General features: G+C 41.2%; 110 protein-coding genes, 2 pseudogenes and 1 other annotated feature (2 of these 113 only partly in view). Of the genes and pseudogenes, 13 read left to right on the top strand and 99 right to left on the bottom strand.

Features of this window, described 5'->3' with window-relative positions:
- The 9 genes from infC to DWY07_RS12715 all read right to left on the bottom strand — a co-directional run.
- Positions 1-181, bottom strand: the 5' end (the start) of a protein-coding gene (infC, locus tag DWY07_RS12755) for a translation initiation factor IF-3 (protein ID WP_008401517.1). It extends 314 nt beyond the left edge of the window; the window shows 181 of its 495 coding nt (coding positions 1-181); it begins with the start codon at positions 179-181; the stop codon falls past the left edge of the window.
- Positions 182-208: 27 nt separating this feature from the next.
- Positions 209-338: a sequence feature (ribosomal protein L20 leader region), on the bottom strand.
- 103 nt (positions 339-441) lie between these two features.
- On the bottom strand, positions 442-2,571 hold the full coding sequence (locus DWY07_RS12750; protein ID WP_117823522.1) for an RNA degradosome polyphosphate kinase: 2,130 nt from the start codon (positions 2,569-2,571) through the stop codon (positions 442-444).
- Positions 2,572-4,107, bottom strand: a complete 1,536-nt coding sequence (locus tag DWY07_RS12745) for an HD domain-containing protein (RefSeq protein ID WP_117823520.1) — start codon at positions 4,105-4,107, stop codon at positions 2,572-2,574.
- 32 nt (positions 4,108-4,139) lie between these two features.
- Positions 4,140-5,129, bottom strand: a complete 990-nt coding sequence (locus tag DWY07_RS12740) for a prephenate dehydratase (protein ID WP_226801090.1) — start codon at positions 5,127-5,129, stop codon at positions 4,140-4,142.
- Between the two features lie 112 nt (positions 5,130-5,241).
- Positions 5,242-6,066, bottom strand: coding sequence for a 2-amino-4-hydroxy-6-hydroxymethyldihydropteridine diphosphokinase (folK, locus tag DWY07_RS12735; RefSeq protein WP_117823518.1), 825 nt, complete (start codon positions 6,064-6,066; stop codon positions 5,242-5,244).
- Positions 6,067-6,192: 126 nt separating this feature from the next.
- Positions 6,193-6,999: a dihydropteroate synthase gene (gene folP, locus DWY07_RS12730; protein ID WP_021943710.1), complete on the bottom strand. Its 807-nt coding sequence runs from the start codon at positions 6,997-6,999 to the stop codon at positions 6,193-6,195.
- Positions 6,999-7,478, bottom strand: a complete 480-nt coding sequence (locus DWY07_RS12725) for an HD domain-containing protein (protein WP_226801089.1) — start codon at positions 7,476-7,478, stop codon at positions 6,999-7,001. Before DWY07_RS12725 ends, folP begins: the two co-directional genes overlap by 1 nt.
- 39 nt (positions 7,479-7,517) lie before the next feature.
- The gene (locus DWY07_RS12720) at positions 7,518-8,792 is read right to left on the bottom strand and encodes a folylpolyglutamate synthase/dihydrofolate synthase family protein (RefSeq protein WP_117823514.1); all 1,275 of its coding nucleotides are present in this window, start codon (positions 8,790-8,792) and stop codon (positions 7,518-7,520) included.
- A 51-nt stretch (positions 8,793-8,843) separates the two neighbouring features.
- Complete coding sequence (locus DWY07_RS12715) at positions 8,844-9,674, bottom strand: polysaccharide deacetylase family protein (RefSeq protein ID WP_117808407.1); 831 nt, start codon at positions 9,672-9,674, stop codon at positions 8,844-8,846.
- Between the two features lie 117 nt (positions 9,675-9,791).
- Between DWY07_RS12715 and DWY07_RS12710 the strand changes: the two genes are divergently transcribed.
- Entirely contained in the window at positions 9,792-10,307 is a 516-nt protein-coding gene (locus DWY07_RS12710; RefSeq protein ID WP_117823512.1) for a ubiquinone biosynthesis protein, read from the top strand.
- A gap of 341 nt (positions 10,308-10,648) precedes the next feature.
- On the opposite strand, the gene DWY07_RS12705 is transcribed toward DWY07_RS12710, so the two are convergent.
- The 5 genes from DWY07_RS12705 to DWY07_RS12685 form a co-directional block, all read right to left on the bottom strand.
- Complete coding sequence (locus DWY07_RS12705) at positions 10,649-10,927, bottom strand: DUF308 domain-containing protein (protein WP_117785061.1); 279 nt, start codon at positions 10,925-10,927, stop codon at positions 10,649-10,651.
- Entirely contained in the window at positions 10,928-11,290 is a 363-nt protein-coding gene (locus tag DWY07_RS12700; protein ID WP_117823510.1) for a hypothetical protein, read from the bottom strand.
- A 10-nt stretch (positions 11,291-11,300) separates the two neighbouring features.
- A complete protein-coding gene (locus DWY07_RS12695; protein ID WP_117823508.1) occupies positions 11,301-11,912 on the bottom strand; it encodes a hypothetical protein in 612 nt (203 codons plus the stop codon).
- 123 nt (positions 11,913-12,035) lie between these two features.
- Positions 12,036-12,383, bottom strand: coding sequence for a P-II family nitrogen regulator (locus DWY07_RS12690; RefSeq protein ID WP_008401503.1), 348 nt, complete (start codon positions 12,381-12,383; stop codon positions 12,036-12,038).
- Positions 12,384-12,408: 25 nt separating this feature from the next.
- A complete protein-coding gene (locus tag DWY07_RS12685) occupies positions 12,409-13,653 on the bottom strand; it encodes an ammonium transporter (protein WP_117808410.1) in 1,245 nt (414 codons plus the stop codon).
- A 385-nt stretch (positions 13,654-14,038) separates the two neighbouring features.
- Here DWY07_RS12685 and DWY07_RS12680 point away from each other — a divergent pair, with 385 nt between their 5' ends.
- Together DWY07_RS12680 and DWY07_RS12675 are read left to right on the top strand one after the other, a co-directional pair.
- Positions 14,039-15,574 (top strand): sodium/proline symporter, encoded by a 1,536-nt coding sequence (locus tag DWY07_RS12680; protein ID WP_117823506.1) that lies wholly within the window; start codon positions 14,039-14,041, stop codon positions 15,572-15,574.
- 546 nt (positions 15,575-16,120) lie between these two features.
- Entirely contained in the window at positions 16,121-16,657 is a 537-nt protein-coding gene (locus DWY07_RS12675) for a hypothetical protein (protein WP_117823504.1), read from the top strand.
- Between the two features lie 3 nt (positions 16,658-16,660).
- Here the strand turns inward: DWY07_RS12675 and DWY07_RS12670 are convergent, their stop codons facing one another.
- Genes DWY07_RS12670 through DWY07_RS12655 form a run of 4 tightly spaced genes read right to left on the bottom strand, consistent with a single transcriptional unit; the run spans position 16,661 to position 21,632 of the window.
- On the bottom strand, positions 16,661-18,055 hold the full coding sequence (locus DWY07_RS12670) for a nucleobase:cation symporter-2 family protein (protein WP_021944738.1): 1,395 nt from the start codon (positions 18,053-18,055) through the stop codon (positions 16,661-16,663).
- Between the two features lie 19 nt (positions 18,056-18,074).
- Positions 18,075-20,375 carry a molybdopterin cofactor-binding domain-containing protein gene (locus DWY07_RS12665; RefSeq protein WP_117823502.1) on the bottom strand — a complete coding sequence of 767 codons (2,301 nt, stop codon included), beginning with the start codon at positions 20,373-20,375 and terminating at the stop codon, positions 18,075-18,077.
- On the bottom strand, positions 20,356-20,841 hold the full coding sequence (locus tag DWY07_RS12660; protein WP_117823500.1) for a 2Fe-2S iron-sulfur cluster-binding protein: 486 nt from the start codon (positions 20,839-20,841) through the stop codon (positions 20,356-20,358). The genes DWY07_RS12665 and DWY07_RS12660 overlap by 20 nt, the downstream gene beginning before the upstream one ends.
- Positions 20,832-21,632, bottom strand: coding sequence for an FAD binding domain-containing protein (locus tag DWY07_RS12655; RefSeq protein WP_117823498.1), 801 nt, complete (start codon positions 21,630-21,632; stop codon positions 20,832-20,834). The genes DWY07_RS12660 and DWY07_RS12655 overlap by 10 nt, the downstream gene beginning before the upstream one ends.
- A 130-nt stretch (positions 21,633-21,762) precedes the next feature.
- Between DWY07_RS12655 and DWY07_RS12650 the strand changes: the two genes are divergently transcribed.
- From DWY07_RS12650 to DWY07_RS12625, 6 genes are all read left to right on the top strand, one after another.
- Positions 21,763-22,860 carry an ABC transporter substrate-binding protein gene (locus DWY07_RS12650; RefSeq protein WP_117823496.1) on the top strand — a complete coding sequence of 366 codons (1,098 nt, stop codon included), beginning with the start codon at positions 21,763-21,765 and terminating at the stop codon, positions 22,858-22,860.
- Positions 22,844-23,821 (top strand): iron ABC transporter permease, encoded by a 978-nt coding sequence (locus tag DWY07_RS12645; RefSeq protein WP_117808491.1) that lies wholly within the window; start codon positions 22,844-22,846, stop codon positions 23,819-23,821. The genes DWY07_RS12650 and DWY07_RS12645 overlap by 17 nt, the downstream gene beginning before the upstream one ends.
- On the top strand, positions 23,818-24,615 hold the full coding sequence (locus DWY07_RS12640) for an ABC transporter ATP-binding protein (RefSeq protein ID WP_117808418.1): 798 nt from the start codon (positions 23,818-23,820) through the stop codon (positions 24,613-24,615). The genes DWY07_RS12645 and DWY07_RS12640 overlap by 4 nt, the downstream gene beginning before the upstream one ends.
- Positions 24,612-24,947, top strand: a complete 336-nt coding sequence (locus tag DWY07_RS12635) for a LysR family transcriptional regulator (RefSeq protein WP_008401492.1) — start codon at positions 24,612-24,614, stop codon at positions 24,945-24,947. The genes DWY07_RS12640 and DWY07_RS12635 overlap by 4 nt, the downstream gene beginning before the upstream one ends.
- Positions 24,880-25,977, top strand: a complete 1,098-nt coding sequence (locus DWY07_RS12630; RefSeq protein WP_242996136.1) for an NTP transferase domain-containing protein — start codon at positions 24,880-24,882, stop codon at positions 25,975-25,977. The genes DWY07_RS12635 and DWY07_RS12630 overlap by 68 nt, the downstream gene beginning before the upstream one ends.
- Before the next feature lie 72 nt (positions 25,978-26,049).
- Positions 26,050-27,393 (top strand): MATE family efflux transporter, encoded by a 1,344-nt coding sequence (locus tag DWY07_RS12625; RefSeq protein WP_117808420.1) that lies wholly within the window; start codon positions 26,050-26,052, stop codon positions 27,391-27,393.
- Between the two features lie 26 nt (positions 27,394-27,419).
- Here the strand turns inward: DWY07_RS12625 and DWY07_RS12620 are convergent, their stop codons facing one another.
- The 40 genes from DWY07_RS12620 to DWY07_RS12415 all read right to left on the bottom strand — a co-directional run bounded on the left by DWY07_RS12620 (position 27,420) and on the right by DWY07_RS12415 (position 72,193).
- The gene (locus DWY07_RS12620) at positions 27,420-28,766 is read right to left on the bottom strand and encodes an MATE family efflux transporter (protein WP_117823494.1); all 1,347 of its coding nucleotides are present in this window, start codon (positions 28,764-28,766) and stop codon (positions 27,420-27,422) included.
- Positions 28,759-29,208 (bottom strand): MarR family transcriptional regulator, encoded by a 450-nt coding sequence (locus DWY07_RS12615; RefSeq protein ID WP_021944748.1) that lies wholly within the window; start codon positions 29,206-29,208, stop codon positions 28,759-28,761. Before DWY07_RS12615 ends, DWY07_RS12620 begins: the two co-directional genes overlap by 8 nt.
- A 283-nt stretch (positions 29,209-29,491) precedes the next feature.
- Complete coding sequence (locus tag DWY07_RS12610; RefSeq protein WP_117823492.1) at positions 29,492-30,868, bottom strand: sodium-dependent transporter; 1,377 nt, start codon at positions 30,866-30,868, stop codon at positions 29,492-29,494.
- Between the two features lie 105 nt (positions 30,869-30,973).
- The gene (locus DWY07_RS12605) at positions 30,974-32,059 is read right to left on the bottom strand and encodes a SpoIVB peptidase S55 domain-containing protein (RefSeq protein WP_117823490.1); all 1,086 of its coding nucleotides are present in this window, start codon (positions 32,057-32,059) and stop codon (positions 30,974-30,976) included.
- A 144-nt stretch (positions 32,060-32,203) separates the two neighbouring features.
- Positions 32,204-33,889, bottom strand: coding sequence for a DNA repair protein RecN (gene recN / locus DWY07_RS12600; RefSeq protein WP_242997367.1), 1,686 nt, complete (start codon positions 33,887-33,889; stop codon positions 32,204-32,206).
- Positions 33,890-33,927: 38 nt separating this feature from the next.
- Positions 33,928-34,371, bottom strand: coding sequence for an arginine repressor (argR, locus tag DWY07_RS12595; protein WP_021944752.1), 444 nt, complete (start codon positions 34,369-34,371; stop codon positions 33,928-33,930).
- 1 nt (position 34,372) lies between these two features.
- Positions 34,373-35,221, bottom strand: coding sequence for an NAD(+)/NADH kinase (locus DWY07_RS12590; RefSeq protein ID WP_226801086.1), 849 nt, complete (start codon positions 35,219-35,221; stop codon positions 34,373-34,375).
- A 16-nt stretch (positions 35,222-35,237) separates the two neighbouring features.
- Entirely contained in the window at positions 35,238-36,032 is a 795-nt protein-coding gene (locus tag DWY07_RS12585; RefSeq protein ID WP_021944754.1) for a TlyA family RNA methyltransferase, read from the bottom strand.
- 2 nt (positions 36,033-36,034) lie between these two features.
- Positions 36,035-37,906: a 1-deoxy-D-xylulose-5-phosphate synthase gene (gene dxs / locus DWY07_RS12580; RefSeq protein WP_117823486.1), complete on the bottom strand. Its 1,872-nt coding sequence runs from the start codon at positions 37,904-37,906 to the stop codon at positions 36,035-36,037.
- A gap of 5 nt (positions 37,907-37,911) precedes the next feature.
- On the bottom strand, positions 37,912-38,796 hold the full coding sequence (locus DWY07_RS12575; RefSeq protein ID WP_242997365.1) for a polyprenyl synthetase family protein: 885 nt from the start codon (positions 38,794-38,796) through the stop codon (positions 37,912-37,914).
- A complete protein-coding gene (gene xseB, locus DWY07_RS12570; protein WP_117823484.1) occupies positions 38,783-39,001 on the bottom strand; it encodes an exodeoxyribonuclease VII small subunit in 219 nt (72 codons plus the stop codon). The genes DWY07_RS12575 and xseB overlap by 14 nt, the downstream gene beginning before the upstream one ends.
- Before the next feature lie 2 nt (positions 39,002-39,003).
- Positions 39,004-40,209 (bottom strand): exodeoxyribonuclease VII large subunit, encoded by a 1,206-nt coding sequence (xseA, locus tag DWY07_RS12565; protein ID WP_117823482.1) that lies wholly within the window; start codon positions 40,207-40,209, stop codon positions 39,004-39,006.
- Positions 40,210-40,217: 8 nt separating this feature from the next.
- Positions 40,218-40,652 (bottom strand): transcription antitermination factor NusB, encoded by a 435-nt coding sequence (nusB, locus tag DWY07_RS12560; protein ID WP_021944759.1) that lies wholly within the window; start codon positions 40,650-40,652, stop codon positions 40,218-40,220.
- Between the two features lie 10 nt (positions 40,653-40,662).
- Positions 40,663-41,049 (bottom strand): Asp23/Gls24 family envelope stress response protein, encoded by a 387-nt coding sequence (locus DWY07_RS12555; protein ID WP_008401476.1) that lies wholly within the window; start codon positions 41,047-41,049, stop codon positions 40,663-40,665.
- 637 nt (positions 41,050-41,686) lie between these two features.
- Positions 41,687-43,759, bottom strand: coding sequence for an Ig-like domain-containing protein (locus DWY07_RS12545; protein ID WP_117823478.1), 2,073 nt, complete (start codon positions 43,757-43,759; stop codon positions 41,687-41,689).
- Between the two features lie 46 nt (positions 43,760-43,805).
- Positions 43,806-45,863, bottom strand: a complete 2,058-nt coding sequence (locus DWY07_RS12540; protein ID WP_117785082.1) for an Ig-like domain-containing protein — start codon at positions 45,861-45,863, stop codon at positions 43,806-43,808.
- A gap of 759 nt (positions 45,864-46,622) precedes the next feature.
- The gene (locus DWY07_RS12530) at positions 46,623-47,360 is read right to left on the bottom strand and encodes a SpoIIIAH-like family protein (protein WP_117808433.1); all 738 of its coding nucleotides are present in this window, start codon (positions 47,358-47,360) and stop codon (positions 46,623-46,625) included.
- Between the two features lie 16 nt (positions 47,361-47,376).
- Positions 47,377-48,030 (bottom strand): hypothetical protein, encoded by a 654-nt coding sequence (locus DWY07_RS12525; RefSeq protein ID WP_117808434.1) that lies wholly within the window; start codon positions 48,028-48,030, stop codon positions 47,377-47,379.
- A 45-nt stretch (positions 48,031-48,075) separates the two neighbouring features.
- Complete coding sequence (locus tag DWY07_RS12520; RefSeq protein WP_173783852.1) at positions 48,076-48,561, bottom strand: stage III sporulation protein AF; 486 nt, start codon at positions 48,559-48,561, stop codon at positions 48,076-48,078.
- A 66-nt stretch (positions 48,562-48,627) separates the two neighbouring features.
- Positions 48,628-49,773 (bottom strand): stage III sporulation protein AE, encoded by a 1,146-nt coding sequence (locus DWY07_RS12515; protein ID WP_117808436.1) that lies wholly within the window; start codon positions 49,771-49,773, stop codon positions 48,628-48,630.
- Between the two features lie 4 nt (positions 49,774-49,777).
- Positions 49,778-50,164: a SpoIIIAC/SpoIIIAD family protein gene (locus tag DWY07_RS12510; RefSeq protein WP_242997362.1), complete on the bottom strand. Its 387-nt coding sequence runs from the start codon at positions 50,162-50,164 to the stop codon at positions 49,778-49,780.
- A gap of 12 nt (positions 50,165-50,176) precedes the next feature.
- Positions 50,177-50,377, bottom strand: a complete 201-nt coding sequence (spoIIIAC, locus tag DWY07_RS12505; protein WP_008401466.1) for a stage III sporulation protein AC — start codon at positions 50,375-50,377, stop codon at positions 50,177-50,179.
- 15 nt (positions 50,378-50,392) lie between these two features.
- Positions 50,393-50,920, bottom strand: a complete 528-nt coding sequence (locus DWY07_RS12500; protein ID WP_021944767.1) for a stage III sporulation protein AB — start codon at positions 50,918-50,920, stop codon at positions 50,393-50,395.
- A gap of 18 nt (positions 50,921-50,938) precedes the next feature.
- A complete protein-coding gene (spoIIIAA, locus tag DWY07_RS12495) occupies positions 50,939-51,952 on the bottom strand; it encodes a stage III sporulation protein AA (RefSeq protein WP_117785196.1) in 1,014 nt (337 codons plus the stop codon).
- Positions 51,953-52,175: 223 nt separating this feature from the next.
- Positions 52,176-52,364: a nitrogenase component 1 gene (locus DWY07_RS12490; protein ID WP_201815390.1), complete on the bottom strand. Its 189-nt coding sequence runs from the start codon at positions 52,362-52,364 to the stop codon at positions 52,176-52,178.
- A gap of 14 nt (positions 52,365-52,378) precedes the next feature.
- Positions 52,379-52,816: an Rrf2 family transcriptional regulator gene (locus DWY07_RS12485; RefSeq protein ID WP_117823558.1), complete on the bottom strand. Its 438-nt coding sequence runs from the start codon at positions 52,814-52,816 to the stop codon at positions 52,379-52,381.
- A gap of 563 nt (positions 52,817-53,379) precedes the next feature.
- Entirely contained in the window at positions 53,380-54,198 is an 819-nt protein-coding gene (locus DWY07_RS12475; RefSeq protein ID WP_117823470.1) for a hypothetical protein, read from the bottom strand.
- Positions 54,199-54,355: 157 nt separating this feature from the next.
- Complete coding sequence (locus DWY07_RS12470; protein WP_117823468.1) at positions 54,356-55,756, bottom strand: MATE family efflux transporter; 1,401 nt, start codon at positions 55,754-55,756, stop codon at positions 54,356-54,358.
- 16 nt (positions 55,757-55,772) lie between these two features.
- Entirely contained in the window at positions 55,773-58,568 is a 2,796-nt protein-coding gene (locus DWY07_RS12465; RefSeq protein WP_117823466.1) for a leucine-rich repeat protein, read from the bottom strand.
- Between the two features lie 87 nt (positions 58,569-58,655).
- Positions 58,656-59,642: a dTDP-glucose 4,6-dehydratase gene (gene rfbB / locus DWY07_RS12460; protein ID WP_117785090.1), complete on the bottom strand. Its 987-nt coding sequence runs from the start codon at positions 59,640-59,642 to the stop codon at positions 58,656-58,658.
- A gap of 566 nt (positions 59,643-60,208) precedes the next feature.
- Positions 60,209-61,606 carry an ATP-binding protein gene (locus DWY07_RS12450; RefSeq protein ID WP_117823464.1) on the bottom strand — a complete coding sequence of 466 codons (1,398 nt, stop codon included), beginning with the start codon at positions 61,604-61,606 and terminating at the stop codon, positions 60,209-60,211.
- Between the two features lie 206 nt (positions 61,607-61,812).
- The gene (locus tag DWY07_RS12445; protein ID WP_117823462.1) at positions 61,813-63,897 is read right to left on the bottom strand and encodes a hypothetical protein; all 2,085 of its coding nucleotides are present in this window, start codon (positions 63,895-63,897) and stop codon (positions 61,813-61,815) included.
- Positions 63,898-63,942: 45 nt separating this feature from the next.
- Positions 63,943-64,086, bottom strand: coding sequence for a hypothetical protein (locus DWY07_RS13260; RefSeq protein ID WP_173783848.1), 144 nt, complete (start codon positions 64,084-64,086; stop codon positions 63,943-63,945).
- Positions 64,076-64,453 carry a hypothetical protein gene (locus DWY07_RS12440; RefSeq protein ID WP_117823460.1) on the bottom strand — a complete coding sequence of 126 codons (378 nt, stop codon included), beginning with the start codon at positions 64,451-64,453 and terminating at the stop codon, positions 64,076-64,078. Before DWY07_RS12440 ends, DWY07_RS13260 begins: the two co-directional genes overlap by 11 nt.
- Positions 64,454-64,546: 93 nt before the next feature.
- Positions 64,547-65,851 (bottom strand): hypothetical protein, encoded by a 1,305-nt coding sequence (locus DWY07_RS12435; protein WP_117823458.1) that lies wholly within the window; start codon positions 65,849-65,851, stop codon positions 64,547-64,549.
- Positions 65,852-66,251: 400 nt separating this feature from the next.
- The gene (locus DWY07_RS12430) at positions 66,252-67,499 is read right to left on the bottom strand and encodes a hypothetical protein (protein ID WP_117823456.1); all 1,248 of its coding nucleotides are present in this window, start codon (positions 67,497-67,499) and stop codon (positions 66,252-66,254) included.
- Between the two features lie 388 nt (positions 67,500-67,887).
- On the bottom strand, positions 67,888-68,028 hold the full coding sequence (locus tag DWY07_RS13255; RefSeq protein ID WP_173783847.1) for a hypothetical protein: 141 nt from the start codon (positions 68,026-68,028) through the stop codon (positions 67,888-67,890).
- A gap of 20 nt (positions 68,029-68,048) precedes the next feature.
- Complete coding sequence (locus tag DWY07_RS12425; protein WP_117823454.1) at positions 68,049-68,603, bottom strand: hypothetical protein; 555 nt, start codon at positions 68,601-68,603, stop codon at positions 68,049-68,051.
- Positions 68,604-69,157: 554 nt separating this feature from the next.
- Complete coding sequence (locus DWY07_RS12420; RefSeq protein ID WP_117823452.1) at positions 69,158-69,535, bottom strand: hypothetical protein; 378 nt, start codon at positions 69,533-69,535, stop codon at positions 69,158-69,160.
- A gap of 129 nt (positions 69,536-69,664) precedes the next feature.
- On the bottom strand, positions 69,665-72,193 hold the full coding sequence (locus DWY07_RS12415) for an SIR2 family protein (RefSeq protein ID WP_117823450.1): 2,529 nt from the start codon (positions 72,191-72,193) through the stop codon (positions 69,665-69,667).
- A gap of 438 nt (positions 72,194-72,631) precedes the next feature.
- Between DWY07_RS12415 and DWY07_RS13250 the strand changes: the two genes are divergently transcribed.
- The gene (locus DWY07_RS13250) at positions 72,632-72,784 is read left to right on the top strand and encodes a hypothetical protein (protein ID WP_173783846.1); all 153 of its coding nucleotides are present in this window, start codon (positions 72,632-72,634) and stop codon (positions 72,782-72,784) included.
- Positions 72,785-72,848: 64 nt separating this feature from the next.
- On the opposite strand, the gene DWY07_RS12410 is transcribed toward DWY07_RS13250, so the two are convergent.
- From DWY07_RS12410 to istA, 3 genes are read right to left on the bottom strand one after another with little or no spacing between them, the layout of a single operon-like run.
- Positions 72,849-73,028 (bottom strand): hypothetical protein, encoded by a 180-nt coding sequence (locus DWY07_RS12410; protein ID WP_117823448.1) that lies wholly within the window; start codon positions 73,026-73,028, stop codon positions 72,849-72,851.
- The gene (gene istB / locus DWY07_RS12405) at positions 73,021-73,794 is read right to left on the bottom strand and encodes an IS21-like element helper ATPase IstB (RefSeq protein WP_117823446.1); all 774 of its coding nucleotides are present in this window, start codon (positions 73,792-73,794) and stop codon (positions 73,021-73,023) included. The genes DWY07_RS12410 and istB overlap by 8 nt, the downstream gene beginning before the upstream one ends.
- Positions 73,794-75,266, bottom strand: coding sequence for an IS21 family transposase (gene istA, locus DWY07_RS12400; RefSeq protein ID WP_117823443.1), 1,473 nt, complete (start codon positions 75,264-75,266; stop codon positions 73,794-73,796). The genes istB and istA overlap by 1 nt, the downstream gene beginning before the upstream one ends.
- 119 nt (positions 75,267-75,385) lie before the next feature.
- Here istA and DWY07_RS12395 point away from each other — a divergent pair.
- Positions 75,386-75,943 (top strand): annotated as a pseudogene (locus DWY07_RS12395) (ATP-binding protein); the annotation flags it as partial.
- A gap of 79 nt (positions 75,944-76,022) precedes the next feature.
- Here DWY07_RS12395 and DWY07_RS12390 read toward each other — a convergent pair.
- From DWY07_RS12390 to DWY07_RS12225, 35 genes and pseudogenes are all read right to left on the bottom strand, one after another.
- On the bottom strand, positions 76,023-76,550 hold the full coding sequence (locus DWY07_RS12390) for a hypothetical protein (RefSeq protein ID WP_117823441.1): 528 nt from the start codon (positions 76,548-76,550) through the stop codon (positions 76,023-76,025).
- 2 nt (positions 76,551-76,552) lie between these two features.
- The gene (locus tag DWY07_RS12385) at positions 76,553-76,936 is read right to left on the bottom strand and encodes a VOC family protein (protein WP_117823439.1); all 384 of its coding nucleotides are present in this window, start codon (positions 76,934-76,936) and stop codon (positions 76,553-76,555) included.
- Positions 76,937-77,096: 160 nt separating this feature from the next.
- Positions 77,097-77,402: pseudogene (locus DWY07_RS12380) on the bottom strand (nucleotidyltransferase); the annotation flags it as partial.
- A gap of 9 nt (positions 77,403-77,411) precedes the next feature.
- Positions 77,412-77,615 carry a 4Fe-4S binding protein gene (locus tag DWY07_RS12375; protein WP_117823437.1) on the bottom strand — a complete coding sequence of 68 codons (204 nt, stop codon included), beginning with the start codon at positions 77,613-77,615 and terminating at the stop codon, positions 77,412-77,414.
- Positions 77,587-77,883 carry a hypothetical protein gene (locus DWY07_RS13490; protein ID WP_226801072.1) on the bottom strand — a complete coding sequence of 99 codons (297 nt, stop codon included), beginning with the start codon at positions 77,881-77,883 and terminating at the stop codon, positions 77,587-77,589. The genes DWY07_RS12375 and DWY07_RS13490 overlap by 29 nt, the downstream gene beginning before the upstream one ends.
- On the bottom strand, positions 77,877-78,578 hold the full coding sequence (locus DWY07_RS12370; RefSeq protein WP_226801071.1) for a Coenzyme F420 hydrogenase/dehydrogenase, beta subunit C-terminal domain: 702 nt from the start codon (positions 78,576-78,578) through the stop codon (positions 77,877-77,879). Before DWY07_RS12370 ends, DWY07_RS13490 begins: the two co-directional genes overlap by 7 nt.
- A 39-nt stretch (positions 78,579-78,617) precedes the next feature.
- Positions 78,618-79,583 (bottom strand): Coenzyme F420 hydrogenase/dehydrogenase, beta subunit C-terminal domain, encoded by a 966-nt coding sequence (locus DWY07_RS12365; RefSeq protein ID WP_117823435.1) that lies wholly within the window; start codon positions 79,581-79,583, stop codon positions 78,618-78,620.
- Between the two features lie 218 nt (positions 79,584-79,801).
- Positions 79,802-81,208: an oligosaccharide flippase family protein gene (locus DWY07_RS12360; RefSeq protein WP_117823433.1), complete on the bottom strand. Its 1,407-nt coding sequence runs from the start codon at positions 81,206-81,208 to the stop codon at positions 79,802-79,804.
- A gap of 352 nt (positions 81,209-81,560) precedes the next feature.
- A complete protein-coding gene (locus DWY07_RS12355; protein WP_117823431.1) occupies positions 81,561-82,601 on the bottom strand; it encodes a polysaccharide pyruvyl transferase family protein in 1,041 nt (346 codons plus the stop codon).
- A 3-nt stretch (positions 82,602-82,604) separates the two neighbouring features.
- The gene (locus DWY07_RS12350) at positions 82,605-83,861 is read right to left on the bottom strand and encodes an O-antigen ligase family protein (RefSeq protein WP_117823429.1); all 1,257 of its coding nucleotides are present in this window, start codon (positions 83,859-83,861) and stop codon (positions 82,605-82,607) included.
- Positions 83,862-83,935: 74 nt separating this feature from the next.
- A complete protein-coding gene (locus DWY07_RS12345; RefSeq protein ID WP_117823427.1) occupies positions 83,936-84,889 on the bottom strand; it encodes a glycosyltransferase in 954 nt (317 codons plus the stop codon).
- A gap of 86 nt (positions 84,890-84,975) precedes the next feature.
- Entirely contained in the window at positions 84,976-86,187 is a 1,212-nt protein-coding gene (locus tag DWY07_RS12340) for a Coenzyme F420 hydrogenase/dehydrogenase, beta subunit C-terminal domain (protein ID WP_117823425.1), read from the bottom strand.
- A 43-nt stretch (positions 86,188-86,230) separates the two neighbouring features.
- A complete protein-coding gene (locus tag DWY07_RS12335) occupies positions 86,231-87,013 on the bottom strand; it encodes a Coenzyme F420 hydrogenase/dehydrogenase, beta subunit C-terminal domain (protein ID WP_117823423.1) in 783 nt (260 codons plus the stop codon).
- Positions 86,998-87,405 carry a 4Fe-4S dicluster domain-containing protein gene (locus tag DWY07_RS12330; RefSeq protein ID WP_117823421.1) on the bottom strand — a complete coding sequence of 136 codons (408 nt, stop codon included), beginning with the start codon at positions 87,403-87,405 and terminating at the stop codon, positions 86,998-87,000. Before DWY07_RS12330 ends, DWY07_RS12335 begins: the two co-directional genes overlap by 16 nt.
- Positions 87,406-87,428: 23 nt before the next feature.
- Positions 87,429-88,565 (bottom strand): glycosyltransferase, encoded by a 1,137-nt coding sequence (locus tag DWY07_RS12325; RefSeq protein WP_173783844.1) that lies wholly within the window; start codon positions 88,563-88,565, stop codon positions 87,429-87,431.
- Positions 88,566-88,628: 63 nt separating this feature from the next.
- A complete protein-coding gene (locus DWY07_RS12320) occupies positions 88,629-89,798 on the bottom strand; it encodes a polysaccharide pyruvyl transferase family protein (protein ID WP_117823417.1) in 1,170 nt (389 codons plus the stop codon).
- Between the two features lie 27 nt (positions 89,799-89,825).
- Entirely contained in the window at positions 89,826-90,473 is a 648-nt protein-coding gene (locus tag DWY07_RS12315) for a glycosyltransferase family 4 protein (protein WP_117823415.1), read from the bottom strand.
- The gene (locus DWY07_RS12310; RefSeq protein ID WP_117823413.1) at positions 90,451-91,140 is read right to left on the bottom strand and encodes a hypothetical protein; all 690 of its coding nucleotides are present in this window, start codon (positions 91,138-91,140) and stop codon (positions 90,451-90,453) included. The genes DWY07_RS12315 and DWY07_RS12310 overlap by 23 nt, the downstream gene beginning before the upstream one ends.
- Positions 91,140-92,321 (bottom strand): radical SAM protein, encoded by a 1,182-nt coding sequence (locus tag DWY07_RS12305; protein WP_117823411.1) that lies wholly within the window; start codon positions 92,319-92,321, stop codon positions 91,140-91,142. The genes DWY07_RS12310 and DWY07_RS12305 overlap by 1 nt, the downstream gene beginning before the upstream one ends.
- Complete coding sequence (locus DWY07_RS12300; RefSeq protein WP_226801070.1) at positions 92,314-93,336, bottom strand: acyltransferase; 1,023 nt, start codon at positions 93,334-93,336, stop codon at positions 92,314-92,316. Before DWY07_RS12300 ends, DWY07_RS12305 begins: the two co-directional genes overlap by 8 nt.
- Positions 93,337-93,360: 24 nt before the next feature.
- Positions 93,361-94,548, bottom strand: a complete 1,188-nt coding sequence (locus DWY07_RS12295) for a glycosyltransferase (RefSeq protein WP_330599207.1) — start codon at positions 94,546-94,548, stop codon at positions 93,361-93,363.
- 17 nt (positions 94,549-94,565) lie between these two features.
- A complete protein-coding gene (locus tag DWY07_RS12290) occupies positions 94,566-95,684 on the bottom strand; it encodes a glycosyltransferase family 4 protein (protein WP_117823407.1) in 1,119 nt (372 codons plus the stop codon).
- A gap of 53 nt (positions 95,685-95,737) precedes the next feature.
- On the bottom strand, positions 95,738-97,204 hold the full coding sequence (locus DWY07_RS12285) for a sugar transferase (protein WP_117823405.1): 1,467 nt from the start codon (positions 97,202-97,204) through the stop codon (positions 95,738-95,740).
- A gap of 227 nt (positions 97,205-97,431) precedes the next feature.
- Positions 97,432-98,658: a UDPGP type 1 family protein gene (locus DWY07_RS12280; RefSeq protein WP_117823403.1), complete on the bottom strand. Its 1,227-nt coding sequence runs from the start codon at positions 98,656-98,658 to the stop codon at positions 97,432-97,434.
- Positions 98,659-98,679: 21 nt separating this feature from the next.
- Complete coding sequence (locus DWY07_RS12275; protein ID WP_117823401.1) at positions 98,680-99,426, bottom strand: glycosyltransferase family 2 protein; 747 nt, start codon at positions 99,424-99,426, stop codon at positions 98,680-98,682.
- A gap of 26 nt (positions 99,427-99,452) precedes the next feature.
- Positions 99,453-99,644 carry a hypothetical protein gene (locus DWY07_RS12270; RefSeq protein ID WP_117823399.1) on the bottom strand — a complete coding sequence of 64 codons (192 nt, stop codon included), beginning with the start codon at positions 99,642-99,644 and terminating at the stop codon, positions 99,453-99,455.
- A 23-nt stretch (positions 99,645-99,667) separates the two neighbouring features.
- Positions 99,668-100,411 (bottom strand): glycosyltransferase family 2 protein, encoded by a 744-nt coding sequence (locus DWY07_RS12265; RefSeq protein WP_117823397.1) that lies wholly within the window; start codon positions 100,409-100,411, stop codon positions 99,668-99,670.
- Entirely contained in the window at positions 100,412-101,872 is a 1,461-nt protein-coding gene (locus DWY07_RS12260; RefSeq protein ID WP_226801069.1) for an exopolysaccharide biosynthesis polyprenyl glycosylphosphotransferase, read from the bottom strand. It lies immediately after the preceding gene.
- Positions 101,873-101,955: 83 nt separating this feature from the next.
- Positions 101,956-103,389, bottom strand: a complete 1,434-nt coding sequence (gatB, locus tag DWY07_RS12255) for an Asp-tRNA(Asn)/Glu-tRNA(Gln) amidotransferase subunit GatB (protein ID WP_008401386.1) — start codon at positions 103,387-103,389, stop codon at positions 101,956-101,958.
- A 1-nt stretch (position 103,390) separates the two neighbouring features.
- The gene (gene gatA, locus DWY07_RS12250) at positions 103,391-104,857 is read right to left on the bottom strand and encodes an Asp-tRNA(Asn)/Glu-tRNA(Gln) amidotransferase subunit GatA (RefSeq protein ID WP_330584363.1); all 1,467 of its coding nucleotides are present in this window, start codon (positions 104,855-104,857) and stop codon (positions 103,391-103,393) included.
- A 19-nt stretch (positions 104,858-104,876) separates the two neighbouring features.
- Positions 104,877-105,164 carry an Asp-tRNA(Asn)/Glu-tRNA(Gln) amidotransferase subunit GatC gene (gatC, locus tag DWY07_RS12245; protein ID WP_008401384.1) on the bottom strand — a complete coding sequence of 96 codons (288 nt, stop codon included), beginning with the start codon at positions 105,162-105,164 and terminating at the stop codon, positions 104,877-104,879.
- A 132-nt stretch (positions 105,165-105,296) separates the two neighbouring features.
- Entirely contained in the window at positions 105,297-105,929 is a 633-nt protein-coding gene (locus DWY07_RS13245) for a PBECR4 domain-containing protein (RefSeq protein WP_173783841.1), read from the bottom strand.
- 324 nt (positions 105,930-106,253) lie between these two features.
- A complete protein-coding gene (locus tag DWY07_RS12235) occupies positions 106,254-107,462 on the bottom strand; it encodes an NADP-dependent isocitrate dehydrogenase (RefSeq protein ID WP_008401383.1) in 1,209 nt (402 codons plus the stop codon).
- 112 nt (positions 107,463-107,574) lie between these two features.
- Positions 107,575-108,555, bottom strand: a complete 981-nt coding sequence (locus DWY07_RS12230; protein ID WP_117823390.1) for a biotin--[acetyl-CoA-carboxylase] ligase — start codon at positions 108,553-108,555, stop codon at positions 107,575-107,577.
- Positions 108,556-108,558: 3 nt separating this feature from the next.
- Complete coding sequence (locus tag DWY07_RS12225) at positions 108,559-109,029, bottom strand: hypothetical protein (RefSeq protein WP_117823388.1); 471 nt, start codon at positions 109,027-109,029, stop codon at positions 108,559-108,561.
- A gap of 251 nt (positions 109,030-109,280) precedes the next feature.
- Between DWY07_RS12225 and DWY07_RS12220 the strand changes: the two genes are divergently transcribed.
- Positions 109,281-110,627 (top strand): MATE family efflux transporter, encoded by a 1,347-nt coding sequence (locus DWY07_RS12220; RefSeq protein WP_117785201.1) that lies wholly within the window; start codon positions 109,281-109,283, stop codon positions 110,625-110,627.
- 123 nt (positions 110,628-110,750) lie between these two features.
- On the opposite strand, the gene DWY07_RS12215 is transcribed toward DWY07_RS12220, so the two are convergent.
- Positions 110,751-112,034 (bottom strand): adenylosuccinate synthase, encoded by a 1,284-nt coding sequence (locus DWY07_RS12215; RefSeq protein WP_021944858.1) that lies wholly within the window; start codon positions 112,032-112,034, stop codon positions 110,751-110,753.
- 202 nt (positions 112,035-112,236) lie between these two features.
- On the opposite strand from DWY07_RS12215, the gene DWY07_RS12210 reads away from it, so the two are divergent.
- The gene (locus DWY07_RS12210; RefSeq protein ID WP_117823386.1) at positions 112,237-113,115 is read left to right on the top strand and encodes a LysR family transcriptional regulator; all 879 of its coding nucleotides are present in this window, start codon (positions 112,237-112,239) and stop codon (positions 113,113-113,115) included.
- Positions 113,116-113,411: 296 nt separating this feature from the next.
- On the opposite strand, the gene purB is transcribed toward DWY07_RS12210, so the two are convergent.
- Together purB and purF are read right to left on the bottom strand one after the other, a co-directional pair.
- The gene (gene purB, locus DWY07_RS12205) at positions 113,412-114,863 is read right to left on the bottom strand and encodes an adenylosuccinate lyase (RefSeq protein ID WP_021944856.1); all 1,452 of its coding nucleotides are present in this window, start codon (positions 114,861-114,863) and stop codon (positions 113,412-113,414) included.
- Positions 114,864-114,884: 21 nt separating this feature from the next.
- On the bottom strand, positions 114,885-115,343 hold the end of the coding sequence (purF, locus tag DWY07_RS12200) for an amidophosphoribosyltransferase (RefSeq protein WP_021944855.1). Its footprint extends 1,017 nt past the window's final position; only the last 459 of its 1,476 coding nucleotides appear in the window; its start codon lies beyond the right edge, outside the window — the gene reads right to left on this strand; it ends in the stop codon at positions 114,885-114,887.

The raw sequence follows: 115,343 nt of genomic DNA, 5'->3' as shown, positions 1-115,343 counted from the left end.
GGTACTTACCATAATCAATAATCTTGCATACAGGTGGTTTTGCCTGTGGAGCGATCTTAACCAGATCAAGCTCTGCTTCCTTTGCAAGCTTCAGTGCATCTCTGGAGGACATAATTCCGATCACCTGACCATCCTCGCCGATCACGCGCACTTCTCTGTCTCTAATCTGTTCGTTAATCATTAATTCGCTAATGACTTTTTACCTCCATTGCATAAAAAATAGTGGACAGCGCAAACCATCCACTATTATATATAAGTACATATTATAATCTACTTAGATATGAACCCGAGTCACTATTCTTCGTGCTAAGGTGAGAGTGGATACTCTGCTTTCTTGTCTGTCTCTGCTAAACAGCTTCTATAGGTTAGCACATACATGTGCAAATGTCAAGAATTTTTTTACTGTATCCAGCAACTTTTTTCGTTATATTTAGCAACTTTTTAATGCTCGCTCTCTTCCGCTTCGATCGGGATAAATACCCGGTCATGAGAGATTGCCGCATCTGCATCCTCCGGTTTTGCAGAACGCTTACGGGCTTCTTCCGCGAAGTACATCTGGGAATCCAGTTTTACCTTACCGCGAAGGTCCTGCTTCTCGTAACTGCCATCCGGCTGCATGATGTGCGCCTTTAAAGTATCAGCAAGCTGGATCTTTAAGATGTCCTTGATTCGTTTCTTCAGATCAGGATCTTCTACCGGGAAGGTGATCTCGACACGCTTGTCAAGGTTTCTCGGCATCCAGTCTGCACTGCCCATATAGATATCTTCAAATCCATCATTATAGAAATAGAAGATTCTGGAATGTTCCAGAAAATTACCAACGATTGAACGAACCGATATGTTCTCACTGAGTCCCGGCACACCTGCTTTGATACAGCAGATGCCACGGACGATCAGGTCGATCTTAACACCGGCAGCCGATGCATCATATAAGGCTTCCATCACCTTCGGATCACAAAGCGAATTCATCTTGGCAATGATCCGTGCCTTCTTGCCCTGTCTGGCATTTTCCGCTTCACGGTTAATGAGCATCAGAAATTTATCCTTTAACCAGATAGGTGCAACTGCCAGTTTGTTCCATTTTCCTGGTTCTGAATATCCGGACAGCATATTAAATACTGCTGTCGCATCCTCACCGATCGGATCCGAACAGGTCAGAAGTCCCATATCTGTATATAACTTTGCTGTCTGATCGTTATAGTTACCGGTACCAAGATGTACATAGCGCTTGATACCATCTTCTTCTCTTCTGACAACCAACGCGATCTTGGAATGTGTCTTAAGTCCGACCAGACCATAGATAACATGACAGCCGGCTTTCTCGAGCTTTTTCGCCCATGCAATATTGTTTTCCTCATCGAATCTTGCCTTTAACTCAACCAGAACAGTTACCTGCTTGCCATTCTCCGCAGCCTGCTCTAACGCTGCTATGATCGGCGAATTGCCGCTGACACGATATAAGGTCTGCTTGATTGCAAGTACATTTGGATCGACTGCTGCCTGACGAATAAATTCAACAACCGGCGTGAACTCATAATATGGATGAAACAGCAAACGGTCATGCTTCTTGATCTTATCAAATATATTACTGTAGTCGCCATTTGAAAATGCCGGCTGCGGAACATATTTCTCATATTTCAGATGATCAAAGCCCGGCAGACCATTTACTTTCATAAGGAAGGTAAGGTCAAGCGGTCCGTTGATCTTATATACGACACGATCAACCACATCCAGATGCTTCTTTAATTCTTTTAACAGCTTTTTATCCATCGTATCTTCTACTTCCAAACGGATAACCTCGCCCCACTGGCGCTGCTTTAACTGCTTCTCGATCTCCTTTAACAGATCGGCTGTCTCTTCCTCATCAATTGAGAAATCCGCATTACGCATAATACGATATGGATGCGCACATACGATATCATAGCTTAAGAACAGCTTATCCAGATTCTTCTCAATTACTTCTTCAAGCAGGATGATCTCTGTCATGCCCTGTCGCTCGGATGGCAGGATGATCACTCTTGGAAGTACAGATGGAACCTGAACGGTCGCGATATCTGTAACGCCTTTCTTCTTATCATAGATCAGCGCACCAATATTTAAAGATTTATTTCTTACAAGAGGAAACGGTCTGGAAGAATCCACTGCCATTGGTGTTAATACCGGATAGATATCCCGTTCGAATAATTTATCTACATATCTGGACTGTTCCGGCGTCAGATCTTCATAATGTCTGACAATCTTCAGTCCATTTGCCTCTAATAACGGAACCAGGGAACGATTATAAGTCTGATACTGATTCTTCATGAATTCCTTCGTTGCAGGAATCAGCTCATCAAGCTGTTCTTCCGGCGTCATTCCTGCAATATCCTTCTTCGTATATCCCGCATTCTTCATATCCTTTAAAGAAGCAATACGCACCATAAAAAACTCATCCAGATTGGATGCTGTGATACTTAGGAACTTGATCCGTTCAAATATCGGAATATTCTTATCCTTCGCTTCACTCAGGCATCTTTTATCAAATTCCAGCCAGGACAGTTCCCGGTTGTAAAATAAATTCTTATCACTCATTTATATACCCCTCCTTTGTTTCAATACTACTTTTACACCATAGACCTTTTCAAATAAGATATTATTCGTTTTAAACATGCCTGCTTCAAGTGTAATATCCTCCAGCGTATCTGTATAGATCACCAGTGTATTGTCATGTAATGAAATCCTAAGATTTGTAATCTTCTGTTTATAGCTCTTATCAAGCACATCAGCCAGTCGAAGGATAGCGGTAAGCTTGGCCACTTTCATATAATCTGCCGATCCGATCCGCCCGGATGCCCTTAATTCCGACGGAAGGTAAAATCCATTATAATAAACCGCATTTGCGATCTCCTCTCTCTCTTTATGAGAAAGTCCAAGAATCTCTGTCGCCATCACGATATGATAAGAGATCAGGGATACATCCTTCATATTTACAAATTTACCACAATTATGCAGGATCGCCGCGATCTGTAACTGCAGCCGTTCCCGTTTACCAAGTCCGTGTAATTTCCGAATGCTGTCAAATATTGCAAGTGCATTATCCGATACATTCTGGACATGCGCACGGTTTACTTTATATTTCTTTGCAATTGTATTCACAGATGCAAGAATATCCTGATCAAAATTCTTGTCCATCAGGAAGGTCCCCTGCTTATCCATATAGTCGGCAATAATACCATCACAGAAGATCACATTCGGAGTCAGGATCTCCTCTGCCCTGGAATTATCCAGAAATGACTGATAAATAATCGCCATCGGAAGCATCAGGGTGGCACGCTCATATGGAATACCATACCGTTCCGCCAGATCTTCCGGTTTTATGTCAACTACCCGTTTATAGAGAATGCGGAATTGTTCTCTCGATATACTGTTCGCAATCGAAAGCTCCGGACCAACTTTTTTCAGGTTGTTGATACCATCACCGATTGCAATAATGCTTTTAATATCTTTATCATTTAAAAACAGATTTCTAAATTCTATGATCGCATTTGATGCATACTCTTCCATCAGTGTTTCAAGATCTACCGTATCGGAACCGAACCGGGTCAGATAATCACGGATTCGGACTGCACCGATTGGAAGATTCTGCGTCTGCACCAGATTTCTTCTGTCAAATATCGAGATCTGTAAGCTTCCGGCTCCGATATCAAGCAATGCATTATTCTTATGGGTTGCCACATCCACATCCAGCCCGGTTGCCACAAATGCTTTATAATTCATAAAACGTTGTTCTGAATTACTGAGTATCTGCACATCAAAATCCGTACACATCTTAATTCTCTCAATGATCATAGAAGCATTCTCCGCTTCTCTGACTGCACTGGATGCGTATGCTCTGTAATCAGATACATCATATTCCTTCATCTTTCTCCGGAATTTTAGCAACGTGTCACACAGTTTATTCAAATTATTTTCTTCGATATATCCTTTATTATAGGTATCACTTCCAAGCTCAATAATCGTTTTTACGGTATCAAGCTCCCTCGCACCCTTTCTTGGTGTGATCTCGCAGATCTTCATTGATATCTCATTAGAACCTACATTGATCGCGGCAAATGTCTTTCCTGCCATACTTTCATACACCTCACTTCTTTTTTACACCCCTAATATGTACCGATCAGACGGAAATCCATCGCATCTTCACAGATTCCCTGTAATGCATGTCTTGTTCTTGAATCTAACAGACTGCCCTCCATTGTAACAAAAAAGGCATATTCCCATTTTCTACCGGTAAGCGGTCTCGATTCGATGCTTGTCATATTAATTCCATTCAGATTTATATGGCTCAATATATTGTAAAGTGTACCACTTTCATCCGGCAAGGAAAAGCGGATACTTATATTTTCAGCCTTTTCTACAAAGATTTTCTGTTTTGACAAGATTATAAAACGTGTCGTATTGTTGTCATTGTTCACAATGTCCTTTGCAAGGATCTGAAGTCCATAAAGCTCTGCTGCAAGCTCACTTGCAATCGCTGCCTGTGTCTTATCTCCTTCTTCAATGACCTTGACCGCCGCTACTGCCGTATTTGCAACACTGCACTGCTTCCACGGTTTCCGGCTCAGATAATTCGTGCACTGAAGCAAACCCTGTGTGTGTGAATATACAGTTTTGATCCGGGAAAGGTCACTGCCCGGAACACCCATTAATGCATGTGCTACATGAACCTCTTCTTCGCCGACGATGGTCACATCATTATTTCCCACCATATCATAGATTCCGTTTACAAATCCGGCTGAAGAATTCTCGATTGGAAGTACACCATAGTCTGCCTTGCCATTCTTCACCATCTCAATCACATCTCCGAAATCCGGCACATTGATATTCTGAATCTCTTTTCCGAAAAAACTGAACATTGCCTGTTGGCTGTATGCTCCCGGAACACCCTGATAACAGACAACAGTGTCCTTGTCTACTTCTAATTTCTTCACACAGGTAAAATTCTTCATTCCATCGCAAACAGCAAGCGAGCTGTCATTCGTAAGCTTCTTATTCTCATCTGCCATACCTGCCAGGATCTTATCTCTTGTCTTTACAAGTGAAGCAATCTGTGCTTCTACTGTCCGTAAATCTTCCATATTATATTTATCCATTGTTTTATCTGCTCCAAATACAAGACATTCCGCCTGCAGTCTTTCTATAATATTAATGTTGTCTTTAAAACTATGCCAATACGATCAAATGCGCATGCTCATTTTCCCCGGTTTATTCTTCGTTCCGTTCCAGCTCGTCAAGAAGCTCCCGGATCGTCCTGCCATTGACCGGATGTCTCTTATAGCCTGCTATATTTGACAACGGCTCTAATACAAATTCCCGCTTGCACATCTCTATATGTGGGATATGGAGATTCTCCTCATCACAGATCAGATCATCATATAAAAGGATATCGATATCCAAAGTTCTTGGTCCCCAGTGGATAAGGCGTTCCCTGCCGGCGTCCCTCTCGATCGCATTGATCAGATGTAACAGTTCATCCGGCGAATGAAGTGTCTCTACCTCGATACAGCCATTTAAAAAATCATCCTGTTCCACGCCACCATACGGCTCTGTCTCGATGAAATCTGAAACCTTAGTCACCTTGGTATATTCATCTTTATTTAATTCATCAATCGCAAAATCGAGATAGGATTCCCGGTCGCCCATATTCGAACCAAGTCCCAGATAAGCAATGTGTCTCTTCCTTCGTATCTTTACTGACACTGTCTGAAGCGGCATTAATACCGGTGCCCATGGTTTCTCAACCTCTACTTCAACCTCTGACATCGTCGGATATGACAGAAGGATATTCGCCGCTACTTTCTCCGCAACTGCTTCGATCAGCTTATAAGTATGCTCTTTCATCGTCTTTTCAACCAGATTACAGATGGCTCCATAATCAATAGACAGCTTCAGATCATCCCGGATCCCTGCCGCCCTTGTCGATGTATACATATCAATATTAATTACAAATTTCTGTCCAAGCACATTTTCTTCTTTAAAAACTCCGTGATTGGCAAATATTTCCAGTCCTTTTATGCTGATTCTATCCATACGACACCTCCTGTCTGTTCTCCCTTTTACCAGATCAAACCTCATCTTTTTTATTTATGATTCAATGAAATTTTCTTCTGTTCATTAAATCATTAAGTACTGCTTCATTTTCTCTTATTGACTGTATTAACTATGCATGATCGCCCATGCCATCTGAAGTGCACGCGCATTTCCTTTTACATTATGCACACGGAAGAACTGACAGCCCTTCATAAGCCCCATGACCGATGTCGCGATCGTACCTTCTTCCCTCTCTGTAACAGGAAGATCGAGAGTCAGACCGATCATAGATTTTCTGGAAGTACCCAGCAGTATCGGGAAATCCCATTTATGCAAAAGCTCCAGATGATTCATTAAAGCGAGATTCTGTTCTAAGTTCTTTGCAAATCCGATTCCCGGATCTACCATGATCTTCTCCTTCTTCACACCTGCATTAAGTGCCATCTGAACGGATTCGTCCAGATCTTTAACAACGTCGTTTAAATAATCGGTATAATCCATTACCCTTCTGTTATGCATCAGACAACATGCCACATCATGTGCAGCAACGATATCAGCCATCCTTCCATCCCATTTGAAGCCCCAGATATCATTGATCAGATCTGCACCTGCCCGGATTCCGGCTTCCGCCACGCCAGCCTTATAGGTATCCAGTGAAATTACGGTATCAAATCGTTCCCTGATTGCCTCGATCACAGGAACAACACGACCAATCTCCTCCTCATCTGAAATTAATGTATAACCGGGTCTGGTCGATTCTCCGCCTACATCTATAATATCTGCGCCATCATTTATCATCTGCTCTGTGGCATACAATGCATCATCGAACTTGTTATGTGTTCCTCCATCGGAAAATGAATCCGGTGTCACATTCAAGATTCCCATTACATACGGTTTTTCATTCAGTTTAAATTCTTTGTTCCCTATAATCATCAGTAGACCACTCCTTTGTTCTTTTCGTCTTCCTTCCAGTAACACTCGTCATAGACCTCACAGTCAAAACAGCGTCTGGAAAGCTTGTCTGCCCTGTATATTACATAGGAAAGCCCCTCTGCTTCCTTCCCTGTCGTATTATGTTTGCTGATTGCTTCTAAGATCAGCTCTGTTTCCTTACCGGAAAATCCGGTTGCCAGCAAAATACTCCGGCTGTTACGAACACTTGCCAGATGATGTTCTTCGCTGGTCTGATAGCTGACCGCCCGTCCGATATCATGTAATAATGCTGCCGCATAGATAAGCTCCGGTTCCAGTCCTAACTTCTCCTCCAGATTCATCAGCATTCCGATCCTTGCTACATCCAGACAATGATCGATCCCATGACAGCAGAATCTTCGTTCTTTCTCGGATGTTCGGATCTGCTCCATCCAGTCTTTATATTCTTCATTTGCTAATATTGCGTTGACTCTGTCCATCGTCATTTCTTCTCTGTAGTCCTCTCCTGGTTTATCGTACTACTTTATTCGCGGTATCAGCGGTCCTATAAAAGATAATGAACCAAATACCACAATCACCGGCTCCGTCATTTCTTGTGCCAGTGTTTCCGCCTGTCTCTGTGCAGTAAACACATCCCCTGCCGTATCCACCGACTTTCCGTATGAACGATAGCAGTCTGCCAGAATCTCCTTATCAAGCGCCCGTGGATTATCCGGTGTTACCGTTATGATAAAGCTTGCAAACGGTGCCATGATATCCACCATTTTCTCATACTCTTTATCTGCAAGAACACCACAGATATAGATCAACGGCCGCCCTGTAAAATATGCCCGGATATTCTCTCTGAGACTTCTCCATCCGCCTTCATTATGCGCTCCATCGATATAAGTCAAAGGCACATCCTTAATCTTCTGGAATCTGCCCTCCCACACCGTCTCTTTTAATCCGTTCTTTATATTCACATTTTTTAAATCATACTGTTTTTTTAAACAATTACAGACCTCAATTGCGGTTATACTGTTATAGATCTGATAGATTCCGGGAATCCCCAGCTCATACTCCTGTCCTTTATAACAAAACCTGCTTCCATGCAGATTTTCTGCTATGACCTGCAGTTGGTCGGTATCTGCCATGATCGGTTCTATCTGCATTTTATCACATTTATCCAGCCATATCTGTCTTATCTCATCCTGCATCGGATATGCCACACACGGAACCTGTTCCCGAAGGATCCCCATCTTCTGTTCCAGAATCTCCTGCAATGTATCACCAAGAAACTGCATATGATCTCTGCTGATACTTGCAAGCACGGTACAAAGCGGCTGTTTCACCACATTTGTCGCATCGTTCTTTCCTCCCATTCCGGTTTCCAGTAACACGATATCGACCTTTTTCTGCACAAAATACAGAAATGCTACCGCAGTCTCAAGCTCAAATGCAGTCGGAATCGGAAGCCCGGCTTCCTCCATATCCTCGCAAACCGGGATCACGGTCTCCATGATCCGTGCAAATTCCGATTCTTTCATATAATGTTCATTTATCTGAAATCGTTCCAGATATGTAAAGATCGTTGGGGATATATAGCGTCCGACAACATACCCTGCATCCTCCAGAATATGCCCGACAAATGCGAATATAGAACCTTTTCCGTTTGTTCCGGCTATATGAACGACAGGAACCCGATCCTGTGGATTTCCCAGTCTTAAAAGTAGTTCTTTCACTGTCTCCGTTCCGTAGACACTGCCTCTTTTTCCCGCTTCTTTCATATATAGATATGCTTCTTCGTATGTCATTCTTTAGCCTCTTTACTTGATTATGTATAGATAAAATATAATGAACTATTTCTAATGTGTTCTATGTTGGATATGCGGTGTATCATCATCAATCGGAAGGATCTCATATCCATGTTCCTCTAATTGTTCAATCAGTGACGGCAGAGATTCCACTGTTTCATGACAGCAATCCAGATCATGCATCAATATGATCGTGTCATCATAATTTAATGCATCCTTCAATATATTCTTTACAAGCTGATCCGGTGTCTGTCCGGCAATCACCGCATCATTATTCAATGCATTCCAGTCAAAATACGTCAATCCTGCTGAGTCCAGATAGTCGATCAGGTCATTCACCGGTACCTGCGTAACACGGTTTGAACTTCCACCCGGGAACCTGTAATACCGGCAGTCCACTCCTGTAACATCATACAATAATTTTCTTAATTCCTCAACATCATTCACGAAATTGTCATAGCTTGCATAGATCGTACTATATTCATGGGAATATGAATGGATCGCCAGTGTATGCCCTTCCTCCACGATCCGTTTGTACATGGGATAGTATCGTTCATTTCTTCCTATTACAAAGAACGTAGCTTTAACATTATGCTCTTTTAAAATATCAAGGATCTCTCCGGTCTGATCGGATGGACCGTCGTCAAAGGTCAGATATGCCCGTTTTCGTGTCACTGTTTTTGATGACATGGCAACCACGCTGTCTGAATCCGGAAATTTATCTTTCTGATCGATAATGAATTTTCCTGTAAACAATAAAAATACGATCAGTGCAGCAACCAGAATTATATTTTGCCAATAAGCTGCAAAAAATCGGTCACACTCTTTTAACGCTTCGTTGTCATTTATGTGGGATAAAACTGTTTTTATTTTTTTCCTCATTTTTATAAGATTTTCCGTTTTTTATACATCTATACTCCTGATCTGATATTTTTATTCGAATAAAAAACAGGAAATGTCAGATACTATTTTTATCAAATGGAAAAGGAGAATAAAAAAATGAAAAAATCATTTCTTTTATGTGCATGTCTGGTTGTCATGGCATTTACCCTGACCGCATGCGGCGAGAAAAATAACCCTGAAACAACCGGTACAACAACCGGGAGCAGTACAGAGGACAGCAGTTCCACAGAAAACGGGAATAATTCAAACGGTACAGGTTCTGTAGGTAAGGATCTCGGTAACATGATCGACGATGCCGGAGATGTTGTAGATGATGCAGCAAAGGATGTATCCGATGCTCTGACCGGAAACTATGATACTTATGACCATGCTTATAAGTATTTTATGGATCAGATTCCCGGCGACTCCAAGAACTATGAAGTTCGCAATAACGACAAGGATCTTACTGATTATAACTCCGGCAGCATGGGCTACCACTTTGAGCTTCATGACACCAGAAAATCTGACAACTCTAAGGTTGGTGACTTCTATGTAGATTCTACCTCCGGCAAGGTCTACAAGGCAGGCTCCGGCTCCGGCGTGTCCGAATTTGACTTCTCGACCTTGAAGTAGAGCACCTTTAAAAAATGGAAGACAGGGTTACCTATTATTACGCAAGACGCTTTCGCTCTACCTTCGACGCAGTGGTACGTAAGGCTGCAAAGTACGTAGCCTAAGTACCAGCGCTCAGGCAGGCTTGCTTTATAACAATAACCCTGTCTTCCATTTTTCCTACGGTATCAAAATTCAACAATCCTATTTTTTTAATATCTGTTGTTTTTATTTATATTTATTTTTTGAGAATGCAATGGTGAACTTGCTCTATCAAAAAAGGACGATAAACATATTCAGACAAACAGAGCTGGTCGCTGGTTACGTAATAATAGGTATAACCATCGACCAGTTCGTCCGTTTTAAGATTTATCGTCCTCTTTTTTGACAATCTCATGGGTGATGGGATTTACAACTACGCCCATCTCCTCTGCCATTTTGAGGTAGACATCCATCTCATGGTCTTTTCTCTGCTGTTCGCGTTTGCGGATAGCTTTTGACCGGATGATCTCCACGATACCGAATACAATCATACAGCATCCAAAAAAGATCATCACTGGACTTAAGGTTCCTACACAGCCTTTTACCAGACAGATTGTTCCGATCCCGATCATGACGATTCCCATTACCAGATTAAACATTTAACTTTCCTTTCCTGTATAAAATGCATCTTTTCCTGCTTTTTCCATCATTTTGTCATACTGATCGTACATTTTCTGCACGCTGTTTTCAAGTAAATAATAATGCCTGATATATGGGATCAGTAAAACAAACAAAGCTGCCGCTAACAGTAAGATCTGTATTTTTTCCGTTACCACAAAGGTCACACAACAGCCTACCGTAAGGATCGCAAACAGGATCGTTACAAGAAGATGGATCAGACGCTCATGCATGAAAAATTCAATCTGCACCAGATGTCTCCGCATCTCCTCATCAAAATCAACATCATCCCTTGCAAGCAGCTTATCTACATATACCAGATATTCTTTGATTCGTTTTGCCATATTCGATCACCTAACCCATATTTGCCTTATTTAGGAAATGATTCCATCCGGCAATTACCTTATCATAATAAAAGCTTACTATATAAGAATCTTCGTCAACATCAACGATCATCTGATAACACTTTTTATCTGCTTCCGGCTTGCCACCATAGAAGATATAATTCTCTTTGAACTTTCCAAATATCTTCTCATACTCATCTTCCGCAAGCTTCTGATCCGGAACTTCTTCTACCAGATTATCATTTGCATCGTAATACTTATGCCCCTCCAACAATACCGCTTCGATGACCGGATTCTTAAACCGGATCTCCATCTGATCGGCATATTTGTCTGCGTAATATTCATTCTGTGAATTGTTATCCTTTACAACTGCGCCTTCTACATAGAGTTCCAGCCATCTTGCCCGAAGTCCTTTAGGGGAAGCTGCTTCATCTTTTTTTGCTTGTCCGGCAGCCTCTGCTACGTCTGCTTTCACTTCACTGACAATCTCTGCTGTTCCGTCTGTTTTTTCTTCACCGGAAGCCTCAGCTTCCACTTCTCCGACTCCGACAAGCTTCATTTCTTTGATCTGTGCATCCCGTAACTGAATGGTTTCTATCTCATTTGTACTCTTAAATTTCATATTGTATACACCGTCCTGAACAATTTTAACTGCCTATAACTATAAACTGTTTTTCATGGCTTGTAAATGGAATTTAAGACAGAAAAATAAGAGGAACCTGTCTTACAGGCTCCTCCTGTTTATCTAATTCAGCGCATCATAGCCGCTTTCCTTCGTACGGATCTTCATAGCGGTGCGGATCTCATAACTGAAGATCTTGCCGTCTCCAACTTCTCCGGTGTATGCTGCCTTCTGGATTGCATCGATCGTCTTCTTCTCCCATTCTTCCGAAGAAACTACGATCTCAAATTTGATCTTCGGCTGCATAACGACATCAACCTCTGTACCACGTACCAGCTTCTTATATCCTCGCTGTGCACCGCATCCCATTACCTGAGATACTGTAATACCATTTACATCAATCGCATTCAGTGCTTCTTTTACATCTTCAAATACTTCTTCTCGCACGATTGCTTCTATCTTGATCATCATATTCTCATACTCCTTTCCGCAACTTCTATGAATCCAATCCGTTAAATGTCGGATATGCACTTTCTCCCTGTTCTGCAAGATCCAGACCGATCTTTTCTTCCTTATCTGATACACGAAGCGGCGTGATCAGTCTTACAAGTCCAAGACAGATAAACGTTCCGACCGCTGCAACTGCTATCGTCACAACGATACCGATCAACTGTGCAACAAAGAGGTGATAGTCTCCGAAGAACAGTCCATCCCATCTGGCAACGCTGTTGATCGAACTCTTACCAAATAATCCGGTCGCGATGCCACCCCAGACACCACCGATACCATGACATCCAAAAGCATCGAGTGCATCATCTATTTTCAATTTCTTCTTTAATAAAGTAATCATACCACAACAAATCGGACTTACAAGTGCACCGATAATAAATGCAGACCAGATTGGAACAAAGCCTGCTCCCGGTGTGATTGCAACCAGCCCAACAACAAGACCGGTCGAAGCACCAACCAAGGTTGGCTTTCCGTCTTTTATCACATCGATCAGCATCCATGACATCATGGCGCTTGCACTTGCGATTGCTGAGGTTAAGAATGCATGAGCTGCAAGACCATTTGCTCCGAGGGCACTTCCTGCATTGAAGCCGAACCATCCGAACCAAAGGATAAATGCACCAAGAGCAACGAATGGAATGTTATGAACACGATAAGCAGTATTCTCATAACCTTTTCGTCTGCCAAGGATGATCGCAAATATCAATGCGCTTACACCGGAGCTAATATGTACGACATTTCCGCCCGCAAAATCAACCGAACCGATCTCTGCAAGGAAACCGCCCTGTCCCCATACCATGTGTGCCATCGGATAGTAAACCAGAATCGACCAGAACATGATAAAGAAGAATAAAGCCTTAAACTTTACACGTCCGACTAATGATCCTGTAATCAGTGCCGGCGTAATCATTGCAAACATCATCTGGAATGCAATATATACAAAATGCGGAATATTGTCTGCATACGGTCCGGCCTCATTCATGGATATGCCATTTAACGCAAACCATCTAAGATCACCAATGATTCCTCCGTGATTTCCCCCAAAGGAAAGGGAGTAACCAAATAATATCCACATCACAACCGAAAGTCCCATAATAAAAGTACATGCCATCATCGTATTAACGACATTTTTCCTTCGCACCATTCCACCATAAAAGAAAGCAAGTCCCGGTGTCATAAAAAATACCAACGCTGTACAGATCAGCATAAAACCAGTATCACCAGTATTCATAACTATTTCCTCCATTTTTCTGAAATTCTTTTTGAAATCTACGGCAGGTGCGCATCCCCCGACAGGTTTCGCTTCACTTTTTTACAAAATTCCATGGTACTTTTTTTGTAAAACAGAAAAGACGCCAATCGAACGTATCTCGTTCAACTGACGTCTTTGTCTGAAGACATACTAGCAGACCTGATTTATTTTTTCAAGTATTTTTTACAAATCCTTTACCATTCTTTAGCCGGGACATAATTTTACCTGTTTTTCTAAAGCAGATCGTATTTGTTTGACTTTTTTCTCATATTACGCTATGATTTTTTAGTTATGTATTCTATTACGAAATTTAACGATTTTGTCCATGTTATGCATACGCAATAAAAAATTGGAGGATATTTAAATGTTTATGACAACTAACTTTTTCATCATGCTTGCAATCGTTGTCTACCTGGCGATCATGCTTGTGATCGGCTTTGTTTACAGCAAGCGTAACAACAGTACAGAAGATTTCTATCTTGGCGGCCGTAAGATGGGACCTCTCGTAACAGCCATGAGTGCTGAAGCAAGTGATATGTCAAGCTGGCTCCTGATGGGACTTCCGGGCGTTGCATATCTGTCCGGTATCTGCGATGCCGCATGGACTGCCATCGGTCTTGCCGTTGGTACATGGTTGAACTGGTTCTTCGTGTCCAGAAAACTCAGACGTTATTCAAATAATATCGGCGCGATCACTGTGCCTGATTTCTTTGCAAAACGATTCCATGATAAGAATAATGTTATCACAGCACTTTCCGCTCTCGTTATCATTATCTTCTTCATCCCTTACACAGCATCCGGTTTTGCTGCCTGTGGTAAGCTGTTCAACAGCTTATTCGGTATCAATTATCAGGTTGCCATGATGTTGTCCGCCCTGTTGATTGTTGGTTACACTATCACCGGTGGATTCAATGCCGTATGTGTTACAGACCTTGTTCAGAGTATCGTTATGACCGGTGCACTTGCGATCGTTCTGATCTATGGAATCTCAAGAGCAGGTGGTTGGACAGCCGTTATGGACAACGCAGCCGCCCTTCCGGGTTATCTGTCTCTGACATCTACCTTTGATGTTGCCTCCGGTTCTGAAGTCAAATATAACTTTTTGACAATTTTCTCAACTGCTGCATGGGGACTCGGTTACTTTGGTATGCCTCATATTCTTGTCCGTTTCATGGCAATCGAGGATGAGAAAAAACTGGTACTTTCCCGCCGTATTGCCTCTGTATGGGTAGTGATCGCTATGACCGCAGGTGTTCTGATCGGTATTGTCGGTCTTGGTATGACCAAAGCCGGTGCACTCGACACTCTGACCGGTTCAAACAGTGAAACTATTATCGTTCGTATCGCAGGTATCATCAGCCAGCATAATGCATTAACTGCTCTTATCGCAGGTATCATCCTTGCCGGTATCCTTGCCGCTACGATGTCTACCGCAGACAGTCAGATGCTTGCTGCTGCATCCGGTGTTTCACAGAATATCGTACATGATTTCTTAAAGATCAAGATTTCCGAGAAGACAAATCTTCTGATCGCACGTTTAACAATTGTTGGTATTGCGATCGTAAGTATCTTCCTTGCAAGAAATCCTGACTCCAGTGTATTCAAGATCGTTTCCTTCGCATGGGCAGGCTTCGGCGGTGCATTTGGTGCTGTTGTGCTTTGTTCTTTATTCTGGAAACGTTGTAATCTTGCAGGTGCGATCGCCGGTATCATATCCGGTGGTGCTACCGTGTTTATCTGGAAGTACCTGGTTCGTCCACTTGGCGGAATTCTTGATATCTACGAACTGCTTCCTGCATTTATCGTATCCCTGATCTTCATTATTGTGGTCAGCCTGCTTACAAAAGCTCCTGATGAAGAAATCGTCCGGGAGTTTGAAGCAGCCGGCAAGAAGGCGTAGGAATCCCTACGAAAAAGGAAACCGATATACATATTATTACGCAAGTCGTTTGCACTCTATTTCAACGCAACGGTGCTAAGTTTCTCGCCTATAAGGCGACTCACTAAGTACCGGCGTTGAAAAAGGCTTGCTTTATAATAGTATATCGGTTTCCTTTTTCTTATGTATATTTTGAAATAACTTACATTTCCAAAATTACGGCTCTGTTATAGTTCACATATTATTACGCAAGTCGCTCTCGCTCTACCCTCATGTAGCGGTTCTAAGCTCACTGCTTACAGCAGTTCACTAAGTACCGACATTCGGGCAGGCTTGCTTCATAATAGTGAATCTATAACAGAGCCATAATTTTTATCTATATTAACTTTGCTCCAAAAAATATTTTTATATAATGAGAATGATTTGTAATATTTTACTATCAATTCTCTTCTTAATTATCTCCGATTATCTTTTAACGCTTTCTTTCCACACATAAATAAGTTGATTTTATCTGCTTTTGTTATATAATCAGTGAGAAATAACTATTTTCGACAGGATGATTTTTATATGGCTGATTATATTACAACTTATACCGGGGATCATTTTGATCCAACTCTGCCGGAGGCAGAACATCTTCATATCGAGGACATCGCACACGCATTATCACTAATTTGTCGTGGAAATGGTCATGTAAAGACCTTCTTTTCCGTCGGCAGTCATTGTATCAACTGTGCAAAGGAAGCGGCTGCCCGTGGGTATTCCGGCCGACTGGTGCTTGCCTGTCTGCTTCACGATGCAAGCGAAGCCTACCTGTCAGATGTTCCAAGACCTTTTAAAAAACATCTTCCCGCATACAAGAAACTGGAACAAAATCTGTTAGATGTGATCTATACAAAATATCTGGGGTCTCCTCTGACAGAGGAAGAAGAACGCAGGATCAAATGTATCGACGACGACATGCTCTATTTCGATCTTCTCACTCTGCTAAATGAGCCCTCGGACAGACCGGAGCCTGAGCTTCACATCAACCTTTCTTATGAGGTCCGTTCGTTTGAGGATGTCGAACAGGAATATCTGCAGTTGTTTCATATGCTGTATAAATAGTATTTATTTTTCCTCTTTCGGCAAAATGATATTTAAAAGAATTGCTACCATTGCTGCCGGTACAATTCCAGATCCGCCAAACACCAACTGTACCACCTCCGGTGTATGTACCAGAATTCCGGGATTAGCTCCCATTCCATATCCAACGCCCAGTGCTACTGATACAATGGAAAGATTTCTGGCATTCAACGGATTCTTCGTGATCAACTGAATACCACTGATTACAATTGACGAAAACATCATGACTGCTGCGCCACCAAGTACAGACTGTGGCATGATTGATACCAACGCAGCAAGCTTTGGACACAAGCCGCAAAGGACAAGGAAAATGGCTCCGGTTGCAAGAGCAAACCGGTTTACAACCTTTGTCATGGCTACCAATCCAACATTCTGACTGAATGATGTGTTTGGCAGGACACCAAATATTGCTGCAAATGAAGAACCCAGTCCGTCACACATAACACCGCCTGCAAGTTCTTTATCTGTTGCTTCTCTGTCCAATCCGCCTTCCATAACACCTGATATATCTCCAACCGTCTCAACTGCAGTTACAATGAACATAATAAGAACCGGAAGAATCGCACGCAGATCGAAAACGGGTTTTACAGGCAAAAGCTTTGGAACCGCAAACCAGGAGGCTTCCGCAACTTTATCCCAGTTTAGCACCCATGCCTTTGTATATTCTACACCATCTGCCGTCACTCCGGTTTTCGGCAAAACAAAGCCCATGATCATTGCTGCAATGTATCCGAAAATAATGCCAAATAAAATAGATGAAGAACTCAAAAAGCCTTTTGTCGCATGTTTGAAAAACAAGATCGCAATAAGTACAAACAACGCAAGTAACAGATTCTCAATGGAGCCAAAATCTTCTGCTTTATTTCCTCCACCAAAAGAATTGATACCTACCGAAATCAGGCTTAATCCGATCGACATTACCACGGTACCGGTTACAACCGATGGAAAGAACTTACGAAGGGGCTTTAAGAAAAAGCCAAGCACTGTTTCAAAAAGACCACCTATAATAGATGCTCCCATGATCGCACCATATGCCAGTATACCACCACCCATGGTTGCTGCTACACTGTTAAAGACACCTATAAATCCGGAAGATGTTCCCATTATGATCGGTACCCGGCCTCCTACCGGACCAATTCCGAACAACTGTACCAATGTCACAATTCCTGCGATCAGCATCGCATTCTGAAGCAAAGAAAGCTGTAGATCTGCGAACTCACCGCCTGCCAGACCACATGCTCCTGTGATGATCAGAAGTGGGGTCAGGTTTCCTACAAACATTGCCAAAACATGCTGTAATCCTAACGGAATCGCCTGCGAAAGTGGCATCTTTCCATCCATCTGAAATGCTGTCTCAGACAGCTTAAATATTTTTTTCATTTGTGAATTCTCCTCATCTTTATTCTTTTTCATCCAACATGGACATCAATATCTTTTCCGGAGTGATCGGAAGTTCTCTGTGCCATACGCCTGTTGCACGATAGATTGCATGTGCAATTGCAGGTGCAGGTGTATTGATCACTATCTCTCCTATAGACTTGGCTCCAAATGGGCCTGTCGGTTCATAACTGTGTTCAAATTCTACCTGAAGATGTCCCATATCAAGGCGGGTTGGAATCTTATACTGCATGAAACTGGATTCAATCGGACCTCCTCTTTCATTGTAGGTGACATTCTCAAACAGTGTATGCCCGATTCCCTGTACGATGCCGCCTTCTGCCTGAATGCGTGCCAATGCCGGGTTGATAGGAATTCCACAATCAACAACAGCTACATAATCCAAAATTTTTACCTCTCCTGTATATCGGTCTAACTCAATCTCAACCATGCCGACCATATAAGGCGGAGGCGATACAGGTGAAGAATGGGAAACCGTTGCTACTGCTGCGATATCATTTGCAATCTGGTCTTTTACACTAATCTCGGCAAGTGACACACTTTGATCTGTATTGACCCGACATGCCCTTCCATTTTCAAAGATCATTTCCTCCGGACTGCAGGAAAGCATACCGGCTGCTATCGCACAAAGCTTTTTTTTCAGTTTCTCACAGGCAAGTTCTACGGCCTTACCCGTAACATATGTTGTAGATGATGCATACGAACCGGAATCATATGGTGATGCATCTGTATCTGCCCCAAATACAGCTACATCATCCACGGAACAATCCATACATTCTGCCACCATCTGAGCCAGGATCGTGTCACATCCGGTTCCCATATCTGCAGCACCGATGATCAGATTAAATGTTCCGTCATCGGCCAGCTTTACCGTTGCCGATCCGACATCCAGATTGGAGATACAGGAACCTTGCATCGCCATAGCTACTCCGGCTGTTCTGACCTTTCCATCTCCTATCTCACGAACAGGATATTTCTCGTCCCAATGAAAGAGTTCTTTGCATTTTGCCATACATTTATCAAGTGCGCAGGCATTTGCTGTCTCTCCATAATATGCCGGCATCTTCATTCCTTCACGGATCATGTTGTTTTCACGGATTACCGTCGGATCAATTCCAAGTCTTTCTGCAAGTTCATTTACAGCACTTTCCAGTGCAAATATACCCTGTGTCGCACCATATCCCCGGTAAGCACCGGCTGCCATCGTATTGGTATATACTACATCATAATTAAACCGATATGCTTCAAGTCCACCTGTATAAAGGGGAATCGATTTATGTCCGCTCAGACCAACTGTTGTAGGTCCGTGTTCTCCATATGCTCCTGTATTTGAAAGTGTATACAGATCCAGTCCGCGGATATGTCCATCCCGGTCTGCTCCCAGGCGTACACGGACTTCCATCTCATGCCGCGGAGAACCGGCAATCTGACTCTCTTCTCTTGTAAATATAAGTTTGGCGGGTTGTCCGGTCTTCAGTGTGACAAACGCCGGATATACTTCACTGACTGCTGTCTGTTTTGCTCCAAAACCCCCACCGATTCTTGGTTTCTCAACACGTATCCTGCTCTTTGGAATGCCCAGTGCTCTGGAAAGGATACGACGCACATGAAATACAATCTGTGTAGATGAGATCACATGAAGCCTTCCATATCGGTCAAAACAGGTATATGTGCGGAAGGTTTCCATCATTGCCTGGTTAAACGCCCGCATATGATATGTGTGTTCGAACACCTCATCACAATCCGCTATTACAGCATCCACATCACCATCTCCGTTTTTTTCACTTGCAACCAGATTTCGTCCGGGATCTCCTCCAACTTCCATAGGTGGAAACCAGTCCTCCTCCGGGTGTACAAGGACAGCACTATCCTTTGCCTGATGAAAATCAAGAACCGGTTCGAGGATATCATATTTCACTTTTATCAGCTTCATTGCTTTTAAAGCAGCTTTCTCATCCGTAGCCGCAATAATAGCAACAACATCCCCTACAAAACGTACATGCCGGTCTATGATCAGCCGATCATAGGGAGATGGTTCCGGATATGTCTGTCCTGCAATCGCAAACCTCTGCTTTGGAACATCCTTCCATGTATAAACATCTACAACTCCCGGAACTTTTTTTGCTATTGCTACGTTGATATCTTCTACAATAGCATTGGCATATGGGCTTCTTAAAAGCTTTACCGTCAAAGCATCTGATGATGTAATATCATCAACATAAACCGGTTTTCCCAAAAGGAGCTGCATTGCATCTTTTTTACGAACCGAATGATTGACTGAATTATACTTCTTTTCTTCCATGAATGCCCTCCTTTGATCTCTTATGTTCCAGATAATTTCGAATTCCCCGCAACTGACCTTCATATCCGGAACATCTGCAAAGATTTCCTGCCAGATAAGCACGGATCTCATCATCTGTAGGATCCGGATTCTCTCGCAATAATGCAATCGTGTTCATGACAAATCCGGGATTGCAAAATCCGCACTGATCAGCTCCCTGATCTGCAATAAATCCGACAAATTCAGAAGCTTCCTCCTGAAGTCCCTCTAATGTCTGTACCTCATGACCATCTGCCCTTGCTGCCAGCACTGAGCAGGAAAGCACAGGAATGCTGTCCAAAAAGACTGTACACAATCCGCAATTTGCAGTTTCACAGCCTCGCTTTACACTGTAGCATCCATGCTTTCTCAGAAAATCGATCAGAAGCAGATCCGGTTCAATAAAATCCACCAGTTTTTTTCCATTTACAATTACTGTTATCTCCATTTCTGCTCCTCTCTCAATTTATTTAATAATCTCTGACTTAATACACGAACCAATCTGGAACGATACTTTGCTCCGGCTCGATGATTACTTCCTGTCGAAATATGTTTCTCTGCCCACATAGCAAAGGCCTCTATAGAGTCTTCTGTCAGTCCCTCTGACAGAAGCCCTTCTTCATCCAGAAGAAGCATCGCTCGTCCCGGTCTTGCTCCCACTGATAAACGATATTCTCCACCTACAACAGAAGCCGCACATGCGATCACCGGAAAATCAGTACTTTGATTTCTTACCGATGCATAAGAGAAGCACCCGGATGTCTTCTTTATGATCAGGCGAACCAGAATATCCTGATCCGGCTTCTGCCTCGCAAATTCTCTAAGTGGTATTCTCCCACCCTGATATAATTCCACATATGTATCCATGGCAAGAAATACCGTCAGCACATCAGAGAAACCAAAACGTCCCCAGATACTTCCACCTACCGTTGCCAAATTACGAAACTGTACACCGACAATATCTTTTACAGCATCTCTGACAGAATTTTGTGTATAATTATTTAAGCCTCTATGCAATTCAAGCTGTCGCAAAGATACCATTGAACCGATAATGATCTCACTCTCCGTCTCCTCGATCTGATCCAGTTTCAGATCACACAGATCAATTGCTGTCAATATCGTCCGGTTCTGCATCTTTGTCCATAGCATTCCACCGATTATACAGCTGCCTTTTTTTTGATTTAACTGATAAGCCTCTTCCAGACTTTTAACACGTATATAATTCTGAATTGTTACCATAAAAAGCTCCTTTAAATGTTGCCTTAGCCGCACTATATCATAATATATTATAGTAAAAATACTTGTTTTTGAAAAGATGCTTTGCTACAATACCGTTGTATTATTTAAAGTATAACGAAAAGGAGTTATTATGAAAAACACACTAAAAAAATGCTTATCCTTATTATTAATCTGTTCCCTGCTTTTATCTCTGGCAGGCTGTAATCCTTCATCAAAGCCTGCAGGCACGGGGACAACCGCCTCATCAGAAGCGACCTCAGAATTATCATCAGAAGCTTCTTCAGATGATGCATCTACAAAAGCTGCCGAAAACGAAACCTCTTATCCGATCACAGTTACGGATCAGGCAGACCGCACCGTTACCATTGAAAAAGAGCCAACTAAGATTGTAAGCGGATATTACATTCCTTCCAGTCTTCTGATCGCACTTGGATTATCGGACAAGGCGGTAGGCATTGAGGCAAAGGCAGACAAAAGACCAATCTACAAACTGGCTGCTCCGGAGCTTCTGGAACTTCCAAATGTCGGAACAGCAAAGGAATTCGATCTGGAAACCTGTGCTTCTCTTTCACCGGATCTTGTGATTTTACCGTTAAAGCTAAAAGATGCCGCAAAGAGTCTGACAGAGCTTGGTATTCCTGTGTTACTGGTAAATCCAGAAAGTCCGGATCAGTTATCCGATATGATCAGTCTTATTGCCACAGCTACAAATACCCAGGATAAAGCAGACCAACTGCTTGACTTCATTAATCAGGAAAAAGAAATGCTTACTACTTCTCTTGCAACCGCAGACGACACTCCGAATATTTACCTTGCAGGTAATTCTTCTCTCCTGTCAACTGCCGGTCCAGCTATGTACCAATCAGGTATTATCGAACTTGCAGGCGGTAAAAATGTAGCATCTGATATCTCTGATACCTATTGGGCCGAGATTAGCTATGAACAGCTTCTCTCCTGGAATCCTGATTATATTATTCTTGCTTCCGATGCAGAATATACAGTAGACGATGTATTAAGCGATCCGAACCTGAAAGACTGCACAGCAGTAAAAAATAACCACGTTTATGCCATTCCGGGAGATATCGAAGCACTGGATAGTCCTGTACCTGCTAGTATTCTGGCTTCCATCTGGCTTGCCGGAATCCTGCATCCTGATCAGGTTTCAACTGATACTTATACGAAAGAGATGAATTCTTTCTATGAAACATTCTATGGAATCAAAAAATAAAGTAAATTTATATCTTATTGCCGGAAGCGTAGGTCTGATTCTTCTGACAGCAGCTTCCCTGTTTATCGGAAAATACAGGATCACCCTGACCGGTCTGATAGCCGGAGACTCCATGCAATGGCGAGTATTTCTTACGCTCCGCGCCAGCCGCGCTGTTATCGGTGCTATCGGAGGATTTGTCCTTGGCATGGCAGGTTTTGTCTATCAGACCGTTTTTCGGAATCCTCTGGCCTCCCCTGATATCATTGGCGTATCTTCGGGAGCCAGTGCCGGTGCAGCATTTGGAATTCTGTTCTTATCCGGTTCTATGGCGATCACAGTCTCTGCTTTTGCAGGGGCTGTTTGTTCTGTTATCCTTGCACTGGTATTATCTTCCTTAACCGCAGACCGGGATGGTCACAGCATTGTACTTGCCGGAATCGCTGTTCACAGTCTCGCACAGACGGCACTGGTTTGTCTGAAATTAATCGCAGATCCGGAAAAACAACTGGCATCGATTGAATATTGGATCATGGGAAGTCTAAATGGAATCAGCATCTACTCCATAAAAGGAAATATTATCCTATGTCTTTTCTGTTCAGTCATTCTATTCTTATTATATCGACAGATCATCCTTCTCTCTTTAGATGATAATGAGGGAAAAATGCTCGGTGTAAATGTACAGCAGATTCGTCTGATTGTTTTGTTGATTGCGACACTGGCTGTTTCCGGTGTGATCAGTATGACCGGACTGATCAGCTTCGTATCTCTTCTGGCACCACACGGAGCACGTTTATTACTAAAAAACAACCGGCTATCCACCATGCTGCTAAGCGGACTGATCGGTGGATGTCTGCTAACCATGGGAGATATATTTGCTCGTAGTATAGCATCCACAGAACTGCCTGTAAGTATCTTTACAAGTCTTTTAGGAGTCCCATTCTTAATCTATCTATGTATAAGGAGAAGTGATCGGATATGAAATTACTGACTGTAAACAATCTGTCTGCCGGATATAATGGAACAAACATTATCAAAAATATCAGTTTTTCCGTCGACTCCGGTCAGATTATTGGTATACTGGGGGCAAACGGTTGCGGAAAAACCACCTTGATCAAGTCTCTGGCAAATCTGCTTCCCCATACGGGGAACTGTCAAATTGATACAATTACCGTAGAATCAGTTTCCCCAAAGGAACTGGCAAGGCTTTGTGGATATATACCACAAAATAACAGTATCTCTTTAGATCTCACGCTTTTTGATGTAGTTATGATGGGGTTCAACCCTGAACTGAAACTGTTGCAGACTCCAACCCGGCAAATGAAAGAAACAGCTATACAGGCACTTATCGATGTTGGTCTTGGCAACCGGATGTATGATAATTTTCAAAGTCTGAGTGCCGGTCAGAAACAGTTATGTATATTAGCACGTACATTTGCAGGCAAACGAAAACTTCTTCTTTTGGATGAACCGGAAAGTGCCTTAGATTTTCGACTACGTTATCAGGCAATGGAGCTTTTACAGGATTATATCCAACAAAATCATGCTTCTGCCCTGATCACACTACATGATTCAGCTCTGGCGCTAAATTATTGTGATTCACTTCTGATCCTGTCAGACGGCAGATTGATCGGTACGATCATTCCATCCGAAACATCAATTTCCGATATGGAACAGCTTCTTTCCAAAATATATGGTACAATCAGTCTGTCAAAGCTTAACGATCGTCTTGGAAATAGCAGGCTTGTTATGATGAAGGAGGCTGAAACATCTTGAAAGCAATAACAAAAATTTACTTTGTAAATGATAATAACGAAAAATTTTTTGGAGCCGGACCATGCCAACTGCTTCATATGATCGAAGAAACCGGCTCTCTCCGTTCTGCATCAATCTCTATGGGACTTGCCTATACAAAGGCACTCCGTATGATCAATAAGGCAGAAAAAGAACTAGGATTTTCTCTGACAAAACGTAGCACCGGCGGCAGATCCGGTGGTGGAAGTACTCTGACTCCAGAGGGAAAGGAATGGCTGAAAAAATATGAAACCTACCGGAATGCCTGTAACGAGGCCAACAGCAAACTCTATATGGAGATCTTTTCAGACTAGTGGAAAAAAACATCTGGTTCTGACAGGAGCATCCGGAAGTGGAAAAACAACACTTCTGGCATCTCTCTTTTCCTCCCCGATGCCCGGTGTTACCTCCTGGGTAGTACCGGAAAAAGGAGTCTACCTGAAAAACAACTGGTCAAAAGAAATAATCCAGATTGGACGTTATCATCCGGATCCAACCCATAAGAGAAATCAGATGCTTGCTATTCCCGAATGCTTTGATGAAAAAGGAACCGCATTCTTACATTCCTGTCTGCATGCAACTTCCGAATGGATCACGATTGATGAAATCGGCTTTCTGGAAAGTAATTCCTGCAAATACCGGCAAGCTATACGAACCTTAATGAAGCACAAACAGCTTCTCATGGTCGTGCGAAAACAAAAGCTTCCGTTTCTGGAGGAACTGCGTAACCATAAGGATGTTTTCCTTGTGGATCTCGATCAACCATATGGAAATGCAGGCTGTATCATCATGGCATCCGGTCAGGGTACCCGCTTTGGTGGAAATAAGCTGCTTGCTGATTTCAATGGACAACCATTGATCGATTTCTCTCTTAACATTATTAAGAATCTGTTTACAACATCTGTCGTGGTAACCATTCACAAGGAAATTCAGAGCCTATGTATAAAACAAAATATTCCGGTACTGCTTCATACCTTTCCGCATCGAAACGATATGATTCGCCTCGGTCTGGAAACCATTGGTGATCATATCGATCGCTGCGTCTTTCTCCCCGCCGACCAGCCTTTGCTTCAAAAAGAATCCATGATCTCGCTGCTTCTTTGTGCGGAAAATGACAGAAACTCAATCTGGCGAACCTGTTATGGCGATATAGTCGGTTCTCCTGTTATCTTTCCGGCTGAATTTTTTGAGGAACTTCAGAATCTTCCTTTAAGAAAAGGCGGCAGTCTGGTAATAAATAATCATCCTGATCGTATCCGTACCTTTTCTGTTTCAGATATAAACGAACTAAGGGATATTGATACACCTGATGATTTATCCCAATTACTCCACGGGAACCTTTAATCATTCTTGACATTTTATTTTATCGTTCTATAATTCATCATGTCATAAAAAAAGAAATGAGGACGAATAAAAATGAACAAGGATCTGACCGTAGGGAAACCGGAATCTGTGCTGTGGCGTTTCTGTCTGCCACTCTTTGGAAGTGTGATCTTCCAGCAGCTCTATAACATTGCCGACAGTCTGGTTGCCGGAAAATTTATCAATGAAAGTGCTCTTGCCGCTGTTGGCAATAGTTACGAGATCACATTGATCTTTATCGCATTTGCATTTGGATGCAATATGGGATGCTCGGTTATCGTATCCAGATTATTTGGAGCAAAAGAATATCGGAATATGAAGACGGCTGTATCGACCACTTTTATCTTTACGGCTGTTTTACTGGCTGTTATGGTGATCGCCGGTCTGCTCACCAGCCGGGAACTGCTTGCTCTGATCCACACTCCGGACGATATCATGGATGCTTCCCTGCTGTATCTGAACATCTATATCTATGGTCTTCCATTTATGTTCTTTTACAACATTGCAACCGGAATTTTCTCCGCTCTCGGTGATTCCAGAACTCCATTCATCTTCCTTGCAATATCATCCGTTTCCAATATATTTGTCGATATCTTATTTGTAAAATCCTTTCAGATGGGAATCGCAGGTGTTGCCTGGGCAACCTTCCTCTGTCAGGGTGTCAGTGCCGTTCTGGCTGTAGCTGTTGTGATTCGCCGTCTTATCGGTATCAAGACAGAAGGCCGTTTCCGGTTCTTTGATGGCAGCATCTTAAAACAGATCTTGGTCGTTGCTATCCCAAGCACCCTACAGCAGAGCTTTATATCCATCGGAAATATTATCATCCAGAGTGTTATCAACGACTTCGGAACCAGCGTTATCGCCGGATATTCTGCAGCTGTCAAGCTGAACAATCTGGTCATCACCTCTCTTACCACACTGGGAAACGGTATCTCAAACTATACCGCCCAGAATATCGGTGCAGGCAAGATCGACCGTATCCGTTCCGGCTTCAAGGCTTCCTTAAAGCTGGTCTGGCTGTTATGTATTCCGTTTGCGTTGTTGTACTTCACCTGCGGAAGATGGCTGTTGCTGCTCTTTCTTGATAACCCGACTGCAACTGCGATCAAGACAGGTATCATTTTCCTGTGTATCCTTGCACCATTTTATTTCGTCGTATCCGTCAAATTAATGGCAGACGGTATCCTGCGCGGAGCGGGTATCATGAACAAATTCATGATCTCCACCTTTACCGATCTGATCCTTCGAGTGGTCTTATCCATCATCTTTTCAAAGATGTTCGGTTCTGTCGGTATCTGGTGCTCCTGGCCGGTCGGCTGGTGCTGCGGAACTGCAGTCTCCGTTCTTTTTTACCGCGGTGAACAGAAACGGAATTTTAAAAACGCATTTGAAGCATAGAGAAGCTATAACTTCTTTTAGCAGCTTTAAAGCGACTTGTCTCTCATCTTCTTATTCATATGAATATAGAAGATGATATTGATCACAATACCAAATATCGTTGCAACCGGTGCTGCAAGTCCGATCTTCGTCAGGCTGGCATCCGGCTGGATACTCATATAATAGGCCAGCGGCAGGCGGACAAGCAGGGTCTGGATCAATCCCTGTATCATAACCCACAGCGTCTTGTCATGTCCATTGAAATATCCGATCATGCTAAACAACACCGCTGTTACGATGGTCTCCAATGCGAAGCCCCGCAGATAATCATATCCTTTCTGAACAACGATTCTATCAGTTGTAAAGATTCCTGTCAGAAGATCTCCTTTAAACATTACAAAGATAAATACGATACATCCGATCACGAGGCCAACACCAATTCCGGAATACATTGCTTTCTTCGCCCGCTTCTCATTTCCGGCTCCCACATTCTGCGAAACAAAGGATGCCATCGACTGCATCAGGGAGCTTGGTATCAGCATGGCAAAATTTACAACCTTACAGGCTACACCATAACCCGATGATGCTTCCAGTCCCAGACGATTCACGAACGCACATAATGCTAGAAAGGATCCCTGGGTCAGGCACTCCTGAAGTGCCAGTGGCAGTCCTGTTTTCAGTGCTTTTCTACAATGCTCATTCAATCTGAAATCTGCCTTCGTGATCGTAAATGAAAGCTGCTTCTTTATAAGCAGACAGATCGCAAATACCACGCTCACTGCCTGTGCTGCTACAGTTGCGATCGCAGCTCCTGTCGCATCCATATGACAGCCTGCTACCAGGATCAGATCCCCAATGACATTTACCACACAGGCAACTGCCACAAAGATCAATGGGGATTTACTGTCTCCGAGTCCACGAAATATCGCCGCCAACAGGTTATATGCAACAATAAAGAAAATGCCTGCTCCACAGATACGGACATAACTTGCGGTAAGTCCTACTGCCTTTTCCGGCGCCTGCATCAGTATCGCGATTGGCCGCGAAAAGGCAATCATCACAACAAACAGCACGGCTGAGATCACCGCAAATACGACGGCAGATCCACCGATCAATGCTCCGATCTGTTCCGGCTTCTTCTCACCGATATATCTCGCGATCAATACTGTAATTCCCATAGCAAGCTGTGTGATCACAAATGTAACCAGATTTAAAACCTGACTTCCGGTCGATACCGCAGACAGACCGGAGGTACTGCCAAATCGTCCAACCACCAGAAGGTCAACTGCTCCATATGCCGCCTGTAATACAAGTGCACCAAGCACCGGCATCATAAACGGAATTAACTTCCCAAGTATACTTCCCTGTGTAAAATCTGACTTTGAACTATTCAATGGTAACCCTCCTCTCACTCATGACCTTATAGAATTTACTGATCGTATCGATCATACAGTCCGCTTCATCATCTGAAATGTCATCCATATATCGAACTAAACGACTGTAATAATTCTTATCATATTTATCTGACAGCAATTCACCTTTCTCTGTGATCTGAATATAAGTGATCCTGCCGTCCTCCTCTGAAGCATATTTGCTGAGATACCCTTTGCTTTCCATCTCTTTTACCGTCCTTGTCACGCCCGGTCTTGGCAGTTTCAGATAGTCACTGATATCGGAAATCTTTACATGCTCCTGCTGCTCCTTAATGATATGTATGACATCCATGTACTGAATATATGCTGGTGTAACACCCTCTGGCAGCTCCGGAAGCAATTCCCGGATACGTTTTGCCAGATAACAGGCATCTAACATCCGTTTGATCTTATCTGCATTCATGCTCTGATACTCCCCTCTGATCTTAATTTGTTGAAAAAATCTCTCATAAAAACTGCTCTTTCCCTGCAAATAATGATATAAATTTACTTTTATTTGATAATTACCTTTGTTAATTACCATCGGTAATTATATGGGTGTGTACATAAAATGTCAATACAAAATTCTTGAAAACAAAAAATCTCCCTTTGACTGCGATATATTTTCCACAGTCAACAACTGCGGTCATAATACAGACAATGGGGAGATTTTATTTATATTTTTAAATGAAGTTTTGCTTTTTATCCTACATCGAGATCCAGCCAAGTGCATTTGCAACCGAGCTTGCAAGAATGATCAGGGCGAAGACCGGGCATATGTATTTGATCATCACAACAAAGATCTTCTTTCTGCGGAATGCACCCTCGCCATGACGAATCTCTTCTTCTATCTTATCGATTCCCACAACTCTTGAAACCAGTAAGCAGGTCATAAGTGCTGCGATCGGCATCATAACCGAATTCGTCAGAAAATCAAACAGATCTAAGAACTGCATACCGATGATCTTTACACAAGCGAGCGGTCCATATCCAAGTGATGACAGACTTCCAAGGATCAGCATGATCACACCTACAAAAACAGTTGCTTTCTTTCTGCTCCAACCGATCTCATCCTCAAATGTAGATACTGCACTCTCTGTCAGTGCGATTGAGCTGGTTACTGCTGCAAATAAAACCAACAGGAAAAACAGAATACCGACTATTGTTCCAAGTCCCATATTCTGAAATACCTTAGGGATCGTTATAAACATCAATGAAGGACCTGCCTGTAAGGTGTCAGGATTACCGCCTGAAAATGCGAATACCGCAGGAATGATCATAAGTCCTGCCATGATTGCAATCGCCGTATCAAACACCTCAACATTCCTTGTAGCATCCTCGATCGCCGTATCCTTTTTCATATAAGAACCAAATGTGATCAGAATACCCATTGCGATCGACAGGGAATAAAACATCTGCCCCATCGCCGCTACCACAGTCATCCATGAGAAATTATCAAAATTCGGAACAAGAAAATACCTCACGCCCTTTAATGCCCCCGGTCTTGTCACTGAATATACAGCAATAAGGATCGATAACACGATCAGTACCGGCATCATGATCTTTGATACACACTCAATACCATTCTGAACACCTGCAAAGATGATCCCCAGCGTAAACAGACAAAATACGATGAAACAAAGCTCTGTCGAAACGCCATTCGAGATAAAGTCTGTAAAATATCCATCCTTTGCCAGATTCTTTCCATTTCCTTTGACATATTCCACCAGATATTTGATAACCCAGCCACCAATCACCGAATAATACGGTACGATCAGCACCGGTATGATCGCATTGATCCAGCCGCCAAAGGACAACCATTTCTTCTTACCAAATGACCGAAACGCTCCGACCGGACTCTTTCTTGTCATACGACCGATCGCAGACTCAGCAACAATCATCGTATATCCAAATGTGAGTGCCAGCAGAATATAGATCAGAAGAAAGATTCCTCCTCCGTACTTTGCTGCCAGATACGGAAACCGCCATATATTTCCAAGACCGACCGACGCTCCTGCCGCCGACAGCACATATCCTATCTTCCCCGAAAATGAACTTCTGTTGTTATTGTTTTGTGTATCCATCGTACTCTATCTTCTGCTCCATGTACCCTGAAGCAAAATATCCCTTCTCTTTTTTCTTTTAACAGTGTACAGCTTCGATTCTAACATGAATAATCAATTAAGTCACTACTTTATCATATTTTCAATAAATACAGCATACCCTTCCGTAGGATCATCCACAAGCACATGTGTAACCGCCCCGATCAGCTTGCCATTCTGTACGATCGGGCTTCCACTCATGCCCTGACAGACACCGCCGGTAAGTGCGATCAGATCCTCGTCCTCTACCTTAAATTCCATATTTTTATTGGCAGTATCGGTATGAACCGCCAGAATGTTGATCTTGTATTTTTTCAGATTCCCATCCAATCTGGAATAAATATATGCCTCTCCGGTCTGAACTTCATCAGGATCTGCGATATACATGGCTTCTGCAGCTTTGTAATGCTTCGCCACATATTCTTCATCGAGATATCCGCCGATTCCGTTATCATAATTACCTTCTACAATTCCGATCAGATCCTTCTTGTAAAGGATCGTTCCCTGAAGCTGCCCCGGCATCGACACAAAGGATCGGTTGATCTTCGTTATATGTGTAGTATAGATACCCCCACCGGTGCTGCTGATCTTAAGCCCGGTATCATTATCCGATACGCTGTGTCCAAGTGCCATAAACTGATTGCCACATAGGAAGGTCACTGTTCCGATACCCGATATATCATCCTTCACCCACAGTCCTAACATATAAGCATTCTTATTTGTTTTCACAGGTGTAACCTCTGCTACCTGTGACTTTCCGTCCCGCAGAAATGTAAGTCTCACAGTTCCAGTATTATTCCCGGATAAAGCCTGCATCAGTTCCTTTTTTGTTGATATGGCTGTTTCATTTACAGCTGTGATGTAATCTCCTGTCTGAAGCAGGCCGTTACAGGGAGAGCAAATCTCTCCCTGTGCAGTTTCCACCTCGTCACAATCTACGACCATAACGCCATCTGTTTTCAGATAGATCCCGACCGGTTCGCCGGACGGTATCACTTTCTGTCCGGACAGATCATCGAATACAAGCTCCGCATCTTCATACTTGATCTCCTGATCTCCGATATCTCCGTTCCAGAAATAAGCGACTGCCAGCAGTGTAAATGCGATCAGATCCAAGATCAAAAATCCGATCAGCAGCGAACGGTAACGACTTGAAGTTTTACTTTCTTCCATCCTAACTTCTCCTTTCCATTTACAGGCTGCTCTCAGAAAATCCACCGCACAGACTTTGGCTCATCATATGCGCAAAAAAACTAAAAAAGAGCAGCAATTGTTTTATTGCTACTCTTAGTATTGGTTTTTTTGTTCTGTTTTTAATTAGTGTATTTTTGCTTTGTCTGCCAGTTCTTTCATATCCCTGGCATTTTCAACCGCAGCATTTGTGATCTCTGCACCGCCAAGCAGTCTGGCAATCTCAAGCACAGATTCTTCCCGGTCTAACTTGGAGATCTGCGTGATCGTCTTGCCATCCTTTACCACTTTTTCAATTCTGTAATGGCTGTCCGCCATTGCTGCAATCTGTGGCAGATGCGTAATACTGATCACCTGATGCGCTTTTGATATAACCGCAAGCTTTGCTGCCACACTTGATGCTGCTCTGCCGCTGATACCAACATCAATCTCATCAAATATCAGAGTATCAATGTTATCTTCCGATGCCATGCAGGATTTGATCGCCAGCATGATCCTCGAAAGCTCACCGCCGGATGCAACCTCATAAAGCGGACGTTCCTTTTCTCCGACATTTGTCGATACAACAAAGTAACAGTCGTCGATACCGGAAGTTCCCGGATGTGTCAGACGATCAAAATGCATATCGAACCGGATCTGATTAAAACTCAGATCCTCCAGTGCCTCTGATACCCGCTTACATAATTCTTTTGCCTGAATCTTTCGTTCTGCACTTAAAGCTTCCGCCGCCTGATCCAGTTCTTTTTTTGCTGTTTTCACTTTCTGTTGCAATTCTTCCGCATATTCCTCATACTGCACAAGCTTTGCTTCATCCTGCTTCAACTGCTCCAGATAAGCAAGTACATCATCTAGGGTTCTTCCATATTTTCCTTTTAAATTATTAATGGTATTCAGCCGATCTTCAACCTCATGGAATTCAGACTCATCGAATTCCATACTCTGCATATAATCACTGACCGATACATTAAAATCATTTAACAGCGAATCAATATTTGTAAGCTCACTGAAGATGCTCTCTATCTCCTCATCCAGACCTTTTATCGCTTTTAAGCTTGCAAGCGCACGTCCGATCTCATTTCCGGCAGATGCGTTCCGGTTATACCCTGTGATCGAATAAACCTCAGAAACTGCTTCTACAATATCCTTGGCATTCACCATCTTACGGTACTGCTTCTCCAGTTCTTCATCTTCACCCGGAACCAGCCTGGCACCTTCGATCTCTCCTGCTTCAAACCGGATATATTCCAGTTTCCGTTTCCGCTCGCCTTCATCCATCTGTCCTTCTTCCAGTTCTTTTCGAAGATCTTCAAATGTTTTATAGCAGTCTTCATATTTCTGTTTTAATGAAGCAAGCGGTCTTTTTGCAAATTTATCCATAATATTCAAATGCTCTGCCTTCTTCAACAGGATCTGCTGCTCATGCTGTGCATGCATATCCACAAGAAGCGCCGAAACATCTTTTAACTTTGCTGCTGTTACTGTCTGGTCATTAATAGTATTCATGGTTCTGCCATTTACTATTCGTCTGGTTATGATGATCTCTCCATCCTCTGACGGTGTAATCCCAAGCTCCTGCAGCTGCTTCACCAGTGATTCATCATCAATAAAAAATAATAACTGACAGAAGCCTTCTTTTTCCGGATCTCTCAGCATATCTTTGGGAAGCTTGCCTCCCATACCAATCTTTAAAGCTCCCATAATAATAGACTTACCTGCACCGGTCTCACCGGTTAAGATATTCAGTCCATCTGTAAAATTGATATTTGCATCTTCAATCAATGCAATATTTTTTATGTGTACATTTAAAAGCATATGTCCTCCTGTGTATTCCATGCACAAAATAACAGAATTTACATCTTTTCAATCTGCGCCTTGATCGACATCGTCAGGTTCTTATCCTTCACAGCAAGGAAGATCGTATCATCTCCTGCGATACAGCCCATCAGCCCATCAATAGCCATATGATCCAGTGCAGCCGCTACAGCCATGGCAACACCGGAGATTGTCTTGATCACGATCAGGTTCTCTGCTGCATCTACAGAAATAATTCCTGTGCTCAGAACCTTCTTATAGGAATCCAGCGTCTCATAACGATTGTTCTTCTCAACGGCATACTTCTGTCTGGCTCCCGGTACGGATACCTTGGTCAGATTCATTTCCCGAATATCTCTGGAAACAGTTGCCTGTGTTGCCTGAAATCCCTCTTCCTTCAGTTTCTCCAGAAGATCATCCTGTGTTTCAATATCATATTTTTCAACAAGCTCCAGTATCTTTGCCTGTCTTTGATATTTCATCTCAGTTTCCTCCTAATTTATTTCTAAGTATCTCATAAAAATTTACATTACTTGCTTTGATCAGTCTGGTTATCTTCTCCGCCTTGCGGATATCTACCCGGTCACCAACAGATAATTCCACATCATTACCACCATCAAAAGAACAGATCGCCTCTGTATCCTGTGTCTTACGCTTCTTGGTGATCTCTATCGTAATCTCCTCTTTACCGGATAATACGATACTCTTTGCAGTCAATGAATGTGGTGATACCGGCGTGATCACTAATAGCTCTGCATCCGGGCTGACGATTGGCCCTCCCGCTGACAGATTATAGCCGGTTGAGCCTGTCGGTGTCGATATCACAACACCATCTGCCTCATATGTATCAAGCACCTGTCCATCAACAGACACATTAAGTCCGATCAGTCTGGAAAATCCTGCCCGGCTGATCACGATATCATTTAAAGCACTCTTGCGATACGTTGTGCCATCCGCTTTCGTAACCGTACCTGTGACCATCATTCGTTCTTCAATCGTAAAATCATCCGTCAGCAGCCGATCCAGTATCTCTTCGATATTTGCAACTTCCCCTTCTGTCAGAAAGCCTACCGTACCCAGATTAATGCCAAATAACGGTATATCAATATCTTCCGTCTCACCTGCCATGCGCAAAAGCGTTCCATCACCACCAAGAACCAGTACACAGTCAAACTGCTCTTTCTTTAAAGCTTCCCAGTCCGAAGACTCCAGATGGAATACATCCCGCACCATACAGGCTGCTCCATGCGCTTCCAGATAACTCTGTATTCTGTTTGTAACTGTCGAATCGGTGTCCTTATCGGGATTCACCACGATCATAAAACGATTCATCGGATCTTTACTCCTCTTACAGGCATCTGTGTGATTCTTCCACCATAGCCTTTATATCAAATTCTTTATTTTCCTTCGTCTGATCCTTTGTTATGTACAAAAGATACTCGATATTTCCTTCCGGTCCCTTGATCGGTGAATAGCTTAAGTCAAGTGTTTTAAATCCAATCTGTCTTGCAAAATCAACGATCATCTCAACCACTTCTACATGCACCTTCTGATCCCTGACAACGCCCTTTTTACCGACCTTTTCTCTGCCGGCTTCAAACTGCGGCTTGATCAGACACACGATCTCTCCATCGTCTGTCAGAAGCTCTTTTACCGGAGGAAGCACCTTTGTCAAAGAAATAAAGGATACATCGATCGATGCAAATGCAATCCTGTCTTCGATATCATCCGGTGTCACATAACGGATATTTGTTTTCTCCATACAGACAACCCGCTCATCGTTTCGAAGCTTCCATGCAAGCTGTCCATGTCCGACATCCACCGAATACACCTTAACTGCACCATTTTGCAGCATACAGTCCGTAAATCCACCGGTTGAAGATCCAACATCCATTGCCACTTTTCCTGCAAGGCTTACTCCGAAGCAATCCATTGCCTTTTCAAGCTTTAAACCACCACGACTCACATATTTTAATGTGTTGCCTCTTACTTCTATCTGTGCTTTCTCATCAAATGTCGATCCTGCCTTGTCTTCCTTTATGTTATCTACATAGACAATGCCCGACATTATGATCGCCTTTGCTTTTTCTCTGGACTCTGCAAGTCCACGATTTACCATCATTACATCCAGTCGTTCTTTCATCTCTACTCCATTATGTCCCGAATCCGTCTGTATATGGATTCAGCATCTATCTTCAACATCTTTCTCAGTTCTTCTACACTTCCATGACGGACAAAGGTATCTTCGATTGCGATCGGAAGCACCTTCACATCACTTGCCTTTGATTCCAGATATTCCTCAACCAGAGCACCATAACCGCCATGCAGAATACCTTCCTCGATCGTTACGATCAGCTTATGTGTCTCTGCCAGATGGTCGATCATCTCTTTATCTAATGGCTTGATAAATCTTGCATTGACAAAGGTCACCTGTCTGCCTTCCTGTAGGAACCGGTTATATAATTTCTCGGTTTCTTCCACCATATTTCCAACTGCTACTAATGCGATCTCACTTCCCTCACGGAGGATCTCGCTCTTTCCGTATTCGACCGGCTCATTATAATCTTTCAAACCGTAATATGCCTGTCCTCTGGCGTATTTGATCGCAACCGGTCCGTCATAGGCTACTGCCCATTCCATCGCTCTGGTCAGCTCATAGCGGTTCTTCGGAGCCATAATGACCAGATTCGGAATATGCGATAAAAATGCTGTATCAAAGATTCCCTGATGTGTCTCACCGTCTGCCCCGACCAGCCCTGACCGGTCGATTGCAAATATAACATGCAGATTCTGCATACAGACATCATGCAGGATCTGATCGTAAGCCCGCTGTAAGAAGGAAGAATATACCGCTACCACGGGGATCATGCCCTCCGCAGCAAGTCCTGCCGCAAATGTTACCGCATGTTCTTCTGCAATTCCCACATCAAAGGTTCGATCCGGGAATTCCTCTGCAAATTTATTGACTCCGGTTCCCTTGCTCATTGCTGCCGTGATCGCAACGATTCGATTATTTTCTGTTCCAAGTTCTATCAGTTTTCTCGCAAATACAGCAGTATAAGATAAACCTTTTTCTACATTTTTCACTTTTCCGGTTGCAACATCAAAAGAACTGATCCCATGGAAATAGCATGGATGCTTCTCCGCATATTTATACCCTTTTCCTTTGATCGTTTTCACATGAACCAGAATCGGTTTATTTAACTTAAATGCACGCCGGAAGGTTTCTTCCATCATGCGTATATTATGACCATCGATCGGTCCGATATAAGTAACACCCATTTCTTCAAAGAACATTCCGGGAACGAATATCTGCTTTAAAGAGTCCTTTGACCGCTTCAATCCTTTCGCAAGCTTCTCACCTGCTACCGGTATATGCATCAGTGCTTTCTCGATTCCGTTTTTCAGATCATTATATGGCTGACCGACACGAAGCTTACTCAGGTAGCTTGACATTCCACCTACATTGTGGTCGATCGACATCTCATTATCATTCAGCACGACCAGACATCCGGTCTTGACCTCTGCCATGTTATTTAGCGCTTCATAAACCATACCACCGGTGAAAGAACCGTCACCAACAACGGCTGCAATCTTCTCCTGTGTTCCTTTGATTCCTCTTGCGCATGCCATACCAAGTGCTGCTGACATCGCAGTCGAACTGTGTCCTGTATTAAAAGCATCACAATCACTCTCACTGGTCTTGGGAAATCCGCTTAAACCGCCAAACTTCCGTAACGTTGTCATCTGATCTTTTCGTCCGGTCAGGATCTTATGCACATAGGACTGATGTCCTACATCCCATACCAGCTTATCAGCCGGGAAATCCATCGCACGGTGAAGTGCGATCGTAAGTTCCACGCACCCAAGGTTTGACGCCAAATGCCCACCCGTCTCGCTGACATTTGCAATCAGAAACTCTCGGATATCCTGTGCCAGCTCCGGCAGATCTTTCTCATCTATTTTCTTTATGTCATTTGGTTCTTGTATTCGATCCAGTATACTCATATCTTTCATCTCTGTTATTTCTTTCTGTTGACCAGTTCCAGAATCAATTCATCCAGAAATTCATTCTTATACGGAAGCTGATCCAGTCTTGTAACCGCACGCCTGGATATCTCCGCGACATCCTTCTTGGACTCCTCAAGTCCGTGGACCGTGACATAAGTTACTTTACCATTTTCTTCATCTGAGCAGACAGGTTTTCCAAGCACTGCACTGTCACCCAGAATATCCAGAAGATCATCCTGGATTTGGAATGCCAGTCCGATATCCGATGCGATCATCTCAACCTGCTTCAATTCGTCTTCCGTTGCTCCGGCAAGAACTGCACCGATCATCATGGATGCTTCGATCAACGCACCGGTCTTATTCTCATACACAAAATGAAGCTGATCACCACTCATCTGCTTCCCCGTCATCTCTACATCTACAACCTGACCACCGATCATTCCGTTTACACCTGCTTTTTTCGCAAGGATCGTGAATGCTCTGGCAACAGTCTGATCACCCGGTTCCAGTTCAAACGCCTTACAGGCTGTCTCAAACGCGTAATTTAAAAGTGCATCTCCTGCAAGAATCGCCATTGCTTCACCAAATACTACATGAGAGGTTTTTCTGCCTCTGCGGTACTCATCATTATCCAATGCAGGCAGATCATCATGGATCAGGGAATAGGTATGTATCATCTCGATTGCTGCCATGAATGGCTCTACGACTTTCCCTGTTCCGCCAAACAAGCGGTAGGTTTCCTGCATTAATAACGGCCGTAGTCTCTTTCCGCCTGCCTGAAAGGAATAATTCATCGCTGTAAAGATAGTCTTCTGGAAGCCTTCTTCTGCCGGTGCATATGTGTATATAATATCCTGTACTTCTTTTGTCCGAAGTTCTAATTTATTCTTTTCCACTGTTCTCTCCACTCAATACGATCATTTCTTTTTCTACATCACACAGATTGTCCTTACATGCCTGAACAAGCTGTACGCCCTCTGCATAGGCTGCCAGACTGTCCTTTAACGATGTCGCAGGATTCTCTAAGACAGCCGTGATCGCTTCTATTTTCTTCAGGGATTCCTCGATCGAGAAATCCTCCTTTTCCATCTTCTCTGCCATTTCTAATCTTCCTCTTTCACATCCGTTACTCTTGTCTCGATCAGGCCATCATGAACACGGATGGTAATGTGGTCGTCTTTTTCTATCTCTTTTATCGTTGTTACCGGCATTCCGGTCTTTTCGATATATCCAAATCCGTTTATAAGCTTCGCCGATGGTGACAGACCATGCAGACGTTCTGCAAGAAGCATCACCCGGTGTTCGTATCTGTCATATTTGTTCTTCATAGCACGGTTTAAACGATCTGACAGATCATCCAGATAGATCTGCTGCTGTGCCAGTCGTTGTTTTGGATTCAGTATACGAAGATGCCGTTCTGCTACCTGTAACTTCTCCTGATATGCTGCAAGTCTCCGTTTCATCAGATAATCCATCTGTCTGCCCTGATTTATGACCTGATGAACCGTGGACATCACATCCGGTATTGCCTGCTCACAGGCGGCTGATGGTGTCGGAGCTCGAAGATCTGCCGCATAATCTGCGATGGTATTATCAATCTCATGACCTGTACCGGAAATGATCGGCGTCTTTGCATGATAGATTGCCCATGCAACGACCTCCTCATTAAATGCCCAGAGATCTTCGATCGAACCGCCGCCACGACCGATAATGATCGTATCTACGCCCAAAGTATCCAACACTTCGATTCCATGTGCAATATCCTCTGCTGCCCCAGCTCCCTGTACCTTTGCCGGATACAGGATAAGCTGGACATATGGATTTCTTCTCTTTGCGATGTTTCTGATATCCTGGATCGCCGCACCTGTCTGTGCTGTCACGATGCCTACCCGCTTCGGATATGCCGGTATCGGCTTCTTGATATCGAATTCAAACAGTCCCTGTTCATACAGCTTCTGTTTCAACTGTTCATACCGCTCATAGAGATTTCCAATCCCATCCAGCTTGATCTCTTTTACATATAACTGATATCTGCCATCCCGTTCGTAGATATTCACACTTCCGTGGCAGACTACCTGCTGCCCGTTTTCCAGTTTGAAATCAAGACCGGAATATGCATAACTTTTAAACATAACAGCCATGATCGAACCGGTCTCATCCTTCAATGAAAAATAGATATGCCCGGAACTGTGATATTTGCAGTTAGAGACTTCTCCCTTCACATAAATATCACCAAGCAGATAATCACTGCTGATCAGATTCTTGATATATCCATTTACCTGTCCGACGGTATAGCTTTTCTTTGCCATATTCTCACCTAATCTGCAAGCTTTGCAAGAAGTGCATTAATGAAGCTCTTTGCTTCTACATCGCAGTATGTCTTTGCAAGCTCTACTGCTTCATTGATCGCTACCTTTACAGGAATATCTTCATCAAATTTGATCTCGTATACAGCCAGTCTTAAGATAGCAAGCTCTGCTTTTCCGATTCTGCCAAGCTTCCATCCCTGTGAAATACCACTGATCGTTTCATCGATCTCTGTAATATGGGCTACGACTGCCTCTACTCGATCTATAACATAGGCTTTTTCTTCCTCTGTCATGGCTACTGCATCCATCTTGTTATCGTCTTCATCATAAAGGCTGGCATGCTCCAGTTCGAGTTCTGCTTCTTCTCTGATCTCTGAAATGTCATTGAATTCCAGACTGAATAAAATTTTAAATACGGTTTCTCTTATCTCTCGTCTTGTCATATGTTCCTCTCTAGTTTGCGTCTGCCATGCGAACGCCGGCTACACGTATATTTACCTTGGTTACATTAAGACCTGTCATAGTCTCGATTGCCTGCTTTACTTTATCCTGAACTTGTGTTGTCACAGTTGGAATGCTGTACTCATATAATACGTCAATTGCCAGATCTACCTTTACTTCGCCCGGCAGTAATTCTACTTTCACGCCCTTTGCCGGATTCTTCTTGCCAAGACGGCTTGCGAGTTCATTTGATAGTGAGCCGGCAAGTCTTGATACACCGTCTACTTCAGTTGCTGCCAGACCTGCAATGATCGCGATTACCTCGCCTGCGATCTGTACATGACCGATGGAATTTTCTTCTTCTATATTTTCATACGTGCTTGTATTTTCTTCACTCATTCTGTATACCTCCAGACTTCCTGTATTTGTACATATTGATTCAATATTATACCGCAATTATGAAAAACATTCAACACCCGGAATTGGCGGGGAAAATTCAGAATTAGTCATTAGTTTTGTGAGGGATATGCAGGTATGTTGTGTCCGCTGGTGCTTGTATCATATAACAACGCGCTTCTCTTCCTATGAAGTGCACATGTCTTATCCGCACATACTCCTGTGCAAACTCGCCTGCGGCTCAGACATGCACCCGTATGTGCTGACAATGTGCACTTCATAACGGAAGCTTCGCTAATGTTGTTATATGATACAAGCACCAGCCAGACAGATCATACCTGCATATCCATTCACTTTGTACAATAGCTAATTCTGAATTTGTTCATATTCTTTGAATATCTTATGACTTTATACTAATTTATAGTTTCCAGCATAGTATTTGCATTGTTAATGTTGTTTATTTATATTTTTATATAATATAAATAAAATATATACACATTGCTGTGTTTACAGCTTTGACAAAAATACAATTTTTCACATAAAAAAACGAATACCTACTATAATGTGATATGTGCATCAAATCATTATAACAGGTATCCGTCGCATAATTATAATCTTTTACGATTAGTATTCTTTTGTTTTATTTTGCCACTACATGGGCGGTTACCATTGCAGCCCGTGTAGTATTTGTAACTGATATTTTAAGAGTTGCCTGATAAGTCACACCATCTTTCTCCGCGGTACCGGTCAGTGTATAATTACCAACCGCCAGATAGAGGTATCCGCCTTTTCCCTGTACAACTCCATTTTCATCCTTCCACTCTCCCATTTCGCTAAGATCTGCAAAATCCGTATTATCCGACACGATGGTCTGTTGATATACAGGAAGAGTTAACTTAACTTCATTCGTAGCTGCACTTACAAAATAATCACTTGCATAGGCTCCTGTTCCGCCTCTTTCATCCTCAATCGAGATATCATAGACTCCTTCCGGTACATAGCTGTACATTGCCATTCCATCGCTAATCTCCCCGACCTCTCGTGCATAGCTGATCTCACTGTATGAATTATCCTTCCACTGGGATTTAAGTCTGCACAAATAAGTATCTATACCGGTATATTTGATCTTATTTCCATCCAGATCGGTAGCTGTAACACTGAGCAGGACTCCCGGCTTTATAACAAAGGTTACTGTACAGTATGTGAAAACACTGGCATCCCTGCTGTCAGAGATCTTTATCTTCATGGTATATTCACCAGCCTGATCTGTATCAATCGAACAATACTGTACTCCGGTTGTTGACATCACCAAATCCAGACAATCTGCTTTTGACACAACTTCATATTTGTAACTGCCATTACCACCAATAGGACTTATCTGTGCTCCATACTTTACTGTATAAGTTCCATTTGGTTTGTTTGGAGCTGGAAAACTCAGGCATCCATATTTTGTAATATCCTGTGCTATGACTGCCCTTTCATCATATACTTTCCATACCTTGATATAATGAATCTTATTTCCAAATTCATCTACGACATCAACCTTTGTCTCCCAGATTCCTGTCTCTTTCAAGGTACCATAAAACTGCAGATAACCGGATTGGTCTGCGTCATCTACCACCTTATACGAAAGACCGGTTGGAAGATTGCTTACTGTATATACAGCATAGCCCTGTACATTCGGATCATAAACTCCTGAAGTATCTAAGGAATTTTCACCTACCACTGTTCCTTTTCTGCGTCGTACTTCTGATCTTGTTGTTATCTCTGTCGGCGTTGTCCGATATGTCAATTCCTTTGTACTGTTTAATACAGGAACAGATACCTGAACAATATCTCCATTATAAAAAATATCCTGTTTGTCCAGATAAAGCTTATATGTAATGTTATTTGTTGTTTCCAGATGATCAATCACACACTTTCTTACAAAGTTCCCGTATCCATATACCTTACTGGATACTGCAAAATCCGATGTCTGTAATATTTTTGCCTTATTTAATGTCACCTGGATCACTGCTTTATTCACAATACTCACGTTCCGGATCACAACCGGTACTTCCGGAACAACCGGAGTCACCGCTGCTTTCTTTACAGTGATCTTACAGGCTGCTTTCTTACCGGAACCATCCTTTGCTGTCGCTGTGATCGTAACGGTTCCCGCTTTCTTTGCCTTTACGACACCTTTGCTGGTTACAGTTGCAACCTTGGTATTTGAACTTTTCCAAATGATTCCTTTATTGCTTGGTTTCTTCGGTGAAAGGGTTGTCTTTAAGGTCAGTGATTTACCGACATTTAAGTTTGCCTTTGTCTTATTTAACTTCACCTTGGTAACCGGGGTACCAACTGTCACCTTGATCTTACAGGTCTTTTTCTTATCTGCTTTGGAGTAAACGGTGATCGTAGCGGTTCCCTTCTTCTTTGCCGTGATCTTACCCTTTGCATTTACAGTTGCAACTTTCTTGTTACTCGATTTATATGCGACCTTTTTGGAAATCTTTCCTGTCGCTGTTACCTTTGTCTTTAAGGTAAAGGATTTTCCTTTTTTTAAGGTTAACTGCTTTGCCGGCAGATTCGTAACCGCTATGGTTTTGATCTTACCACCGGCTGCATAGCTCTCTGTCTGTGGGACAGTCAGAATGGATACTGCAACTGCGATCGCTATCACCCATGCCAGAAATCTTTTCACAGACAAATTATATCGTCTTTCTTTCATCTATACTCTCCTTCTGTAGATTCCCTAATCTATTCTCATACGAACCTTATTCTTTGACATATGCATATGCGGTCGTATTACTTCCGTTCACCGTCACATCCAGATAAAAATTATAAATTTCACCACTTATACTCTTTCGACAGGTTAAATGATGAGTTCCATTTTCCAGATAAACGGTTTTGGTCGATCCATAATAACTTCCATCCGAAACATCCTGCCAATTGCCAAAACCGGTTATATTTTTCACTGCATCTGGCACATCCGGGTCCAGCTCTATAGTAACCTTATATACCGGGAGTGTGACATCAAATGACCAGACCGGATGCACATCATCTGTTCCATATGCCGCTTTCTGAGTCTTCAGATTATAAACAGTAGTACCTACTGTTCCACTATAACTGGATACCGCAACATCATAAGTACCGGCTTCCAGATCATCCATTAAAATGACTCCATCCTTACTAACACCATTCCATCTGCCGCTTACCTCATCCGTATACTCGGCATATTCATTTTGGTTCTTCATAGTGAATTGAAAACTGGTCAGTGGATCGCCATTTGCATCTTTTACTTTACCCTGTAAATAACCGCCTTCTATAATTTTTAGTGTAAGAGTTCCTGTGCTTGTCATAGAAGTGTCTGTCTTATCTGTTGCACGGATACGAAGCTTGTAGGTTCCGGTTGACAGTTTTGGGGATGATACCTGTATCCCGGCTCCACCATTGATGAGTGAAGAAACTGCTAATGCAGCACTGTCACTTTCTTCTCGTAAAATCTCATATGTATAATCGCTCGTATCAGTACCGTTTCCGCCATATACCTTAAGCTGTGGAAGCGTAGTTCCCCATGCAGTTGTCAGAACCTTTTCCGCATCCTTTACAAGCAGTTCCGTTCCATCATAAACCAGCCAGATGATAGTCATACTGAATTTGTTACCAAGTTCATCTTCATAGACTAATTTACTTGTATATTTCCCTTGCTTTGTCACGTTACCGTTAAATTTAAGTGTACATGTGGCAGCAGCTGTCTTGATCTGATATTTAACCCCTGCCGGCAGTCCGCTGACAGAGCAATTGGAATAGCCCTTTCCAAGTGTCTGACTCTTATCAACAGAATCTCCAAGTTTGTATACATATGTTTCTGATTTTTCTATCGTATAAGTTTCATCCCGATAGATACATTCTCTTGACAGATTTAATTTTGGAACTACTACTTTTATATAGGAGTTTTTCTGTAACACCGAATCTCCTGTAAGCTTAATCTTATAAGTAAGCGAATCCGTTGTTGTTATCTGTCCGATCGTATACTGTTTCAGATAGTCTGCACTTTCATATTTCTTTGCCCATACCTGAAAGTCCGAAGCCGTGAGTGCTGCCTGCTTTGTTAATGTAATGGTTAACAGATCCGGCTGTGCTATATTCAGGCTCTTAACGATCAGTGGTTCTTCCGGTGTCGGGATTGGTATGATCGAAGCTGCTTTCTTCACTGTAATCTTACAGGTGGCTTTCTTACCGGATCCGTCCTTTGCTGTTGCCGTAATCGTGACGGTTCCTTCCTTCTTTGCCTTTACAACACCTTTGCTGGTTACAGTTGCAACCTTCTTATTGGATGACTTCCATACGACTGCCTTGCTGCTGGCTTTCTTCGGTGTAACCGTTGCCTTTAAGGTCTGCTTTTTGCCAATTGTCATCGTAGACTTGGTCTTGTTCAGCTTTACCTTGGTAACTGGTGTACCGACTGTCACTGTGATCGTGCATTTTTTCTTCTTATCTGCCTTTGAGATCACATAGATCTTAGCGGTTCCTTTTTTCTTCGCTGTGATCTTACCTTTTGCATTTACCGTCGCAATCTTTTTGTTGCTTGTCTTATATGTAACCTTCTTTGAAGCCTTTCTGGTTACTGTTACCTTTGATTTTAAGGTAAATGTCTTTCCTTTTTTAAGTGTCAGTTGTTTTGCGGGCAGGTTTGTAACTGCCACCGTTTTTACCTTGCCACCGGCTGCATACGCTTCCTGTACCGGCACTGTCAGGATCGAGACAGCTACCGCAAATGCCAGCGTCACGGCAAAAATCCTTTTTATCATTGTTGTTCTTCCGTTTTTCATTCATACCTCCCTGTAAAAAAACTTGTTTTTCATGTTATTCTGCATCTTTTTCTGCTATATAGACATATAGTTTCATTATATCTGACACCCTACATAAAAACAAGGTAACACATTCTATTTATACAAAATATCCAGTTGTTTTTGTGCAGTTTTACACCAAACGAACAGCACTGCAACAAACACCGGAGCCACATTGTAAATGACCTGCTGTGCTTTCGATCCGAAGTAAATGCCCTATTTGTAAATACTCCTGTGCCAACTCGCCTTCGGCTCAGACAGGCACCCGTATTTACAGGCAATTTACTTCTCTTGTCGAAATGCTCGCGGATGTCATCTTACAATGTGGCTCCGGTGTTTGTTGTAGTGCCTGTTAATTTCTATATAAAATATATAAGCTCCAAATCTTTAAATTTAATCTCACTTATTTATTTTCCGTTGTGACATATCACAACTTGTAATTACACCTGCTGGGCTTTATAACATAAAAAAATGATGCCCTTTATAATATGACATTTGCGAGCATTTCGACTGAAAAAGCACATTGTCAGTAAATACGGGTGCCTGTTTGAGCCGAAGGCGAGTTGGCACAGGAGTATTTACGAATAGGCCATTTACTTCGAATCGAAAGCGCTGCTAGTCATTTACAATGGAGTATCCGGTTCTTGTTTATAGTGCCGTCCGCTGTGCTTTGAGTCGAAAGCGCAGCAAGTCATTTATAGAGGGCATCATATTTATGTCATAATTCTAGCAGGTGTATTCCTACTTATCTTCGGCAACTGTTATTACAAGCTGGGATACGTCGTAGCCGGTTTTTCTGGTTACGATGTCCTCCACCTGTGCGCGTTCGGTGTCGGACAGGGTGGCAACAGGGAGGGTGACATCGACTGTATCATCATTTACGGTTACAATGCAATCGGTATAGCCTTTTGCTGTCAGGACAGTTTCTGCATCCGTCTCCTTCTCGATCGTATCGGTAAGTTTTACATAGCTGCTTACTGCTTCATCTTTTGCTGCACTGTCCATAGTTTCATCGTTGATGATCGCAAGCAGTGCTTCCTTACTTTTTGCCCGGTTCTGTTCCCGGTTCAGCTTTGCGGTTGCGAGATTCGTTCTCATTGCCTGCGCACTGGTAAGGACTGCTTCTCCGATGTCTTCTTCATCACTGTTTAACTCCACATTTTCCTCTAAAGCTGCCTGTTCCAGATATGTAGGATCGATATTCTCCGATGCAGCTTCTCCGCCTGCTTCTGTATTATCCGCAGCTCCCATCGTTTCTTTATCTGCCTGATCTGTAAGCTCTTTTTCTGAAGTGTCGGAAGCGTCAGCTTTCTCACTGTCATAGCTGATAACTTCGGCATCCGCATTTGTCTCCTTTGCCTTTTGCCGCAACAGGTCGTCTCTTTTCCCTGCATTGAAATTCAGATAGCCTGCAACTCCGATCATAACCGACAGGGCAAGTATCACCAGACGGTTTTTCTTAAAGATCTTTTTCTTCATCCATATCCTCCATGCTTTATTCTTGTTCTAATACAACTATCTTATGCGCCGGAACACCAAATAATGCCTGCACCGCTTCGGTTATTTTCATTGCAACAGTTGGATCGGAAGCCCCCGTACAACTGACCAGAACCCCCTCAATCTCCGGCTCCAGTGTTTTGCTCACATAGGGATATTCGCCGCTGTCTGCGTTTGTCATAACAGAGGTCTCGCTCCTGCTCTTCTGACTGCTGCCATCTGACTCACTATCGGACTTCGTCACATCCTTCTCTATGATCTTCTCGCCTCCATCTTTTAATGTGATCATGACACTTACCGTTCCGACACCCTTCACCTGAGACAGTATCCCTCGCAGCTTCTCCTCCTGAAATACTATATAGTCTTCATAGCCGCTGTTCGCCGATAATATTTCTCCGGAAGTTTCCTGTCCATTATCCGTAGCAGCCTCCCCGTTCTGTTGTTTTCCAGTCACTCCACCGGGCGTTTTATCCTGCTTCGTTCCGGTTAAAGCATCAAGTCCGGAAAATCCGTTTTCCTTATCAGACGGCCAGAGAATGACCAGCAGACAAATACCTGCAAGCAAAATCCCCATGCACTTTCGAAGTGCCGCATTTTTGTCTTTTTTCAGTTCCTGCAGCTTTTGTTTGATGTTATTCCATATTCCTTCCATGCTCTCTCACTCCATTATATGTAACATGTCCGCTTTTAGTACATGTTATTTTGTCTGATATCCATTTACAAATATTTCTATCCTGTCCTCACTGATCTTATACTCTTTTGCGATCTCCTGACGGAGTTTTGCTACATCCACGGTTGTATCTGCTACACTGTCTGATGTTGTAGAGACAACATCAACCTCAACCGCTGTGATCGTATAGTTCCCATCAAAGGTAATCGTTACCTTATTGCCCAATTGAAATGTATCACGCAAATGATCTTCGATCATAGTCTCCATGACATCTGTATAATATGTAACATCGCCATTTCCCGGTGCGCCTGCAATAGATTCATAGTAATAATCAAAGCTTAGAATGTCGTTCAAGCCTCCCGCACTTAATACAGGTGTCAGGACAATGATCGCCAGTACAAAACCAACCGCCGTCTGCATATATTTTCTGTATTTCTCATCCGGAAGCAAGAAAAATACCAGCGAGGAGAATAATATAAAAAGGACGATATTTTTGATCCAAGCTAACAACATCCAGCACTCCTTTCCACCAATTTCTGAAAAACGGTTATGCATGTACCCGGATGGACAACCAGCTTTTCACCTCGCAAGCAACGTCATAAGTGTGAGGGAGATGATAAATAAAAAGGAAGCACACCAGATGCCACGCAGCATCAAACCGATGGTCTGTGCCATAATGTTAATGCCGTCGGAAAACCTTTTATCTCCCAAGGGCTGCACAAATGCGGATACGATACGGAGAGTCAGATAGATCACCGCGATCTTGGTAACCGGCAGAAGCACTGCCAGCAATACGACGACCGCGCCCGCAATTCCGATAGCATTTTTCAAAACCATACCCGAACCGAGCAGGATATCCGAGACATTCTTAACCGTATTTCCCCCCGGCAGCATCCCGAACGCTTTTAAGACGGCATTTCGTTCCAACTTGTCCACAGAGGGAACGATCACACCCTTTATCACATTCATTCCGGTTACAACTGCAAACATGGTTTTCAGGATCCATCCTGCAATATTCCTCAACAACGTAACTGTCCTTGAAAAATGATCCTCGGCATTTAACTTATTCACCAGTCCGACCACCCCACTGCATTTGGCAAGCGGAAATACGATCTGAATGATCACCTTCTCGCACAGAAAAATGATCAGCACCGTGATCTGATAGGTAAATTCCGCCGTGCCTGCACCATTTGTATAGGAGACAGCCAACGTATAAGCAGGTATAAAGGTGATCATCAGATCCGTAAGATCCAAGACTGCCGACACCGCTATATCGGAAACGATCGCAAACATTCCGAGCAGGATGGATACCACCATCAGATAGGTGACAAAGAAGCCGTTTCCACCTACCATCTTTCCAAACTTTCCGGACAGATTCGTGAATACCGAACCAAGAATGACAACGGCAAGAAGCTGAAGGAGCAGGCGGTTATTGCTTTTTATCTCCCCTGTAAGTGTCTGCTGTATTGTTTCCAGACTGTAGTCAAGAAGCCCCTGAAGGTCTCCGTTTCGGATATAGGATACGACCTCCCGAAAAGAGAGTCCTGCCTGTTCTTCTGTCAGCATGTCCATCTCGTCAAAAGCGTTTTCATCAAGTCCCAGATCCGTCTCATCGACATCTAAGGTAGCTGCCCTGCTGGTCTGCCCGCCAAAACACACCACAGATAATAGGATCGTGAACGCCATTACGCCTGCTATAATCATTTTCGCTTTTTGTCCTCTCATAGTTCTACCCCATCAGACGAACAACCATATCGATCACATGGAACAGGATTGGCAGACTCATCACCACCATTGTCACCCGTCCGGCAAGCTCAATATGCGAAGCAATCGCACCATAGCCTGCGTCCTTACAGATATTTGTCGCAAATTCACAGATATAGGAAATGCCAAGCATCTTAAGCAGGATCGATATATACTCCATATTGATATTGATGTATCCGGTAATGCGGTCGATGGAATCCAGTACATTTTCAAGTCTTCCTATGATAAAGCTGACAATAAATAAACACGCTCCAATACTTAAGAGCGTGCTGTATTCTGCATTCATTTTCTTTAGTTTTATCGCTACTAAAACGACCAGAACCGATGCCATACATACCGTAACAAGACTCATGCCTTTTCTCCCCTATCCACCGATATTTACAAGCTTCATAATGTCATTAAAGAATTCTACGATATATGGAATGATCCAAGAAAGTACAAGAATCAGTCCTGCCAGATTCAGCAGGAATGCCAGCTCGTCCTTCCCCGAATGCTTTAATATCTGATTCAACAGTGCTACAAGGATTCCTACCGCACCTATCTTCAATAATAACTGTATCGTCATAAGCTCCTGCCACCCTTACCCTATCAGTATTATCAAAAAGATCCCTCCGAGTAATCCAAGTGATCTGGATACTTTATTTATCCTGCGTGCCCTGTCCTTTTGTTCCTCATACTCTGCCTGCATGTTCTGTTCCCACAGCTTCAGATTCCTGATCTGCATATCGACATCCATATAACACAGCCATTTTCCAAGCTCTTTTACCGCACCGATCTGTGCGTCCGTCAGATAGCTGTGTTCCATCAGACTTCCGATACTGCCTGTCCAGATCTGCTCAAAAGAAGAAGCATATTCTTCCGTCCGGAACTGCAAAGCCAGCCCGGCAAGCCAGTCTCCGATCCTTCCCCCTGCTTTATCCGATCCTTCCCGAATGATCTCGGTGATCTCCGATGCACTGTATGCCAGATGCCCATTTGCCATCCGGACAAATATCAGAAGCTCGTAGATATCTTCCACTCGCCGGTTCTGATAAACTCCTATCGTCTTTCCTATCCCATAGGAAGCTGCGACCACCAGAAGCATTCCAAGAATCTTTATATATAACATATGTACGCCTCCCTGCACTTATGACAGTTCTGCTACAGCCGCTTCATTTTCATATGCCGATGTCAGGCGTTCATCCTCTGCCATAAAGAGAACACTTCCCCGATCGTCAAATATCGTCCGGATCTCCCCTGTCCGTTTGCGATTGCTCAGCACGATATATCGTTCAAATATCCTCTCATCGACCAGCTTCCGAAGTCCCGGACGATTTCTGATATCATCAATGGAATTGCCATGTACGGTTGCGATCAGCTTACAGCCGCAGTTGATCACGCTGTAGATCGCATCGATATCATCCCGGCTGCCGATCTCATCCACCGCTATGATCTGCGGTGACATCGAACGGATCAGCATCAGCATTCCATATGATTTTGGACAACAGTCAAGAATATCCGTCCGTATGCCGATATCATTTTGTGGTACGCCTTTATAACAGGCTCCGATCTCAGATCGTTCATCTACGACACCGATAGTATTTCCTTTGAATCCTGGAAATCCATCCGACAACATCCGGATCATATCTCTAAGAAGTGTGGTTTTGCCACATCGCGGTGGGGAAATGATCAGTGTATGAAATGTCTCATTTCCATTTATTATGTACGGAAGAACCTTCTTACAGCATCCCTTAACCTGATGTGACAAACGGATATTGATAAATGATATATGTCTGACACTCTTGATCATTCCAGATTCCAGAATGACTTTTCCTGCAAGCCCTACACGATGTCCCCCTTGAATCGTTATAAATCCCTGCCGGATCTCATCCTCATATGCATAGAGTGAATAGTTACTGATATATTCCAGCGTTTCCCTTATATCGGCAGGTGCTACCATATATGCTTTCTTACATTCTGTGGTTCGCTTTCCCTTCTCCGTCACAAAATATTCCCGATTATCATAGATCACGATCAAGGGTTCATTCATCCTAAGCCTTATCTCCTGAAGCTTGTTATAATCATATATCTCACTCGAAAATATTCTCCTTAACGCTACGGATAATATCTTCAATATTTCATTCTCTCTGCTTTTTTCCAAACCGATTCACCTCATGCATATGTCATCTGTAACCATTTTCACCTGTCAGTTCCATCATCTGCCAATACTCGAAAAGCATCTGCTTTTCTGATATGATCTGATACCTAAAGTAGGCTGTTACACACTTCTGATAGTTATAATGTATGCATGACAAATGAAAATTAGAACAAAAAAATACCACATTTCTTTCTGAATTTTTCAGAGTGAAATGTGGTATCTGCTTTTACAGATTATCGTATAAATCTTCGGTAAAGGTCAGGCTTCCCCGATATCCCGCATATGTCCGGTTAAATACCAGCCGTTCATTCATCGGGAATGAGGTCAGTATAAACTGGCAATCCTTTGTCAATGCCACTTCGCGGTCATTGCTGCTGCCAAGAATCAATGTGATCTCCTTTTCTTCATGTCGCAAATGTCTATCATATATTAAATGACGTACTGGTCTACCATCAGGTTGTTTTGCCAGTCAACGAGATCGGCTAAGGTAATTCCCTCAAGTACATCCTGTATTGCCTGGTCAAGTTTCTCCCAGATCAGTACACTGACACACATACTTCTGTTTTCGCAATAGGCTGCGTTAGCGCCTACACAGTCAGCAGGTGCCAGACTTCCTTCTACCGTTTCTAATATCTGCCTCACCGTATAATTCTCCGGTGAAGCAGATAACATGTATCCTCCACGCGCTCCACGGATACTTTTTACCAGTGATGCCTTATTTAATATTGCAACGATCTGCTCCAGATATTTGTCTGAAATATGCTGTCTTCTTGCAATATCCTTTATCTTAACCGGCTCACCATTATAATAGGTGGCCAGATCCAACATCAGTTTTATCGCATATCTTCCTTTTGTTGATATCTTCATCTTGACCTCCCTGTCGTTGTTATCTGATTCAAATGATTCCATACATCTGTACATCATCTGAATCTCATCTACTTTTTCTGCAAACATGATAAATTATCATTTTGCATTATAGTATACTATTTCTATAGGTTTTATCAAGTACAAATTTATTTTTTATGGCAATCCATCCGGTGTTCCACATCCACAGCCACCATGACCACCATGTCCACCACAACAGCCTGCTTCTGTATGATCACCTTTGATGTTACGCCCGGTCGCTCCTCCACATCATTGATCGTCCGCTCACAAAAACGGCATCCGATGTTTCATCCCGGACTCACCGGCATATGAATCCGCCCGGCATTATTTTTCTGTCCTCCAAAACACGGATGTGAGTTCTGAAGATCCTTATATGTATTGCTTCCCATTTACTTCGCCTCGTTTATCCTGAACCATAAAAAAGACTTTGTCCAAAACAGCTGCTCTTTTTATATCCCCAAAGAGCCTGCTGTTTCAGGCAAAGTCTTTTTCATTGTATTATATTTTCTCTTTCATCTTCTTAATGATCTCTTCATTTGCAGTACTTACTTTGCGTACTCAAAAAATCCGGAATCCGCGGATTTATTATAGATTGCATAACAGTCAAGTGTTGCTGATCCATCAGCACTTTCCTGCCACCAGGAAAGGAATGCTTCCGGCAATTCTGAGACAGGTGCATCCGGAGTGTAGAAATAGATCTCCGTTCCACTGTCCATGCCGGATGGTTCACCCGCTTTATAACGGATACCATCTTCGATTTTTTCCTCATCTTCTGCTACTTTCACGCTATCCAGAGTCATCGAATATGTATAATCGTTTACCTTCTTGATATCTTTGAACTGTCCGCTGAAATTACAAACATATACGGTCCCATTTGGGTATTCATTCTCATCTCGTTCTCCCATTTCGGAATCAGAAAATGCTCCTGTAAATGATCCATCCTGTGATAATGTTAATGTTGTACTCCATCCACCGGCTCCACTGCTAAAGATCATGTCTATCGGATATGTACCCGGCAGAGCGGATACAGCTTCTTCCTGTAATTCTGCTGTAGAAGTACCTTCCTCTGTAGCACCGGCATCTTCTTCGGAAGAAGCCGCTTCAGTGGTCTGTGTCTCAGTCTTAGCTTCTGTGCTGGCTGCCTCTGTTGTCTGCGCTTCCATCCCGGCTTCTGTACTGGCTGCCTCTGTTGCCTGTGCTTCCGTCTTCTCTGTCGTTGCTTCGGTTGATACCTCGGTTGTTCCTTTGTTCTTTTCTGTTGACTCTGAGTCTGCGCCATTGCATCCTGCCAGCAAACTAACTGCAAATGTTGCTGCAAGTGCTACCGTCATAATCTTTCCCGACTTGGTTCTATTCTTTCTCATACCTTACAATCCTCCTGCATTCATCTGTAAATACATTTCCGGAATTCTTATTGTGAATCTCATCACAACGCTTTTCTTCGGCTGTTTTTCGAATATACAAAGTATATGTCCGTTATCTGATTTTGTCAGCTTAATTATTCTTTATAGATGTTGCATTTCATTTACGATTGTTACGGTTCTTTAACCAATCTTTGAACTCCGGCAAAGTCTTTCTTCCGGCTTCTGTAACCGGCTTCACCCATTTGCCTGATCTGGTATAGACAAGCTCGATTGCCAGGCGCACCAGCTCATCCGTATATACAAATGAAAATACAGCAAGGAAAGGCAGATGTAAGACCATGCCTGCGATCCATGTCGCCGGAACGCTGACTAAGAATAAACCGCCAATCTCCACATAGGTTCCGACTCTCGTCTCGCCTGCTGCCCGGTATCCCTCATTCATAATATAGTTACAGGTTCGAACCGCACCGAAGAACAAGTAAATGTATAACATATACATGCCATACCGAAGTGCCTGATCACCCAATCCAAATAAGCCAAACAATGGTTCATGTAATAACGCACAGATCAACACGATCCCGAAAGTAACTGCCGGGCAAAACAATGCCGACCGCTTCATAAACCGATATGCCCCCTTATGGTCACCGGCACCGACAGACTGTCCGATCACAACGCTGGTTGCATTTGATAAGCCGCCAAAAAATGCATAGACAAAGCCCTCACATACACGGAAAGCTGCCATGGCGGCGATCGCAGATTCATTCTGGTGTCCGATCACGATATTGATCAGCATTTGTCCAACTCCATAAAACAATTCGTTACAGAGGATTGGAAATGCATTTGCCAGATACACCCTGATAAATCCGCCATGGAATAAGAACATCTGACTCAGACGGATCCGCACCTTACATTCCGAACGCATCAGATAGATAAACAGCAGTAATAAATTGATGATTGCAGATGCAAGTGTTCCGACTGCCGCACCGGCAGCCCCCATTTTCGGTGCGCCGAATTTACCATATATCAACACGAAGTTCAAGCAGAAGTTCACTACCAGTCCTACGACGGAACAGATAAGCGGCGCTTTCACCCGCTCTGTCGAACGGAGCAGGAAGCTGATAAGTACAGCAAATACCTGAAGCGGATATGCCCATCCGACAATCCGCATATACGGCTTTCCGATTCGGATAAATACTTCTTTATCTGTATATACCCCCAATAAGAATTCCGGTCTGATGATACACAGGGCTGCAAATGCAAAGCCCACGATTGCCATGCAGATGAAAGTGATACCGAATGTACGATTAATTCCCTTTTCATCATCCGCCCCCCAATACTGGGAGAAGAACAGGATCGACGCACTGGCAAATCCCCAGTAGCAGCTGAAGAACAGGGAACTGATCTGGGAACAGATACCAACTGCTGCCACGCACGACTCTCCCAGCCTTCCGATCATGATCGTATCGACCATACTGGCTGTTGTAGTTAATAAATTCTGTAATGCGATGGGAAATGCAATCGTCAGCATCACATACAGAAATGATCTTTTATTTTTCATATGTATCTAATATTGCTCAGGAAACCTTAATCGTTATCTTCTTCGATTTTCCTCTATATTTTGAAGTTCCTTTTGCCTTTACCGTAATTGTATAGGTTCCCTTTGGCGTTCCTTTCCTTACTGTTACCTTTCCTTTTTTGCTAACAGTAATATATGCTTTCGAAGCCTTTGATCTGGAATATGTCACCTTACCCTTTGCATTCTTTACCCCGATTATAAAGGAATGCTTTTTGTTAAGCTTTCCGGTTGATTTTTTTGCTTTGTAGGTTTTTGAAGCCACCTTTACCTTCATTGGATTCGACTTTTTAATCATTAATTTCGCTACATTGGATTTCGCTGAATTGCTGGTTGCTGTTGCTTTTGCACTTGCAATTACATAATAGGTTCCAACCTTGGAAGGATATGTAGATAACCGCTTCGTACACTTCGAATCTGAATAATATTTATAGGTAATCTTCCCTGCCGCGCCTTTTACGCTTGCAGCACCTATCTTTTTTCCCTTTCCAGTATAGGTAACTGTCTTATTCTTCAGTGTCAATGTTGGTGTGGTCTTTGTAACCTGTGACTTACCCTGCACCGTCAAGGTAAGTGACGTTTCATGATATTTTGTTTTTGCTGTGATAGTTACTTTACCACCGCCCACAAATGTAATCTTTCCATTTTTATCTACCGTTGCTACACTCTTCTTATCTGAGCTCCATGTGATATTCCCGCTTGTAAATGGACAATACATGCTAAAACCAGGATTTACCAGAACGACCTTCGCATTTACGCTCTTGCCTGCAGTATAAGTATCCTTGTCCATCTGTATAACAAATTTATAAGAATATGTCTCACCATCACCCCAAACAATACCGTCCGTCGTAATTGCTTCTGTAAATTTCTTTTTCGGAATATTGATATTCTGTGTTATGGTACGGTCTGTCTGCTTCTCTGCCGTCTGAGCATCTGTATTTGAACCAAAGCACTGTACCCAGGTATAAATACCATTTATATAAAAGCAGCCAACTCCTATCGTAGTTGCTTTTTTACTTAAAATATTCTCCTTGTGTCCCGATGAATTCATCCAGTCATTCATGACTGCTGTTGCAGAAGACTGATTGATTGCAACATTTTCTGCATTCATATTCTTATTTGCTGAAAAGCAGCTTGCACCATCCGGCCTGGTATGTGAAAACAATACTGCCTGCTCACCGGCACGAATCATAGCCGTTTCTAACAATCCGGTATCCATCGTCAATGCATCAAGACCATTCTTTGCACGTTCTGCATTTACCTTGTCTAATACCTCAAATGCCTTCGTATAATCTCTTTTTCCTTTAATCTGAATTGTTTCTGCATAACGGAATCCATTGTAACCAAACCGCACCAGTTGATTATTGTTGCAGGTGATCACAACATCCTTTGCAAATGCATTTTCATCTACAAACTGCGTAGATGCAGGCAGCGTTATCTGTTTCAAGGATGGACAATTTGCAAATGCCTGACGATATATCTCTTTTACTTTTGGAAGATATACATCTGTTAATGCATAGCATTGTGCAAAATCAGCATATGTCACATATTCCAGTCCCATACCACGAAATGTTACAAGCTTCTGGCAGCTGTTAAATACCGATCCTTCCCAGCTTTTTATCGTTGCCGGGACTGTCACCTCGACCAGACTGTTACAGCCTAAAAATGTCCGCATACCAAGTGATGTCAGACCACCAAAATCAATGGAAGTAATCCCTGTGCATTTTTCAAACATTGAATAAGCGCTTTCTTTCATGCCTTTGCCAAACTTTACTGTTGTTATCTTGGTACAGCCCTGAAATGCAAAATTACCTGCTTCACTGATCTTATCCGAAAGTGTCAAGGTTCCGGATAAGCCGGACATATAAAATGCACCTTCTCCTAATGTTGTTACATTGGAAAAGTTTACCGTGTTCAAGCTGACATTATTATAAAATGCATAATCTCCGATCTTCTTCACATTCGAAGGTATCGTAAATGAGCCTGTTCCTCCATTAAACGGATACATCACTAATTCGGACTGATCCTTGGAATATACAACTCCATTCCGTGCAACATAGGCTGTGTTACCTGCTGCAACCGTATAACTCTCTATCGTTGTATTTCCAAAAAATACGAGCGGCGATATAGAGGTTACACCTGCAGGTATTGTAAATGTTGTCGGACAGTTATTTTGAAATGCATAGCTTCCTAAATCCGTCACCCCCGGTATCTCAATCCGGGTAACAGCTTTACAGTCACAATATGCTCCAGATCGAATCGTCTTCACAGAAGATGGCAAAACCACCTCTTGCAGTTTCGTACATCCATAAAATGCAGCCTCTCCAATCTCTTTCAGAGTATTCGGATAGGTTACATCTGTAATATCATACATTTCCACAAAATTCTGGCTTCCGATTTTTGTAATACCACTTTTTATTACAACCTTTTCAACATCTAAAGTATACCATGGTGCCTTATCAGAAGAACTGGCGTCCGGCATATCTCCTTTTCCTGATATCGTAAGTGTTGTGCCAGAAAGCGTCCATGTTACATTCTCCCAGGTTCCACTTTGTGAAGTGTCATTTGATGTACTCTGCAATGCAAGTTCCTCATCACTTGTATATAATTCCGGTCCTGCATTTTCCGACACCTCATATCCCGTTGCAGGCGTAATATCCCCTGTACTTTCTTCAATAGCTGCTGTAGCAGTTGTCATATTTTCTGCATATACATACCTGCCTGTTGTACCTAACATGCTGCAAATGGCCCCTATTCCTAATAATACTGCAATCCTGCTTCTCCCTTTTTTTCTCATAATTTCCTCTCTTTCTGCAATTACTATTCTTCGTGTAGTTATTTTTCTCAAAAACTTCAGCTCATCTCAACTTGCACAAATACTTATTCATCTTATCTGGAAATAATCATCTCCCCACCATTTCCTATTATCTAAATACCAACGGATTGTCCCCTTTATCCCATCCTCAAACTTTGTTTCCGGCAACCAGCCTAATTCATTATGTATCTTTGTTGGATCAATAGCATAACGCAAGTCATGACCTTTGCGGTCTGTTACATGCGTGATCAGACTTTCCGGCTTGCCTAGTTCCTTGCAAATAAGCTTTACAATGTCAATATTCTTCATTTCATTATGTCCGCCAACATTATAAACTTCTCCAACGCGACCCTTATGAATGATCAGATCAATTGCCCGGCAGTGATCCTTTACATACAGCCAGTCACGTACATTCACACCCTCCCCATAAACAGGTAAAGGCTTGTCTGATAATGCATTAATAATCATAAATGGGATCAGCTTCTCCGGAAATTGATATGGTCCATAATTATTCGAACAACGACTAATGGTAACAGGAAGTCCATATGTCCTATGATATGCAAGGACTAACAAATCAGCAGATGCTTTTGAACTGCTGTACGGCGAACTCGTACGAATCGGAGTCTCCTCTGTAAAAAATAAATCCGGTCTGTTCAACGGAAGATCTCCATATACTTCATCTGTACTTACCTGGTGATACCTTGCAATACCATATTTGCGGCAGGCATCCATCAGCACCGCCGTTCCTTTGACATTCGTATCTAAGAAAATCTCCGGATTCTCGATGGAACGGTCTACATGACTTTCGGCTGCGAAGTTCACTACCATATCCGGATGTTCTTCTTCAAATAGCCTATAGACTGCCTCTCTGTCGCAGATATCAATCTTACAAAAACGGAAATGCGGATTATCCATCGCCGAAGCTAGTGTAGATAAATTTCCCGCATATGTAAGCTTGTCCATACATACGATACGATCCTCCGGATAACTGTCCAGCATATAAAATATAAAATTGCTTCCAATAAATCCGGCTCCTCCGGTTACGATAATTGTCATGGTGTTTATCTCTTATCTATCCTATCTATGGTCTCAAATCTGCCCATGTTCGATGATTTTATATTAATCCTAATCATATTCCAAGTCAACTTATCGCATAAAATCGGAGTTAAATTACCAAAAGTTACACCCAGACATGCTGTTTATTACATCAAAGGGTTTTTTCACCCTTTTTCTACTATGCTTTTCCTGTCGACAAAACAGGCGCCAGCTCTTTCCTACCCGTACGGAAAAGGAATGTCTTACTGAGCTCCGGAAGCATCCGCAAAGTTACTTTGCTTATCAGAACATGACGCAGGAACGGAAGAACCGCTTTCTTGAATTTATGGAGGGTACGAAAACTCTGCCTTTAACCTATGATCCGTTTTTCAAGAAGCTATTCAATCCGGATATCTATCCGGAACGGTTATCCAGTCTGATCAGCAGTATCATCGGCACAAGAGTAACGGTTCAGTGTATCCTGTCAAATGAAGACAGCATGCTAGCCTATACGCATCTTCTCCTCTCTAAATTTGGGTATAAAAATACCCTGCCGGTTTTCACCAGTAGGGCTGACATCGAGTTGTTTACTTGTAAAGGTCCTCCAAGGTGATCAGCTGAACTTCACCTCGCTCCCGTGCTTGGAGCAGTCCATCCGTAAATCCACCTTTAGAGAAAATATAGTAGTGATAGGTGTTTCCTTTTCCGAAAACTGATGCATAATCCCTAATCAGCTCAAGCTCATCCACACCAATCTTCTCATTCCTATATTTGCAGGAGCCAATAATATACTCTTTTCCTTCTACGGGAGTTCCAACGATGTCGATCTGTATCTGCTTTTTCTTCTTGGAATCAGTTCCCCACCACTGACCAATTTCATTTAGTTCAATGGGGAGCTTGTCGGCATAGTACAACAGATAGTCCTGACACATCTTTTCAAATATCAAACCCATGTAATCGGGAAGATATTGTTTTACGGTGTGTGGATAGGTCTTTGCAATTCTGCCTGAATCAATTGCACTCATATTGACTGGGACAAAACGATACCAGAACCGGAAGAAGTTATCTGCCAGCAGGTAGATTGTTTTCTTACCAGGTTTTTCACTAATTGGAGTCTCCTTTTTTGCAATGCCTAGGTCAATCAAGGTTTTGAGATATTTCGATACAACAGAATTATCCTCCCCGACCTTCATCGTAATATCATTCAGTCGTGATGCTCCCTCAGCAATTGCCTTAATGATGGCATTATAAATGGCCGGCTCTCGCAGTTCCTGTTTGAGAAGATTTGCCGGCTCCTCATACAGATAGCTGGAGCGGTCAAACAGATTGTCGAGCAATGCTTCATCTACGCTGTCTCTTACATCCAGCTTGTTAATATAATGCGGAACACCACCTGTGATACCGTAAATCAGCGAATTATCCTCATCCGACAGATTCGGATGGAACACAGCTGTTTCCTTATAATCCAACGGTGCAATCTTAAATTGAGCTGTTCTTCTCCCATACAATGGGCTTTCTTTCCCAAGCACCTGACTTTCCATAAAGCTCATTGAAGAACCGCAGAGAATCAGGTACATCTTGGATTCCATCCACTTATGATCAATAATGTGCTGTAGCATAGCCGAAATAGCTGGTTTTGCCTTTGCTAGATAAGGATATTCATCAATAACAAAAACCATTCGTTTTTCTTTGGAAAGTGCTGTCAGCTCGTCCAGCGCAGCATCATATGACCGAAATTCCGGTGCAGATTCCATATCCGGTCTCTCAAAAGTCATGATTGATTTTGAAAGTGCCTCCAGATTTTCCTTCCCTGTCGTGTTGAGTGCCGAGAAGAAAATGGTCGGTTTTCCTTTACAGAACTCATTGATCAAGGCGGTTTTACCAACTCGCCGTCTTCCGTAGATGACGATGCATTCAAACTTGTCACCTTCATATCGCTTATTCAGCTTTCTAAGCTCATTCTCACGGCAATAAAACTGACTCATTCGCCCACCTCCAATTTATTACACTCGTGAGTTACTAACTCGTAAGTTACTTTCTTACGAGTATAATAACTCAATGGATGATCGAAGTCAAGCGAAATGGCGTGACCGCCATGGCTTAAAGGCTTCACAGTCAGGAGGCTCTCATGAATAATTATTGTGCATTTAGCAACAATTTATGGATATATACTACATATTTTCTCCACGCATTATCCTTTAAGCTGCAATGCATTCCAAATGTCCACATAAACATCTCCTGCACCAGTAATCATCACAAGCTGTGTTGCACACATATCTAAAAAAACATCCAGTGTATCGTACACGCGAAGCATCGTCCATACCTGCTGCAGACTCCGAAACAGAGAATTAAAAAATACATCTCTGGTTGTATATTTCATACCATCAAACAGCCTCGCCGCTGCCAGCTGGATATTCGCTATCCTTTTATTTAATCGATCCAGATTTTTCTCCTTTGTCTGATCCTGTGCATGATATGTAACCCGTAGTACACTCTCTAAAAAATTCTCAGTCATCATGCGATCTGTCAGGAAATCGTACTCCGGCATACAGATACTCATCGCCATTATCGGTTTCCTGCCAGGTATATAATCCTGTATATGATTTCCCAACTTATCATATAGCGCAATCAGTCCCTTCTCTTTCAAGCGTATCCTATGCCACAAAATCTGCTCCTGTGCATACAGCATACCATCGCCAAGTACACTCAATACACTTACATCATCTGCTTTCTCGTAGTTTCCGGGAAGCGGACATTTCTTGATTTCAACAAACATCACACGCTCCTTTCCTTCCAAGATCATATCGCAATCACGTTCTGCAAGATCTCCATCCTTATAATATTGCCCTGTGATATATGGAAAACGCTTCTCCCGAAACATTTGATAGACCAGCTGCTCCAGATACTCTCCCTGATTCCTGCTAAACTTCGTTCCATACTTTGCAAATAAGATCTGAAACATCACTTCATAAAATCCATATCCCGCCATCCTGCCATCCAGACAGAAATAAGTATCCGCATCCAGCCTGACAAGAGGCTTTCTCCAGCTATTTGTCTCATCCAGATAATACACAAAATCCTGATTCACCATATCAGCATCCAATGCAGTATCCAGCAAGATCTGTTCTAATTTGTAAGTGCTGATTCCCAGACGTTCCGATAATTCCTGCCTTTTAAATATCCTGGGCCCCTTTGCTGCATCCATCACATATATAGCAAATTCCAAATAATTATGAAAAGAATATACTCTCATTTTATCTCTGCCTGTACCATAAAATGGTTCCAGCATGTTTTGCAAAAGAAGCCTTACAAACTCCGGATGATATTGCCTTGGAATACAAAGTTTTTCAAAACATAGATTTTTCGCCAGCCGATATGGAAAATCCTCCAGATCAATAAAAACATCTTCCCAGGTCATATACCCCTGCAGCTGTAGAACCTCCAGATAATTCTGTGCCATCCGGATCAGCTCCTGATATCTGTGCTCTTTATATGCATTTGTGAATATTGATTCTGTTTTCAGAAATTTTAGCGACAGCTGAAGTAAATATTGATACGGTATTCTTACTTTGATATGGCGTTTTTCTCCCATTGATATCTTATTTCGATAGATCAGATATCTTCCAAGCTTCTCATGATATCGTGCACGAATCTCCCTGTCAAATAACTGACGGATCACATACATTCCACCAAGCTCTTTTATCCGTCTTTCTAATTCCGCAACCAAACACTGTTCGGAATCCTGTTCAAACTCCGGCTCTCCATTTACGATCTGAAATGAAAAACCTGCATTGATCAGATTTCTCGTTGATTCGATCAATACTGCTGTCTCTTCTGACATTTTCGGTGCATAGGGCTTACCGGACTTCTTCGATGCCCCATAAAGATGTCTGATGGTCTCCATGACCTGTGGCAGGTTGCCCATCTTAAAATAGGTTCCATTTGGCAGATACGCAAGCACATGCCCCAGAATATCCAGTTCAAGCTGCATATCCCGATTATTTATTGCTTCCTCTAGCTGCATATGTACAATGATCCGGCGAAAATCAACACTTTGAAACCATGTCCCTTTCAATGTTTTTTCTCTTGCCTCTTCCCGTTTGTCCGTACAATCCGCCTTTCCATCGTCAATGAAAGCTGCCAGACTTTTTATTGCTGCTTCGCATTCTTCTATTGACCGGTCACTGTTCGTCCATTCACCTCTCCGGAGTCTATCCGCCAGATCGCATGCTGCTTGATATAATTTGTTAAATGTTGTTTTATTTTTTAAATCCATATTAGCCTTGTCCCCCTGTTTGGTTATTTATAGTCTGAAGACCGTTTACACAAATCGTGATATATGAAAAAAGTCCGGATGCATGTCAAGGGATCTGAGAACTCCGGCAAAGCTGTCTATACCATACCTCAGATCTGTTCTGCCACATACTATGTTTATTTCAGAAAAACCAACTGCATCATTCAGCATCTACAAGGGCCTCCATGATGGAGCGGATCACTGCGGGAGCAGCACCGCCATCGATCTCTATGTGTATGCTACCGCGGTTTATCCTTATTCTTGAATTGCTGCATGAATCAAAGTTATTCTGATAATCAGCGCATTCCAACTTGACTATCTGTGGCTTCTCCGATTCAACTGGCAATTTTGGTTGAGGACCAGAGGACTGCATGCACGCCGCAAGTCTCAGCTGCTTGAACCAGTAGTAATACTGATCCTTTGATATGTTATTTTCAGCAAGCCAGTCCTTTGTTTTCATACCGCTGTTCCTGCATTCCTGAATAATCGCAGTCCAAGTCTCTAACTGCTTTTCCCGAATAGCAAGTCGTGTTGCCATAATCTACCTCCCGAATATTTGGATTTTTCGCTCTTATTTTCCAACTAGTTGAGGTAATTATAAAAAAATTCGGGTAAGATGGATAGGTACCGTTTACGAATATTCAGAAGTAACATCTACACGAAGTGAATTATCTTCTAATACCGGAGATACAATGGTAAAACAAATCCCATTATCCGTTATAGTCTGGTAATCAGATATTTCATAGCATACATCCAAATGATACCGTTGATAAATCTCACTATATAAACCATAAATAACTTCATCGAACCAACTTTTTATCTCATCCGCATCAAGGATATCAACACCTGCTTCATTTACTATACGCTCACGAAAATATTCCCTCTCATTCCGTTCTTCTTCCTGTATTGCATCCCAGGTCTCCAATACTTCATCTGATGTTACTTTGCTTTCAAATTCAGCATCTGCCTGACGAATAAAACCATCCATTTTATCAAAATCACCCAATATGATCTGATAAGAACTCCAAGACAGAACCTTGCTATGTGCAACATGATTTCTATCCTCTGTAAAATTATGTATCGCCTGCTTGAGTTGCTCCGGATTTTCAATATATGGCACAAATAAGTTGTTCCATATATCTTTTTCTACTGTACGGTTCGACTTAATAAATTCTGCTACATTATTGGCATTTTTACCATTTTCTGCTATCTCTAAAACTTTTGCATACTGGCTTTTATCTAATACAATCGTATCCTTATATACTTTTCTTTCAAACATTACTTTTTCCAATGTTTCCAGTGTCATTGAAAGAAAGTCCGCATTTATATTCTCAAATTCCGGTACACGTTTAATAAATTTCTGCTTCAAATTTTTTACCGACTCTGCCTCTTTTTCTAATCCGGTACTATTAAGCCAGTCAATTCCCATAAAATGAATCAATACCTTACTGGCAAATGCACGGAGATTATTCTCAACAATAAATGCTCTTTCATATGCCTCTTTACAGAGATACGCTGATTGCATATCGACTAACCAGGTACAAACTTTCCAGTCCTGGATGAGCCTGTTCTTTAATGCTATTTTTAGTTCTTCAAGCTTCTGATCATAACCTTCCGTTTCCGGGGCAGTAATGGTACATTCTAATCTTGCAGCTTTTCTTTCATATGTATTAATCCCAAATTCAATATGATATTTTGCTCCTTCATCTGTACAAATATCAAAGGTCTCATTTGCAATACGCTCCGATGAACCAAGATACGTTTGAATTCCCCACTTTAGCACTGTTAATGTATCTGCAACAATCTGTTTACAATAAGCATCACCATGATAATGTTCTTCCGTTACATCACAAGCAACCTCATTTGAAAAAACATGTGTCCACGTATAGAGTACATCTATATTTGTTATTTGATCCATTGAAAATTTTATAATCATTTTGTATCTCCCCCCTTCTGGTAATCTCAATATACACATACAAATTATCAATACCACCCTAGCATAATTCAAATATTTTCGTTACAACTGCATAAAATACTAAACAAAATGTCAATACCACAAAATTGAAAAACACGTGTCCACTAACATAGGAACCAATCAATATATGTGCCGACCCATTTATGGAAATCTCCTACAAAATGTCCTACCTTTTCTAAAAGAGCAACCGTATCATCTGGTACCTAATGCCTAATATATTTACTGTTCTTAACACACAAACTATAACTTACTCCATTCTTTCCAGTATAGAGAAGAAATTAGGATTTTACATTATTAAATAATTAGCTTAATGATATGGCGCTTTCTTTGTTGATCTGATATAAAAATATTGCATTATATTTTAATCATTTATATCCAACAGTTTTTCCACATCAATAAAAAACGTTCCGAGTATCATAAAATATGCAGCGTATGTCTTTGTTCTAATAATTCGTATGTCACTCCAGTCATACAAATTATCCTTATGCATATACGCATTTCTTGTTTTCTCAACATACTGTTCCAAGTATCCAATTACTCTATCTGTCATTTCTGTTCTATGTAAAACAAATTTTTTGTTTCCTTCTATCACTTTTAAAATATTTTTTGCCATTGTAAGAACCAGTTTCTGATTTGCATAGTTTAATGGTAATTTTTTTTGTCCTGTTTTTTCCCTGCCTTCTTGGTTAGCATAGAACATAAATTTATTATTTTCATTTTCACTTAGTACAAGTAAAATAGAAAATAACAATTGTTCTATTGATTTTAAATAACCCGCTACAATAGCTGTTTGTTCAATTCCCGCATCCGTTTTTACCTGCAAAGTATAATACCATTCAGAACTAATAAGGCTTTTTGAAAAATTGGCATTACTGATTAAAACTACATAATTCTTCTCAAACCTTTCTTTCATATTCATAATCTCTTTCTCATCAAAAATTGTTTGAAGCTCTTTTTTATAAAAATAGCTCAACAATTCTTTCTGTATCATTGCCCTATGCTTTTCTACTGCCTTTTTTGTTGGAATTGCAGATACAGTAATTCCCAACTTTTGCTCTGCATTATAATTATATTGTCCAACACATTCTTTAAAGTCATCATAATCATCTCTACCTAACATTTCCAAAAATTGTTTTACTACAATCTGCTCTACACGCTCCTTATATTTATAATTTCGGTATTTATAACTATTAGGTTTATAAAATTGTACTTGCCCATCCACTGAGTCTTGTAAAACAACAACCATCAATTTTTCAATGGCATACATTAGTTCATCAGAGACATTTGGCATAAAATTGGGTTTAAATGAAAGCAAAACTCCTATCGATTTATCATCCACTTCTAAGATAAAATCTACATCTTCATCTCCTGCAATTATTTTTATTGGGAGTTTCATCTGTTCACACATATCAATGCAAAGTTGACGACACCCATTAAGTACTTGATAATTACTAAAATAATCAACTGTTTTCATCAAAAGAAACTGTTTGTTAGATATGCAAAACAATGGAGTTACTCCAGAAATATCATTTGCCATGGAAAAATCATCTACTGTTTTATCTAATAACCTTATCATATCTGCTATCGCAGATTCATATAACATCTTCATATAACACCTCTCTATTCTTTTTAGTGCATGTTCAACAAAAACCTTGATTTTATTCCTACATACAAAAAAAGGCATACAGTATAGACCGCATGCCCTGGCTATTTGCAGAAATTATTCTGCCTTGTTAGGCTCTAATAAATCTGCCACTTTGCGAGTAGCAGGAACTACTATAGATATGATAGTAGCTGCTATTTCAAACCAATCAAGAACGACATTGAGTTTTTCTCTCATGTGGTGCTACCTCCTTTCCTGAGCATTGCCCAAAGAATAAATTCTGTAGTACCATGTCGTTAATATGCCATTTATATTATATGTTACATAATTCCAAAAATTTCATGTCCAATTTCTATTAGCCATCAAGCATAGCTGACTCCCAATATTATTTTTTTCAAACATCTCTCTGATTCTCTTTATCGAGAATAAATCTATACTTTTTCCCATCACTTCTAGTATCCTTTACGGGAATTGGTGTCGGAGTTACTTTCTTTGCCGGATTACTACCTTCTAATTCTTTATTCTTTTCACACATAACAATTCTCCTTTCATTTATTACCATAATAAAACTGTTGCATGAACGAAACATAGCAAAATACTAATCAATGCTGAGGAAAAACACACCATTGATGCAATTATAAACTTTACTCTTTTCTCATTTATTCCATTGTTCTTAGCATATATGTCTTGCAACATTTTCACTATCTGTGCATCACAATATGCATCTTGCACATACTTCTTCCACTGCAGATCATCCAAAATAGCAGATTCTATATTTTCTACAGATTCATATGTTTTAGTTTTAAAGCGCCATTGAGCCATAGAAGCACACACAAGACTAGCCAACATAAATGAAATGATAATTGCGATCCAAACATAAAAGAATACATACGGCAGTGCCCCTTTATATTCTATGCATACTGGCAACACTGTAAAAATCGCTGCTGTAGTAAATGCGAATGCAGTCTGCATATGACTTGCCTGTATTAACAAACTGTCTTCACGCCTTAATTCATTATCCATAGTCATTTGACTAATGCGTAATATTTGTCTGTACTGTGCCGATGAATAATCTTTATCTGTGATTATTTTATTTTCTCTTTCATTCATCCTTATTATATCCTTATTATATCCTTATATAGCTAACTTAATTATGTGGGGTTCAGAGGTATGGCCTCTAGGTGTCATTCCATTTATCTTAAGTCATATCTGTCCTTTGATTGTTTATTTCATGTAGTCATCCGGCTACGAACCCCAACCACACCCGTAGGGAATCCCATCTGAACCCACATATACGTCAATATTCCAGCTCTCATTAATGCTCCTCCGTCAACCTCAATACATTTAACGATTCTTTTGCCTTTAAGTGTCACCTTCATACAACTCAACCAAATTCTAAATAAAACAATAAATGACTTTATTATTTAATATATCTATATACTTACTTCACTTCATGGATTTTAATTAGATCTGCCTCTCAAAAGGCATAAAAGAAATCCCCCCTTTTATTCGATTACTTATATTTTATATATTATCCCTATTCATATGCAAAGTCAACATTATTTGACATGCCAAGGGATCTGAGGACTCCGGCAAGGCTGTCTATACCATACCTCAGATCTGTTCTGCCACATACTATGTATATTTCAGAAAAACCAACTGCATCATTCAGTATCTACAAAGACCTCCATGATGGAGCGGATCACTGCGGGAGCAGCACCGCCATCGATCTCTATGTGTATGCTGCCGCGGTCTATCCTTATCTTTGAATTGCTGTACGAATCAAAGTCATTCTGATAATTGGCGCATTCAAATTTGACTATCTGCTGCTTCTCGGTTTCAACTGGCAATTCTGGTTGAGGACCAGAGGCCTGCATGCACGCCGCAAGTCTCAGCTGCTTGAACCAGTAGTAATACTGATCCTTTGATATGTTATTTTCAGCAAGCCAGTCCTCTGTTTTCATACCGCTGTCCCTGCATTCCTGAACAATCGCAGTCCAGGTCTCTAACTGCTTTTCCCGAATAACAAGTCGTGTTGCCATAATCCACCTCCCGAATATTTGGATTTTTCGCTCTTATTTTCCAACTAGTTAAGGTAATTATAAAAAAATTCGGGTAAGATGGATAGGTACCGGCTATGGAGCGTTTACATTTATTCTGCTTTTTCTATTCTATTTGGCCATTAAGTAATTATTACATACTTTTTCATTATAATATCTATCTGTTTCTTTTAACTTTAATAAATACCCTGTTTTTTCAAATATTTTTCTATAATTTAAATATGCCCGACAAATTTCAATACTCACTTTTTGATTGCCCAAAGAACAGAAATATCCTTCAAATCTGCTGCGCATTTCATAAGCTTTGGATATGAAATCTTTCTTTTCATCTTCACTAAAAATTGATAAATAATAAGAATAATATTCGTAATATCGCCCTACTTGTCGTAGAACATATCTCATTTTCTCTCCCTTATTACTATTATGTAATAAAAGCTCATGTGCCTTAAAAAATGTTTCCATAGCATCATTTGAATTCGTAGAATTTTTATTCATTTCTGAGCATAATAATAAACGTGCTTTATGTGTATCTATTTGAAATGTATCAAAATTTTTCATCTTTAGTGCATTTGTATATGCATTATCAAAATAAATAGATGCCTGTTGATAATTATCCAAATTAAGAGCCGTTATACCAAATTGTAACCAGAAATATGGATTTTCGGAAGCTGTTGGTAAATTTTTAATATTATCATAATAGTTTAGAATAAGCTCCTCATCCGATTTTCCCAACTTCTCTTCCACTTCAGTATTCAATAATAAAGAAATATTGGAACGAGATATCATATTACGACGTTGTTGATAATACTTTCCATACGCATCATCAAAAAGTGAACATTTATAATATATTTTTTTTAACATCTCTAACATTTGATTTTTCATTTTTCCTTCTCTTACTATATACTGTGAAAAAATAGAAGAGCTTAAAGTAAATTTATCATCTGAAACAATTAACAATTCACGAACATGTTTATCAACAATATAACTTCTTAATAATGAATCTGAAATTTCTGTATATTCAAGAATATCTGAATATGAAAATTTAAGATTGCAAATATTGTTAATTGCCTGAGCTAAAACAAAATCAAACAAACCAACTTTTTTCTGAATGCTATCTACAATATTCGTTATATCTTTTTTTATAACTTCAGAATCTAATAATAAGTAAAATACTTTTGAGATTTGTCTATCATATTTATTAATTAATAGCTTTCTTTTTTGAGAATCATTTGCTCTATCATAAATTCCCCAAAGCCTACTATTATTTAATATTTTTATAACTTCATTTATATCTGAATCATTCATTCTATCGATATCTATTATTTCAATATTTTCTGGATCATAATTATATCTTTCTATTAAGTCACTGTATAAATTAATATTAATAGACGTTCTACAAGTCATTATAATTTTTATATTTTCTGGGAAATCATTACCTAATTCCTTTAATAACGAAATATAATATCCATAATCATCTAAAAATAAAATTGTTTGGCGATTCGAACATGTTTGAATATAATTCATATCCTCAATTAGATACTCTACACTATTAACAAAATACACATTATACTTAGCAACAAGCTGTTTCGCAATACATTCTAATAGTATACTTTTACCATTACCTAACTTTGATTGAATAATTACTATATTTTTATATTTTAATAAACCTTCAATTTGTTCAACAATTTTATATCTGGAAACGCAATAATTCTTTTGATTAATATATCCTGTTACTAATTTTCCCTCAATTAGTAGTTTTAATACATCAACACTTGTATATGTCTTTTCAGTATAATATGTTGAAAGATCTCTTTTTTCAAAACCACATAACTTTTGCATCTGAATATTCGGCAAATATGTAGATTTTACTTTTAATATTTTTTTTGCCAATCCATCTACTCCAATTTTTTCTAAACTTCCATACCTTGAAATCATATATTCTTTATCATCATCATCAAAATCTCTATCAATAAAGAAACATTTATGCTTTATTCCTAAATTGGCAATATGTCGAACTAATTCCTGATCATATTGTAACGAGTATCCTATAAAAAAAATACATTCTGCTGATATAAAATCACTGTCAAACATTTTTTTCCAAGAACTCTCCAAAAGTCCGGCCTTTGTATAATTCTCATCTGTTATTTTAAATTCATCATAAAAGCTTTCCTCGTTTAAATTTAAAATACTTCCATTAATATGTACAATTGCTTGTTCCAATTGCCTTCCTGGTTTATACCTCTTATTTGTAATAGTTATTGAACTTCTTATATAACCACATTCTTCACTTGCCAACTCAAATGAATTATCGTAATTTGTAGTATATATTCTTTTCCACGGTAAATTTGCTATTATTTTCTGATCTTGAGATATCTCTGTACAAACTAATTCTTTAGATAAAAACTCTATAAATTCCGCTAATGACTTTTTACATTTTGGATCCTCTATATATCTCTGGGATGATATTGATAAATTATCTGATTCTTTTATACCTAAATTTCTACATATTGCTCTAGATAACTCCGCTCCTGTTTTCATATTTTGGCCGTTAAAATTTTTACCTCCTGTTGAAAAACCGGATCCTAAAAATAATATTCCATTGTGATCTAATATTTTCTTTATTCCATCTATCAAATTCATTTATATTACACCTCTCTAACAACTTTCCTTTTATTACCAAGTGCTGTTTCCTTTCTATTAATCTCTAATATAATATTTCATCTAATTGACCTATACGCTAATACATAGAAATAGACAACAAAATTACACCAATAAGATAGTACCTTCTCATATAATTAATTATTTTTTAATTATTTTCATGGATTTTAATTAGATCTGCCCCAAAAAACATAAAAGAAATCTCCCCCTTAATCGATTATTTATACTTTATATATTATTCCTATTCATACGCAAAGTCAACATTTTTCGACATCAAACCGTTGCTTTCCATATCAAGTAAAAAGCCGGAACGTAAATGCTCCATAGCCGGTACCTATCCATCTTACCCGAATTTTTTTATAATTACCTCAACTAGTTGGAAAATAAGAGCGAAAAATCCAAATATTCGGGAGGTAGATTATGGCAACACGACTTGCTATTCGGGAAAAGCAGTTAGAGACCTGGACTGCGATTATTCAGGAATGCATTGTAAATGTCAATGAAAAAGTTTACCAGTCGCTAGCGAAAAAGTTTACCACTCCGCTAACGAAAAAGTTTACCATTTGCTACTGAAAAAGTTTACCACTTTGGTTTAAATATAAGGGAATGCCCGTGGTAATTGACATTCCCCCGGATGTTAGCCGTAAAGCTTATCAGCTACACTCTCGTATGCATTAAGCATAAGTTCATAGTTGTCATCCAGTTCTCTTACGGTATGCTGTAGGAGCCAGATATCTTCTATGAACCTGTTGTATTTTCTGATCAGATCTGACTTCGTCAGTTCTGTGTTTTCATCAAGAAAGTGGTATTCATTCATCTGAGACGACCTCCTTTCCTGAAGTGATCACAGCTGCATGCTCGTCCCGATAAGGGTTGGATGAGTTCATGTTGAGTACGTGAGACATAAATGTCAGACGACCAACCAGAGCAGCTACCATTGTTTTATTTTCAAACATAGTTGTCCATTCAGAAAACTTGAGATTGGTTGATACTATAACACTCTGTCTCTCTGCCCGGTCAGATATGATCTTGAATAACAGCTCAGACTGATGAAGATTGAATGTCAGATAGCTGAGCTCGTCAATTATAAGAAGTTCGGCTTTATCCAGCTGACGCTCAAGCTTCATGAGGCTTCGGTTGTCCTGAGCTTCAATCAGCGAGTTAGCAAGATTTGCCGCAGTGTAGAATTTAACCTTCATGCCCAGGTTGCAGGCCTTGATGCCGAGTGCAATGGACAGATGTGTTTTGCCGGTACCGGGATTCCCGATCATAACTATGTTTTTACGTTTTTTGATAAAGTCACATGTTGCCAGTTCGTTAAGATAAGCTTCACCCAAGTGTTCAAATCTGTGCAGATCAAGCTCATCAAAAGTTTTTAGATATGGAAAATGAGCCGCTTTTATGTGTCTTTGTCTTGTTGCGGCCTGTCTGGTATCATACTCATTTTTCATGAGTTCGATCAGGAAATCTACATAACCGGCACCATCATCCAGACGCTGTATTATATCGTTGCAATGCTTGAAAGTTGGCAGTTTTAAGAGCTTGGAATAGAACTCTATTGCCTGCTGTTTTAATTCATCCATCAGCTCACCCCACATTTCTTATCAAATCTGACGAGATCAGGGTCAGCTACTTCAATGTCATTGCTCATGTGAATGAGATTGGTTTCCGCCGGTTTATGAAGATGGGTGCGGATGATGTCAACCGTAGGTATAATTCCTGATGGAAGGCTGTGTTTGACCGCAAGGATTTTTTCTTCACCATGATCCACACACAGTCTGAGAAGCTTAACCATTTCGGAATTGCCGCCGGGAAGCTTTTTGCCCCAGTCGATGAGTTCTTCAGCAACCATGTCACGTACTGGTTTTGCCTGAAATACGCTTCTTTGCTTGCGTTCAAGCAGATCGATGTAGTGTTCAAGACGGTAAGAAGTTTTTCCTGAACCGAAGAGCCTGTCATGTGTTGCAATAAGTTTGCCATTATACATGATGAGGACTTTATCTGCGTATCCTTTTACGGTTACTGTGCGACGTAGATATCTTACCGGTACTGAATAGTTATTCTTTTCAAACCTGACTGTAGAGTAATCACCTACTTCAGGAGTGGCAGTACGGCTTGTATCATACCTATATACAGGAACCGAATGAAGATACAATTGTTCCTCATGGTATGCTTCATTAACACTTATCGTTCTTGACTGAACTTTATGAGTTTTGCGGTAATTGAGGCAGTCCTCTATGAGCTTTGCATTAAGCTCTTCAAGAGACTTCGCTTTGGGGACTGGCACCATAAAATTTCTTCGTGAATAACCGACCAGATTTTCGACCAGACCTTTTTCGTTACCGCTTGCTATGTTGCAGAAATCAGTCTGAAATGCATAGTGAGCAGCAAATGCCGCGTAGCCATCGGTTGCTATAGCATGTTTGCCAAAGCCTTCTCTGACAGCAACCTTGGCATTGTCAGAGATCAGCCGATTGGGTACGCCGCCAAAGTAATCAAACATACGCTGCTGGGCTTCTAGAAACGATTCAAGGTTCTGCGTATAAAACAACTGGACAAATATGTCACAGCTGTAACATAAGCGCCCGCAGAAACTATACAGCTTTTGCTTGGTGCCATTTAGATAAACAGTGCATTCACCCCAGTCTATCTGTATGGCATCTCCGGGATCATACTCAAGTGGTATGTCTGCCTGTGGATGCACGGAATGCTCTTTTCTAAGATCGTTTACAGCCTTTCGGATGGTAGATTCACCTCCGGTGAATCCTTTCTCAGCGACAAGACGGTCATAAATGCGTTTTGCCGTGTGCCGCTGCTTTGCGAGACCTTCCTGTTCATCTTCTCTGAAACAAGAGAGAATGAATTCACGAGGCTCGTCGGTGATTATTGTCGAATCCCTGTGGTACTCTTTACGATTACCCGGGATAGTAGTTCCATCACAATACTTCGTGACTGTCTGCCTGGATATGCCAAGTGTTTTGGCTATGGTTCGGATCGACATTCCGTCATTGTGATGGGAACGGATAAGGTAATACATGTCCATTTCTACTTTCACACCTTTCGTCTCCTTCGTAAGATTTTGAACATAAAAATCTTACAGGATGTATTCCAGGTGGTAAACTTATTCAGTAGCGAAATGGACTAAAGTGGTCAACTATTATAATAGCGTTTACAGATATCAACTATACTTCCGGACGCAAGCTGAACAAAGATCTGATTCACAGACTTGCCACTTGCGAATATATCTCTGAACACCGGAATCTTTTTATTACCGGCGCTACAGGCTGTGGTAAAACTTACATGGCCTGTGCCTTTGGCATGGAGGCTTGTAAGCAGTATTACAATACCAAATATGTCCGTCTGCCCGATCTGCTTATAGACCTGGAGATGGCACGGACAGATGGCAACTACAAAAAAGTCATGGCTAAGTATGCCAATCCTGTTGTCCTGATTCTGGATGAATGGCTTCTGTTGAAACCAACAGATTCAGAACAAAGGGATATCTTCGAATTGCTCCACCGGAGACGCAAGAAATCTTCAACGATTTTCTGTTCCCAGTATGAATTCGAGGAGTGGTACGACCAACTGGGTGGCGATGACAGTCCTCTGGCAGATGCAATCATTGACCACATTGCCCATGACAGTTACCGCATCAACATCACAAGCATTGATGCCGAACATGACATCTCAATGCGTGAGGTTTATGGCTTAGACAAAACATTACGCGAGTAAACTCGCATACGATGATTTCCACTTCCCGGACATCTGATTTCCAGATTTCCGGAAGTGCGATTTCATCGCACGAGAATATTCAAAAGGGTAAGCCGGAATAGGTTTTAAAGCGCACACCAGAATAAAGCAAGACCGTCTCCCACAGGTGCTCATCTGTTGGCTCTGATCTCAGTTTTCTTACTGCTCTGTATCTCCGCCGCCGCTCTGCTCCAACACTAATTTTTTCTTTATCAGCAGTACTTGGGAAGTATACACCTTTCTGATATGGTAGGTATGAGGTAACGGAGGCTTTGGAGAGTTGAAGAGTATTTGCAGTTGAGAGGATTGCTTCTTTATAACTTTGTGTTTCTCGATACTCCTCAAAAGTATCCTGTACCTTCTCCGCCACTTCTGATTCATACACACCGGCCGTGATGAGCAGCTTTCTTACTTTGATTGGATTTAAGTTCATAGCATCTGCTATGGATTGGAGAGAACAATTCTCCCCATAAAGAGCCACAGCAGCATCCATCTGCTCTTTCAGATTCTTCCCGGCATCGTACTCCGGCTTCAGCTTCTTCCGGCCACCGCCGGATTTCCGAGATTTATACGCTCTTTTCTCTCCCATGATTATTCATGCAGCTCCAGCGGCAGTCCATCCGGATCATGGAAGAAAGTCATCTTCTTTCCGGTATAATCGTCAACCCGAATCGACTCACATTCAATTCCTACCTCTGCCAATTCATTCACTGTCTGTTCCACGCTATCAACGCAGAACGCAAGGTGACGTAAGCCACAAGCCTCCGGGCGGTTCACACGCTTCGGCGGATTTTCCTCTGCGAAAATCTCCAGTTCTGTGTGCTCATTGACACGCAGATCCAGCTTCCAGTCTTTACGCTCTGGGCGATAGTTTTCTCTAATAATAGGAAAACCCAGCTTGTTCACATAGAAATCCTTTGCGGCTTCATAGTCAGACACGATGATTGCGATGTGGTGTATTTTTGATAAATTCATTTTTCTTCTCCTCGTTATAAATTATAAAGTTTCTCCAACTTCATAGCATTCCGATCCTTGTCAGATATTATATACTCCCCTTCTGGCCACGGCTCACCTTCCCAAATAAAGTCAGAATCATATCTCACAGCTTTCGCACTTTCTCCGCAGAAGTCATTATCCACGGCTTTGTCCGGCCTTCTGGCAGAGTTCCCGGGATATCATTGATATCCTGGAAAGCGTAGTCTACAGTTACATTGTGTGAGGAACAAATGGAGGCAATGCGCTCACCGATGACCTCTTTGAACTCCTTTTCGATATCCTTACGGATGATAAATACCACATGATTGAAGCCAGCCTCCATCGCATCATGGATTGAGTAGTCCATGATGATGTGATTAGAAGCATCGACCGGTTTCAACTGCTTGATTCCTGTTCCAAAGCGGCTGCCGATACCGGCTGCCATGATAAGTAATGTTGTGTTCATATTCTCTCCTTACTGCGTTCTTTCCGCTTTTATCGGACATACTTTAATACATTGGTAGCACCGCACGCATTTACTTTCATCAATTTGTGGATATTCAAAGCCTTCTTCGTCCTCGACCATAGAAATAGCCTCTTTCGGACAGATGGCATAACAAGCCGTACATCCACAGCATTCTTCTTTTCTTTTATATAATATTGGAATCTCTCTTTCCACCTTTTACCACCAACTTTTTAATTTTTCTCTTAATCTTTCTCAAAAGCAACTTAGCATCATTTTTTAGTCCGATGCCACCGTATTTCTTGGCAACATACTCAAACGATTTATTTTCAAAGTCACTCCAGAACTGCTCTCTATTATCTGGTTTTGGAAATGGAGCTTTAAGAGGCGGCTGCATACTGTCCTCTAGCTTTGTCTGCTTCCAGATCAGTCTCTCTTTTACTTTTTCAAAGATTTTTTCTCCAGCCTCATTATTTACTAGCACCAATGAAACGCCCTTGTTATCATCAAACTCTGGTGCGGCTTTCTCGATCCCCAGTAATCTGCAATTGTAATATCTCCTGGATGCATTACAGACTTATAGGGACATTCATAGCAACTCGGCCGCAGAACGGTATGCCCGTAGAAAAGTTCCTTGAATACCCGACTACTCGTAGACTTTCCATTTTCAAAACAAAGTATTTCTACATGATCATGCCATCCAAAGTCTTTCTTATTTCGGAAGTCCACACTTGCAACTTTAGAGTGCATTTTCTGCTCTTGCCAACACAGATATGCCTCCCATATTTTTTTGCTTGGTACTCCGTGACAGACAATATCCACGCAGAACAAATTATCATACTCTTTTCCAATGTATTTTTTCAATCCTGCTACCTGACAGGAAGTTCCAGAAAAAAGTACACTTTTCTTAGCATCAAGATCTGTTTTGACACTTTTAAATGTATCACCTAGTTTACTCTGGATATATTTTGAGCCTCGCATTCGATTACGATCTTCCGCATTATCAGTGCGAATATGTACGGCATCAAATTCTTCCGTCAAAACACAACCATAGACCACACCACCGTTGGATAAAACCTGATCCGAAAGAGCTGTAAAAATACCACCTGATCTGGAAGCTGCTCTTGTCATTTCATCCTTATGTTTTACTGCATATACTTTAGGCTGCTTCCAGTTCATTATGCTGCCCTCCTTTCGGAGTAATCAGCATAATAAGTACTACCTTCTGTGTATCCCCCCCATTATTTTGAGGAGTTTATTCTTAATTTTTGTTTTCACTGGAACTGACCCATATTTCTTCATCACGAAATCAATTCCTTTCTTCTTATAATCATTCCAGAACTCTTCTCTTTGTTCAGACTTTTGGGTCGGAGCTTCAAGATTTGCCTGCCAGCATTGTATTGTATTACTTAATCTATAATCCAAATCACTTTGAATCTTTTCGAATAGTTTTTCTCCTCGGTTCGTATGAATCAAGAATAACGAATTACCATTAGAGTCATAGAAATTCGGAATGGTCTCCTCAATATGCCAGAAGTCGCCTATAGTCATATCTGTTTTTCTTTCTGTGGTCGCATAAGGGCATTCATAGCAAGAGGGCCGCAACGCACACCGGTTATAAAACACCCTAACATAATCTTTAAGAGGTCTCTCTGACCCGTTAACTTTCACGTAGGCTGTAGGCGATTTCCAGCCATTGCGCTTGTCTTTGAAGGTAAGATAAGTTATCTTTCCATCCTTCTTCTGTATTGATTCTGCATATTCTCTCCACAGTTTTGGACTTGGAGAGCCATGGCAGATAATGTCTACGATATGCACCCGATCACGGATTCCTTTAATTTCACTGAACTTCCGAAATCCATCTGATTGACATCCCATGCCAACAAAGAGCAATTCTTTCTTTGGATTATCCATTAACCAACGATACGCTTCCTGGTAAATATCACCGGGCTTGCTCTGCATATATTTTGAGCCTTTTGCTCTTTCACGCTGCTTCTCATCCAGAATCATCTGGAATTCCACAGTATGATTCTCATAATTATAGACTGCAGCCACCACTGCATCTCCGCTTTTCAGAAAAGCATTCGAAAGTGCAGTAAATGCGCCACCAGAAGAACTACTCATCAAGGCAGATTTGTCTTTTAACCTTCCTGCATATACTATTGTATCTATCAAATCCACCATAGGCTGTTTCTCCTGCGTATTATTTGTTTTTAATTACAGTTTTGACCTTGTGTAAACCGGCAAGAAATATAATCGTTGCACAAAAAGCACATTTGTCGCAATATATCTATAAATCGATTAACCTCCGAGCTTATCTACTACTCTCTAAAAAGCAGTAATAAGAATTGAATGAAAAATATAAAATCATGCGGAATACTCTCTTTAATCACAGCCAAAACCTATTTTCCAAAGCGACTTTTTACTAATTTCATGCCAGATTTCAACATATCAACATTCGTCAGCACTGCATAGATTGCCGTGATACAAAGTGCGATGAGCTGAATCATCTTATTTTCACAATAGTATGTTCCTATCAGCATAGTACCAATTAGAATGCTTCCAATAATAATGGGCTTCCGAATTCGCATATGCACAGTCTTATTAACATCAATATAGCGAATGATAAACATTGAAAAGAATGCAACCAGTGTAGATATTGATGCTGCAAAAATCTTAATTTTATTTATTAAAATCAAATTCACTGTAATATTGATTATAGCTGCAGAAATAGAAGTATAAGCAATCTTTTTTGCATTTTTCTGAGCTACATATATGCAACTATATAATCCGACGAGCACTCTAAAAAGCATTGCATACATCAAAATCAAGATTTGGTCATATCCAGCAACATACTTCTCATTAATCAAAATCGGGAATACAAACGGCATACACGCAACAATGCCAAAGCATGCAGCTGCAAACAGTTTAAAAAGAGACGTCATTGTTTCCGTTAGGAATTCGTCGCGATCCTCATCGTCAAAATGTAATGATACTGTCTCAGTCCAGGACAAATTCAAGATATTATAAAAGTTGATAAACACATTAGGAAACTTATTTGCTATAGAATAAACACCATTAGCAGCAGTTCCTAAAAAATGTGCAATTATAGTTCTATCTGACGCATTTACAACCCACCAAGCCAGATTATTGGGAATTAAAGGAATAGAATAAGCACCAACCCGTTTGAATACCGTCGGCCGAATACTCTTAGCAGAAAAATACTCCCACGCTTTGGATGTAAACACCAAATACAACAACGTCAAAAACTGAGCTATCAGAGTAGACAAGAACAATCCTTGCAGCCCCATTTTCAAAATAGCCAACGCAATGACATTTAAAACTGTTGTTGCTGAAGCGGATATAAACGATGCAATTGTATATTTAACGCTATATCCCAATCCTCTAACAAATTGAAGAAACAATGCCGTGTAGACATGCAGCACCACATACAGCAACAAAAAATACGCATTTTGAATTTTCAAAAAAGGTTCTACACAAACAAAAAGAATAATGTAAATAATACTTTGTATCGTACTAAATAGTAACAGCGTAGAAAAGAGTTTTCCTTGTTCTTCTTTGTTTCCACGATAATCAAGCATAAATCGGAACAGTCCCTGATCCAACTGCCAGTTTACGAGTGGAAGTAATAATGTTGAATATGTGACCAATAAATCAAACGTGCCATACTCTTCCGTTGACAGAATTGCCGTATATAAAGGAAGAAGGAAAAAACTAATACATTGCGTGCATAGTTTTCCCACTGTAAGTATAGCCGTATTTTTTGCTAATTCTGTTTTACGACTCATTAATATTATTCCTCATATAATTAATTATTTTTTGACTGTGTAGGATTTTTCAGTTCTCAACATCTCAGTGAATGAGCCAGAGCTATAGGCACTTCACTGTGTCAGATACTAAAATGACAACAGAAGGCTACTCGAAATAAACCTTCATTGATGTTCGTTTAACCAGTCCTAGCGTGTCTCCATCTCTCTATTGAAATATCTCTTCCATATCCATCAAGAATATCATTGTCTCCAGAAATCCTAACTGCCTTTTCCTATAACTATAGTAGTTATCAAGCAGGTGTCCTCCCCCATGGATACTATTCCTATCGACTCATTCCTTGGATTGTTGATTACTGACTCGCTTTCCATTTCAGACTTCACATGATTTAAGAGCATCTATATATATCTTTTGTGATTCCTTCCTTTTTTTTTCGATTATAGTCTCGAATAATTCATAGCTATGTTGTTTGGTAATCAGGCTCTCAAATTCATCATATGTAGCTGTCAACGACAACATTGCCTCTTCTTTATGTGTCCACTCAAGTAAATCTTTCAATTTTTTTGAACAACTATAGATAGCGCAATTCTTATGATTCAACAATGTGAAAATCGTCCCATGGAATGTCGTTGTATAAACACACTCAGAAAACTGAATATATGAACTAAACTCCAACGGGTGACAGTTAATATTCAAATCACACCAGGACTGATACAAACATATCGATACAAGTTTTAAATTATTCTTTCTTGCATATCTTTTTAAATATGCCTGATGTTCTTTAGGAACACTATATGAATAAACAATCATATATCTATCTTTAATCTTACGTTCGTGCGGAAAATCCAATTCATTAATAGGCAGTAACATCGTAGGATCACAAACAATTTCTACTTGCTTTGCAACAAGTTTTCCAACAATATTCTTAGTGTTTTCATCTCTAACACCCGCATACGTCATTTTTTCCAAGCACTCCCTAACCCATGGAAAATCATTATAATCCTTGAGTGCTGCCTGTCCTGCACTAGGTGCATATGCTATACAGCTTTTTTGCTCCACACCACCATAAAAAATCGGATTTTGAAATTGTGAAACCTTTATGTTCCAAATTTCATCACTACCTACTACTGTACAATCTAAATCACCAGTATTTTTCTGAATATCAAATTCCTTTAATGCCTGAGTCATGCGCTTATAACGTGCACATAAAAAGGGATATCGTTGAATACATCTAATCAATTCCTTTATGGTCTTGGGTTTAGAAAAATATTCCTTTTTTCGCTGCTTTTCATTTCTCCACTGTATAAAACACACATTATAGTTATTCTTTTCCAAAAAACATTTATTAGCATATGCTTGCAAATAAGCACCGCAGTTCGCCGAATCATACGGAGTTACTATTCCTATTTTCATAATTTACTCTAATTCACTCCCATCATCATTATTAGCATAATTAACACTTATTGCACATGCAATAAAATACGGCACAAACATTTCACGATCATACAAAGGATTTCCTGTGAAGCCATATAATATAAAAAATATTTGCATTGCCAACGAAAAATTCATCAAGCAATAATCTATGTTCGTATAATCTTCTGGATTTACACGCATCTTTGAATACATCGACCATGTCCTTACTAGATGAAACAAAAACCATCCACAATAGATTATAAATCCTATTATACCGGTTTCAACAAGTAACTGAATATATATGTTATGAATATTCCAAAACCAGCCACCTTGGTTAACATACTGTCCCCAACCTATGCCAACAAGACTATGTTTACCGAACATAGAAAACGCCTTTAACCATACATCAACTCTACCTACTGACATGTCCCCAGTCTCTGCAGTATCAATAAAGCGAAAAACAACAGTTGCAAGTGCCGGCACGCAATAACTTGCTACAGCAAATACGGTTAATGCCCCCAATAAAACACCTATGCCTTTTACGAGTCGACTTTTTTTAGCATTTGAATTATATGCAAAATAACAGAGGTACAAAGCAGCAAGTCCAAAAACAGTATGTGCTCTTTTTCCCGATAAAAGCAATGCAGCAACTGATATCAAAAACAATAAATAGTCAGAACGTCTTTTTTCAGTCAATGCATAGCTTCCAAATATCATCGTCCCAACTGCAAGAAGCATTCCATTTGTTGAATAGTGCTTTGTTAATCCTGGGATCCCCGCATTATGATACTGATTAAGAATTGTACTCGCAGCATCCGGGAACAAATTACATACAAAATTTATCGCTGAACTATCTAAAAACATATAAATGGTAAATGCAATATAAATAAAGTAAAGATATCGCCAAGAGCTTACCATTTTTATCATCCAACACCGATCATTGAAACCTCCCAATGCTGAAAATAATATACAGCAGACAAAAAGCAATAAAACTTGCATATACGTTAGACTATAGAATTTAATATTGGGATTATTTCGTACATAAAAGAATATCATTAATGGTATCCACAATAATCCAATATTTTTTTTAATACCTTTAGTGCCAAATATAAAAACAACTTGTCCCGCCAAGATAACTGCAGCACTGAACTGAACTACGCTTGGCAAAAGCGAACCAAGAGACGCTAGCGTAGCAAAAGTCAAAATTGGTATACATTGGAGTAAAAGTCGTAGTTCATGTTTCTTAACTTTTAATTGCATCTATATCCCTCCATCTAGCAAATAGATTTTTCATACAAAATACATTCTCTCTGCATCACGTTTTTTTAAGATAATCATTTTGAAACACACCTCATAAATTTATACAAAAGAATACAATATTTTATAGATAAAACACCAAACACTTGTTTTTTGTCCATATATGAAAGCACTGATTTAAAACTAGTAGATTTAATTTTATCAATAACTAGCTGATACTCCTTTTTGTATTGATTTCTGAAAGGATACATCCTACGTAGAACAGTGTAGTATGCAATCAATAATTGATATCTTGCAAAGACTTCCAAATTATTACGGCCTTTAAGTTCTTCATATATTCTATCCGCAAAGTACAGTGTATCGAACCATCTTTCAGAGAAGGATTGATTAGTCACCGAATTTTCCCTGCAATAATAATAATACAATTTTTCAGCGCAATAGACTATTTTTTTACTTTTCAGCAGAGATCTAAATACAAAATATTTATCTTCATTTATCTTCTTACCTTCTTCAAAATGAACATCCTCGATCGTAGAAGCTTTAAACAACTTATTCCATGCGCCCGACTCAATTTTTTGGCCCAACAACAGCCATTCTATCGCCTGATCAACAGTAATTTCCTCATAATTGCAATGATAATTTTTCTTCTCCTCTTGCTTTTTTTCAAAAATCCTATCAACTCCACACACAGATATATCTGAATCAGTTTTCCTTGCTTGAGTATATAAAATCTCAAGCATCCTGCAATCAAGTTCATCGTCAGCATCTATAAAAATAATATAGTCACCTGTTGCATTTTGCTTTCCTACATTACGAGCTTTTGATACGCCTTGATTATCTTGATTTATTATGATAATGCGCTTATCAATCTCTTGTAATCTATAGCATTCAGCAAGAGATTGATCATTAGATCCGTCATTTACAACAATAACTTCTATATCTTTCAATGTTTGTTGCAAAACTGAATTTAAAGTATCAACTATATAATTTCCTGCGTTATAGACAGGGATAATAACACTAATATGTGGCATTGGTGTCCTCCCATAGAATCATTCTATTCAAAAATCTTACACTCTCTATCTTCAAATATGTGTGTGAATAAATCGAAGCAATCCAATTACTTATTCTCAACAACCTCAACTTTTTTTCCTTTATTTAAATGGCGTGCAACAGTTATTAGGCCTGTTTTGAATAGAAATCTTTTAGATTTTTCAATTATTTTATCCTTTAATATAATTGGATCAATTTTATTCAAAGCCTTATCAATTGGATAATGTTCAGCCAGCTGGTAAAATTCAGCCCGCCTAGGATGTGGTTTTGCACTATTGCAAACCATAACACCATTTTCCGTCACAAGACTATTTACATCTTCTTCTTGTATTTCAATATGTGATTTTATGGCCTCTAAAATCTTTCCACCTTTTTCAGTATGCACAAATATTGATGAATACCCTCTATTATCATCTTTTCTTCCGGTGATTTTTGAATATTCATAACAATCAAAGACAGTGATATCGCTTGGTCTTTCTATTCCTTTAAAAACACATGCTGCGCAAGATGGTCTTGATGAGATTTCTCTTACAAACGCCTTCATGTATGGATCGACTCTACCAGACCCATAGTAGGTTTTTCCATTTGCAAAATCTATTTTCATCGTGCTCGTGTGATACCCATATGTTTTATGTTTAAAACGGGCTCCAACTATTTTCGAGCTGTATTTGTTTTCCATATACTTCACATAGTTATCCCACAAGCCAGGCGATGGTACACCTCTGCAAACAAAATCCACACATAAAAGGTTATCTGGTTTTTTCCTTAAAAAGCTTAGCAGCCCTGCCACTTGACAAGGTGTCCCAGAAAACAAAATAGTCGTGCCTTCTTTTAATTCTTTTTTAATATCTTGAAAAATGTTTCCAAGATCACTTTGAACAAATTTAGAGCCTCGCATCTCCTGCAACTGTTGCTTTGTAGTAGCCCTTTTACACACTACTCTCATGTTATTGTCGTATCCAGCTCCATAAACTATACCATTCTGCTCAAGGATATAATCAGCCAGAGCTGTGAAAGCACCACCAGAGGTACTCTCATAGAGAATTTTGTTATCTTTAATTCTAATAATATAGCCTTCTGTTTTTTCAGATATTACCGTTTTTTTATTAAGAATCGGGCATGCTCTTTCGCATGCTCCACATTCAATACAACGTCTCATATCAATTTTAGGATACAGAAAACCTTCTTCGTCAGGAACCATCGCAATTGCACTTTTAGGGCAAGAACTTGCACAGGCAGTGCAGCCACAACAATCCAATTTGCTCTTTATTTGAATCATATATCCTCCTGAATCCAAATCATTCAGAAGCAATAACAGATTCTCATTTCTTGTTCTTCAGAAACTTATACACACCCATCCGATAAAAGATTCTTTTAGATTTCTCTATTAAATAATCCCTTATTCTGATTGGTACAAATTTTTGTATATGTGCTCTTAGGGTTTCTTTATCTAAATTCAGATAGTATTCATCTCGTCTTGGATGAGGCTCTGCTGAATGGCAAATCATCGTGCCATCCAGTTCTATAGCCTTTTCCAAATTTGTTGCATAAAGCTCATACCTGTCTGCAATTCTATCCAGAATCCTTTCTCCCTTTGAAGACTGCACGATCAGATTAGTAAAGCCTTTATCATCATCAACAAGACCTTCCACTAAGTTATTTGCATGCCAGCAATCATAAATAGTGAAATCACTACATCGTTCCACTGATTTAAAGTGACATTGATAGCAACTTGGTCTTGACGAAATTTCAGCAAAGAAACTCTTAAGCATTGGATCCACACGGGCACTTCCATAATAAACAAACTGATTTTTGAATCTTATACGCATTGTGCCACTATGATATCCATATGTTTTATTTCTGAAAACAATATCATCTATTTCTGAATGATATTTGTCTTTTTGTTCGTCTAAATATTTTTTCCAAAGTTTCGGCGACGGTGTACCATGGCAAACCAAATCTACGGTTACCAGATTATCGTATTCTTTTCTCAGATATGATTTTAATCCATACACCTGACACGGCGTTCCAATAAAGCACACTTTCGTTTCTTGCATCAAGTGTTTTTTTATTTCAGAAAAGCAATCGCCTAAATCGCTCTGCACGTATTTTGAACCTCGAAACTCTTCTGCCCCCCCCCAGAAATTTTATGAATTACCTTATATTCTTCATTATAAGTTGCGCCACAAATAACACCTCCCTGATTTAGGATCCATTCGCCTAACGGTGTTACAAATCCTCCAGAGGTACTTGTAGAAACAATTTCTACGTCCTTTGCTCTGAGTACGTATGCTTTTCTATCAAACATTTTAGACTCGATTTTATTTTCAATAGGACAAGCAGACTCGCACAATTTGCAATCTATACACTTTGAAATTTCCACGAATGGATATAAAAAGCCCTCTTGATCCTGCTGCATACTTATAGCTTTTTTCGGGCATACACTATAGCATGCCGTACATCCACAGCAATCTGCTTTATTCTTCACTACAATCATTAAGTACTTTCTCCTTCCATCCTTTATAGTTTTTCAGCAACATTCAAATACAGTTGTGCAAGTGTATCTGCTGTCTGCTGAATATCATAACCTGCCTGCTCCAATATTTTTCTTTCACTTTTCCTATGCACATTCATATACTTCAAAACATGTTCCGCCCACACATCAGGTTTTTCTTGAAGAGAAAGGAATTCTGTATTTGAAGTTAAGCCTACTTCTTTTGTTATTACATCTGAGAAAACACATGGCAATCCGCTCGCCTGTGCCTCAACCCCCGTGACCGGAAGACCTTCATGTAAAGATGGCATTACAAAAACATCCATTGCCTGCCACATTTTATTCATTTCATTTGAAGCTCCATAAAAAATTACAGCGTCTTCAATTCCTAATGTCCTAGCCTTATTTTTCATCGCTTCTTGTAGTTCACCAACGCCAAATAAAAGTAACACAGTATTTGGATTTTTTCGGTGTACTGCTTGAAAGATGTCCAGCAAAAAGCTGTGATTTTTTTGATCAGAAAACCGTCCAGCGTGTCCTACAACATACTTACCTTCCAAATTCAGCTTTTTTCGTATTTCTCGACGAATAGCTTCATTATAATCATATTTCTCCAAATCAATTCCATTCGGAAGTACTGAATACCTACCAGATTCAATAATCGACCTCGGAAATAGAAATCTTGCAGCTAGTTCTGAACAGCCATAAAAGTTATCGCAAAAGAGTGGAATTAATGGCTTTAAGATTTTGCTCATAAATCGAATTCCATTACCTGCTGCTCCAAAGCCAGCATTGTGACTATGTATTGTAATATATTGAACCCCACCCAATTTTGCGCCAATAATATTTGTCATATCTGCTGCACAATCCGCATTATAATGTAGGATTTTAATATGATTTCTCTTGCAGACTTTCCGAATTTCATTAATTCTCCAAATTCTTCTAAAAGGTCTAAATTTCACATTATCAGCTGAAGCAACATACTTTTTACTTCCCAATGAAAGAACTTTGTCTTCCATAGGTTCGTGCCTATCATGAAAAACAAGATAGTCAAAATTTATTTTAGATCTGTCCAGGTGTTCCTGGATATGAATCATCATATTAGTTACACCTCCAACACCAAGCGGAGATGTCACCAATACTCTAACTACTTCATTATTCATATAATATTTATCCTTTCGCGGCGACAATCTCATGCATTATTTCATATTCCTATTTCGGCACGATTACACACGCTTTCTAATTTCTTTCAATACAGTCTTTAAATATTGATCTGTTACCAGCTTAAGGTTTTTATATTTTTCCCCTACAGCTTTATAGTCAATATCATCTTTTACAACGTCTAATAAGTCCATTTCATTTTTATAGCGCCGACTTTCTAGACCAAAATTCACACACAGGGTATCAATACGAGAATTTTTTGAAAAGCTGGAATTTTCAGCATATCTGTTAAATACCACAAACTGCTTTTCATTAAGAATAGAAAATGCTGTCCCGTGGAAAGAATCCGTGCAGACATACTCTGCATTTCGCAGAAGATTTAGAAATCTTTCTGGACTCACATCATACGGAGCAAAGTCTCCAAAGTTTTCATCTTCTTCTACATACTGATCCATGTGTCGTAACGCAACGACTTTCATACCCTTGTCATGAGCTAATTTCTTTACTGCATTGCGATATTCCTGTGTGGCACCAAGGAAGTATGCAAAAATATATGGCTCATTGATTTCTCTCTTATTAGGAATTCTCTCCAGCCATTCATTTTTACTCAAAAAGAAAACAGGATCTAAAATCGTAGAAACATCTCGACCAGTCAGTTCCTTGACAATCTCACTTCCTCGATTCTCACGCATACTAATGTATTCAATGCGATTCAAATACTGTATCGTTCTTTTCTTTTGATACCACGGAATTTCCTTTACTCCGAAACTAGAAGCAATTGAAATTTTTAGCGTGTCATCCGGAACAAACATCAAATTGTAATAATTCGTTGGCAATCCTGCTGGACTCCAAAGCTGATCGCTTCCTGTTATAACCGCCGAATATTTCTTTCCACCCTCGCATAATGCCGCATAGCCGATATACTCATCGGAGAAATCCTTAAAAGCCCATTTTTTAAATCCGGCAAATGCTTTCATACGAACTTCATTATTCTTTGCATACTCAGGATGCTTTTTTAGACTAAGTTTTCTCTGAATTCCCTCAAATCTGCTATTAAACCAAACTGCATTAAAAAGACGCGGCACATCTTTCAGTGCTTCTGTCACAGTCTTCTTTCTAGTATATCGAACCAACTCATACTCAATATTTTGATTTTCCAAATAACTAACAGTTGCATATGCTTGCAATATGCCTCCGTAATTTTCATGCATATATTTTATGCATACTCCAACCATTTTAAACTCTCCTCTATGCTGCACATCTTACTTTTTCAGCAGTTCCTCATATATTGCCTGATACTTCTCGTTTTTTTTCTGCCAGGTATACTTTTCTGCTTTCTTCCGTGCGTTTTTTCCACGCCTTGTTACTTCATCAGGATAAGCAATACATTCAAGAATTGCCTTTTTTAAATTCTCAATGTATTCCTCTTTCGAGTTTCCTCCATAAAGCCAACCGGTGTTTTCATCAAAAAGAGTTGCTCCGCCAAACTTATTAATGGTGATAACCGGAATACCTTTTGACATTGCCTCCAGTAAGACCGTGCCTGTCGTCTCTCGAATGCTCGGCATAATAAATACATCCGCACCTGCATATTCCTTTTCCATTTCCATATAGGGAATAGAACCCATGCAGTGCACATGCTCAGACAAGTTCAAGTCTTCCTTACCGCGTTTACGTAGATGTTCAAGTTCCGGGCCATCGCCTACAACTCTAACCTGATATCTAGTTTCCTGCGGAATTCTCATCAATGCATCAAAAAGAAAATCCAAGCCCTTTCGATATATCATTCTTCCAGCAACCAGAAAGACGCATTCTTCATTTCTGCCCTTTTCATTGCAAGTATCTTTAATATCATTTATATCTACCGCAACCTCAGTCACTGGCTCATCACTTACATTGTAATTCTTCATTCACTTTTTCCTTTTCTGTCCAGCTCACCAATTCGTCCGGTCTTAATCCGTTATCAAAGACTAATTCATACGGACAGTTTAGTTCTGCCCCCTCTACGAGGAATTCTTGAGTCTCTTTATTTGCAAACATAATATAGTCGCAGCGATTTAGTTTGCCAGTGATTCTCAGTTTAAAGCGATACCAGCGATTTATCCCTGAGCGAACGACTTCAATGATTTCATGCCCCTTTGCGTAATCTTTTAATCCATTAGGCAAAGACTCTCCTCCGCCAAGTGGTCCGCAGACGAATTTGATATTTGCTATCTTTCCATAGTCTCCAATTGCACGGAATTCAATTGGCGTAATCTGATGAATAACGTCAATTTTTTTATCCGCACAGATTTTTTTTGCGAGAGGAAGTACCCGTCTATTCCACACATTAAGTCTTCCAGAATACATAAATCCCTTGAAGATTTTTTTGTAAAAATTAGGGATGTCAACATAATAAAACTTTATATTTTCAAGTGGGTGACTCTGCAAATATTTTTCGACTGGTTCACGTTGTTCTTCTTTTGTAATTACATAAACTTTATTTGTTTTTGAACTTTCACAAGGAACGCACCAACCGATTTTATCTTCACTTCCAGCAAAAGGATTACATGAATAAGCTATATACAGGATATTCATCACTTCGTCTCCATCTGCTGTGCAATATCAGCATCCACGATTTCCTCGCCAGTCTTATGCTTCAGCTGTTCTTTGGATGCTTCGCTCAGACCGTTGTTGATCACGCAGTTCATATCGCAGGTGCTGCACTTATCCAGATCCTCTTTGGTAACTTTGCCATCACGGTAGTCGCGGCAGATCTTCAACTCATACATACTGTACGGATGCTTGGTGAACAGAGTCTTGAACTTGTGAACCAGAACCCAGGTAGCCGGTTTCCAGATATACTTGTGCATAGCCGGGCTGACAGAACCGATCATCCAGCAATCACGGTCGCAGCAGCGAACCTTTGCACGAACCTTCTCTGCTTCTGGGCTGTTCCACAGCTCGTCCCAAGTCTGGTTGTTCAGGTTGCCCATGACCTCTTTGTCCTTGGTGCCATTGCAAGGCATAACATCGCCATACGGATCGATGAAGAAGGTATCGAAACTCATGTCGCAAGGCAGCAGACGCTTCTGACCGTAGATGTAGTTGATCAAGCCGTGGTTAAAGTATGCACGGAACCACTTCTTCGGGCTGTTGCTACGGAGCAGTTCGTTGACCAGATTCTCGAAGTTCTTTGCGACCATAGGACGGTCATGGATGATGTTCTTTGCCTCAACGAAGTAGAAGCTGTTATGCAGAGAAGCAGTTGCAAACTCCATGCCCATCTCATCGGAGATTTTGTACAGAGGAACAAGGTCAGGAGCGTTCTTATCCTGGACGGTCATGCCGAAACCAACGTCCTTCATCCCCATCTCACGCAGCTTCTTCAGCGTGCCGTAACCACGCTGGTAGCCGTTCTGCAGACCACGGATTTCATTATTGGTCTGTTCCAGACCTTCGATAGAGATACGGATACCAATCTGCGGAAACTCCTTACACAGGTCAACAATGCGGTCGGTGAAGAAACCGTTCGTGGAAATAACGATACGATCAGACTTCTTGTACAGTTCGCGCACGATATCCTTCAGGTCGGTACGAATGAACGGTTCACCACCGGTAATATTGGTAAAGTACATCTTCGGCAACTTCTTAATGGTCTCGATGCTGATTTCCTCTTCCGGCTTGGAAGGTGCCTTATAACGGTTGCACATAGAGCAACGAGCGTTGCAGCGATAAGTAACGATGACCGTACCATTTAACTTCTTTTCTTCAGACATGATTAACTCTCCTATTGTTTACTCTCTCTTTTAAGAACGTTTCGATTTTATTTAAGAACCACTTGGCACATACCGAGAACACAACCGAACCGCAGATGACTGCAGCTGCTGTGAAAACATATGCCAATAGGCCATTTCCAAATAGATGTACAAGGTGTAGCTTCTCAAGCACACGATAAATTACCATGTGGCACAGGTAAATCTCGAAGCAAATACCACCGAGGAACTTGGCGACTGGATTGACCAGTATCCCCCCCCGCTTGCATCCGAGGGTATAGACCAGTGTTGCCACACAGAAGAACAGCATCGTGAGCGTATTGCCGCCTAATGCAAAATAAGCAACTGCGGCAATCAACAAAATCGCTCCAGCGATAACTTTGTATTTTGCTGCAAATTCGGTCAATTCTTTCCGATAGAGGAAGATCAAGCCTCCTGCGATAAAGTAAATCGCATCGTAGACGATATTAGTCCTCCCTGCTTTGAAGTAATTAGTGCACAACCAGTTAAATACCAGCGCCACAACCGCCACACTCCACGCTCTTTTCTTATTTCCAATCAGGAAGCAGAAGAACGGGAACAGCATGTAGAACACAAAGATGACTGCCAGGGTCCAGCTCACACCAATGACCGAAATCTTGGCATTTGGCAGAAGTCCCTGACATAAAGTCAAGTTTGCGAAAACCTCAAACAAGGATTCCTTGCTTGGTGAAATCACAAAGTCTAACGCACAAAGCAGTGCAAAATACGGCCAGATCTTGATGTACCGTTTCTTGTAGAAATCCTCTACACTGATCTTCTGGTCAACAATTTTCTGGTAATAGCCACAGCACATTCCAAAACCACTGACCATCATAAAAAGGAAAACGAGGTTTGTGAAAGATGGTATTAGCCGTTCAAACACAAATCCTCCTATCCCATATTCTCCATTTGCGAGGACGTGCATCAACGCAATGCCAATGATGGCATACGCCTTCAAGCCGTCTATTCCCTCGTATCGATCCGCTTTTGTAGCCACAAATTCTCTCCTCACATACCAGTCTTACTGATACACCTTCATAATTTTCTCGTAATACTCATCAATGGTATCAAAGCTGATGTTCTTGCAGTTCGCGCTGTACTCCGCACACAGCTTCTTATCACCCCAGAGCTTTTCTATCTTTTCTTTCAAATCTTTCCCGTTACCGCTTTCAAACAACTCGCCGGTCTTACCGACCTGAATCAGCTCTGGGATGCCACCAATGTTCGCTCCCAGCACCGGCGTGCCGTACATCTGAGATTCCATCACGGAGAACGGGCAGTTCTCATACCACTCAGAAGGGTAAATGGAGAACCGTGCCTCACGGATGAGCTTCTCCAGTGTCTCGCCTTTCTGGAAGCCAACGTTCTTGATGTTCTTAATACCATTTACCGTCTCTTCTAGCGGGCCAGTACCGGCGAAGATGAACTGTACATCCGGCAGCTCCTTACAGACCTTGATGAGTGTGCCGATGCCCTTTTCTTCAGAGAAGCGGCCGAAGTAGAGGACGTAATCCTTCTTCGGAGTCTCTTTCCACTCCACCTTATCAATGAAGTTGTGCATTGCCACGGTCTTCGTCGCAAACAGCGGGTTGCTGTCCATCTTGGTCTTCATGAACTCCGAGCAGCAGATCATGGTGTCAATGTACTTATAGGTACCTTTCCACTTCCAGAACTCAGCCTCCATCATACCGATAGCAGATTTCGCCGTGGAGCCGTGAATGCACTTGCCTTTCATGCAGTTCACGAAATGGCCACCGAGGCACTTCTCACAGTTCTGGTGCGTGTTCGGATTGTTCAGCATGTGGTTCGGGCAGACCAGCTGGTAGTCATGTGCCGTGAAGATAATCTTACAATCCCTTCCGGTCTCCTTGCGCCACTTCACGATTTCCAGAATGATGGAAGGTGTCAGCTGATAGTTGAAGTTGTTCAGATGACAGACATCCGGCTTGAAGTCATCTAGTACTAGTCTTAATTTTTCTCTTGCTTCCTTGCTGTAGATGGTCTTGATCGGGTAGGTCAGCTTGCTCAGTTTGCTGCCGCCGTGGAAGTCCATATCAGATGTATAAGCATTGACCCGGTTGCCCACGCAGCGGCCTTCGTGCTCCATTCCGAAGTACTGAACCTCATGGTCACGTTGTTCTAATACCTCACCCAATTTAAATATATACGTTTCCGATCCACCATTTGGATATAAAAACTTATTAATCATCAATATACGCATAATTATTACCTTCTATATAGCTGCAATGTTTTATCTACTATCTCATTCCAATCATACTTCTTACATATATAATCGGCTGCCTGATCCTTATAATTGTCAACCAACTTACTATCATCACATAATTTCTGTAATTTATCCTGCAAGTCTTTCACATCTGATTTTTTAAATGCAACCGCTTTATTTCCAACAACTTCTGTACATTCCTTTATATCCGAAGTAAGACAACAGTTACCATAACTCATTGCTTCTAACAGACTAAGCGGCATACCCTCAAGATCACTTGGAAGTACATATACATAGGCATTACTATACAATTCCTGTAATAGCTGTCCCTGAACAAATCCGGTAAATACAATTCTATCATCCTGTTCAGCCATCTGTTTTAACTGCTCCATATACTCATCCGTATCGGAAGATCCACCGGCTATCACAAGTTTTTTATTTGTCTCTATATCCTTAAATGCCTCTATCAGATAATGCTCACCCTTTTCTGGTACAATCCTGCCCAGATACAATATATAGGAATCTTTTTTCAAACCAAACTTTTTCTCTATTAGATCAGCTTCTATCTTATCTGGTCTGATAACACCATTGGGTATATATCTTGTCTTTCTTCCATATGTATCTTTAAAATACTTTTTGACTTCACTGCTAAGCACAATAATTTCATCTGCATATTTGACTGCCATTTTCTCTCCAAAATGAATATATTTGGAGCCAAATCCTGCCTTCCATTTTTCTCTCTGCCAGTCTAATCCATGAACCGTTACTATAACCTTTTTTCTAAATATCTTTGGTATAAAACAAAAAGCTGCCGGGCCTTCTGCATGTATATGCACGACATCATATCCTCCAAATGCACTGCAAAGTGCTGCAAAAAATGACGACGATACTGCCGCAAGTCCTTTCTTTTCTATAGTAGGAACAGATTTGATTCTAACATTCTTATATTCTTTTTTCTCTTTTGTATCATACTCAGAACCACTCACATGATGTCCACGTCTGTTATAGCAAGTCACATCATGCCCTGCCATAGCCATACGAGTGCTAAGTTCTTCTACAACTATCTCAACCCCACCTTCTCTTGATGGAATTCTTTTTTGTCCGAACATCGCTATCTTCATCTGTTCTTATTCTCCACATATGTATTTATCTTCCATATTATATCCAATCAGGATCACATCGACCCTTCGCCCTTCAGCACAACGCCCACTGTCTTGAACAGTATCTTGATGTCATTTACAAGGCTCCATTCATCGATGTACTTACGGTCTAATCTTACAACCTCATCAAAATCCGTGATGTTACTTCTTCCACTGACCTGCCAGAGACCTGTAATACCCGGTTTGATCGCCATACGTCCTCTATGATGGGCAGAATATTTCTCCCATTCATCCTCTGTTGGCGGTCGGGTTCCGATCAGACTCATATCACCCTTTAACACATTGAAGAACTGCGGGAATTCATCGAGTGACCAGTCACGGATCCGGTTTCCGATGCCCTTCTTGATCGTACCATCCGGCAGCTTCTTGCAGCCAATGATTCGCGGATCATATTCCATCTTGAACATCATGCCATCCTTAACCTGATTCTGCTCCATCAGCTCTGCTTTTCGTGCTTCAGCATCCATATACATACTTCGGAATTTATAAATCTTGAACTTCTTGCCATTCTTACCGATACGGTACTGGGAGAAGAAGATCGGTCCCGGTGATGCGATATAGATACATGGTGCAAGAATGATCGTAAGGATACCTGTAAAGATACATCCTACGATTCCGCCTAAGATGTCTATTGCACGCTTCACAAATGCCTGGTAGGTTGTTATATATGTAGTACTAACGGTCAATACATGATGACCAAGCTGTTTATCGAATACATACTGATAATCGGAGAGCTCTGCCGGAACACGGACACGTACATGAACCGTAATCCCCATATCTGCGAGTTGTCCCAGAAGATTTTCAGGGATATGCCTCTCAAATGGTATATTCACATAGACCTCATCTACCCAGCCATGCATGATCTGCTCCAGAACTTCATCTGTATATGCATATATACCAAGCTCCAGATCCGTATATTCTGTATTATAGCTTTCTGCCTCATCCTCAGTTGCATCTAATAATACTATACCTGCAACCCGATACAGATTATAGTATTCTGTATCCATTTCTGCAAGCAACGCATCCAGATATTCTTTGACTGTCACGATCACAATAGATTTCTTTGCCACACGATGTCTTCGTATATATTCCTTCCAGAGAAGTGTGACCACATAACCTATGACCAGATAAATCATGCCAAACAAAGCCATAACCTTTCTGGAATAGGCCGCACCCATTTTCATCATGAACAGAACGAATACTGCCAGAAGTACAACCAGTACAGACTGCTTCACGGATGCGATTGCTTCACGGAAATGTCCACGTTTCAATACGCCTTTATATATATGACATACTATGGTAACCAATAATTGAAATAATGTCAGAAGTACGGCTATTGTCCGATATAACTTACTATGATACGGATTCTCTGTTCCCATCCGTATAAAATACGCCATACAATAAGATGCATGCAGTGCTACCAGATTCAGCACTGTAAAATCCAGATGTTTTAACCAGCCCTGCGGCCCTTTTCTATACATTCTATTCCCTCATTTCCCTCATAAATGTGTTCATCATGTATCTTTATCAGGTCAAATTATATAAATATAGTTGTTAATGGTTTAGAAATTCTTAACGCTTCTTAACCACTAACAACTATAATTCAATTCCTATTAAAAGTCAATTTTCTAAGCTTAAGTTGAATGTAGAAATTTCTGAAAATAATACTGTTATTTTAGGCAATTTTTCCAAAGTATTCGACGCAGTTCTACAACTTATATCCATTCTTCTTTAACAGCTCTCTCGCCGTCTCCGGTGAATCCACGCCCTCTGCATTCTTGATCGGTGCAAATTCATACTCTCTGATAACTTCAAATGGTAAGCAGTCATTCATAAACTGAAGCATATCAAGCGCAAGGGTTTCAAACTTATAACCATTCGGCTCCGTTGGTTTCACCAGTTCCTGATTCTCATTCATATAAGGTATCGCCTTTTTTGCCATATGAAGCGGCATTTTCTGATTCAAAAGCTGTTTTAACTGATTAACCGGGAAGATATAATTTAAGATCACTCCATAATTATAAGCATACTCGCCCATAACCGTTTTCTTATACCGCATCTCATCTGACAATTCATAATATTCTACTATGTAAGGCTTATTGTCTTTCTTACACAGCACGCCTACCCGTTCATATGGATCTGCTTTCTTTACGACTTTTGCCGCCGACTGGTAATCTTCCATCATCATCGAACCAAGGAATACCGGATCTGCAATCTTCTGTAACACATTGTCCACGGCAAATACATTGATGTACCGAATGCCCTCTTTATCAAGCTGTTCTACCAGTCCTGCCCGTTTCATGGATGAGAACCAGCCACCATTTCCATTTGGTGACAGGCAGATCTTTGATGGTGCTTCCATCAATATCTTTCCATTAAAATCAACGGATGGTACAAGCTCCTGTTTGAAGAAATGCAGATACTCCTCCTTATATCCAAAATTCTTATGCTCTACAAAGAAGGATGTCGTTGCTTCGTAGTTCTTATCACTGGTCATGATATAGAGATGGATCCATCGTCCAAGTGTCCTCACAACAGTCAGGATCGTTTTCACCTGACATTCGAATATATAAAGGTCCCTTGTCTGCCCAAGATTATAGGTTCCTTTCGGTCCGTCAAACCCCAGTCTGGTGCCCTGACCTCCGGCAAGCATAACAAGAGCGAGCTGTCCTTTCTGGATCGCCGTTTCACCAAGCACCTTATAGGCAAATTCATATTCCTTGATCGTGTCAAGTGTCAATGCCTCTGTTGGTGTGATCGTTTCTTCCTTACCGGCTGATTCTTTCTCTTTTAATACATCAAATATAGAGAAGTCGATCTCTTCAATCTGGGAAAGCAGGCTCTGCTTCTCTTCATCGTTTAATTCATCATAATAGGCAAGCACATGCTCCTGCCCGTACTTTTTTAGCACTTCTAAAGCGTTTTCATATGTCATATAATTTTCCCTCATTTCACACTATCTATAATTTTTAACTCGTTTCTTCACCGCAACCGTCTCACCAAACACTTTGAATACATCCTTTAACCCGATCCTTCTTCCGCCCTTGCTGTCATCCCGGCTGTAGTTCAGCTCGATCGGAGCTTCGCAGATCTTTCTGCCATCTTTTGCTGCCATGGCAAGGATCTCAATATCAAATGCATATCCTTCTGCCTGCATCCGGCTGACGATCGGTTTGATCACTTCTTTTTTGAATAACTTAATACCGGTCTGTGTATCGTGGGTGTTCAGATGGAACATCATCTTTAACATCAGATAATATCCATAGCTCATGATCTTACGCAGCATCGGATAATGGAGCTTCGACTCCGGATGCAGCTTGGAACCGATCACGATATCGGCATCCTGCTCCTTCATATCCTTTAAGAATCGTTTCAGCAGGATCGGTGGCAGTTCCAGATCGGAATCCAAAAATGCGATGTATCGTCCCTCTGCTGCTGCGATCCCTGTCCGGATGGCATGTCCTTTTCCACCATTTGGCTGATATGAGATTCCTCTGATATGAGTATCCTGCATTTCTGCCCGGCGGATGCACTCTGCGGTGTTATCTGCACTTCCGTCGTCAACTGCTATGATCTCATACCGTTTGACGAAACCGGACAACACCCTGTTGGTTTCAAGCAGATTATCTGTTATATGTGCTCCTTCATTATAGGCGGGCATGACGACAGATAGTGTCACATCCCCTTCCTTATTTGTTTCCATGGTCAACGTTCTCCTGTCTGACAGTCTTATTCTTCTATGTTCGCCTGTTTTACAATACCATAGACTGCCTCTCTGACGATTTCCGACATGGATACGCCCTTCTGCTTTGCATATCTTGAAAGCAGTTCATGTGTATCTGTGTCGATCCTAAGTCTTAGAATTGTGTCTTTCCGTTTATCGGTCGGTCTTCCCGGGCCTCTCTTGATTTCCTCTGCCATCTCCCTGCTCCGTTTCTTTTTATTTAAAGAAAATATTTCTTTACTCCATGTATCGCATATCCTGCAAAATATCCAAGTGACTTCACTGTTCCAAATCCCATCTTCCGGTATACCTGATACGTCATCTTTGCAGAATGTAATTTGGAACCTGATTTACTGTTCTTCACCATCCGGTAAAGCAATAACGGTTCATTGATGCCTGCTGCCTCCCCGTATTTCTTAAGGATTTGCAGCCAGCAGATATAATCCTCGTGAGCATCATCATCCCCCATCGGGAATTCTGCTGCCACCTCCCGCTTCATCACTACGGATGAGCAGTTGATCACATTTCCATATAACATACCTTTATAAGTGATCTTCTCCGGTACCGGCAAGATCCGCCCGGTATGGGTTCCGTCCTCTTCCATCAGTTCTCTGGCAGTTGAGGATAATACCACTCCGGTCTTCTTCATAACAGCAAGCTGCTTTGAGAGCTTTCCCGGCCGCCAGATATCATCGGAATCTAAGAATGCTACATATTCGCCCTCTGCAAGCTGCACACCTTTATTTCTCGTTGCTGCTACGCCAAGATTGGTTTCATTCTTATATAGTCTAACCTGTGGATTGCTTTTATATTCTGCCAGACACTCCGTCAGATCCTCCGGTGAACAGTCGTTGATCACGATGATCTCTGATATCACATCCTGACAAAGTGCGGAATCGATTGTCTGTTTAATTGTTCTGCTGCAATTATATGCCGGAATGATCACGGATACTTCTGGTTTCATTTATTTCTTTTCCTCTACACTATAGAAGGCATCCTCGGCTTCATCATGCGGATGCTTGATGCCTGTTTTCTTTGTCTTGTCTTCACGGATCGCTGTCGTCTGATTTGCATCGATTCCTTCCGTATTCTCCTTCTGGAATAAGATCTTGAAGGTCAGCAGGATCAGCTTCAGATCCAACCATAAGGAATACTGCTCATAATATGTCAGGTCAAGCTTCACCTTATCTCTCGGTGTGGTGTTATATTTACCGTAAACCTGTGCATATCCGGTAAGTCCGGCCTTCATCTTCAGACGATAGTCGAATTCCGGGAAAGTCTCCCTATACTGTGCTGCGATCTCCGGACGCTCCGGTCTAGGGCCTACGACTGACATATCGCCCTTTAAGATATTAAAGAGCTGTGGCAGCTCGTCTAAGTGTGTAGCACGAATCACACGGCCAACCGGTGTGATTCTGTCATCATGCTTTCTTGCAAGCTGTGCGCCATGTTCCTCGGAGTCCATCCGCATACTTCTGAATTTCATGATCTTGAATACCCTGCCATTTAAGGTCAGACGATCCTGTTTATAGAATACAGGGCCTCTGTCATAGAGCTTGATTGCAAGTGCGATCAGGATCATAAACGGTGAAAAGATAATGATCATGATCAGGGATACGATGATATCCATCAGACGCTTGAAGATCATATCTTCTCCTGTCAGTCCCTGGTTTCTGGATAATAATAACGGTGTATCAAACAAATGGATCGGTTCTGCTCCTAAGATAATGATATCCGATAACTTCGGTACCACATACGAACGGATCGAATGCTCGAAGCAGTATTTTACCAATTCGTTTCTGATATATGCCTTTGTCTCACAAAGGATAACACCATCGTACTGTAAGATTTTTTCTTTTAATGCTTTCTCACCTTCACTGACATGAATACGGTCAGCAATGATGTATTTGTCTTTTCTGGCATTGATCTTATCAATGAATTCGGTCGGTGTCTTATATCCGTAGACAAGCAGTAAATGTCTTGGAGGATAAAACTTACGGTACATCATCCTGCAGACAAATACCCATATAAATATAACTATGATCTCTAAGAATGTAAGCTCGATCATGTTCAGTGCCGGCAGATAATTACGGGCAATGATACACAGCTCGACATAACCTACGATATTTGCACAGACCAATGATAATATCTGTGAAAAGAGAACATCCATCACCCGGAGGAAGCCTACTTTATAACCACCATACAGCTTCGTAAACAGATAAATGATAATCGCATACATACCGATTACCGCCCAGTTACCTTTGTTCCAGAACGGAATCTGGATAGCCTGAGTATTATCTGCATATTCGGTATACCACATTCTCGCAAACAGCAGTACTTCCGCAGCTAACAGAAGCACGCCTTCCGAAAATGTGATAATACGTTTGTAAATGTCTCTCTTTCTCACATGTCTGGTTTCTTCCATATCAATCTCCATCCCACCATGAGAGGTGGTCATCAGGTGGATATGCCACCTGCTTTCTCTTCATTTTTTTCTATTGGTATCGATTATTTTAACAGTTCACGGAGCATCTGGTTTACGGATGCCGGATCTGCCTTGCCTTTCATTGCTTTCATGGTCTGTCCAACCAATGCGCCAAGTGCTTTTTCTTTTCCGCCACGGAAGTCTTCGATTGCTTTTGGATTATTGGCAATAACTTCTTCTACGACCTTGCGGAGTGCACCTTCATCATTTACGGTGGCGAGTCCATGTTCTTTTACATAGCTTTCCGGTTCAATATCATCTGTAAATATCTTCTCAAATACTTCCTTTGCGACATTGCTGTTGATGGCTTTCGCATCTACCATCTGTATCAGCTTTGCAAGGTGCTCTGCACTGAATGACAACTCATCTGCATCGATGGAATGTTCTTTCATCAGACGCATGGTCTCTCCCATCAGCCAGTTGGATACCTTCTTCGGATTTGCTCCGAGAGCGATCGTCTCCTCGAAAAGGTCTGCCATCTTCTTTGTATTTGTAATGATATCTATATCATAGTCTGGGATATCATACTCTTCTTTATACCGGATCTTCTTCTCATCCCGGAATTCCGGCTGACGGCTTCGGATCTCCTCCATCCACTCGTCACTGATCTGTACCGGTACAAGGTCAGGATCAGGGAAATAACGGTAGTCCTGTGCATCCTCTTTGGAACGCATCGGATATGAATATTCCTTGGTATCATCCCATCTTCTGGTCTCCTGTACAACCTTTTCGCCTGCTTCAATCAGATCGATCTGACGTTCTCTCTCATTCTCGATCGCATGGGCGATAGCCTTGAATGAGTTCAGGTTCTTTGTCTCTGTTCTTGTTCCGAATTCTTCTGCTCCGACTTCACGAACAGACAGGTTGACATCGGCACGCATCGAACCTTCATTTAACTTACAGTCTGATGCTCCGAGATACTGGATGATCAGACGTAATTTCTCAAGATAAGCAATTACTTCTTCCGCAGAACGCATATCCGGCTCAGATACGATCTCGATCAGAGGCACACCGGAACGATTGAAATCGACCAGTGAACTGTCTGTATATGGATCATGTACCAGTTTACCTGCATCCTCTTCCATATGGATCTCATGGATCCTTACGAATTTCTTCTTGCCCTCTACTTCGATCTCTACCTTTCCGTTTCTGCAGATTGGGTAGTACAGCTGAGAGATCTGATAGTTCTGTGGGTTATCCGGATAGAAATAATTCTTACGATCAAATTTACAGTTCTGTGTGATCGTACAGTTGGTTGCAAGACCGACAGCAACTGCTTTTTCTACTACCCCTTTATTCAGTACCGGAAGGGAACCCGGCATACCGGTACAGACCGGACATGTATGTGTATTCGGTGCACCACCAAATGCGGTACTGCAGCCGCAGAATATCTTCGTCTTTGTCGCAAGCTCTACATGAACCTCCAGACCAATCACGGTTTCGTATACTTTACTCATCTTACAGACCCCTTTCTGCTACAGCGGCAGGCTGCTTGTACTCTCTTGTCTGCTCAAATGCATATGCCGCCTGAATGATTGCTTTCTCGTTAAATGCATCTCCTACCATCTGGACACCGATCGGCATGCCGTCTTTGTCGTACCCGCATGGAAGGGAAATACCCGGAAGTCCTGCAAGGTTAACCGGAACGGTGTATACATCGCCCAGATACATCTTGATCGGATCGGATAAGGATTCACCCATGGTCAGTGCAGTTGTAGGTGCAACCGGACCGAGGATGATATCGTATTTTGCAAATGCTTTATCATAAGCCTGTTTGATCAGGGCTTTTACCTTAAGTGCTTTTACATAGTATGCATCATAGTAACCGGATGACAGGGTAAAGGAGCCTAACATGATACGTCTCTTTACTTCTGCGCCGAAGCCTTCGGAACGTGTCTTCTTATACATGTTGTGAAGGTCTGTGTACTCTGCTGTACGATAGCCGTATTTTACGCCGTCGAAACGTTCCAGATTCGAGCTTGCCTCTGCGGATGCAATGATATAATATGCAGGAATTGCATATTCTACCATACCAAGGTCAAATTCTTCCACGATCGCACCTTTTTCTTTTAACACTTCAGCTACATGGTACACAGCATCCTTGATCTCAGGATCCAGTCCTTCTGTGAAATAGTCCTTTGGAAGTCCGATGCGCATACCTTTTACATCGTCCTTTAATGCGCTTGTAAAATCATTATCCGTACGTTCTACAGATGTAGAATCTTTCTTATCATACTGGGAAATGATCTCTAATATCGTTGCACAGTCTGTTACATTCTTTGCAAGTGGTCCGATCTGGTCAAGAGATGAACCATATGCAACCAGACCGTATCTGGATACTCTGCCGTATGTCGGCTTGATTCCTGTTACACCACAAAATGCTGCCGGCTGACGGATCGATCCACCGGTATCGGAACCGAGTGCACACGGTACTTCTTCTGCTGCAACAGCGGCTGCTGATCCACCGGAAGAACCACCCGGAACTTTATTTGTATCCCATGGATTCTTTGTCTCGCCATAATAAGAAGTCTCGGTTGTACTTCCCATTGCGAACTCATCCATATTTGTCTTGCCTACGATCACGGCTCCTGCTTCCATTAATTTCACAACAGCATCTGATGTATAGGTCGGTACGAAGTTTGATAAGATCTTGGATGCGCAGGTGGTAAGTACACCATTCTGACACATATTATCCTTGATTGCGATCGGTACACCTGCCAACGGGCCTGTCAGCTCGCCGCTGTCGATCTTCTTCTGTATTTCTTCTGCCTGTTTGAATGCACCTTCTTCATCTACAGTGATAAAACAGTTATATTCTTTGTCGTATGTCTTTATATTCTCGATGCAGGCTTTGGTTGCTTCCATAACGGAGATCTCTCCGGCCTTGATCTTCTTTCCAAGCTCTACTGCTGTCATACTCATCATATCCAATGTCCGTTACCTCCTAATCAAATGTTCTTGGCACCTTATAGCAGCCATCTTTCTGCTCCGGTGCATTTGACAGCATATTCTCTCTGTCGTCGCCATTTGTTACTTCATCTTCACGGAATACATTATTATAAGAAAATGTATGGCTCATTGCTTCCACATTCTCAGTGTCCAGTTCGTTTAACTTACTTACATAGTCAAGCATATCTGACATATCTTTCTTTGCCTGTTCCTTCTCCTCATCGGAAAGCTCAAGCTTCGCCAGAATACCTACATAATCGATTGTTTCGTCTGTAATAACCATGGTATGTCTCCTTGTCTGGGTTTTATTTATAGTACCACAAAATTAGTTAGAGTGTACCACATAACTCCGTTGTTTGCAAGTCTACATAAAAAGGAAGGCATTCCACCTTCCTTTTTATGTCTTATATTCTATTTATCTCAAGTTATATAATTCACTATTTATTAAATGCTTCACACAATCCGGAATAGTTTTATTCTTATCTGATACTAATATTTTATTATATTTATCAATACACGCTTCTTTTGCAAATATAAAATCGACTATGTCTCCACCATTACTTCTTTCTATTGATGAATCTTCTACTCTCAATGACATAGGAAGAAATAAGTCTTTTTGTTTTTTTTCTTGTTGATCTTTACTCTCTATTAAGCCTAATGTGAATTCCAGATTTGTTACACTCAATTTATATACAATCGTAATAGTCTTCAGATCTTTAAGAATACATACCGTATCATTTGTCAATTCTGGCAATCTCTTTAAACACGGTATTTTCTTTTTTACATTAGCAAATGGGTGCCTTGCATCAAAATAAAACTGATTATTGGTAAGCTTTCTTCTTTTCGCATTCTTATAAAATTCTCTGGCTGATAAGTTTGTTTCTACTCCGGTCAAGTGAAGAAAATGATCCACCGGAAAGGATACCTCAAAATACTCTTCACCATATACATATAAAAATACTTTACCCGCTAACATTTTACTGTATATTTCAGCCGATTCTATTATTCCCTGTCGTATTTTATTTTTCTTTTCTGTCTTTGTAGCCATTCACACCTCATTATATGCAAAGAGGAGTGTGATGAAAACCACACTCCTCTTTGTATTCTTCATAAAGAGTTTTATGCTGGTTGTCAGCCTCGATATCCAGTTAAGATATCTAAATCGGCGTGGAAATCATTAAGTCCCCCACGTGGACTACAACCATATCCTGATTGCACGGCTCGATATCAATTAAGATATCTAATGAAATGGATTTTTACCCTGCTCCATTTACAGCCCAACTTTTTACGATGCTCTTTCATCGAGAATATCTCTATTCTTATATTTATTATACTCAAATCATATTATAAAAACAACATTTTTATAGTTATTTTATAACATGCCCTCTAAGGTCTCACGGATTGCCTTGATGAAGTTCTCGCTGTTTAATACAGTTGGGTTCTCAAGGGTTGTGATAAGTGCAAGATCCTTTGTCATCTTTCCGGATTCGATCGTTGCGATCGTCGCTTTCTCAAGCTTGTTTGCGAAATCAACCAGAGCGTCGATGCCATCCAGTTCACCACGTTTTCTAAGTGCGCCTGTCCATGCAAAGATTGTTGCAACAGAGTTTGTGGATGTTTCTTCACCCTTTAAGTGCTTGTAGTAGTGTCTCTGAACGGTTCCGTGTGCAGCTTCGTACTCATACTTTCCATCCGGAGAAACCAGTACAGATGTCATCATGGCCAGTGAACCAAATGCGGATGAGATCATATCACTCATTACGTCACCATCGTAGTTCTTGCATGCCCAGATGAATCCACCCTCGGATTTCATAACTCTTGCTACAGCATCATCGATCAGTGTGTAGAAATATTCAATACCTGCTGCATCGAATTTCTCTTTGTATTCTTTGTCAAAGATCTCCTGGAAGATATCTTTGAATGTATGGTCGTATTTCTTTGAGATCGTATCCTTGGTTGCAAACCAGATTGTCTGCTTGATATCCAGCGCATAGTTGAAGCAGCATCTTGCAAAGCTTTCGATTGACTTATTGATGTTGTGCTGTCCCTGGATCACACCCGGTCCGTCGAATTCATGGATCGTTTCTTTGATCACTGTACCATCTGCACCTGTAAATACCAGTTCAGCCTTACCGGCACCCGGAACCTTGATCTCTACGTTCTTATATACATCACCATATGCATGTCTTGCGATTGTAATAGGAGCCTTCCAGTTCTTTACACATGGCTCAATGCCCTTTACGATGATCGGCGTACGGAATACAGTTCCGTCGAGGATCGCACGGATCGTTCCATTTGGGCTCTTCCACATTTCCTTCAGATCATACTCTGTCATACGTGCAGCATTTGGTGTGATCGTTGCACATTTAACAGCTACGCCATACTTCTGTGTTGCATATGCAGAATCAAATGTTACCTGATCATTTGTCTCATTTCTATATTCAAGTCCCAGATCGTAATACTCGGATTTCAGATCGATAAATGGATAGATCAGTTCATCCTTGATCATCTTCCAGAGAATTCTGGTCATCTCGTCTCCATCCATCTCTACTAAAGGGGTAGTCATTTGAATTTTTTCCATCTTGCTCGTTCCTCCATGTTCTTTTATTATAGTTCTAATTACTTACCTTTTTTTATACACGCCTAGAATTATACATGAAAAATGTTGCTATTTCCAGTTTTTTGAAAGTTTTTTACACATATCCGTAAATTCCGCGCACGGACACTTCCCCGGATATAATGATCGACTCCTGTCCATCTTTATCCTTTACACGAAGTCCTCCATTTGGTGCAAGTCCGAGGGCTGTGTATTCTGTCCGGTTATATTCTTCGATCACATAGACCTGTTCATCCTTGTTCACAAGGATGGAATTATATTCATCCAGCATAAACTGAAGATCCTGACATTTAACAAATGCGTCATACAGCTCTTCAAAATGATTTGCCACACTGGCGACCAGTTTGCTTCTGTCACAGCCGGTTCCGTTTTCCAGCTTGATCGATGTCGCCTTATCTGCCAGTTCTTCCGGAAATTCCATCATGGATACATTGATACCGATACCTACAACTGCATATTTGATATCCATACCTTCCGAACTCATCTCTGTAAGAATGCCACAGATCTTCTTGCCGCCGACTACAACATCATTCGGCCATTTGATCTGTGCCTGTAAGCCCGCTGTATCGGCAAGAGCACGCGCCGTTGCAAGTGCCGAAAGGATCGTAAGTCTGGATACATTCTCGATCGGCACATCCGGACGGAGCAGAAATGTCATGGCTATGCTGGTTCCCTTCGGGGTGCTCCATGCCCTTCCTCTTCTTCCTCGTCCTGCATTCTGTTCGTTTGCAACAAACAACGCTCCGTGTGTTCCATCTGTCTCTCCTGCAAGCTTTGCCCGTATATTTGTGGAATCCGTCTCATCATAATAATACAGTTCTCTTCCGATCACCGATGTCGTGAGCGCTGCCTCTATCTTCTCTTTCGTAACGATATCCGGCTCTCCGACCAGCCGATAGCCTTTATTATTTACAGCATCTATAATGTAGCCTTCTGCCTTTAAGGCATTGATGTTTTTCCAGACAGCGGTTCTTGAGACACCTAATTTCTCACAGATCGCCTGACCGGATATATAATCACTACTTGTCCGAAGCAACGCAAGGATTTTTTCTTTCATGATTTACCTTCTTTCTGTCTCACTTTCCTGATAAATTCCCATCTTCTTTAATAAATGATAATAGATTGCATCGCACTTCTCACGTTTTCCGCTGAACGGCAGTACGAATTGCTCTTTTCCTATATCGATCTTCAATATGTAATATGGCAAATGCGGATCCGGAATGACCAGATTCACATTTGTAATCTTCTCATATGGTGTATGATAAGATTTCTTTCCCTTTTCTATGATCAGTTCATCGTCTTCAAAATGATAGGTCAGATCAAATGCCGATTTTCGAAATGATGATTTCACCAGCACCAGTCCGTATACTCCAAGTGCAAGACCAAATGCCAGCTTAAAAATACGACCACCGGTACTGCCATGGGATTTGATCATCAACAGGATAAATGCTGCTCCGATAACAACAAAAAATACACCAACCATCCGGTATGCAATTCTGGTTGCTCTGTTTTTCTTTACGGTATGCTGCATGTGTTTTCCTCGTTCTTTCTGTATATTTTCTGTTCTCTATTATATTTTCTACAGTCATAAAAAGCAAGCCAGAGTAAACATGACATTTTGTACTAAAACCCCCGACAAAAAACATGATTTTTACCAGATTGATTTTTCTTATAAAAAGAAGTAATATCCAGTATGCGCTGAAAATAAACAAGGAGGTAAAATCATTGAAAAACTTACTGAAAAAAATTAACGGTTCCAAGGATCTGACTGAAGGCAATCCTATGAAACTGATCTTGAACTTTGGACTGCCATTATTATTTGGGCTTTTATTCCAGCAATTTTATAACATGGTCGATACAATCATCGTTGGTAAATTTCTGGGTGTCGATGCACTTGCAGCCGTCGGCTCAACCGGATCGATCAACTTTATGATACTCGGTTTCTGCATCGGTATCTGCAATGGTTTTGCCATCCCGGTTGCTCAAGCCTTTGGAGCAAAAGACACTGATAATATGAAAAAGTACATTACAAACTGTGTCTGGGCTTCGATCTTCTTCGCTGCCGTTATGACAGTTGCAGTCGGAATTCTTACCAGAAATATTCTGATCTGGATGAAGACACCGGACAGCATCCTGGATCAGGCATTTATCTACATATTTATTATATTTATGGGAATACCTGCAACCTTCCTTTATAATATGGTTTCCGGTATCCTGCGTTCTCTCGGCGACAGTGTAACCCCTGTTGTCTGTCTGATCGCATCCTCCCTGTTAAATATCGTACTGGATATCCTGTTAGTTCGTCCGATGGGTGTCGCCGGTGCTGCTGTTGCAACCGTTGTTGCACAGGCAATCTCCGGTGTCGGCTGTCTGATCTATATGTGTAAGAAGCTCGGATATCTTCATTTTACAAAACAGGACTGGGCATTTAGTATGCGCCACTGTCTGACCTTATGCGGTATGGGTGTTCCGATGGGGCTTCAGTACTCGATTACAGCGATCGGCAGTGTTATTCTTCAGGCTGCAGTTAATTCGATGGGTGAATCCGTTATTGCTGCCGTATCCGCCGGAACAAAGATTTCCATGTTCCTCTGCTGTCCGTTTGATGCCATGGGATCGACAATGGCAACCTACGGTGGACAAAATGTCGGTGCTAAGAAAATGGATCGTGTGGATGCCGGCTTAAAGGCATGTATCAAACTCGGTATTGCCTATGCGATTCTTGCATTTGTATTTATCCTGTTATTCGGCAAGAATCTGGCACTGCTCTTCCTGGATGCAGAAGAGACAGAGATCATCAAGCTTGTATATTATTTCCTGCTTGGCAACTCAGGAGCTTACATCCTGCTTGCCCTTGTAAATATCGTCCGGTTTATGATTCAGGGGCTCGGCTATTCCGCCTTTGCCGTTATCGCAGGTATCTGTGAAATGGTTGCCCGTACGATCGCAGGCTTTATCCTGGTACCAAAATTCGGTTATGTCTTTGTAGCACTCGGCAGTCCGCTCGCATGGATATTTGCAGATATCTTCCTGATTCCTGCCTATATCTATGTTGTAAAACGTCTTCGCCGCAAGTTCGGTCAGGAGACCCCGGCGATGCTGAAGCGTTGTCAAAAGAGCCTTGCATAATATATTCTAATACAGCTTTTTCCATATAATCAAAAAACCATACCGGCAGCATATATATTTTTTATGTGATTTACCTATTCACCCAAATATATATGCTGTCGGTATGGTTTTTCTTTTTATTTATTATTTATTTCTGTAGATAATGTCGGTTCTCTTTGGTCCGTTTGAAACCATAGTGATCGGATATCCGATATGTTTCTCAATGAACTCAATGTAGTTTCTGCAGTTCTCTGGAAGATCTTCGTAGTTCTTGATACCACGGATATCTGTCTTCCATCCCGGCAGAACCTCATATACAGGCTTTGCTTTCTTTAACTTAGCTGTTGTAGGGAAGTCTGTTGTTACTTCACCATCGATATCGTATCCAACACATACAGGAATCTCATCCAGATAACCCAGTACATCAAGTACGGTAAATGCTACATCTGTTGTTCCCTGCATACGGCAGCCATACTTGGAAGCTACACAGTCGAACCAACCCATACGTCTTGGACGTCCGGTTGTTGCACCGTACTCACCGCCATCACCACCACGACGTCTTAACTCATCTGCTTCATCTCCGAAGATCTCGCTGACGAACTCACCGGCGCCTACAGCACTTGAATATGCCTTTACTACTGTTACAATCTGCTTGATCTCATATGGAGGAATACCGGCACCGATTGCACCATAAGCAGCCAGTGTGGATGATGATGTAACCATAGGGTAAATACCATGATCCGGATCCTTTAATGTTCCGAGCTGACCTTCTAACAGAATTGTCTTGCCTGCTTTGATCGCTTCATGGAGATATGCGGATACATCACATACATATGGCTCTACGATAGCCTTGTACTCCATCAATGTTTCATATACTTCATCTACTGTAAGAAGTGGCTTCTTATACAGATACTCAAGCAGAACATTCTTGGATGCGATAACTCTGCTGATCTTATCCTTCAATTCTTCCTCTGTGTCAAACAGTTCGCTTACCTGGAAACCGATCTTTGCATATTTGTCTGAATAGAATGGTGCGATACCTGACTTTGTAGATCCGAATGACTTACCGGCCAGTCTCTCCTCCTCGTACTCATCAAACAGAATATGATATGGCATAACCATCTGTGCTCTGTCTGAGATCAGGATCTTTGGCATTGGAACTCCCTTTTCTACGATGCTGTTCAGCTCTTTGAACAGAACCGGGATATTTAATGCTACACCATTTCCGATAACACTTGTTGTATGATCATAGAAACAACCGGACGGAAGTGTATGCAATGCAAATTTACCATAGTCATTTACAATTGTATGACCTGCATTTGCACCACCCTGAAATCTGACAATAATATCAGATGTTTCCGCCAGCATATCTGTTATTTTACCTTTTCCTTCGTCGCCCCAGTTGGCTCCGACAACCGCTCTTACCATATTTTTATCCTCGCTTTCATGGCATTTTTCCGGAAACATCTTCCGGAATTGAACTCAATTACTTATACATTATAGCATGTATGTATTATAAGTAAAATCGATATTAATTATATATAGCATAAGGTGTACTTATATTTATTCTTTACAAATACATTGGTTCGGTTTACACTTTCAATATAACGATTGATCAGGAGCTTCGATTATGGATATTAATTATGAATATTATAAAATTTTCTACTATGTGGCAAAGACAGCAAGCATCTCTGCTGCTGCCAAAGAGCTGTGCGTATCCCAGCCCGCTGTCAGTCAGGCAGTCAAATCTTTAGAACAGGCAATCGGTATCAACCTGTTTATTCGGACGAAAAAAGGTGTATCCCTGACAGGTGCAGGCGAACTTCTCTACAAACATGTAGCCGAAGGATACGAGGCAATCTCCATGGGCGAACAGCAGCTTGCCCGACTGATGCACTTAGAAACCGGTGAGATCCGGATCGGAGCCAGTGATATGACACTCCAGTTCTATCTGCTTCCGCATCTCGAACGCTTCCACCAGCTCTATCCCGGCATCAAAGTACATGTAACAAATGCACCGACCCCAAGTACGATCGATCACTTATTTGCAAATAACATTGACTTCGGTATCGTTACAACTCCTCTCCCACAGAATCCGAATATGGAGATTCGAAACGCGCGGGAGATTGAAGACATCTTTATAGCCGGTCCAAGATTCAACGATCTGAAAGGAAAAATTCTTGACTATCAAGATCTGCAAAAGCTTCCGATCATCTGTCTGGAAAATGACACCAGCACAAGAGCCTATGTTGACCGGTTTCTTGCACATGAAGGTGTCACGCTGACCCCTGAATTCGAGCTTGCAACCAGTGATATGATCGCACAGTTTGCAAAGAGGAACCTTGGAATCGGATCGATTGTGGCAGACTTTGCCGGTGACTATATTGACCGTGGTGAGATCTTCCGGTTAAGTTTCAAGAACCCCATCCCCAAGCGGAACATGTGCATCATCAGCGACCGCAGACGTGGCATGAGCATCGCCGCTATGAAGCTGATGGAATTGCTGTAGCTTTCCTGTCATCCGATAATTGGTCCTTTAACTGTTAATGAACTTCTGAGCTATATTGATTATAACGATATAACAAAATATCACATGAATTAATCAGGGATGCATATCCCCTTGTAATGACATTGTGAGGATTTCGTTATGAAGTGCACATTACCAGTAAATGCGAGTGCTTGTTTGAGCCGAAGGCGAGTTAGCACAAGAGCATTTACGAATCAGGTATGTGCACTGAATAGAAACCACAACACGTCATTACAGAGGGATATGCATCCCTGATTGATTCATGTGATATTTAACTTTTATACGTTGATCTCAGCGGTCATGCCAAGTATGTCTTTATTTGCATCAAGTACCGGCTTTACAACCTCTGTGATGAATTCTTCGGTCTGCTCCGGTGCGCGTCCGACAAAGTTCTTTGGCTCAAGGATGGCTTCGATCTCTTCCTTGGTCATGCCAAATGCAGGATCTGCTGCGATCAGATCAACAAGGTTATTTTCCTTGCCCTCTTTCTTTACAGTTGCGCCTGCCTGCATGGAGTATTCACGGATAAGCTCATGCAGCTCCTGACGATTGCCGCCACGTTTTACAGCATCCATCATGATATTCTCAGTTGCCATAAACGGAATCTCCTTCATGAATCTCTGATAGATAACCTTATCATATACAACCAGACCATCTACAACATTCAGATACAGGTCTAAGATACCGTCGATTGCAAGGAATGCTTCCGGAACAGATACACGTTTATTTGCGGAATCATCCAGTGTTCTCTCAAACCACTGTGTTGCTGCTGTAAATGCAGGATTTAATGCATCAGCCATAACGTAGTTTGATAAAGATGCAATTCTCTCACTTCTCATCGGATTTCTCTTATATGCCATTGCTGATGAACCGATCTGGTTCTTTTCAAATGGCTCCTCGATCTCTTTTAAGTGCTGTAACAAACGGATATCATTTGAGAACTTATGTGCACTCTGTGCGATACCGGAAAGTACATTTAACACTCTGGAATCTACCTTACGGGAATAAGTCTGTCCTGATACAGGATAGCATGCTTCAAATCCCATCTTCTCTGCGATCTTCTTATCGATCTGACGAACCTTCTCATGATCTCCGTTAAAGAGCTCTAAGAAGCTTGCCTGTGTTCCTGTTGTTCCCTTACATCCCAGGAGCTTCTGCTGACCGATCATGTAATCCAGATCAGACAGATCCAACATCAGTTCCTGAAGCCATAAGGTTGCACGCTTACCAACAGTTGTTGGCTGTGCAGGCTGGAAATGGGTAAATGCAAGTGTCGGCAGATCTTTATATTCCATAGCGAACTTGGACAGTTCGTTGATCACATTTAATAATTTCTTTCTGACAAGCTTCATAGCCTCTGTCATAACGATAACATCTGTGTTATCACCAACATAGCAGCTTGTTGCTCCCAGATGGATGATGCCGGCAGCCTTTGGGCACTGAACGCCGTATGCATATACATGGCTCATAACATCATGACGAACCATCTTCTCACGCTCTTTTGCTACATCATAATTGATGTCCTCTGCATGTGCCTTTAACTCATCAATCTGCTCCTGTGAGATAACCGGCTTGCCGTTTTCAGAAAGGCCGAGTTCATACTCCGTTTCTGCAAGGGCGATCCATAATTTTCTCCATGTCTTAAACTTCTTATCCGGAGAGAAAATATACTGCATTTCTTTACTTGCATATCTCTCGCAGAATGGGCTTGTGTATCTGTCTGTACTCATTTTTACCTCTCCTGTATTTCTTTATTTTACTTTTGAATCTTCACCGCGTTTGAAATCCTCATGTTCTCCGCGGATATCTTCCTTTGGTGGCTCCATCGGATATTCCCCTGTAAAGCAGCCGTGGCAGTACTGTCTTCCACCGGAGATCTCTACCAGCCGCTCCTTGCGAAGATAAGCAAGGGAATCGGCGCCGATGATCTTGCAGATCTCATCAACCGAACGGTTATATGCGATCAACTGCTCTCTGTCCGGGATATCCGTTCCAAAATAACAAGGATATAAGAACGGAGGCGAACTGATCCTTACATGAACTTCCTTTGCGCCAGCCTCGCGAAGCATTCCTACGATACGGTCTGAGGTTGTACCTCTGACAATGGAATCATCGATCATAATGATACGCTTACCCTTTACCGCTTCTTTTAATACATTTAACTTCACGCGGACACTGGACTCTCTCTGGCTCTGCTGTGGCTTGATGAA

The organism is Clostridium sp. AF23-6LB, from assembly GCF_003461085.1.
Classification (GTDB): Bacteria; Bacillota; Clostridia; order Lachnospirales; family Lachnospiraceae; genus Coprococcus; species Coprococcus ammoniilyticus.
This window is presented reverse-complemented; position numbering and strand designations above follow the sequence as displayed.

Excerpts from the sequence above, each read along its gene's own strand:
- DWY07_RS12750 (WP_117823522.1), bottom strand. The coding sequence starts at position 2,571 with ATGAGTGATAAGAATTTATTTTACAACCGGGAACTGTCCTGGCTGGAA.
- DWY07_RS12745 (WP_117823520.1), bottom strand. The coding sequence starts at position 4,107 with ATGGCAGGAAAGACATTTGCCGCGATCAATGTAGGTTCTAATGAGATA.
- DWY07_RS12740 (WP_226801090.1), bottom strand. The coding sequence starts at position 5,129 with ATGGATAAATATAATATGGAAGATTTACGGACAGTAGAAGCACAGATT.
- folK (WP_117823518.1), bottom strand. The coding sequence starts at position 6,066 with ATGGATAGAATCAGCATAAAAGGACTGGAAATATTTGCCAATCACGGA.
- folP (WP_021943710.1), bottom strand. The coding sequence starts at position 6,999 with ATGATTATAGGGAACAAAGAATTTAAACTGAATGAAAAACCGTATGTA.
- DWY07_RS12725 (WP_226801089.1), bottom strand. The coding sequence starts at position 7,478 with ATGGACAGAGTCAACGCAATATTAGCAAATGAAGAATATAAAGACTGG.
- DWY07_RS12720 (WP_117823514.1), bottom strand. The coding sequence starts at position 8,792 with ATGACATACGAAGAAGCATATCTATATATGAAAGAAGCGGGAAAAAGA.
- DWY07_RS12715 (WP_117808407.1), bottom strand. The coding sequence starts at position 9,674 with ATGAGGAAAAAAATAAAAACAGTTTTATCCCACATAAATGACAACGAA.
- DWY07_RS12710 (WP_117823512.1), top strand. The coding sequence starts at position 9,792 with ATGAAAAAATCATTTCTTTTATGTGCATGTCTGGTTGTCATGGCATTT.
- DWY07_RS12705 (WP_117785061.1), bottom strand. The coding sequence starts at position 10,927 with ATGTTTAATCTGGTAATGGGAATCGTCATGATCGGGATCGGAACAATC.
- DWY07_RS12700 (WP_117823510.1), bottom strand. The coding sequence starts at position 11,290 with ATGGCAAAACGAATCAAAGAATATCTGGTATATGTAGATAAGCTGCTT.
- DWY07_RS12695 (WP_117823508.1), bottom strand. The coding sequence starts at position 11,912 with ATGAAATTTAAGAGTACAAATGAGATAGAAACCATTCAGTTACGGGAT.
- DWY07_RS12690 (WP_008401503.1), bottom strand. The coding sequence starts at position 12,383 with ATGATGATCAAGATAGAAGCAATCGTGCGAGAAGAAGTATTTGAAGAT.
- DWY07_RS12685 (WP_117808410.1), bottom strand. The coding sequence starts at position 13,653 with ATGAATACTGGTGATACTGGTTTTATGCTGATCTGTACAGCGTTGGTA.
- DWY07_RS12680 (WP_117823506.1), top strand. The coding sequence starts at position 14,039 with ATGTTTATGACAACTAACTTTTTCATCATGCTTGCAATCGTTGTCTAC.
- DWY07_RS12675 (WP_117823504.1), top strand. The coding sequence starts at position 16,121 with ATGGCTGATTATATTACAACTTATACCGGGGATCATTTTGATCCAACT.
- DWY07_RS12670 (WP_021944738.1), bottom strand. The coding sequence starts at position 18,055 with ATGAAAAAAATATTTAAGCTGTCTGAGACAGCATTTCAGATGGATGGA.
- DWY07_RS12665 (WP_117823502.1), bottom strand. The coding sequence starts at position 20,375 with ATGGAAGAAAAGAAGTATAATTCAGTCAATCATTCGGTTCGTAAAAAA.
- DWY07_RS12660 (WP_117823500.1), bottom strand. The coding sequence starts at position 20,841 with ATGGAGATAACAGTAATTGTAAATGGAAAAAAACTGGTGGATTTTATT.
- DWY07_RS12655 (WP_117823498.1), bottom strand. The coding sequence starts at position 21,632 with ATGGTAACAATTCAGAATTATATACGTGTTAAAAGTCTGGAAGAGGCT.
- DWY07_RS12650 (WP_117823496.1), top strand. The coding sequence starts at position 21,763 with ATGAAAAACACACTAAAAAAATGCTTATCCTTATTATTAATCTGTTCC.
- DWY07_RS12645 (WP_117808491.1), top strand. The coding sequence starts at position 22,844 with ATGGAATCAAAAAATAAAGTAAATTTATATCTTATTGCCGGAAGCGTA.
- DWY07_RS12640 (WP_117808418.1), top strand. The coding sequence starts at position 23,818 with ATGAAATTACTGACTGTAAACAATCTGTCTGCCGGATATAATGGAACA.
- DWY07_RS12630 (WP_242996136.1), top strand. The coding sequence starts at position 24,880 with ATGAAACCTACCGGAATGCCTGTAACGAGGCCAACAGCAAACTCTATA.
- DWY07_RS12625 (WP_117808420.1), top strand. The coding sequence starts at position 26,050 with ATGAACAAGGATCTGACCGTAGGGAAACCGGAATCTGTGCTGTGGCGT.
- DWY07_RS12615 (WP_021944748.1), bottom strand. The coding sequence starts at position 29,208 with ATGAATGCAGATAAGATCAAACGGATGTTAGATGCCTGTTATCTGGCA.
- DWY07_RS12610 (WP_117823492.1), bottom strand. The coding sequence starts at position 30,868 with ATGGATACACAAAACAATAACAACAGAAGTTCATTTTCGGGGAAGATA.
- DWY07_RS12605 (WP_117823490.1), bottom strand. The coding sequence starts at position 32,059 with ATGGAAGAAAGTAAAACTTCAAGTCGTTACCGTTCGCTGCTGATCGGA.
- recN (WP_242997367.1), bottom strand. The coding sequence starts at position 33,889 with ATGCTTTTAAATGTACACATAAAAAATATTGCATTGATTGAAGATGCA.
- argR (WP_021944752.1), bottom strand. The coding sequence starts at position 34,371 with ATGAAATATCAAAGACAGGCAAAGATACTGGAGCTTGTTGAAAAATAT.
- DWY07_RS12590 (WP_226801086.1), bottom strand. The coding sequence starts at position 35,221 with ATGAATCGTTTTATGATCGTGGTGAATCCCGATAAGGACACCGATTCG.
- DWY07_RS12585 (WP_021944754.1), bottom strand. The coding sequence starts at position 36,032 with ATGAAAGAACGACTGGATGTAATGATGGTAAATCGTGGACTTGCAGAG.
- dxs (WP_117823486.1), bottom strand. The coding sequence starts at position 37,906 with ATGAAAGATATGAGTATACTGGATCGAATACAAGAACCAAATGACATA.
- xseB (WP_117823484.1), bottom strand. The coding sequence starts at position 39,001 with ATGGCAGAGAAGATGGAAAAGGAGGATTTCTCGATCGAGGAATCCCTG.
- xseA (WP_117823482.1), bottom strand. The coding sequence starts at position 40,209 with ATGGCAAAGAAAAGCTATACCGTCGGACAGGTAAATGGATATATCAAG.
- nusB (WP_021944759.1), bottom strand. The coding sequence starts at position 40,652 with ATGACAAGACGAGAGATAAGAGAAACCGTATTTAAAATTTTATTCAGT.
- DWY07_RS12555 (WP_008401476.1), bottom strand. The coding sequence starts at position 41,049 with ATGAGTGAAGAAAATACAAGCACGTATGAAAATATAGAAGAAGAAAAT.
- DWY07_RS12545 (WP_117823478.1), bottom strand. The coding sequence starts at position 43,759 with ATGAAAGAAAGACGATATAATTTGTCTGTGAAAAGATTTCTGGCATGG.
- DWY07_RS12540 (WP_117785082.1), bottom strand. The coding sequence starts at position 45,863 with ATGAAAAACGGAAGAACAACAATGATAAAAAGGATTTTTGCCGTGACG.
- DWY07_RS12530 (WP_117808433.1), bottom strand. The coding sequence starts at position 47,360 with ATGAAGAAAAAGATCTTTAAGAAAAACCGTCTGGTGATACTTGCCCTG.
- DWY07_RS12525 (WP_117808434.1), bottom strand. The coding sequence starts at position 48,030 with ATGGAAGGAATATGGAATAACATCAAACAAAAGCTGCAGGAACTGAAA.
- DWY07_RS12520 (WP_173783852.1), bottom strand. The coding sequence starts at position 48,561 with ATGTTGTTAGCTTGGATCAAAAATATCGTCCTTTTTATATTATTCTCC.
- DWY07_RS12515 (WP_117808436.1), bottom strand. The coding sequence starts at position 49,773 with ATGAGAGGACAAAAAGCGAAAATGATTATAGCAGGCGTAATGGCGTTC.
- DWY07_RS12510 (WP_242997362.1), bottom strand. The coding sequence starts at position 50,164 with ATGAGTCTTGTTACGGTATGTATGGCATCGGTTCTGGTCGTTTTAGTA.
- spoIIIAC (WP_008401466.1), bottom strand. The coding sequence starts at position 50,377 with ATGACGATACAGTTATTATTGAAGATAGGTGCGGTAGGAATCCTTGTA.
- DWY07_RS12500 (WP_021944767.1), bottom strand. The coding sequence starts at position 50,920 with ATGTTATATATAAAGATTCTTGGAATGCTTCTGGTGGTCGCAGCTTCC.
- DWY07_RS12485 (WP_117823558.1), bottom strand. The coding sequence starts at position 52,816 with ATGAAGATATCAACAAAAGGAAGATATGCGATAAAACTGATGTTGGAT.
- DWY07_RS12475 (WP_117823470.1), bottom strand. The coding sequence starts at position 54,198 with ATGAGAAAGAATAGAACCAAGTCGGGAAAGATTATGACGGTAGCACTT.
- DWY07_RS12470 (WP_117823468.1), bottom strand. The coding sequence starts at position 55,756 with ATGAAAAATAAAAGATCATTTCTGTATGTGATGCTGACGATTGCATTT.
- DWY07_RS12465 (WP_117823466.1), bottom strand. The coding sequence starts at position 58,568 with ATGAGAAAAAAAGGGAGAAGCAGGATTGCAGTATTATTAGGAATAGGG.
- rfbB (WP_117785090.1), bottom strand. The coding sequence starts at position 59,642 with ATGACAATTATCGTAACCGGAGGAGCCGGATTTATTGGAAGCAATTTT.
- DWY07_RS12450 (WP_117823464.1), bottom strand. The coding sequence starts at position 61,606 with ATGAGTCAGTTTTATTGCCGTGAGAATGAGCTTAGAAAGCTGAATAAG.
- DWY07_RS12445 (WP_117823462.1), bottom strand. The coding sequence starts at position 63,897 with ATGGATTTAAAAAATAAAACAACATTTAACAAATTATATCAAGCAGCA.
- DWY07_RS13260 (WP_173783848.1), bottom strand. The coding sequence starts at position 64,086 with ATGCTGAATGATGCAGTTGGTTTTTCTGAAATAAACATAGTATGTGGC.
- DWY07_RS12440 (WP_117823460.1), bottom strand. The coding sequence starts at position 64,453 with ATGGCAACACGACTTGCTATTCGGGAAAAGCAGTTAGAGACTTGGACT.
- DWY07_RS12435 (WP_117823458.1), bottom strand. The coding sequence starts at position 65,851 with ATGATTATAAAATTTTCAATGGATCAAATAACAAATATAGATGTACTC.
- DWY07_RS12430 (WP_117823456.1), bottom strand. The coding sequence starts at position 67,499 with ATGAAGATGTTATATGAATCTGCGATAGCAGATATGATAAGGTTATTA.
- DWY07_RS13255 (WP_173783847.1), bottom strand. The coding sequence starts at position 68,028 with ATGTGTGAAAAGAATAAAGAATTAGAAGGTAGTAATCCGGCAAAGAAA.
- DWY07_RS12425 (WP_117823454.1), bottom strand. The coding sequence starts at position 68,603 with ATGAATGAAAGAGAAAATAAAATAATCACAGATAAAGATTATTCATCG.
- DWY07_RS12420 (WP_117823452.1), bottom strand. The coding sequence starts at position 69,535 with ATGGCAACACGACTTGTTATTCGGGAAAAGCAGTTAGAGACCTGGACT.
- DWY07_RS12415 (WP_117823450.1), bottom strand. The coding sequence starts at position 72,193 with ATGAATTTGATAGATGGAATAAAGAAAATATTAGATCACAATGGAATA.
- DWY07_RS13250 (WP_173783846.1), top strand. The coding sequence starts at position 72,632 with ATGGCAACACGACTTGCTATTCGGGAAAAGCAGTTAGAGACCTGGACT.
- DWY07_RS12410 (WP_117823448.1), bottom strand. The coding sequence starts at position 73,028 with ATGAATGAATACCACTTTCTTGATGAAAACACAGAACTGACGAAGTCA.
- istB (WP_117823446.1), bottom strand. The coding sequence starts at position 73,794 with ATGGATGAATTAAAACAGCAGGCAATAGAGTTCTATTCCAAGCTCTTA.
- DWY07_RS12390 (WP_117823441.1), bottom strand. The coding sequence starts at position 76,550 with ATGGGAGAGAAAAGAGCGTATAAATCTCGGAAATCCGGCGGTGGCCGG.
- DWY07_RS12385 (WP_117823439.1), bottom strand. The coding sequence starts at position 76,936 with ATGAATTTATCAAAAATACACCACATCGCAATCATCGTGTCTGACTAT.
- DWY07_RS12370 (WP_226801071.1), bottom strand. The coding sequence starts at position 78,578 with ATGAACTGGAAGCAGCCTAAAGTATATGCAGTAAAACATAAGGATGAA.
- DWY07_RS12365 (WP_117823435.1), bottom strand. The coding sequence starts at position 79,583 with ATGGTGGATTTGATAGATACAATAGTATATGCAGGAAGGTTAAAAGAC.
- DWY07_RS12360 (WP_117823433.1), bottom strand. The coding sequence starts at position 81,208 with ATGAGTCGTAAAACAGAATTAGCAAAAAATACGGCTATACTTACAGTG.
- DWY07_RS12355 (WP_117823431.1), bottom strand. The coding sequence starts at position 82,601 with ATGAAAATAGGAATAGTAACTCCGTATGATTCGGCGAACTGCGGTGCT.
- DWY07_RS12350 (WP_117823429.1), bottom strand. The coding sequence starts at position 83,861 with ATGCAATTAAAAGTTAAGAAACATGAACTACGACTTTTACTCCAATGT.
- DWY07_RS12345 (WP_117823427.1), bottom strand. The coding sequence starts at position 84,889 with ATGCCACATATTAGTGTTATTATCCCTGTCTATAACGCAGGAAATTAT.
- DWY07_RS12340 (WP_117823425.1), bottom strand. The coding sequence starts at position 86,187 with ATGATTCAAATAAAGAGCAAATTGGATTGTTGTGGCTGCACTGCCTGT.
- DWY07_RS12330 (WP_117823421.1), bottom strand. The coding sequence starts at position 87,405 with ATGATTGTAGTGAAGAATAAAGCAGATTGCTGTGGATGTACGGCATGC.
- DWY07_RS12325 (WP_173783844.1), bottom strand. The coding sequence starts at position 88,565 with ATGAATAATGAAGTAGTTAGAGTATTGGTGACATCTCCGCTTGGTGTT.
- DWY07_RS12320 (WP_117823417.1), bottom strand. The coding sequence starts at position 89,798 with ATGGTTGGAGTATGCATAAAATATATGCATGAAAATTACGGAGGCATA.
- DWY07_RS12315 (WP_117823415.1), bottom strand. The coding sequence starts at position 90,473 with ATGAAGAATTACAATGTAAGTGATGAGCCAGTGACTGAGGTTGCGGTA.
- DWY07_RS12310 (WP_117823413.1), bottom strand. The coding sequence starts at position 91,140 with ATGAATATCCTGTATATAGCTTATTCATGTAATCCTTTTGCTGGAAGT.
- DWY07_RS12305 (WP_117823411.1), bottom strand. The coding sequence starts at position 92,321 with ATGTCTGAAGAAAAGAAGTTAAATGGTACGGTCATCGTTACTTATCGC.
- DWY07_RS12295 (WP_330599207.1), bottom strand. The coding sequence starts at position 94,548 with ATGATTAATAAGTTTTTATATCCAAATGGTGGATCGGAAACGTATATA.
- DWY07_RS12290 (WP_117823407.1), bottom strand. The coding sequence starts at position 95,684 with ATGAAGATAGCGATGTTCGGACAAAAAAGAATTCCATCAAGAGAAGGT.
- DWY07_RS12285 (WP_117823405.1), bottom strand. The coding sequence starts at position 97,204 with ATGTATAGAAAAGGGCCGCAGGGCTGGTTAAAACATCTGGATTTTACA.
- DWY07_RS12280 (WP_117823403.1), bottom strand. The coding sequence starts at position 98,658 with ATGACATATGAAAACGCTTTAGAAGTGCTAAAAAAGTACGGGCAGGAG.
- DWY07_RS12275 (WP_117823401.1), bottom strand. The coding sequence starts at position 99,426 with ATGGAAACAAATAAGGAAGGGGATGTGACACTATCTGTCGTCATGCCC.
- DWY07_RS12270 (WP_117823399.1), bottom strand. The coding sequence starts at position 99,644 with ATGGCAGAGGAAATCAAGAGAGGCCCGGGAAGACCGACCGATAAACGG.
- DWY07_RS12265 (WP_117823397.1), bottom strand. The coding sequence starts at position 100,411 with ATGAAACCAGAAGTATCCGTGATCATTCCGGCATATAATTGCAGCAGA.
- DWY07_RS12260 (WP_226801069.1), bottom strand. The coding sequence starts at position 101,872 with ATGGAAGAAACCAGACATGTGAGAAAGAGAGACATTTACAAACGTATT.
- gatB (WP_008401386.1), bottom strand. The coding sequence starts at position 103,389 with ATGAGTAAAGTATACGAAACCGTGATTGGTCTGGAGGTTCATGTAGAG.
- gatA (WP_330584363.1), bottom strand. The coding sequence starts at position 104,857 with ATGATGAGTATGACAGCAGTAGAGCTTGGAAAGAAGATCAAGGCCGGA.
- gatC (WP_008401384.1), bottom strand. The coding sequence starts at position 105,164 with ATGGTTATTACAGACGAAACAATCGATTATGTAGGTATTCTGGCGAAG.
- DWY07_RS13245 (WP_173783841.1), bottom strand. The coding sequence starts at position 105,929 with ATGGCTACAAAGACAGAAAAGAAAAATAAAATACGACAGGGAATAATA.
- DWY07_RS12235 (WP_008401383.1), bottom strand. The coding sequence starts at position 107,462 with ATGGAAAAAATTCAAATGACTACCCCTTTAGTAGAGATGGATGGAGAC.
- DWY07_RS12230 (WP_117823390.1), bottom strand. The coding sequence starts at position 108,555 with ATGAAAGAAAAAATCCTTGCGTTGCTTCGGACAAGTAGTGATTATATA.
- DWY07_RS12225 (WP_117823388.1), bottom strand. The coding sequence starts at position 109,029 with ATGCAGCATACCGTAAAGAAAAACAGAGCAACCAGAATTGCATACCGG.
- DWY07_RS12220 (WP_117785201.1), top strand. The coding sequence starts at position 109,281 with ATGAAACTGATCTTGAACTTTGGACTGCCATTATTATTTGGGCTTTTA.
- DWY07_RS12215 (WP_021944858.1), bottom strand. The coding sequence starts at position 112,034 with ATGGTAAGAGCGGTTGTCGGAGCCAACTGGGGCGACGAAGGAAAAGGT.
- DWY07_RS12210 (WP_117823386.1), top strand. The coding sequence starts at position 112,237 with ATGGATATTAATTATGAATATTATAAAATTTTCTACTATGTGGCAAAG.
- purB (WP_021944856.1), bottom strand. The coding sequence starts at position 114,863 with ATGAGTACAGACAGATACACAAGCCCATTCTGCGAGAGATATGCAAGT.